The following is a 115,343-nucleotide window of genomic DNA, read 5'->3' as shown; positions in this document are numbered from 1 at the left end:
ACTGCAGGATCGATTTGCAGAGCTTCTTCCTTTAGTGGAAGACAAAATCGCCGAGATCAAACAGCAATTCGGTGAGGATGCGATCGAAGTATTAAGTGAAAGCATCACGGATCTTAGCTACCCAGTGCAACAGCACCCAACTAAGATTACTTCACATAACTTTGATAAAAACCCGGTTGTGACGGGCATTCTGCAAGGTATTAAAGGCCAATACCTGATTTTCGATACTGGCGTCATCAACGTGCGTAAGTTCACGTCTTATGAAGTTGAAGTCAGCGCATAAAAACTGACGACTTTTATATACAAAAAAGCTCGAGCTAAATGCTCGAGCTTTTTGTTTTCTATTTGAATTCACTAAGCATCAAGAATGCTTTCAATCACATCAAACAACATATCCACTTCTTCAAGTGTGTTGTAATGCATGCAACCAATTCGCACAACACCACCGGTCTCTTCCAGCCCAAGCTGACGAACTAAACCCAGTGCGTAAAAATGCCCGTTCCAGACACAAATATTGTGTTCGCCCAAGGTTTTCGCAATAAATTCTGGCGAATATTTATCGAAGGTCAACGCAAATGTTGGCGTACGAAGCTGCGTATATTCCTTATCGATGCCATACAGTTTAACGCCCTCTAGCGCATCTAATCGCTGTAAGAAACGCTCACTTAATCGTTGTTCATGCTGAGTATAAAGCGCAAAGCTTTGTTCAAGTCTTTGGCGAAGTGGTAACCCTTCTTCACCAAACTGCGCTAGGTATTCAACAGCTGCGGTTACGCCAGCCAAGCCTTCAAAACTTTGTGTCCCTGTTTCAAACCGACCCGGGCCGATATTCGTTGCTGGTTCAACTTTATATGGGCGGATGCTGTGTAACCATTGGTCAGCAACGTATGCTATTCCCACATGAGGGCCGAAGAATTTGTAGGCAGAACATGCCAGGAAATCACATCCTAATGCCTGTACATCTACAAGATGGTGCGGCGCATAGTGCACTGCGTCGACGTAAACTTGAGCGCCAACTTGATGTACCATTTCCACAACACTTTGAATATCGACAATTGACCCTGTGGTATTCGAAGCATAAGTGACTGCGACCAAACGCGTTTTGTCAGACAACAAGCTTTGTAGATGTTCAAGATCCAGCGTACAGTCATCCTCATTGATACGAACCTGATGAACGACTGCGCCTTTGTCTTCCGCGGCTTGCTGCCAGCTAGAAACGTTTGAATAGTGATCTAAGGCAGAAACGATAATCTCATCGCCCTCTTGCCACTCTCGGCTGATCGCACGACTTAATTGGAAAGTCAGCGATGTCATGTTCGCACCAAATATAATGTTGCCAGAGGACGGCGCATTCAATAGCGCCTGAGCCGATTCGCGCGCATTTTGCATCACATCAACGGTCGTTTGGCTAGAAAAATAGTGCCCACCCAAATTCGAGTTGTAGTAACCAAGGTAAGCCACCATAGCGTCAAGAACTGACTGTGGTACTTGTGAACCGCCCGGACCGTCAAAAAAAGTAACTGGTCTGTCGTTATGGTACTGCGCTAACGCAGGAAACTGTTGTCTGATTTGATTAAGATTGAAGTTCATTACGCTTGTCCGTTGCCGTAAGTACAAATACATCCATATGGCCAGCTTTATCGTCAATCACAGAGCGGATTGGACAGGCGTTATGCCAGAGTTTACTGTCTGCCAACATTGCGACTTCACCATTCTCCAGAACTTTACGGAAAAATGGCGCTTGGTTGTGGCTGCTGTATAGCATGATATCGCCACCAATGATGTTGTGACGGCCAACCCCTACCATTGCGATGTGATCAAAGCCATCTTGGTGTACACCTTCTGGTGCTACTTGAGTCTCATCTTCAAATGCCGTGATGCGGATTTGGTGAATTTCAATTTCTTGTCCATTCACTAGGTGATTCGCATTAACAAACAGCTCGCACATTTCTCTAAAGCCTTCACTAAGCAGAATATTCTTTTCTATCGGCTCAAATTGGCGAACAACATCACCCTGGAATCGGTTGATATCTGAAGACTGAACAAAGCTGTTTTTGTTCAAATCGATGACTTTGCCATTTTCAAAACTGACAACAGAGTAACGTCTCAATCGGTATTGGCCATCGGCATGATCCGTATGAGGTAGCGTTTCAAAAGATGGTGAAAGTTGCTCAATTGCTGCCATGCTGAGCTGGGTTAAATGTAGAGTATTCTCGCGTGAATGTAACATCATTTGCTCCTTTAATGAGGCACATTTAATTAACATTTAATTTACACGATAGGTTACGCAAATATTCTGCAATTACCAGCTTTTGACGTTGATAACTTCAGCAAATATCAAAAAATACAATAAAAAACCACAAAATTAAGATTAGATAGTTCCATGTTTCAGATTTTAACTTTGGCAACATTTGAAACTAGATATCTCTACTGTCATTAGAATTTTATGCTAGAGCAAAAAGTAACCTACTACTTCAGAGTAAGTTCTAACCTATAACCAATTATTAGATCTCTATCCTGCTTTATGCTTTTAAAGCTATAAGAATTTCCATACAATCGAAGGAAATGTTCAGCCCTTTTTGGAGCCATAATGAGCGACGTAAAACATTGTAAACTATTAATTCTCGGTTCTGGCCCTGCGGGTTACACGGCGGCAGTGTACGCTGCACGTGCAAATTTAAACCCAGTGCTGGTAACAGGAATGCAGCAAGGTGGTCAGTTGACCACAACAACAGAAGTTGAAAACTGGCCTGGCGATGCGGAAGGCTTAACAGGTCCCGCGCTAATGGAACGCATGAAAGAACATGCAGAGCGCTTTGAAACCGAAATCGTCTTTGACCACATCAATGAAGTTGAATTAACTCAACGTCCTTTCCGTCTGAAAGGCGATTCTGGTGAGTACACCTGTGATGCATTAATCATCTCAACAGGTGCGTCAGCAAAATACTTAGGTCTTGATTCTGAAGAAGCTTTCAAAGGCCGTGGTGTATCCGCTTGTGCTACTTGTGACGGTTTCTTCTACCGTAACCAGAAAGTGGCGGTTGTCGGTGGTGGTAATACAGCGGTTGAAGAAGCGCTTTACCTTTCAAACATCGCATCTGAAGTTCACCTAATTCACCGCCGTGACTCGTTCCGCGCTGAAAAAATCCTAGTGAACCGCCTGATGGATAAAGTGGAAAACGGTAACATCATTCTTCATACCGATCGTACCCTTGATGAAGTTCTTGGCGACGATATGGGTGTAACTGGCGTTCGCATTAAAGATGTAAACACAGGCGCTACTGAAGATGTCGATGTAATGGGTGCCTTTATTGCGATCGGCCACCAGCCAAATACACAAATTTTTGAAAGCCAACTTGAAATGAAAGATGGCTACATCATCGTTAAATCTGGTTTAGAAGGTAACGCTACGCAAACCAGTATCGAAGGTGTATTTGCGGCAGGCGACGTGATGGATCATAACTACCGTCAAGCAATCACATCAGCGGGTACAGGCTGTATGGCAGCATTGGATGCAGAACGCTTCCTTGACGCACTGAATGACAAATAACTTTTCATATTTGTGCCATATCCTTAAAACCCAGCGGTATTCCCGCTGGGTTTTCTTTTGTATACTACCGCCTCATTAAAACAATTATTATTAAGCCTTTACAATGGATAAGAAAAAGCATAGCAGCTTGAACAAGTGGCTTAAGCAACAAAGTAAGTTAGCCAAGCGCTGGCTTATGATTGCGATCGGCCTAGGCGTACTTTCAAGCGTGTTTTTATTGGCTCAAGCAGCCCTGCTCGCCTCTATTCTTCATCAATTGATCATCGAACAAGTCGACAAAAGTGAACTCATTTGGCACTTTGTCGGACTGGGTGGAACCGTTATTGGTCGTGCAGCCTGTACTTGGGGTCGCGAAATCGCCGGTTATCGTTGCGGTGAACAGATCAGAGTTTATATTCGTCAACTTATTTTGGACAAGGTCCATAAGTTGGGGCCGGCTTACATCAAAGGTAAGCCAGCAGGTAGCTGGGCGACGTTGATTTTAGAGCAAGTGGAAGACATGCAAGATTTCTTTTCTCGCTACCTTCCTCAAATGTCGTTATCGGTTTTGATTCCTTGCATCATTCTGATCGTCGTGTTCCCAGTAAACTGGGCGGCTGGTTTGATTTTCCTGGTTACGGCTCCTCTGGTCCCTATCTTTATGGCATTGGTTGGTAAAAAAGCCGCAGAAGCAAACCGCAAAAACTTCAAAGCGATGCAGCGTTTGTCCGGTCACTTCTATGACCGTCTACAAGCCATGACGACCATCCGTCTGTTTGATCGCACCAAGTCTGAAACAGAAACGCTCAAGGGAGCCTCTGAGGTATTCCGTACCCGAACAATGGATGTGTTAAAAATCGCATTCTTGTCTTCGGCAGTTTTAGAGTTCTTTACCTCTATTTCCATTGCGATTACCGCCGTTTACTTCGGTTTCAGCTACATCGGTGAGTTAAACTTTGGCTACTATGGCGCAGGAGTAACGCTGTTCGCAGGTCTGTTTATTCTGATCCTAGCTCCTGAGTTTTATCAGCCGCTACGCGACTTAGGTACTTACTACCACGCGAAGCAACAAGCGGTTGGCGCGGCAGAAAGTATTGTCGAGTTTTTGGAACTAGAGGTCGACCACGTAAAAGATGGTAACCAGATTCTAGACCAAGATGCACCGATCCAGATTGAAGCCAATGATCTCGTCGTCCTTAGTCCGGAAGGTAAACAACTTGCAGGGCCTCTATCTTTCTCACTAGAAGCCAATCAAAGCACAGCACTTGTTGGCCCAAGTGGTGCTGGTAAAACCAGCCTTGTGAATACCATTCTTGGCTTTATGCCTTACCAAGGCAGTCTAAAAATCAATGGTTGTGAGTTATCACAACTCGATCTTGCCACATGGCGTAAAACTATTAGCTGGATTGGTCAAAACCCGATGTTGCTTCATGGCAGCATTCGTGACAACGTCACACTGGGTAAGCAAAATGTCCAAGACGATGCAGTCAATGCCGTGCTGAAGGACTCACACGCTGCAGAATTTGTTGAAATGCACGGTCTGGATTACCCAATTTCAGATCGTTCTGGTGGTTTGTCCGTTGGTCAGGCACAACGCCTGGCTCTTTCTCGAGCTATGCTGCAAAACGGCCGTTTTTGGTTACTCGATGAGCCAACTGCGAGTTTAGATGCACGTAGCGAAAGACTGGTGATGGAAGGGATCAGTAAATATACCCAATCAACCACAAACCTGATGATCACTCACCAGCTTGCACCATTGAAAAACGTCTCACAGATCTTAGTGATGCAAAACGGTCAGATTGTTCAGCGTGGTGACTACACAACTCTCTCGTCTGAGGACGGTTTATTCAAAGACATGCTAGAAGCTAATTTAGCCCAGCGTGAATCAGACAAGGGGAACTTAGATGCGTGATTTACTCCCTTACTTAAAACTGTATAAAAAGCACTGGTTTGGTTTGTCATTAGGGATGCTATTGGCATTCCTGACTCTTGCAGCTTCAATTGGGCTGTTGACCCTTTCTGGTTGGTTTATTTCTGCCGCTTCAGTCGCAGGATTAACCATCGCGAGAGAAACCTTTAACTACATGCTTCCTGGTGCTGGTGTCCGTGGTGCTGCCATGGCACGTACCGCTGGCCGTTGGGGTGAGCGCGTGGTGAGCCACAATGCCACATTTAAGCTGCTTACCGATTTACGTATATTCTTCTTCGAGAAACTTTCTCCGCTTATTCCGGGTCGAGTTTCAACCATGCGTGATGCGGACGTACTTAACCGCCTGGTTGCTGATGTCGATGCGATGGATCACGTCTATTTGCGCCTTATCAGCCCAGTGATAATAGGTATATTCGGTATCCTGAGTTTAACCGCGGTGCTGGCATTCTTTGACTGGCACTTGGCAATGCTGTTGGGTTCCGTACTCACTGTTATGCTGTTGGTTTGGCCAGTGCTGTTCTATAAACTCGGCAAAAAGAATGGTGCACACCTGACACATCGCAAAGCTGAACTGCGCGTTGCGACTCTTGACTGGTTACAAGGCTATAGCGAGCTGAGTATTTTTGGTGCAGAAGAACGTTACCGCAACTTGATTCTAGACAAGCAAAAACAGCTGCTTTCCAATCAGTTTGTTAACGCGAATCTCACTGGTATGGCATCAGGTCTACTGATGTTGGCTAACGGTCTGACGCTGGTAATGATGTTATGGTTTGCTGCGGATGGCGTTGGTGGTCGAGCTCCGGATCCGTGGATTGCGCTTTTCGCCTTTGCAACCATGGCAAGTTTCGAAATCCTAATGCCTATTGCAGGTGCATTTCAGTATCTGGGTCAAACCTTGACGTCGGCACGCCGTCTGAATGAGGTTATTCTTGCTAAACCAGATGTTGTTTTTCCTCAGCAGTCGAGTCGTGAAGACAAACCGTTGGATATCGAGTTTAAGAACATTAGCTTTGCGTATCCGGATGGCCAGCAAAAAGTGCTGAACGATTTATCGCTATCTCTGCCTCTGGGTTCAAAAACCGCAGTGGTTGGTCAAACTGGTTCTGGCAAGTCGACACTTATTCAACTGCTGTGTCGCTACTGGGACGTGAACCAAGGTGAAGTACGTATTGGTGGCGCATCGCTAAAAGACTGGGGCGAATCTGATTTGCGTTCAGCCATTACCGTCGTTAGCCAGCGTGTAGACGTATTAAACGGCACACTACGTGACAACTTACTTATGGCTGCGCCCGATGCAACTGATGAACAACTGGCTGATATTTTAACTCAGGTTGATCTTGGCGGCCTGCTTGAAGAACCAGGCTTAAGCGCGTGGTTAGGCGATGGCGGTCGTCAGCTCTCTGGTGGCGAAAAACGCCGTATTGGCATTGCTCGAGCGCTGTTACGTGACGCACCAATTCTGCTGTTAGATGAGCCGACTGAGGGCCTTGATAAACGCACGGAGCAAAAAGTGATGGCGTTATTCAACCAGCACTTTGCTAACAAGACCGTAGTGTTCATTACGCACCGACTCATCGAGCTGGAGAACATGGATAACATCTGCTTGATGGAGCAAGGGGAAATCATTGAGCAAGGCAACCACAATGCATTGATAGCGCAACAAGGTCGCTACTTCCAACTGTTGCAGTCTCTATAAAGATAAAAACGCAAAGGGCTCATCACAAGATGAGCCCTTTTTATTGGCAAGCATCAATTACAGCGTTCTGACTGAGCTAAATATGCCGCCATTTCTGCTTCAGGAACCATGCCGCCGCCCGTCGCCCAAACGAGATGCGTTGCACCACTCAGCTTCTCTTTACTAATGTTCATACGAGCCAGGTATTCTTTGTTATTCGACACATGAACCGCACCGACCATTCCAGCAAACGCAGACGGCTCGAGACGAATATTTTCAAGATCACTCAACTCACCTAAATGATGGTACATACGCTCATCGGAAATGGTGTAATACCCATCTAACAACCTTTCCATTGACCGCCCGACAAAGCCAGAAGCTCGGCCCACTGCGAGACCATCAGCGGCGGTCACATTATCAATGCCTAAATCCTGAACTGAAATTTGGTCATGCAAACCGGTATGTACACCTAATAACATGCAGGGAGAGTGAGTTGGCTCAGCAAAGATACAATGGACGTTGTCACCAAAAGCCATTTTGAGACCAAATGCGACACCGCCCGGACCACCACCCACCCCACATGGCAGGTAGACAAACAGTGGATGGTGTTCATCGACAGCAATACCTAACTCTTCAAACTGTTGCTTCAGTCGCTCTCCTGCAACTGAGTATCCCAAGAATAGAGTTTGTGAGTTTTCGTCATCAATAAAGAAACAGTTAGGGTCTTGCTCTGCCTCTTTACGGCCCTGCTCCACCGCGACACCGTAATCTTGTTCGTATTCAACAACATTAACACCATGAGAACGGAGTTTGTCTTTTTTCCATTGGCGAGCATCGGCAGACATATGGACTGACACAGAGAACCCAAGTTTTGCGCTCATTATGCCAATCGACATACCTAAGTTGCCTGTCGAACCTACTGCGATAGAGTATTGTTGGAAAAACTGGCGAAACTCCTCGCTGAAGAGTTTGCTGTAATCATCCCCTTCACTCAGCAACCCCGCTTCCATCGCGAGCTTTTCTGCATGCGTCAATACTTCGTAAATACCGCCACGAGCTTTTATTGAACCTGAGATAGGTAGATGACTGTCCTTCTTTAACATTAAGCGACCCGAAATTGGGGTTTTATACTGGGTTTCCAGACACCCTTTCATGTTGGGAATGTCAACGACAGGCGATTCAATAATGCCATTATTACCAGCGGTTTCAGGAAAGGCTTTCATGATGTACGGCGCAAATCGATTTAGGCGTTGGCTCGCAGCATCAATATCTTCAGCATCTAAACCAACGTAAGGTAATCCCTCTTCTAAAGGAGTCACATTTGGGTTAAACCAGCAGACTTCTTTCAAATCGATTAACTGCGTCAGGAGGGGAAATTGTTTTTGGAGTTCTTTGGTGTTGTGCAAAGCCATGTTAATCCCATCTTATTCAACCTTTGCAGAGGTAAAGTGCGCAACATGAAAAGTGGTGTGATGTTTGGCTCATCTACCCATGCGTTGGTTAGTTAAACAAAAGCGCCGCAAGTGCGACGCTTTGAGTAGTTCAGTGTTGGTTCAAACTACGCGTACTTTTCTTCGAACTCTTTCATAAAGTCTACAAGCGCCTGAACACCCTCAAGTGTCATTGCGTTGTAGATTGACGCACGCATACCACCTACGGCACGGTGACCTTTCAGAGATTTCAAGCCTTTCGCATCGGCTAGCTCTAAGAAAGTGCTATCAAGCTCTGGCTTCGCTAACTGGAACGGTACGTTCATCAGTGAACGGTTAGCAGAGTGAATGCCGTTACGGTAGAAGTCTGACTGATCAATGAAGTCGTAAAGCAATTTCGCTTTTGCACGATTCACTTTCTCAATACTCTTAACACCACCTTCCGCTTTTAGCCATTTGAATACAAGGCCAGATAGGTACCAAGCAAATGTTGGAGGCGTGTTGAACATAGACTCTTTTTCTGCAAGTACAGTGAAATCTAGAATGCTCGGCAGTTCTTGTTTTGCCATACCCAATAAATCATCACGTACGATAACGATAGAAATACCAGATGGACCGATGTTTTTCTGAGCACCCGCATAGATAACGCCGTATTTAGAAACGTCGATCTCGCGCGAAAGAATCGTAGAAGACATGTCAGCAACAATTGGCTTGTCGGTAACAGGCAAATCGTTGATTTCAATACCGTCGATGGTTTCGTTAGGACAGAAATGAACGTAAGCCGCGTCTGGGGCAATTTCCCACTCACTTGCAGGTTTTACTGCCAGTTTGCCGTCAATTTCTGTTTTTGCGTCAAAAACGTCTGGTTCACAGTATTTCTTCGCTTCTGCGACTGCGCTTTCTGCCCAGTAACCGCCATCAATGTAAGTAGCAGTTTTGGCTTCACCCAAAAGGTTTAGCGGAACAGCAGCAAACTGAGCGCGAGCGCCACCTTGGCAAAATAGGACTTTGTAGTTCTCTGGAATGTTTAAAAGGTCACGCAGGTCTTGTTCAGCTTCTTCAGCAACTTTAATGAACTCTTTGCTTCGGTGGCTAATTTCCATCACGGAAGTGCCAAGACCTTGCCAGTTTAATAGTTCATTTTGTGCTTGTTGCATAACTGCTTTTGGCAGACCTGCTGGTCCTGCGCTGAAGTTAAATACGATGTCCGTATTTTGTTCCATGATGCTCATTGCTCCTGCTCAATATATGTCGAAATTAATGTACTCAAATAATCTCGAGATGCGGGCTTAGGAAGGCTTTTAGGGTCATCAGCGCAGACACTGTTTATCGCGCGAAAACTCTCTAACAAAGTTCCGATGCCTTCATCTTGATATATGTTGGGTATATCACGTTTTTGCGGCGATAAAAACAAGAAAAGAGGTCCTACGACCTCTTTTTAAACTGAAAACGCCATATGAGCGTAATTAACTAACGATGACTGTCTATTTTTGCATCAGCGCTGGCATCAATAACGCGATCAATGGGAACTCGTGTCCGTTCTCGAATTTTAACTTCCCATCACCGATTTGAGCCTTAAGTTGGTAACCACCCTCAACTTTGTCGATTAACTCCATGATTAACAACTCATCTATTCCTTCTTGAATAAACGGGTAATGATCAACTAACTCATCGGAGAAATACGTACTCAAAGCGCCGTTAGTTACATTGACTAACTTCATCGGATTCTGGGTGATTTGCTCGGTACCTTGCGGTATAGACAATTCCCATTCGTTATGGAATTTACCTTCACCAAACGCGAGTGACAGTTCGTTCACTGAAAGGTTGAAGCCTTTACTAAACAGCGTATCAATGTGAGGCAATAGGCTGGCCACTTCTTGCTCACTCAGCACTGCAGAGCTCTGATAGATAGACATAATCTCATCGAACGATTGGCTATCGACATCGGCGATGGAAAAGTCGAGCTTAAAGTCGTCAACATCGGTGCCATCCGTAAGGCGCAGGTTTTTCGCCGCCAGATTAAACTGACTGTTCAGCTTTTCGCCCGTCTCATCCGTCGCTGTATTACCACTGTAGTTAGCATTTTCAATTAAGAACACCGGGGTCATAGTAGAATCCACCACATCCAGTTTCTCTAACGAAAATACCTGCTCACCTAGCCAGTAACCTTTAACTTGTTTTCCTTTACCCTGCCCTGTCAAACCGTTCAAATGCAGTTCGTCACCGTTGACAAAATCAACCTGAACATAGGGAACCGAAACCTGATAATTAAGATCGCCTAAAACCGTCACGTTACCCGATACTTTCGCAGGGCTTGTCGACACTGAGATATCTTCAGCTTCATTGCGGTAATGCCAGCTGTCTAAGTCCAATGTAAATGCAGTATTACCATTGAGTTGAGTCTGACTTTGCAACGTAAGCGGCAAAAAGTCGTTTTCTACTAATTTTGAATCCGCTGTAAGGCTGGTTAGCCCATGGCTAACATCACTTGTGACATCAAAAGTTGTAGGTATGCTGTCACGCAACAATTGCGTCTTTAACTCCGGGTCAACTACCGTATATCGGGTTAGCACAACCGAAGACAGGTAACCACGCTGATACTCAATCACTTCTCCTTTGATCATTTCATCGTTCATATTCGCGATACCATCTTCAATGATGGACTGACCAATTTGACCAACGGCGAGTGGCCAACAGAGCGCGAGTGAAATTGCACCGCCAATGGCGCCAAGTTTTTTAAGATTTTGCATAACGTCACTTTTCAGGTATTTGTGTTCAGTCTAACCCAAACCCTCGGCGGATAAAACATTGAGATAAATCAGACTATTGTTGCTTATTCTAGACCATTAATCAGGAATCATACTTAGCTCGCACTCATTCCGTCGTTTTATTGATAGGGTTTGGCTGGAGAAGTTTTAACCGGAGCTCAACTACCTGTGAATCGCTACGCTGTATTGTGTCTCGACAACAATCCAATCAGTGCCGAACAGTTTCGATTGGAGCTGTCTGCTTTCTCTAGCAAATTTGATATTTTTTCTGTTGAATCCATTGAAGAAGCGCAAAGTGCGCTTGAGTATCTCGAACAACAGAAGCAGACTGTCGCACTCGTCATCGCCAGCCACCATGCTCATTTTAATGGCGTGGAATTTCTTATTGGTCTCGACCGGGCACCACATACAGAAAGCGCAAGAAAAATCCTCATTAGTTGCTCCTCGGATATCCAAGCGATACTCACTGCCGTTAACGAAGGTCGATTAGACCACTGCCTGACAAAGCCGCTCCCGGATAAGGTGCTGTTTAATACGGTTCAAAAAGAGTTAACGCAGTTTATTTTACGCAACTGTCATGAGGATTTGCTCGGCTACAGCCAAGTACTGGACCAACATAAATTGCTGCGAGCGCACATTGAGAATCAGATGCAGAAATACCAAGCGGGCTTTCTGCATGACTATCACTCAATGTCCGATGCAGAGCTCGCAGAGCAAGTAATTACCGCCTTGCAACTGTTTTTCAAACACAGCGACGATACCCATGCCTGCCGCACCTACTCGCCTGAACATTTATTGACGGTTGAAGGTGAACCCAACAACTTTCTCTGGTTTATCACCAACGGAGACGTAGCTCTGTACAAAAGAGATGAGCAAGGCGTTCAAAGAGAAGTCGTTCGCTACACGAAAGGTAATATTGTCGGCAGCATGTCATTTGTAACGGGTGAAAACTCTTTCTCTACCGCACTGACATTATCGAAGACGGAAGTGATCAAACTCGATCGCCAAGTGTTCCACAACGTCATGCAGAGTGACTCTAATCTGCTGCCACTATTCACCAACTTACTGCTTCGACACTTTAATCGACGTTTGCAACGCAGCATTAATACCAAGTTACAGCTGCAAAAAACACTTGAATCGTTAGAGTCGGCTCATCAGCAACTGATAGAGCGAGAAAAAATGGCCATGCTTGGTCAGCTCGTTGCCGGTGTCGCCCATGAACTCAACAATCCAATCGCAGCTATTTTGCGTGGGGTAGAAAATCTCACGCATACCCTTGAAAGCCTACTGACCGAGCATCCTAGCTCGGATATCCAGAGCAAGGGCGTGCAACTGCTGTCTCAAGCGCAAAATTCTAAACCAGCCTCAACCTCTGAGCTGAGAGCACGAGTAAAACAACTTAGTCCTATTCTGCCGGATCGCTCGTTAGCCAAAAAAATCGTCAATCTCGGCTTAGAGTCAGATGATGCGTTGTTGTCGCAGCTCGCGAAAAAACAGGATAGTGCAGCTCAGACACTTGGAACACTTGAGCAATATCATAAAGCGGGGGCTTCTCTGCGTTCAATTAACGTGTGTGCAGTCCGTATCGCTGACATGGTAAAGAGCTTGAAAGGCTATGCACGTGCCGATGATGAAAGCATGCATTACGCTGATATCCATGAAGGCATCGAAGACACCTTAGTTATCTTTGAAAACAAGTTGAAAATGCACCAGGTTTCAACAGACTACGATAACTTACCGCGAATTCTTTGCCAGCCTATCGCTTTACAGCAGGTTTGGACTAATCTAGTTTCAAACGCCATTGACGCTTTTCCGGATAAAGGTGTGTTAAAAATCCAGACCAGGCTGGTCGAAAAAGATCAAAAGCGATATGCCGTGATTTCATTCGAAGATAATGGTTGTGGTATTCCAGAATCACAGCAGACATCAATTTTCGAACTCAACTTTACGACCAAAAAAGTGGGCAACTTTGGCTTAGGAATCGGGCTTTCTATCTGCCAGCAAATCGTTTCTGCTCACCACGGATGGATTGAAGTGGAATCAGAACTCAACAAATACACTCGTATGACAGTCTGGTTACCGGTCATCGAAGAAGGAGATGAAATATGACAAAGTATCTGATTTTATGCGTCGATGACGAAAGAGAAGTCTTGGATAGCGTGTTGCAAGATTTAGCTCCCTTCGAAGAACATTTTATTTTAGAAGGCGCAGAGTCCGTGACAGAGGCAAGACAAGTAATCGAGGACATGGCGGACGAAGAAGTAAAACTTGCGCTCATTTTGTGTGATCACATTATGCCGGAGCAAACTGGAATTAGCTTCTTGATTGAACTAAGCCAAAGTGCTGACACAAGAAGTGCCCGCAAAGTGCTACTGACCGGTCAGGCAGGATTAGAAGACACCGTAGAGGCAATTAACCACGACAGTTTAGACTATTACATTGCCAAGCCATGGAGAGGAGATGAACTAAGACAGGCGATCCTCTCTCAGCTTACTTCGTTCGTTATCGAACAGGATGATGACTTGTTATCCTGGACAACCGTCCTTGACTCAGAAGCCATTTTAAACGCGATGGCAGAGCGTAGAGCAAGCTTCGGTGAATAAGCCAAACCATACAAAGTGCGCCATCATACATGGCGCACTTTTTGCTTAAATTGGATAACAATTAAGTTAATTGACAAAACATCGACACATTTATGTTGGTCGAAGACCTCTCTTTTGATTATGATGTCGGACAAATCAGATTACAGTTCAAGTGCTTGCTTGGACTCATGGAAAAATAAACAAGGTTTATCGTTAGTTATGCGTAAGACACTATTAGCCACAGCCCTATTGTTAGCATCAAGCCACGCCCTAGCTGCAAATGGCAATACGCCTGCAACTATGAGCAACTTTAGCTACGACTACGTCGAAGCTCGCATTGGCGCAAGCCCGATGACATTTGGTGCTGGAGTCAGCAAATCAATCCACCCAAATGCACACGTCGTAGCTCGTATCGATTCTGAGTTTGAAAGCGACTTTGATTCAGCAGCTGGTTTTGGTTTTCACTCACCACTTAATAACTGGGCAGACCTGACAGGCGAAATGCTGATGCGCGTTGTTCAACCATCTCACTCAAGCAGCACTGATGTGGGTATGGAACTAAACCTGGGCGTTCGTCAGTGGTTAGGTCCTCAATTAGAAGTAGGTGGTAAAGTTGGCTATGTTTCTATTGATGACAACGACGACTGGATGGGCTCTGCCTATGCACGTTTCCACTCAACTGAGTTGTTCTCTCTAGGTGCAGAAGCTCGCATTAACGACTTTTACGGTGATCAAGTTATGTTCACTACGCGCTTCAAGTTCTAATAAGCACAAGCGAAAAACAAAAACCGAGGCATTAGCCTCGGTTTTTTATTTGGTAGAAATAACACGTTCTAATAAAGTGCTCAAAAGTATCAACATCCCTTTTCTACTTTTGATGCTTACTTTTACGAATCGCTAACGCCAGAGTAAAGTCATTCATTAAATAAGCCCATTACGTTAGTTACACAGCTCTAAAAGCTGTTTTTTACGTGGCTCTTGAATGAGTTTCCAGTGCACTCCATCAATCGCACCAGCAAACTTCCAAAGCAGTTTGACATCTACATCGTTACCGTAAGCCTGTCTTACTTTATTGAAAACTTCCACAGGCCCAAGCTCCAAAAATGCTTCAACATCATCAACGCCGGCTTTTTTCACCATACGCTCAAGTGTAAGTTGCATGTTCGGCAAATCCCTTAGCCGTCTACTCGCAGATGATTTTTGGTATTTGCGTTCCTTTACTGAGTACTCTATTGATTTTTTTAACAGTTCATCTAAACCGGAAAAGCCGGATTCAAACAGCTCTGTCACATCATAATAATTAACGGTTGCCGTCGTTTGTCTCTTGACGTGCTTATATTTTTCACAATTTAGTTGCATCAGCTCTTCGTCTAGCTCATTACCGCCACGTAGGTAACAGCAGTCATTACTGACAAGAGCGAACATGGCATCATCGCAAAATAAGCCGATGCCGCCAAACATGGAACGTTTCTGATATTGACTAAAATTGCGTACGTATTTAAAAAAAGCTTGGTCTGTCATGTCCATTGACCTCTTTAATCTGAATAAATTACCCCGATTAGCGATGTCACCAGATAAACAGCAGCTTGTAGCGAATTATAAAATGTCGATTTGTTGGCGATATATTTGTAAATTGTGCTTACCAACTTGCTTAATCATACTTAACGACGAAAAATAAGTTAGGACATAAGTCACATATAAAAAAGTATAAATTCCCCATACGTGATTGATTTCACAGTTATCCTTCTTTGTAGCGGTATTTTTTTGACACCTTGTAGACTGAATCAACAATTCATCATGATATGTTAGGTAATTGAGTATACAGAGAACGCATTTCATTGATAATGCGCGTGTTGAAAGGGTACACTGTACCAAAGATTATAAGTACAACGTCATAATGGAACACCTATCATTTTTTTGGCTACCAAATAACAAAGATAAGCTTTTAAAAGCGCTAGAATCCGAATTCGCACAACTGGTAGAGCAATCTATTACTATCGGTAAGATTTCTTTACCTCCGATACCTGATGCCGTGCTTAAAATTCAGCAATTGTGTCAGGAAGAAAACACAACGATCGCCGATATTGCGAACTGTTTGTTAGAAGATCCTGGATTAGCAGCCGTTGTGGTGCGGGTCGCGAACTCGGTCATTTTTAACCGTAGAAACATCACCTGCAATGATCTAATAACCGCTGTCTCACGTTTAGGCATTCTGCGCGTGCGTGACATTGTTACCGCTCAAGCAATTGAACAGTTGAAACACTCACTAAATCTAACCAGCGAATGTAACGCGATCATGGTGAAAAGTGCTGCGGTTTCCCGTGAGCTTGGTGCTGTGATGGTGTTAATTGTGCAAGAGTTCCGCAAGCACGATCCTGTGACATATGGACACCTTGAACAAGAAAAAGCATTGTTAGTCGGCTTGTTAGCAGATATAGGCCTATTTTGTCTTATTAATGAGTACAATATGTACCTCGAAAGAGGCAACTATCTGGATCAAGATATCGCGTTACAAATCTTCCAAACACGTTGCGCTACCACCAGTAATCTGGTGCTAGAACGCTGGGGATTTGATAACGATTACAGAGAAGTGTCATCGAACGAAAAGTACGTCACTTCTCGCCCAGATGTCAGTTACTTAGACATAGCCAGAATTGCACACCATCTGTTAATGTTCCGCAATCAAGATGAGCGCATTAACGAACACGAAGTGGAATTCAACCTAACGGGCGCTGAGATACTTTATGAACTCAGCAATATGAGTGATCAGGACTTCCGTCAGGAAATGAACACGGTTTTAACCACCAGTGGCTTGTAGACCTTATTTTTAATCAAAACGTCATCCACAGTAATGGCTCCACTCAAGGTTGAGTGAATGTTGATCTGTGGCCAATTTAGGCTTATCTCACAAAGGAATAATTGAGTTTTATGTTCTCAGGGATGCTCTTCATTTTTGCCCCACTCGTTGTCGGGTATTTAATTCCTATTTCTCGCGCCGCTTTACTCGAGAAAATTAATCAATCCACCTCTTACCTTATCTACGTTATTCTGTCGTTGATGGGGCTGAGCCTTGCTGCACTTGATAATCTGGGTAGCAATTTACAAAGCATTCTGCTTTATGCGAGTACTTTCTTTATTTGCTTAAGTGTCTGTAACCTTCTTGCACTGCCTCTTGTCGACAAGATAATTCCTCTAAAGACCGATCAAAGCCACAGCAAGTTACCTCTTTCTTCAATGGCTCTGGAGTCTGCCAAACTGATCCTCGTCGTTGGTGGTGGTTTAGTGGCAGGTTTGATCCTTCCCATTGACTTATCTTGGGTAGACACCGCAAGCGAGTGGATACTGTTCCTCTTGCTGTTCTTTATTGGTATTCAACTGCGCAATAGCGGCCTTACCCTCAGACAGATTTTGTTAAACAAGCAAGGCATGGCCATTGCAGCCGTTATCATCGTTACTTGTATGCTTGGTGGCGTAATCGCTTCATTGGTCTTGGATCTTCCCTTATATAAAGCATTGGCAATGGCGTCTGGATTTGGCTGGTACTCATTGGCAGGTATTTTGATGGGCGATGCGTTTGGTCCGGTATTTGGCGGCGCCTCTTTCCTAATTGAGCTGATGCGTGAATTAGTGGCATTAGTTGCCATTCCACTATTTATCCGCCGTTACCCATGTACCGCGATTGGTTATGCTGGCGCAACAGCAATGGACTTTACTCTGCCAGTCATCCAAACAACGGGAGGCGTGCGTTGCGTACCTGTTGCCATTGTTAGTGGCTTTATTTTGAGCTTGCTCGTGCCTGTGATGATGCTTTTCTTTGTATCACTTGCTAGCTAGATCTCAGGTTTTACCTTTAACATCCATTACAATACGGCAAAAATTTAAAAACCTAATTAACGTTGAAGTCGTCAATTAAGTAACGACACCTTAATTCGCTATTTGAATCAACAGCCCAAGACTCTCTTAGCTCCAACATGAATTAAGGGTCATTCGTCATAGAATGAGATTTAACGTTAATTAAGGAATAACTATTAGAATAGAAGGAAGAAGAATGAAACGCTTTGTCGTTGCAGCGCTCCTCGCTACAAGCTCAACTTTTACATTTGCCGCAGATCAACAATGTCTGTCTAATAAGTACGATGGCTATGTCGATGCTTCACTGCAGTGGTATCAAGATCTTGTTGACTTGACCGTTGCTCAATACCCTGATCTCGATGAAGTAAGCCAATGGTTCTTAGATGGCCGTAAGCACCACTTCGAACTCAACCGAGAGGCTGTCCATTATTTTCTTAAAAATGATCCTAGCCGTGTCGCAACCGAGCAGCCAATCGAAGCATGGCTCAAGCTTGAGCAACACGATGTCAAGCAACTGGCAAGTCGCAGTGACAAACTGGGTGACGCTGCACAAAAAACATTTAGCGATCGCCAATCTACCAATCACGAGAAAAACTACGATCTTCGCTCTGCTTTCGCGGATCTACTAAGCCACCCTCAGAAAATTGACTCGGCTCTTAATAGATATAATCAGTCAATCGAGAAGCTAGAAAAACAACAATGTGAATAGCGCCGATAACCAAATAACCTGAGGTTTCGGTTTGCATGCATTGAGATAGCCTTCGTGACTCGTTTCTATATTACTTACGAAGGCTCTCTCTCACATACAAGCGCGCAGAAACCGCCTACTCTACGTTGTTGGCCTATGACTTGGTTTTCATTCCGTCAACATGGCCTCACAGAATTAAAACGGGACTTTGAAACCGTTTTGGTTTAGATTGTGCCGCTCGCATCACCCAAATTACTACAAATGATTCTTTGCTATGGTTAAGGAACAAAAAACCGCTGACGTTAGTTTTGAGAGCTTATTAAAGATCTTCACTGTCCCTGAAGGTCCGGACTCGACGTTAACAAAAATTGAAGAAGGTCTCTCTCGAAACTTGAATCAATTTCTTCGTGAACACATCGTGGCAGAAGAAAAGCCTTTACGTGAAATAGAGAAAGACTTTTCTTCTGCTCAGATTCCTGAGCAACCTGAGTTTGTGTCGGACCATACCGAGCACTTGTTAGACACGTTGGTGTCACACTCGGTTCATACGTCAGCTCCAAGCTTTATCGGCCATATGACATCGGCATTGCCTTACTTTTTAATGCCGCTGTCTAAAATTATGATTGCCTTGAACCAAAACTTGGTGAAGATAGAAACGTCGAAAGCGTTTACGCCATTAGAGCGCCAAGTCTTGGGCATGCTGCACCGATTAATCTACGCTCAGCCGAATACCTTTTACGACCAATGGATGCATAGTGCCAACCATTCTCTCGGTGCGTTCTGCTCTGGCGGCACGATTGCGAACATTACAGCCCTTTGGGTTGCCCGCAATAAAGCATTGAAAGCAGACGGCGAATTTAAAGGTGTAGAAAAAGAAGGCCTATTCAAAGCCATGAAACATTACGGCTATGAAGGCTTAGCTATTATGGTTTCTGAGCGTGGTCACTACTCACTTAAAAAAGCGGCCGATGTACTAGGGTTGGGTCAGGAAGGCCTAGTTGCAGTAAAGACGGATGCAAATAACCGCATTATTGTCGATGATCTCAAAGCGAAAATCAGCGATCTCAAGAAGCAAAATATCAAGCCGATTGCGGTGATTGGGGTGGCGGGTACGACTGAAACTGGTAATGTTGATCCACTCGCTTCGATTGCTGAAGTTTGTCAGGAACACGATTGTCATTTTCACGTGGATGCCGCATGGGGTGGCGCGACATTAATGTCTAATCATCACCGGCACCTGCTAAATGGTGTTGAGCTTGCAGACTCAGTGACGATTGACGCGCATAAGCAGCTTTATATCCCTATGGGTGCGGGCATGGTTCTGTTTAAAGATCCAGATGCGATGAAATCTATTGAGCATCACGCTCAGTACATCTTGCGTAAAGGTTCTAAAGATTTAGGCAGTCATACCCTGGAAGGCTCTCGTTCTGGTATGGCCATGTTGGTGTATGCAGCAATGCATATTATTAGCCGACCTGGCTATGAACTGTTGATCGATCAAAGTATAGAGAAAGCACGCTACTTCGCGGATTTGATTAAGAAACAGGACGATTTTGAACTGGTTTCTGAGCCAGAGCTATGTTTGCTCACCTACCGTTATCTACCGCCTAACATCCGTGAAGCCCTAGAAAAAGCAGACGGTATACAGAAAGAAGAATTAAATGAGTTAATCAACGAGTTAACTCAGTTTATTCAAAAGCGTCAACGTGAAACTGGTAAGTCATTTGTTTCTCGTACCACGCTTAATCCTGAGCATTGGGAACGCATGAGCACTATCGTCTTCCGGGTAGTCTTGGCAAACCCTCTGACCTCTACAGACATCTTTGATGCTGTTTTGGACGAGCAAAGGCTTATTGCTCAACAAGCACCAAACTTAAACGCCAAAATCCAAGAACTGGCTTCTAAGATTTTGGCATCTTGACGATAAGAAAGGGTTACATCAGCATGAAAATTTCTTTCTTTTTGATGTAACTCACTAATCATTATTGGCTAACCTGAGTAACAAACCTGCATTTTCACATTCATTTCTGTAGTTTTCAGAAATTTTTGTTTGAGGTTTGTCAAATTCTCACTAAATAGTAACCGTATTTGGTTTAGCCGAATTAAAGATCAGGTTTATACTGAATCTATGGCGCTGGTAGCTTTCGTTAACGCTCTTCACTGCCGGGAAACTTTTGGGTTTCTATTCGTTAACAGAGCCAGCGAGTTGTTCTCTATACCCTCGTGAACACTATGAATACATTAGAAAAAATTCAAAAAAATCTGGAGAATTTCAGTAAATCTGAGCGCAAAGTTGCAGAAGTAATTATGGCGTCTCCACAAACTGCTATTCACTCGAGCATTGCCACGTTAGCTAAAATGGCCGACGTAAGTGAACCCACTGTAAACCGCTTCTGTCGTCGCCTGGATACAAAAGGCTTTCCAGATTTTAAACTTCACCTGGCACAGAGCTTGGCTAACGGTACTCCTTACGTAAACCGAAACGTGGAAGAAGATGACGGTCCTGATGCGTATACGCACAAGATCTTCGAATCTACGATGGCTTGCTTAGACGTAGCGAAAAACAGCCTAGACGCAATGCAAATTAATCGTGCTGTCGATTTGCTGACTCAGGCGAAGCGTATTTCTTTCTTTGGCTTAGGCGCATCATCTGCCGTTGCCCGAGACGCGCAAAACAAGTTTATTCGCTTCAATATTCCTATCACCTGCTTTGAAGACATCGTCATGCAGCGCATGAGCTGTATCAATTGCAGTGATAACGACGTGATTGTGCTGATTTCTCATACTGGCCGTACGAAAAGCCAGGTAGAAATTGCCAACCTTGCTCGTGAAAATGGCGCGACCGTTATTGCAATTACAGCAAAAGACTCTCCGTTAGAAAAAGCAAGCTCTTTGGCGATCACACTCGATATCCCTGAAGATACAGACGTATACATGCCAATGGCAAGCCGCGTTGTACAGATGACAGTGATCGATGTGTTGGCAACTGGCTTTACTCTTCGCCGAGGTACGGGTTTCCGCGAAAACCTCAAACGAGTGAAAGACGCACTGAAAGACAGTCGCTACGATAAATTAACCCAATACTAATTGTCGTGATAAAGGGAGCTAGTGAGCTCCCTTTATTATTTCATACATCCAGATAAGCGCTCTACTCGTCCACGCTTGTCAGATCTGTTCTCGATGTTTCCAATACTTCGACTGAGCCAACTCTTGGCACGCTTTCAACGTCGATATTACCCCGACAATCACAGACTTGTTTAAGAATGTAGGTAAGGCGTTCTTGATTTAAAGGTAACGGGTTCCCCTTTATAGCAACGGACTTAAGGGCATCACTCGCGACCTGCTCAAATGAAGTCTGACACACGCCAAACTGTCCAAGTGAAGGTAACTCTAACTTATCCAGCACCATTTTCACCCAAAGCACGCCATCATGTTCATTCGCATTAGTACGACCTGTAACAAGCTGAGCCAGCTTTCTATAGCGATTAATCACATCTGTCCTACCCACTTTTTTCGCAGCGTCGATGTTCTCCTGCATAACATGAGGCGCTAAACGCGCGGTTATCACACTATGAGGAGCATCCAGCTTGCCCCCCAGAGCAGCAGCCAGACCATGTGCCGCACCAAGTTTTGCATTCGTAATAGCCATTCCGCCTAGCAAAGCTGCAAATGATAAATCTGATCGCGCTTTATGGTCGTTGTGCTTACACCCAGCAATGACTGAGCGACTTAACCGACGTAAGCCTTCTTCGCATACCATATCTGTTAAAGGATTGGGTTCTCCACACACATAGGCTTCCATCAAATGGGTAAACGCATCCATTGCACCACGCCCTGATGTATAGGGATCGGTATCGTAAGTTAAGGTTGGATCGACAATCGCGACGTCTGCGAGCATATCCGGGCTTCTCAGGCTAACTTTGACTTTATCTTGTCCAGATTTTAATACCGCATTTCGGGTCACTTCAGACCCCGTACTTGCGGTAGTTGGAATGGCGATAAAATGGAGAGGCTTTGCTTTTAACGGTACATTTCTTCCCACAACTTCAACATAGTCATAAACATCACCATGATTTGGAATAATAGCGGCTAACGCTTTCCCCATATCTAGGACGCTGCCACCGCCAATCGCGATAACCATATCCGGCTTAAATTTTCGGCCCAGAATCGCGGTCTCTTCCACCATGGTTATATTTGGCTCACCAGTAATCGCAACGTGCTGATAACGCATACCCTGCGCTTTAAGATAATTGAGAATTGGTATTGCTCTTTGCGTGTCCCGACCTGTGACTAGCAATACGCTGTAGCCGAATTGGTTGATGATGGATAACGAAGACTGCAGTGCGCCTTCACCAAAAATAATCCTTGTTGCAGTCATGAACTGAAACATACATTTCCTCCCACAAACAATCACTCCCAATAGATTGCTACGATTTGCAGTAAAAAAAGTTGACCAATTCCACCTTGCCATCAATAACCTTATAAAACATATGCTTTTATGCGTTGGTTCACATAGTCATTATGAGAGGATTTTTTGTTCGATAGGTTTCACCTATAAAACCAACAGGCAATTGCTACTTTATTTCCGTAATTGGATCGGGCATAGTTAGCCAAGTGAAAGAGAGCCACTTAACCAACGCGTTTTTGTCTGCTTTCAAAAAAGAATAGATTTAGGAGAAATTAAAATTATGTTCGTTGTTATCTTCGGTCGCCCAGCATGTCCTTACTGTGTTCGTGCAAAAGAGCATGCAGAAACGCTAAAAGCAAAACGTGATGACTTTAACTACCGTTACGTTGACATTCATGCTGAAGGCATCTCTAAAGCAGACCTTGAGAAAACAGTAGGCAAACCAGTTGCAACTGTTCCTCAAATTTTCATCGACCAAGAGCACATTGGCGGTTGTGATGAGTTTGAAGCTTACGCGAAAGAGCACCTAGGTCTATTCGACGTAGCGTAATAAAAAAGTACAGTTTTTTAAAAGCCGCATCTGAGTGCGGCTTTTTTATTATTTTTCATATAGTTATTCCCCTAAGTCAACTAATGGAAAAACATAAAAAAATTCACTTATCTTTTTGCTATATTTAGTTACAATTCGCCACTCTAATCTTTCTTGGCACACACTTTACCGAGCCACACAGTGAACATAGACGTCGTATATCTTCTCGAACAAAACCCAATCCTCCTAATCTTCGTCGTATTAGCCATCGGCCTTGCCTTCGGAAAAATCCGATTTGGTAACTTACAACTAGGTAACTCCATCGGGGTTCTCATCACTTCGCTTATCATGGGCCACTTAGGCTTCTCTTTTAATGCAGAAGCGTTAACTATTGGCTTTATGCTGTTTATCTACTGCGTTGGTATTGAAGCAGGTCCTAACTTCTTTGGTATCTTTTTTAGAGACGGGAAGCACTACTTCATTCTGAGTATGACCGTACTGGTTTCAGCGGTATGTTTAACTTATGGATTAAGCCATTATTTTGGACTCGATTTTGGCCTTTCAGCAGGTATGATGGCGGGTGCATTAACGGCAACCCCTGTACTTGTGGGTGCACAAGACGCGCTTAACTCAGGGTTGGCGACGATACCACGCAATATGGACTTTGCTCTGGTATTAGAAAACTTATCTGTCGGCTACGCAATGGCTTATCTGATCGGCTTAATAAGCATGATCATGTTCGCCAAATTGCTACCAAGACTCCAGAAACAAAACCTGTCTGATTCAGCGCAACAAATTGCTCAAGAGCGTGGGCTTGGTAACTCAGGGCAGAGAAAAGTCTATCTTCCGATCATTCGGGCGTATCGAGTTGGACCAGAATTGATCGACTGGACAGATGGTAAAAACCTGCGTGAACTGGGTATTTACCGACAAACAGGTTGTTACATTGAGCGAATTCGCCGTAATGGCATTCTCGCCCACCCTGATGGTGACGCTATCCTCCAAGAAGGCGATGAGATTGCACTTGTTGGCTTCCCGGATAGCCACGCTAGATTGGATTCAAGTTTCCGTAACGGCAAAGAGGTTTTTGACCGTAACTTGCTCGATTTACGCATTGTGGAAGAAGAAATCGTCGTAAAAAGTGACGCGATTGCCGGTAAACGCTTGTCTGACCTTAACTTGTCGGAGTTTGGTTGTTTCTTAAACCGAGTAGTTCGTGCACAGATTGAAATGCCAATGGATTTAGACATCGTGCTTGCCAAAGGTGACGTGCTTCAGGTCAGCGGCGAAAAAAGCCGAGTACACGGTCTTGCAGAAAAAATCGGTTTCATCTCAATCCACAGCCAAATGGCAGACTTATTGGCATTTTGCAGCTTCTTCATCCTAGGCATTATGTTTGGTCTGATCACGATGACATTTGGCCAGGTGTCGTTCAGTCTAGGTAACGCAGTAGGCTTGTTACTTTCCGGAATTACCTTGGGCTTCTTACGTGCCAACCACCCTACTTTTGGCTACGTCCCACAAGGGGCACTAAACATGGTTAAGGACCTTGGTTTGATGTTCTTTATGGTCGGCATTGGACTCAGCGCTGGTGGGAAAATGTTTGAGCACCTGACACAAGTCGGCCCGAAAGTCATTGGCATCGCCTTTATTGTCAGCGTGGTTCCTGTGGCACTCGCTTATCTTGTCGGGGCCTATGTGCTTAAAATGAACCGAGCATTACTTTTTGGTGCCATTATTGGTGCCCGTACGTGTGCGCCAGCCATGGACGTGGTAAACGACTACGCGAAGTCGACTATTCCTGCATTGGGCTACGCTGGTACTTATGCAATAGCGAACATTTTAATGACGCTCGCGGGTACAATTCTCATCATATTGAGTTGATTTATCAACGTTCAAACATAAAAAAGGCGCTCGATGAGCGCCTTTTTACTATATCAAAACCTTTTGCTATATCAGGAATAGGTTCGACCTAAACAATAGCCTTTAGATTTGAATAAAATCTGCTTCTACTGCTGGGTTCACGTCTGCTTCGTAATCCACACCGTCAACACCAAAACCGAATAGCTTCAAAAACTCTTCTTTGTACTCAACGTAGTCAGTCAGCTCTTTGAGGTTTTCAGTCGTAATTTGTGGCCATAGGTCACGACAGTGTTGCTGGATGTCTTCACGAAGTTCCCAGTCGTCCAGACGAAGACGGTTCATGTCGTCCACTTCTGCCGCAGAGCCATCTTCTTTGTATAGACGCTGGCTGAACATACGGTAGATTTGTTCCATACAGCCTTCGTGTACGCCTTCTTCACGCATCTTCTTAAACACCATTGCAATGTACAACGGCATTACAGGAATTGCAGAACTTGCCTGAGTTACAACAGATTTAAGAACCGCAACGTTCGCGCTGCCACCAGTTTGTGCTAGCTTCTCGTTAAGTGCTGTTGCTGCGCGATCCAGGTCCATTTTCGCTTTACCTAGTGCGCCATCCCAGTAGATTGGCCAAGTTAGCTCAGTACCGATGTAGCTGTATGCAACTGTCTTACAACCTTCTGCAAGTACACCAGCTTGAGAAAGTGCGTTGATCCAAAGTTCCCAGTCTTCACCGCCCATTACGGTTACTGTGTCTTTGATCTCTTCTTCTGTTGCAGGCTCAACGCTCGCTTCGATGATAACGTCTTTGTTGGTATCAACCGCTGTCGAAGTGTAAGTTTCACCGATAGGCTTTAGAGATGAACGAATCAGTTCACCTGTTTCTGGCAATTTACGTACTGGAGACGCCAGTGAGTAAACCACCATATCAATCTGACCAAGGTCTTGCTTGATCAGCTCGATTGTTTTCTCTTTTGCTTCGTTTGAGAAAGCATCGCCGTTAAGGCTTTTCGCGTATAGGCCTTCTTCACGCGCCAATTTTTCGAAAGCGGCAGCGTTGTAGAAACCTGCAGTGCCTGGCTTCTTCTCTGTGCCTTCTTTTTCAAAGAACACACCGATAGTTGATGCACCGCCACCAAATGCCGCAGCGATACGAGAAGATAGACCGTAGCCACTTGATGCACCCACAACAAGAACGCGTTTTGGAGCGTTTTTAATTGGGCCTTGCGCTTTAGTGTAAGCAATTTGTTCTTTTACATTAGCTTCACAACCAACAGGGTGCGTAGTAGTACAGATAAATCCACGAATTCTAGGTTTGATGATCATATTCAACTTCCTTTAAAAAACCTTGTAAGGATAAAAGTTTCGCTTCGAGTTCGCATCTAATTTCTGTAAAAATGCTTCGAAAATGCAAGTGGTTGGAGCACTAGACTGCTAATTTTTAAACGAGCGAAACAAAAAAGCACCTCCGAGAGGTGCTTTTATCGATATCTTTATTCGCTTGTTAAGCGGCTGAGTTCAGATGTGACTTTTTTGGCGCATCGGTACGAAGTTCCGAAAAGTCATGGCTGAAATGGTCAACTTGAATCGCTTTGTAGCGTAGTTTGTCTGCCGCTTTAATCTTATCAACTTCTTCCTGAGTTAAAACGTCAGCTTCTAGCGCTTGTTGTAAACGATCATTTAGCAGACCTTTACGAGCAACCTTACCATCTTTAACGCCCTTGATAAGCTTACGCTCTAAAGGTTTGATATCGTACATCGCAAGGAAAGCTTTCTCCATCAAACCAATATTGTCATCTTCTGCTTTACCTACGTAGCATAGATGCGTCAAGCGATCACGCTGTGCACCAGGCGTCATCATCGCCTCTGCAATACGCATGCTCAGCTCATCACTAGGCTTGTTGAAGTGGTTGCCCAATGGGAATAGCAGCCCCTTAAGTACTCCACCAACGTATTTCACAGGGAAGTTAGTATAAGCTTCGTTTAATGACTTAGCCGCATTGTACAAACAGTGCTGAACAGCGTAGTGAACGAAGTCTAGATCGCCTTGCTGACGGCCTTCATCTTCGTATTTTTTAAGTGCTGCTGATGCCATGTACAAGAAGCTTAAACCATCACCTAAACGTGCAGAGATCATCTCTTTACGCTTCAGATCGCCACCTAGTGTCAACATAGCGAAGTCTGCACTTACAGCAAGATCTCGGCTTAGACGCGTGATGTCTTTGTAGTACTTCTTAGTTGGACCGCTCATTTCCGCTTTGATAAAGCGAGAACCTGTTAGTGCGGCACCCAATGCGCCAAATGTGTTGCCTGTCGCATGCTTAATGTGTTTGAACAGCAGATCATCAAACTCTTTCGCACCTTGCTCTGCATCTGGGTTTGCTGCTGCTTCCATCTCTTTTAGTACGTATGGATGACAACGAGTCGCACCTTGGCCAAAGATCATCAGGTTACGTGTCAGAATGTTTGCACCTTCTACGGTAATCGCAACTGGAATACCCACGTAATGCTTCGCCAGGTAGTTCATCGGGCCATCTTGGATTGCGCGACCAGCGTGAATATCGAACGAGTCATTAAGAAGCGTACGTGCTATCTCGGTCATATGATATTTAGCAATAGCAGTGACGATACCCGGCTTTTCTTTCATGTCTAGCGAAGTAGTTGTCAGTGTGCGTGTCGCTTCAAGAAGGTAAGTTAAACCACCAATGCGACCCATTGCTTCTGCCACACCCTCAAATTTACCGATAGACATACCAAACTGTTTACGAACGTATGCATAAGCACCCGTTGTTCTGGTTGTTAGATGTCCGATAGCGGCACCAAGCGCGGGCAGTGAAATACCGCGACCAGCCGACAAACATTCAACCAGCATACGCCAGCCTTTACCTGCGTAATCCGCGCCACCAATTAACCAATCCATTGGAATAAAGACATCTTCACCACGGGTTGGACCATTCATGAATGCAGAACCAAGTGGATCGTGACGCTCACCGATCTCAACACCTTCGTGATCGGCAGGAATCAGAGCACATGTGATACCCACATCTTTCTTGTCACCAAGCAGGCCGTCAGGATCCTGAAGTTTAAATGCGAGACCTAAAACCGTCGCTACAGGCGCTAGCGTAATGTAACGCTTGTTCCAGCTCAGGCGAATACCCAGCACTTCTTCACCATTATGCTTACCGTAACAAACAACGCCTTGATCTGGGATGCCGCCCGCATCAGAACCGGCTTCCGGGCCTGTAAGAGCGAAACATGGAATATCAGTACCGTCAGCAAGACGAGGCAACCAGTAATCTTTTTGCTCTTGTGTACCATAGTGAGAAAGAAGCTCACCTGGACCCAATGAGTTTGGAACCATTACCGATACAGCCGCACTGATGCTTCGAGTCGCAATGCTCGAAACAATCGTAGAGTTAGCATGTGAAGAAAACTCGCGACCGCCGTATTCTTTAGAGATAATCAGAGAGAAGAAACGCTCTTTACGTAAGAATTCCCACACTTCTGGAGATAAGTCTCGGTCTTCTTTTACGATCTTTTGATCGTCAAGCATATCGAGTAGCGTTACGAGCTCATTGTCCATAAAGGACTGCTCTTCTGCCGTTAACTTCGGAGTTGGGTATTGGTGCAGCGTTTTAAAGTTTGGTTTGCCGGAAAATAGCTCTGCATCCCACCAAACACTACCTGCTTCCATTGCTTCTTTTTCAGTGCTGGACAACGGAGGTAGTACTTTTTTAAACATCTTAAATGCTGGGTCACTAATCCATTTTCTTCGTAGAGAGCTCATTGTTCAGATCCTTTTGTTCACGTCACCTTACGGCATAATTTATTATTGGTTTAACTAACAGCTTACTTGTTCAAGTCATTTACTTCGCTGACATTCCTGCTGACAAGTAAGGAATTAACAAATCGACTACAGACTTAATATCGACTTCTTGATCGAATTTACTTTCTGAAAGCTCTAGTAGCGCTTGACTAGATGCCATCGTGAAAACGCACGTACCGAGCGTGAAATGTAATCGCCAGAATAGTAGCTCTTCCGTTAGCTCTGGGTTCGCTTTCATGATAGAGGTAGTAAATAACTTCAATACTTCGTCGTAACGAGTGGTGATGAACCAACGTAAATGCCCCTGCACATCCGTATAACCGCGGCCCAGCAATAGCATAAACAACGCTGTACCATTTGGTCTTACTTCATTAAGTGTAGCTAGAGGCAATCTCAGCGATTCAAACACTTCTTCCATCGTGTAATTATCGCGCGTGTTCAGTTCGACTAGAGAGGTCTTGATACTCGGCATCAGTGCTTCTAGGTATCGGTCTAAAACCGCCCTAACCAGCGTCTTTTTATCACCAAAATGGTAATTGACTGATGCAAGGTTTACATTCGCTCTGCCAGTAATGGTTCTCAGTGATGTATCATTGAACCCATACTCTGCAAACAACCCTTCTGCGACATTGAGTATTTTTTCTTTTGTTGAAGTTCTTGGGGCCATTTTAATCACTCGTATTAAACAACTGTTTAAAATATACCGCGAACAGAGAGATTAACAAACGATTAACATCACATTTTCAAAACTTATTCTTTCAATAAAAATGTTCAACGTTTAACCAAGATAAATTTTAAACATAGTCATTTTAGTGCGGTTAAAATCCGCATAGTTGAACTCAAGCAGCTCCTTGGAATACTGGCGATAAACTTATGGTGATATTACCTGCAGATACAATGACTTAAATTGACACATCAAAAAACGGCATGTTTTAGGAAAATATTTTCCAAAAAAATGGAACTGTTTGGGGAAAGCTCGGTCTGAATATATGTAACAACTAGGGCATTTTAAGTTTCACTGGCCGTCAAACTTTTCCATCTGATTGTTACGTTGCTGCTTTTTTCTTATTAACTCCTATGTTTGTATCCGCCCAGTCAAATTTTCGACTGGGCTTTTTTTCGTCTGAAACATTTCTCTTAGCTCTACCTACAAGATGACAGGCATAAAAAAGCCTCCCTTTTGGGAGGCTTTTCATTGGTTTAAGTTTTTACGCTTGTGCCTTTTTTGGTAAAGACAGGTGAAGCAACACGTAACCGATTATCGCAGCAGTTGTTGACCCCATCAAAATACCTAGTCGTGCGTAAGTATCGAACTCCGGACTCACATTGCCGAATGCAAGTGACGAGATAAAGATAGACATCGTAAAACCAATACCACAAAGCACAGACACCGCGAAAATATGTTTGAAGCCGATACCTTCTGGCAGCTTCGCCACACCTAGCTTGACTGCCGCCCAGCTGAAGGTGAAAATACCCAGAGGCTTACCAACCAACAAACCAAGCGCGATACCTAATGGCAACATTGAAGTTAAGCCAGATAAAGATACGCCTTCTAACGAAATACCAGCGTTTGCAAACGCAAACAGCGGAAGAATACCAAACGCCACGTATGGGTGAAGAGCATGCTCCATGTGTTTCAGCGGTGAATGCTCGCCCGGCTTACCTTGAAGCGGGATAGCAAAACCGATTACCACACCTGCAAGCGTCGCGTGAACACCCGATTTAAGAACAGCAAACCAAAGGATGGCACCCACAATCATATATGGTGTTAGTTTGGTCACCTTCTTAGCGTTCAACACGAACAGTAAACCAGTCATGGCAAAACCAACTAGCAAAGCCATTGTCGATAGATCGCCCGTGTAGAACAGCGCGATGATAACCACAACACCTAAGTCATCGATGATAGCCAGAGCCAGCAGGAATACTTTTAGGCTTACCGGGACACGTTTACCCAGAAGCGCCATGATACCCAATGCAAATGCGATATCTGTTGCCGCTGGGATTGCCCAGCCAGAAACCGCTTCAGCGTCACTCGCATTAAATGCGACATAAATAAGAGCGGGTGCCAACATACCACCTACCGCTGCAATCGCAGGGAAGATCGCTGTTTCTTTTGATTTCAGTGCACCTTCAAGTAACTCTCGTTTAACCTCAAGACCAATTAATAGGAAAAACACCGCCATTAGGCCGTCATTGATCCAGTGAGATACGGACATACCTAAAACATAAGTATGCAGAAAAGATTGATAAGTTTCGCCCAGAGGTGTGTTTGCAATGGTCATCGCGATCGCCGCTGCAATCACGAGAAGAATGCCTCCTGCGGATTCCATTTTGAAAAAGTCACGAATAGCATCGTTCATACATTAACCCTTATATTTATTATCTTCATAAACGATCGACAAAGAATGATCTGAGTTTATAGCTGTAAGAAACTTTAGAATAATCGCTTGTTCAGAGTATAAACTTCGTTATTTCCGATGTTTAATTTGCAACATATCGTATTTTCCAACAATAACTTTGTAGTCGTTACGACCAATTGCATATCGCTTCTTTGCTATTTATTAATCAGTATTACTCATAATTCAGCATAACATGATTAAAATACTTATGATAAACACTGAGAATTATCCTATCTCTATCAAGCTACAGGAACAAAAAAGCCACCTCAAGGGTGGCTATATAAATAAAAACCGAATGGTAGTTAGCAAACAACTAGTAGCCAGTTAATTGCATAAATCCCCAAGCCTCGTTAGAGCCCGATGCTAACGTAGGACCTTCCCAATATGGGATAACAAAAGGGAGCCACATATTGGTGTTAACGACACGTGTCGTCAGGTCAATGTCGTATTCTGGCATATTGATAACCCATTGTAATGGCAACCGTTTTCCGTTAGACAAGCTGGTCACTTGTATCGGTTGAATCGTGATATCTTTCTCTGACAAATTGATCACTTTACCTGAACGTGTTGATAAGGTGCCGAATATATGAGGCATTTGACCGTGATGACGATACCTGCTGACCGTCAGCGCTCTGCCATCATCTAAGTTGAATGTAAACCAGTCCCAACCTTGTTGCCCTTCTCCTATCAGACCACTGCCCCACTCTTTTTGAGTCCAGGCCGTGCCTGATACCGGGATCCGTTGACCATCAATATTCAAACTGCCTTTCACATTAAGAAAAGGGGCACTAAAGCTAAACGAGGCAACCGACTGCAAGGCATGCTTGACCTGAAAGCCTCTGTCGCCATTGACGACAAATGGGCCGTTCGTCTGTGTGTTAAGGTCAACGCTGAATTCATCCGTCGCAACAATAAGTTTGCCAGGGAAAGGCGTTGTGCCAAGAGAGCGCCAGTTCCAATTGTCAATCCATAAGCTAAATGGATGATTCTGCATCCCAGCCTGGCCTATGCCACCTCGCGCAACACGTTGCTCTTTCCACACCTGAGAACCATGGCTAATGACGATGTGTGAGATATATAGCTGAGGATTTTGCCAGCCTCTGGTTTCACGTTCATCTGTCGCTACTCTAAAGTAACTCCACTGAACGTTATAAACCCCGCCGTTCTTATCTTGCAGCTTAGCGAAGTAATTCCACCATTCGTGCTGGTATTTGGGATGAAACTTAAAATCAGCTGGCAGTGAAACATGTTCATCAGGCAAAACTGGCTCAAAGATAGTGTTATTCTCTCTGGTCAGTATCGAGTTAATATCACTCTCCTGAGTAACCGTGTCTTCCGACCAAAACGGCAAGTATAGAGAGCCTAGCAGTACAATCACTGCCGCAATAGACAATACTGCTGCTAAGAAGCGCTTTTTGGAGTTCTTTTTTACCACTACAACGCATCCCTCAATGACTTCATTGGTGTACTTTTGATCATTCTAATAACAGGCAAGGCACCTGCCGCCATGATAGCCAGCATTGCCCAGGCGATCGTCTTGGCGTATTCCCAAGGGATCGTCTGTAGCTCCAGTGACCAGCCAAAAGATTGTCTGATAATAATGTCCACAATCACATGAGCCAGTGCTAAGCCAAGAGGCACAGCGATCAGCGCCGATATTGCCCCAAACGCGAACAGCTGTAAGCCACCGAGTAAAACAAGCTCTTTACCGGAAACGCCCATACAACGAAGTAGTGAGAAGTGTCTCTGCCGAGAGAGTTCACCTGCCAGTGTCGCAAAGAACAAGCCGAAAACAGCGATGATAAGCGTGATGTTGCCCAGCGTACCCGCGATAGCAAACGTATGATCAAAAACACGCATTGCTTGGTTATAAATATTACTATCATCAAAAATGCGATCCTGAGATAAGCGGAACACATTTTCTAATCGGTTTTTCAGTCCTTCACCATTGACGTTATCTTCAAGAACGACGCCAAGCCCCACGTTCCCCGTTCCTGCAAAAGCATACAGCCAACTTCGGTGAGACATCATTACTTGGTTATAGGGGTTACCATAGTCATAATAAACACCCGCAACTTGCCACCCGTCACCAAGCGGAGCATGAAGATCAATCACATCACCAGGTCGTATGTCGAGCTTTAACGCCATCGACTCACTAACCATGATACTTTTGCCATGATGTAACTGATACCAGTAACTAGGCACACCCAGCTTAACCGTTAGAGAATCGAGTTCCCCTTCAGAAGCACCAGTGCTCACAACCTGCAGAACGCCCTTATCCGTAGGTAGATCTTTTTCCCAACGCCACCACACAGACTTCACTTCAGGTTGCTGCTGTAACCAGCCACTCATGCGTGCCGCATTATTGTTATTCGGGTAAATATAAATGTCCGCAGCCAAACGTTGGTTAAGCCATTTGTCGGTGGTGTCTCTAAAACTACCGACCATGGTTTCAACGCCAATGTTTGCAGCAAGTGCAAGCATGAATGCCATGCTCGCGACTCCGCGGTAACTCATACTAGCCGCAGCATCTGCGAAGAACCACCGGACTCGCACCCAACGCAGTGAGTAAGAAAAACTCTGAAATAGATGCCACATGATAAATGGCATAACGAGGGCAACACTTAACATCATCAGCGCGACAATAGTGAAGCCAATCTCCTGTGTTTTTGGTGCTTGATACACGGCGACCGCAGCAACACAAAAAGCACATGCAGCCAACGCTTGCCAAGAGAACTCTCGACCAGCAAAACGCATCAAAGAAAGACGAGACGATAAGCGAATTGGTTGTGATTTAAGTAGACGTATTAACGGCCATAAACACGAAATTAGCGCCCCCATCGCTGACATGATTAAGCTGTATATGCTTGACTTCCATGACCAACCGATAGACAAACCGACGTTAGCGTCATACAAATCACTTAAACTTGTCGACACCGTTGGGATAAGCTCATTTGCGAGTATTACCCCCAAAAAGTTGCCACATGCCCAAGCGACCGTCACAAGAATAGACAGTTCAAGTAATAAAGCTTGCGCAAGTTGAGTTCCGCTTACACCCGCTTGGCGTAATATCCCTACTAAGCGTTGTCGCTGAATCAGAGACAAAGACATGGCTTGATAAAAGATAAACAGTCCGACTAAAAACGACAGCATTCCCATTGCCGTTAAGTTCATATGAAACGCTTTAGTCAAAGACTCTAATTCGTTGCGCGTGTTATGAGTCAGCGTCATGCCATTGGGTAGCATTTTTTTCAGTGCCGATAGCTTTTCTTCTGACATTTCACCACACAAAATCGAAGACAAGCCCGAGCTGCGTTTCAACATGCGTAGTAAAGAAATATCAGTAATCAGCCTAGTACCGGAAAGCAGACTATTCTGGTCGACTTGAAGCGGGCCCAGACGGCTGCCATCGTTCATCTCAATAAAGTCACCATCTTGCCATTCCATGTAAGAAGCCAAGTCTTGACTGATCAGAATTGGATAAGGAGGCTTCATTATGGACAGAATCGGCATTTCCCCTAATGACTTTCCTTGCTGAAGAGGAATCATCGCGACAGGATCAATACCGACCAACATCAGATTCATGTCTGACTTGGCGTCTAAATGGATCACATCAAACGGGGCACATTGATTGAAGCCTGCGCGGCGCAGCTGGATATAAAAACCCTGAGGAACTTTATTAGCGGAGTGCTTGGTACTAATTCGGTAAGGCAACGGATTAGAGAAAAGCCTCTCTCCCGTTGTATAGCTCTGTTTTGCATGCTGGTTAATCGAAGTAACACCAACCAGAAGAGATACGCCTAAAGTTAAACCTAACCAGACGAGAATAATTTGCAGTGGGTAACGACGGTAATGACCGAGTAGTGCCTTAACTACGGGCCATAACATGCAGTTGTCCCCCTTGCAGTCGGATTTTACCTTCCATATGGTCAGCGACCTTCTCACTATGAGTCACCAACAACAATGTACAATTCAGTTGGCGCGCAAGCGTGGTTAATAAACGCATCACCGCTTCGGCATTTCGTTCATCCAAACTTCCGGTTGGCTCATCGGCCAAGAGAATTTGCGGTTCCATGTAAAGAGCTCGTGCAATCGCAGCGCGTTGTTGCTGGCCACCAGAGACTTCTTCAGGATAACGGCCAAGAAGCGGCATCAAATCAAGAGCGGAGAGAATCTGACGCCACAAACCTTGATCTTCCGGCAAGCCTTTTAACTGGCGGCAAAAACGAATGTTATCCGCAATATTTAGCGTCGGAAGAAGGTTAAATTGCTGGAAAATATTGCCGATGTTATTTCTGCGATAGAGTGTTCTCAAATGCTCCGGAGCATCATGCATCGAAAAACCGACAAACTGAATTTCTCCGGAATCCACCGTATCCAGACCAGCAATCAAATTAAGTAAGGTACTTTTGCCTGAACCACTCTCACCCATCAGAGCGACTTGCTCACCGCGTTGTAATGTTAATTCTGCCCCTTGTAAAACTGGGTGAAACTCTCCCCCATCTACATAGCCTTTACATAGGTCTGACAGTCTTAACATTAATATAGCCGCTCAACAGGTATTTAAAATTGGGATAAGAATCTACACTAAAATCGGACCAGTAGGAAGTATTTTGAATACTAGATCACATTATCAAACCGCAAATGCAACTCGATTCACCTTCTCAAACTATTTTTGTTGAAATTAAAAGCAAATTCCTATCACTAATAATCGATTTTCTCCATTTGTATGGTTAGCTACCGATTAGGTTTTTCATCCACTTTTTACTTCTCACACGAGGTAAGGAAATCGCCCACTTAACCACTTCCTCGGTCAAAAAGAGTAAATACACCCATTGCGGTTCCCAACCAAGGTAAATAGCAGCAAAGGCAGCAAGAGGGATACCAATAACCCACTGTGCTACTAAGTCCTGATACAGGCAGAATTTAACATCACCGCCCGCGCGAAGAACACCGACAATGACCATCATAGGAATGGAACGCAGTATCACACCAATCGCCAGAATCAGCATAAATTGCTCTGATAACTGACGCGTTTCTGGCGTCAAAGCGCTGAACGCATTCAGTATCCACTGGTTTGAAACCAACAGTAATAAGGCAACCACCACGGCAATGATCAGATTCAAAATCAGTGTTGCCCAAGCTTGGTAGTAAACAGGTTCAAAATTCTTTGCGCCTAACTGATTGCCCACCAAAACGGCAGCAGCATTCGACAAACCGATCATCATTGCCAACGCTATGGATTCAACGGGGGTCATGACTGAGAGAGCCGCCAAGCCCTGGACGCCCGCTTGTCCCATAATCGCATGATAAACAAATAGTCCACCAGCCCATGCCAGAAAGTTAAATGTCGTAGGTAATGACAAACTAAGAAAGCGCGTAATTTTTTCAAATACTAATCCCGCTCGGATGTCATTCCATCCAAACGCAAGAATATGTTTCTTCGCCCATAAATACCCGAATAGACAGCCCACTTCGATGGCACCGCTGATAACAGTCGCGATTGCAGCCCCGGTAATACCAAGTGCAGGAAAACCCAAATGACCGAAAATCAACACCCAGTTTAGGAACACGTTCGAGACGATTCCAATACCACTAAAGAATGTGCTTAAGCCCGGTTGATGCATCGCTCGCAAACCAACGGCCATACTTGCAACACAGGCAACAGCAAACATACTGGCTGAAGACGCCACCAAATAGTTTGCCCCCAGATCAATAACCTGCTGTGAGTCAGTGGTTAAACTCATGATTGGATCAGGAAAGACCACAAACAGGAAAACAGCCATCGCAGCAAACACCATTGATATCACCCAGGTAAGAGATGTACTCTCCCTTACGCCCGCTTTGTCCCCGGCCCCCCAATATTGAGCGGTTAACAAAGCTCCACCAGTCGTGACACCCACCAACATAATTGTCGTGACAAACGTAGCTCGAGCGGCCACCCCAACGGCGGCAATTTCAGCCTCACCAAGCTGGCCGAGCATTAATACATCGACCAGGCTGCGGCTGGAAAACATAATGCTTTGAAGAGTGATTGGAAGCGCTATCGCGAACAAACGACGTAAAAATGCCTTATCGGCGTGAATTAAAAGCTGAGAAAAAAAAGACACGAGCACTCCAACGACAACTTGTTGAAAGAAATGGAAAAGTGTCTCATGATTATACCTAGCGGTGATAATTCCACCAACAAAAAAAGGACAAAGAATGAAAAAGGTGTTGGTACTTGGCGCGTCTGGATACATAGGTTCTCAACTTCTCCCTCTTTTACTAGATAAAGGTTACAGCGTCACAGCAGCGGCGCGACATATCGAGTATTTAGAATCAAGATCGCGCCCTCATCCAAACCTGACGCTGAAATACCTGGACTTAGCCGACGCTGAGTCAACATTATCTATTGTGAATGACTTTGATTTGGTCTTTTTTTTGGTGCACGGAATGGCTCAGGGAGATGACTTTGTCGAATACGAGCTCAACCTTGCGCTGAATTTTAAGTTCGCCTTAGAAAAAAGCCGCGTTAAACACGTTATTTATCTCAGTGCAATTCAGCCCCAAACGGGAAATTCGCGACATTTAGCCGCGCGAAAAGCAACCGGAAAAATCATTCGCCAGTCCGGTGTTCCGGTCACAGAATTGCGCGCTGGTGTGATTATCGGCCCGGGTTCTGCGGCTTTTGAAATAATGCGTGACTTCGTTTACAACCTGCCTGTTTTAGTCACACCAAAATGGGTGGACTCTAAAGCCAACCCGATAGCTCTGCCTAATCTGAATCATTACTTACTCTCCCTTGCGGCAGAACCACCACCGGTGGAAAGTAAGATCTACGAAGTGGGAGGGCCAGATACATTAAGTTACAGAGAACAATTTCGCGTTATATGCCAAGTGACGAATAAGCCATACCGATTATGGTCTACCCCACTGCTTACCCCTAAAATGGCGTCGCACTGGCTCGGGCTCATCACTTCCGTTCCATCAAGTATTGGCAAGGCACTACTCGCCGGATTAGAACACGATTACATCGCTGATTCGGTCGCGATTGAGACTCGGTTTCCACAAGAAATGATCAGTTATGAACAATCGGTAAAAGAGGCAATTGCACACGAGGGAACGTTTGTACGTAGCAATGTTTGGGGATTTGAGCCAGCGGCACTAAAACGCTGGCAACCAGGATATGGCTACTTTCCTAAACAAGCAGGAGCCAGCATAAAAACCAAAGCATCTGCTGACGCGTTGTGGAAAGTTGCGCAGAAAATTGGTAGCCGAGAGAAAGGATACTACTTTGCAAATATTCTTTGGCGAACCCGTGAATGGCTGGATATCTTTTTTGGTGGCGGGAAACCCGTTCGAGTCTCCCCTCCCGGACCCGAACTCAAAGTGGGCGACTTCATTGACTCTTGGAAAGTCATCCGGTGTGAAGAAAACCAATTCTTATCGCTGTTTTTTGGCATGAAAGGTCCCGGGCTCGGGCGCTTGGAAATCAGTATTAAAGATGAAGGAGATGTGCGAGAGCTGGACATAACGGCGTGGTGGCATCCGCAAGGTTTTCTGGGGCTGCTTTACTGGTTTGCCATGATGCCGGCCCACCTGTTCATATTTAATGGCATGGTGAAAGCGATGGCTAACCAAGCGGAAGAAAACTCAGACCACTAGGCAGCCATACTTTATACTTATCAGAACTTTAAGAAGAATCAATTAACCATAGCGGTGGTTTCAACCATTTCTTCTTCGACTTCTTCTGGCTCATCCTCTGGTAACTTGTGCGCTATACCAGCATGACAATCGATACACGATTGATCTCGTGATTCCATCATTTGGTGTCGACGAGCCGTCGTACGACCTTGCGCTTCGAAGTCCATGCGATCAACCTGGTGACAGTATTTACATTGCTTGGACTTATTGGCGACAAACTCCTCCGTTACGATTGTCGCAAGCCTTGGCCGGTGTTCTGACTCAAAGTTTTCCAGCGTAATATCGCCTTTCAATTTATGGAAGATATCCGCTGTCGCGGTGATTTTAACGATCATTTTGGGAATAAACTCTCTCGGAACATGACAGTCACTGCATGTCGCGGCAATCACACCTTTTGAGTTGTTGTAATGTATTGACGCTTGATATTCCTCCACGATCGTATCCATCCCAATGTGGCATCCGAAACAGAAGTCGTTGGTGTTGGAATAATTCATAACGCCATGGTAAGCGCCTAGTGCGCCCACGCCTAAGATAAACGCGACTACACCACCAAGCGGGATGCCGAGCATCCATTTTTTATTAGGTCGACTCCACCATCCCATATAGTTTGCTCCACCTTGCCAGTGATTGATTTATTGGAAACTCGCGTAATATTCAGACAGTGCAACCAAATCGTCTTCACTTAACCCTTTAACAGCGCTATCCATTTTCTTATCTACAGAACGTGCACCGCTATGAAACTGCTTGAGCGTGGTTAGCAAGTAGCCTTTTTGCTGGCCTGCCAGAATCGAGGTTTCATCCATCGGATCGCTGCCTCCATCCACATGACAGCTGTCGCAATTTTTCTCGTGAATCATTTTCCCTTTATCAGCCAGTGACTGATCGAAGTCCTGTTTCGCACGAACAAACGCAAGCTGTGAATAGTGTGCAGCTAACTCTTCCACTTCTTCTTCGGAAAGCGATTTCACAATAGTCGCCATGTCACCACTTTTGCTCGTATCACCATAAACATGCTTAACGGTATCAGCAGGTCTACCTTCTGCGTACTGCAACATTTGGTCAGTGAAATTAAATTCAGGTAAGCCCGCAATAGAAGGAATATTGGTATTTGTCGATACCCCACCCGGTCCATGGCATGCCTCACATTCCAAACGCTCGATTAATTCTGGAGCGGATGCTTGCACTGACGAAACCAGAAGAAAGTTTGCTGTAATCAACGTCAACGCTTGAGTTATTTTTGTCAAAGAAGAACACATAGGCTGCGATTCCTAAACTTAAATATTATTGAAAGACAGTGAGAACTAGGCGGCTGTATCTAAAATCTACTAGAAAGAAAATGGAATAAACATGACGACTCTCAAGTAAGATCACTGCTAAACCAACGCTTTCTTATAAGCAATTCCAATATCAACCTGTCCAAAACAACATCTCATTTACATACACAATACATATTAGACCACGCTCTTATAATTTGCTGACATTAGAAAGGCAAATTATAACCTTATTTTTTATAAGTCATTGTTATGCATAATAAAACAACAAAACCCATAACATTCAACACTTTGAGCAACATCACAACACTCAAAAAATCTCTTTAGCGAGCTGTGAAGCACGGTTTTATGTCTATACTCAAAACAGTCGGTGGTAGAGTGAAATGTAAATTTTGACCCGTCGTTGTTCACTCTCTCCAAAAGATAACTAACAAGAATAAAGCAAACTACTTTATATGGGCTCTTTATACTCAGAGCCGAAAATTCAATAAGTTGTATCTAAATTAGTCCCACTTTTATTTAAATCTATTAGGTGAAAGCGAGAGGGAAAATGAACAATATAAAACTACTTTTCATCACAACCCTTGCCATGTTAATGGCCGCATGTGGTCCAGGCGGTAAAAATGATCAAAATACCCCTCCGCCAGATGTCAGTTCATTCAGCGTCGAAATCGAAAAGCCGATGCTTATGTCCTCCGACAGTGGTACTGAAACAAAGTTGGTGGTTGACTTTAACGTTCTGGACGGCGCGGGGCGTGACTACACGTTCGACACCGATAAAGACTTTAGAATCGCGGTGTTAAAAGCAATGCCGGCACGCAGTGACGTTGAAGATACTAGTGACCCCGCATACGACTATAACGGGCGAAACGGCAATACTTTCTGGAAAAGTTTCCATCACTCCAGTGATGCCTCAAATAACAGAGCATCAATGGAGAGTGTTTGGGATGGCGATTTAGAGAAAACAGACGACGGCTATCGTTACACCTTTGCAATTACAGACATTTTGAAAGTCGCCGATCCGTATCCTGCCGATTCCGCTGATAATGACGGGTACATTAGCTGGGATGAAAATAAGTTGCACCGAATCGTGTTCGCTTATGGCGACCAAGAAGTCGGTTTTACCCATGTTTATGAGTGGGTACCAGGTACCAGTTCAGACAGCACTGTAACGAGAAATGTCATTGAAGACGGAACCTGTGCGAATTGTCATATGAACGAACCCCTCCACCATGGTCCGGGTTATCGTTCAATCGACAACAACATCGCCGTTTGTACGTCTTGTCACAACGACAGTAACCCAGGTGCGGCACCCGCTCGACGACCACTTGCGGCCGTTGTACACCAATATCACGGCAACGTATTTAAACTTGGCAGTGACAGAAATGACCTGACTACGTACAAGCAGCCTGTTGATGACAGTGAGCAGTTAGTCACTGACATAGACGGTCTTGTCGTTGAGGGCAGCCCATTCCCACAAGATGCGCGCAACTGTACGACTTGTCACTCGAGTGACACAGCAAAAGCATCGGATGCAAACAACTGGTTTGAACACCCAACCCAAGTTGCCTGTGAAACCTGTCACTTGTTCCGTGATCGCGGAGCTCATGCAAATCAAGTTGGTACAGCATGGATTCGAGACGGTTCCCCTCAAAATACTTGTACCGGATGTCATCGCCCTTATGAGCGTGACGAAAATGGCGACCCAATCATTGGCGAAGACGCAAGCAGAAGCGCTAAAACGGTTCACATGATGCGTCTGGCAAACCTATCAACCGCCAGAGACACGTTAGACGTCTCGATTGAACAAGCGCGTTTCATTGATGATAGCTTCGAAGTTCAAGTACGCATCATGAAAGACGGTGTGGGTATAAGCTCGATGGCTGACATTAGGCCTTATATCAATAATGACGATCACTTCTATCTTCTTCTTAACTGGGATAACGGTGAAGGACCTCTATTGTCATATTTAAGTCCGTTAACTTTCTCGTCACCATCGCCGCTCCCAACCGTTGATCTGAACATGTATGGAGACGGTGCGGTTGGCGATGGCTGTGTTGCAGAAGGTGATGGTATGTTCACCTGTCACAAAGACCTCAGTGCTTCTGATATCAAACCAACCAGCACTTCGAAACTGACTGTCAACATTGCAGATGTACCTCTATGTGCTGACAGAAGAGAAGGCGTGCTAAGTGAGTGTGTCAACTTTACCGGCATTGATCTAATCAAGAGCCCGTTCATGATTGCAGCAAATAACACGTCATCAGCCTTCGGCATTGGTGGTGTGGAAATTCCTCATAGTCTTCCAATGGGCGCGGATATTGAGAGCTGTAACGGTTGTCATAAAGAGCTGACAATCCACGCTGACTCCCATGCGGCGACTGATTTCCAGCAATGTAAAAATTGCCATAACTCAGAACGTCCATCTTTTTACACAGGTATACCGGCAGATCTGAAATACCACGTGCACTCGTATCATGCGTTTGGGTCTCATCGTAATGGTGAGGCGGTATTCCCAGGAGCAATTAACAATTGTGAATCTTGCCATACATCGTCTCAATTTAACCTGCCAAGTCAGGAAAATACGCGCCCATCATTGGCGATGAATACAGCAGGTGAAACAAAATACTTCAGCCCGGCTCTAGTGGCCTGTGGTGCATGTCACCTTGAATCAGCGCTCGCTGACGCAGATCCAGAAACTGTAGCTGGTGATGCAATACTGAGCCATATGATAAATAACGGCGCAGTCTTTGGTGCTGACACAGCAGCAGAAGCGATGGGTTCTGAGCAATGTTCGACATGTCACGCTATCGGGCAGTCTCAGGGCGTAGATAAGGTTCACAAGGTATATGACTACCGTTGAAAACGTCATTGATCATAAGTAATTAACGATTAAGGATGAAAAAGGAATTGTTATGAGAGCAATCATTCAGCGGTGGTTAGTGGTGTTAATACTCGGGTTTGGGGTAATTTCTTCGGTGAACTCTGAAGACGTGACCGAGCCCGAGGCAGAACCTGAAGCAGCAACCTTATCGAGAGAAGAGATACAGACCATACTGGATACGAAGTTTTCTGAAGGGAAATACTCTCGTCGTGGTCCTGATGGCTGTCTACGATGCCATGATGACACGTCTGATAAGCCTGCTACGGGTATTTTCGATAATGTACATGGTAAAGCTGCCAATATTCACGGACCAATGAACGATAAGCAGTGTGAGGCGTGCCATGGTCCGGCGAATAACCATGAACGTAATCCTCGTAAAGGCCAAGTAAGGGAGCCAATGATCACCTTTGGTCCTAACTCCCCTGTTCCTGTAGAGAAACAAAATAGCGTGTGTTTGTCGTGCCACCAAGATGCTAAACGTTCTACTTGGCACAGCAGTGAGCACGCTTTTGAAGGCCTATCGTGCTCGAGCTGTCACCAGTTGCATCAAAAGGACGATCCTATGATGGTTGCTGAGTTGCAAGCGGATAAATGTACAGATTGCCATATTAAGGCCAAATCTGACATTCACAAACGCAGCAGTCACCCGGTTCTGGATGGCGTAATGACCTGTTCGAATTGTCACAACCCACACCAGACAATCAACGAAGCGAGCCTCAACTGGTCATCAATTAATGACACCTGCTATGAGTGTCACGCGGAAAAACGCGGTCCAAACTTATGGGAACATGAACCCGTCACGGAAGATTGTACAACCTGTCACTCTCCTCACGGTTCAGTTAATAAAGCCATGTTAAACAAACGTCTACCAATGCTATGTCAGGAGTGTCACCGCGTTCCTCATGCTAACGTTGCGATGCCTGAAAACGACTTGAAGGTTCGTGGTGGTAGCTGTATGAACTGCCATACTCAAGTGCATGGCTCTAATCACCCACGCGGTCAGACGCTAAGATATTAAGGAGGGTGGCATGAAACTATCAAAAATCTGTATTGCTATTTCCCTTGCTTTATCTCTACAAGTACACGCAGAGGATTATTCGCTGCAGAATAGCCAAGAGGCTGATACCAGCCGCTGGAATTGTACTGACTGTAGTAGCGATGGTTTGTGGAGTGGTGATGTCAGTGTGGGCGTCGGTTATCTCGATAACGACGGTTCAACACGATTCTATAACTGGAATCCACCTCTTCATGGCACTAGTTCAGACAACAAGCACCTAAATGCAAGCCTGAATGCGGATATTGAACGCTATGAAGATGATGGCTTCTACAATCGCTTACTTGTTGACGACTTAGGGCTACAACGCTTCTTGATTCAATGGGAAATTGGAGAGTATGACGGTTTTCGTTTGGTAACAAGTTACAGCGAAACGCCCTACTACTGGAATCGCTCATCATTAAGTGCCTACCAAGGGAGTGACAACGTACTCACGAGTGGAGCTTTGAGCAAATATGATCACGAAGTTACCCGTGATACCTTCAAGTTTGAGCTCAAGTACACGCCTAAATCACCTTGGCAACCCTATGCATCGATGAAACATGAGCGTAAAGAAGGCACAACGTCCCTCTATTCATCGACCATACCGGGTTATGGCAGCGGCCCCGGATTCATTCCTAAGGCCGTCGACCATGAGACACTCAATACCCAAGTCGGTATGAGCTACGTAGAAGATCTCTGGTTGGTTGATGTTGCCTATCGCGGTTCCTTCTTCCGCAATGACATGTCAGCGCTCTACTATGGCGATACTTCAGACCCGTATGCGAACCAACTTTCTAACGAACCTGACAACGATTTTCATCAGCTGGCTGTGTCCGGTAATTATCGCGTGAACCAACAAACCTTCAATGGCCGGATTTTATGGTCACAAGCTACATCTGAAGGAGGTTTACTACCATTTGCGTTGTCCCCTTCTAACTCAAATACATTTCACGGTGAAACCAGTACTTGGCAAGTCAGTGGGGATTATCACAACAAACTATCACGTGATACCGCTCTGAAAGTGTCTGCTGATTACTCCGACAAAGACGACAAGTCTGATAGAAACGATGTGGTTGGCGCAACGCGCGAAAGCTATGACCGCACCAAAACAAAACTGGAAGCCTCGGTCACTCATCGCCTCAACAGCGATATCAGATTGAACGCGGGCTATGACTACACGCACGACAAACGAGAGTACGCTGATCGTAAAAGTATTGATGAGCAAAGTTTGCATTTCGGAGCTCGTTATCGTCCAGAAGCGCCATGGCAATTAGGCGGAAAATTATCCTACTCATTCCGAGATGGATCTTCTTGGCGAAATTCAAGTAGCGACTCGCCTAACTTACGACAATACTACTTAGCCGATAAAAACCGCATAGAATTACGCGGAGACGGTAGTTACGACATCTCTGAAAACGTACAACTCCTCGCAGAAGCCTGGTACGGCAACGATGATTATGACAAACCTGACATTGGCCTGAGTGAGGGTGAAGACTACGGTTATGATTTAAGTGTCAATTTCAACCTCGCTGAGGGCTTGAATGGACATGTGTTCTATAACCAACAAATCATTCGCTCAGAACAGCAACAAGCAAATTCGGATGTCGTTGGATGGGATAGATACAAAACAAAACTGAAAGACGATGTCACCACCGTTGGCTTTGGGGTCAGTAAAGACGGACTTCTTGAAGACAAGTTAACCCTCTCTCTGGACTACAGCTATAGTCAGGCAGACAGTAAATCGTCAACAACGGCCAGCGGGTATCAGTATCCGGACAATGAATACAAATCATCGCGTCTTGAAGGTGTTGCAGATTATGAAATCTCAGACAATCAAAGCGTTCAATTCAATGTTCGTTACGAAGATTACTCTGAAGATGATTACCTCTTCAATAATGAAGTAAGTAACATGGGTGACGTTCTGCAAGACTACAACGGCATCTATGGCGGCGTTTATTGGAAGTATCGCTTCTAGCCAATGTGCGTTGTTAAAACTAAAAAAGCATCAGAGACACTACGAATCTGATGCTTTTTTGTTTATTGGGGCAAGTTATGCCTGAAAGCTGAGAGGAATTTCAGCTAATTGATTGCCTTCATTCGCAGGAAATATTAGGTATTCGCCGTGGTATTTCACCATCGATTTATAATCTGTTACCTTGTGGACCATAAAGCCCGCCTGCGATGCTTTTTCGACAAACTCAGCATGATTACCGCGCACAAACCAACTCATCGGTTTAACCAGTAACTCACCATCAAAACAGCTTTCACATTGGTCTGCACAAAGTGCTAATGAGTTTTGACCTTCGGTAAATATCTGAACCTTGCCGCATCCTACTAATTGCTCAGAGGTAGACACTTCCCAGCCCGCTTGCTCCATGACATCCAAAAAGGCTTCAATATCAGAGTCTTTAATCACTTTGGCTTCTTCGCCTTCAGGGAAGAACTGGGCGTAATAGGCTGAGATACGTTTAAAGATAAACAACAAGCCTGAATCGTTACCCTTTGAACGCCCCGCTTTTTGCCAGCGGGTCAAATCATCACCCACTACTCGGCCAAAATTTTGCGATTTCAGTGCTTTTGTTACCCAACGCACCAAGTAATGGTTGTTAGCCACAGGCGCATTCGCCAGCTTACCTGAGCGATGTTCCGTGTCCAAATCTGCCAACGCTGAGTTAACCAGATTCTGAATTTCTTTGGTGTAATCCGACATTACGCCTTTCTTCCTAAAGTCCAATAAAACAGTGCAGACAGCACTGCACAAGCAAACATAACAATGAGCATTGGCCATGCAACGTCACCCGGAAGTGCCGCCACAAACGCACCAATCAACGACCCCATGCCGAACCTTAATGTGCCCGCCAGTGACGATGCGGTACCAGCCATTGATGGGTAACCACTTAAAAGTAGTGCCATAGCGTTACTGCCAATCGTCGATAACGTACCAATAAAGAGCACAACAAAAGGTACCGTGCCCCATAAGCCTAAATCCAACAACCAAGCCACTAACAAACCAATACCAGCCAAAAGCTGAACCGACAGGCCAAAACGAAGCATGGCATGCGACCCCACTTTTTTCACCAAGCGTCCGTTAATGCTGGTCATGATGATCATCGCCACAATATTCAGACCAAACAAGTAACCAAAGTAGTCAGGTCGAACACCGTATATATCAATATAGACAAATGAGCCCGCGGTAAGGAAAGCAAACATTCCAGAGAATGAAAATGCGCCAGCTAACATCAGGCCCAACGCTTCTGAGCTAGAACATAAACGAGCGTAGTTTCTTAGTGTCGTACGAAAACGTAAAGGTTGACGATTTTCTGGTTTTAATGTTTCCGGAATCTTCCAAAATACGAGAGAAATAACCACAACGGCAAATATCGCCAGTACCCAGAAAATCGATCGCCATCCAAACCAGATCGCAAAGTGCCCGCCAATCATCGGCGCAACTAACGGCGCGATTGTGATAACTAGAGTGACAAAAGACATAGTGCGGGCGAAGTCTTCACGTTCAAACATGTCGCGAACGACCGCCTGGATAATGACCGCCGCTGCCGCACCCGCAAAGCCTTGCGCGGTACGAACATAAGTAAGAGCGTCAATGCCATTTGTAGTCGCACTCACGACTGCCGCTAATCCAAAGAAAAACACACCTAAAATAAGAACCGGTCTGCGTCCAAAACTATCTGAAAGCGGGCCGTGGATTAACTGTCCGATCGCAAAGCCTGCGGTATATGCCGTTAATGTAATTTGCACCGCGCCAGGAGCGACACCGAGATCTTTCGCAATCGCAGGCATCGCAGGCAAATACATATCAATGGCAAGCGGAGTAAGTGCACCAATCGCCCCAAGAACGATGAATAGTAAAAAGGAGAGTTGGGATTGCGGAGCACTTTGAACTTTTTCTGTCATTCTTTTACCTCTAGTTGAGTCCCAACCACTCGCACCCTGGCCTGGATACAGTGATCAATGAAGCTTCTCGTCACGTTGATTATAGGAATAACAGCGAATCCAAAATCTCGTTTTACAAGGTTCAAAAGGACGAATGGATACCAAGGTGCTGCAAACGACTCAAACAATAAAGCGCATGATAACGATTCAAATTCATACGCTGACGATGAGAGTAAAGAAGATGGGCAATGAAGCTCACTCCACCATTTTTCACCACATCGGATGTTTTACGAGAAAAGTAAGTGTCTTAGATAAACGAGCCTCAGTTAATAACTTGAGGTTTGACACTGACTAAAACTGTCTGGCACTAAATCTATTTGGTAGGAGCCGTCATTTTGAGCGATTTCCTACCAAAAAACCAGTTCCCAATAGGAACTAAATAATTTCCTAGAGCTATGATTAATTCCAGATCGAATCAATTTCTTCTTGAGTCAAATAACGGTAATCACCCGGTTCGAGTGCTTCGTCAAGTTCGATAGAACCAATGCGTTCACGATGTAGATATTCAACTTTGTTACCGAGCGCAGCAAACATGCGTTTCACTTGGTGATATTTGCCCTCAACGATGGTTAGCAACAACTCATTTTCAGCTTCATTCACGATCTCTAAACGCGCTGGTAACGTCGCTTCCTGCTCATTACGAAGCATGATGCCTTCGGCAAGTTTCTCAGCATAATCAGGCTGAATAGCATCAACTAGCCAAACACGGTAGGTTTTTTCACACTTGTGTTTTGGCGAAGTAATGCGGTGCGACCACTTACCGTCGTCGGTAATGAGCACCAGACCGGTAGTGTCAACGTCCAGACGACCTGCAAAATGTAGATTCTCGATTTTTGGCTCATCTAACAACATGAATGCGGTTTGATTAAAGCCATCTTCATGTGAACAAACGAAATCAGCAGGTTTGTACAACATAATGTAACGTGGCCCCGGCGCAGCAACTACGCGGTCTTCCCACATGACTTCCGCACCTTCCGGCACCTTGAATGATCCACTTTTTTGAATGTCACCATCAACGGTCACTTCGCCACTTTTGATGATCTTTGTCGCCTGCTTGCGCGTCGCACCCAGAGCGTCACACAAATATTTATCTAAACGCATGAATACCTCATTGAATTATACCCAAATGCTCTCCGAATCGTGGTTCTAAGATCACTTGGGTATAAAAGTCAGGTATTATAACGTCCCTGGTTGGAATAGTTGAGCAATTTCACATTTTTTCATGTATACACTTCGTCCCTATCAAGCTGACTCTGTAAAAGCGGTCATTCATTACTTTCGTAAACACTCGACACCTGCCGTGATTGTGTTGCCAACTGGTGCGGGCAAAAGCCTGGTGATTGCCGAATTGGCTCGTCTGGCTAAAGGGCGAGTGTTAGTTATGGCGCATGTTAAAGAGCTGGTTGAGCAAAACCATGCCAAATACGAAGGGTACGATCTCAAAGGCTCGGTTTTTTCTGCTGGCCTTGGACGCAAAGAAACCGATCAGCAAGTTGTGTTCGCTTCTGTTCAGTCGGTGGTAAGAAACTTAGATGCCTTCAAAAACCAATTCTCGCTACTGGTTATCGACGAATGTCATCGCGTGCCAGACGATAAAAACAGCAGCTATCAGAAAGTGATTACTCATTTGCGTGAGTTGAACCCAGGGATTAAAGTTCTTGGTCTTACCGCCACCCCATATCGATTGGGCATGGGTTGGATTTACCAGTACCATACTCGCGGACAGGTTCGAACTGAAGAACCGCGCTTCTTCCGCGACTGCATCTTTGAATTACCAATTCGCTACTTGCTCGATGAAAACTTCCTGACGCCAGCGCGAATGATGGACGCGCCCGTTTTGTCTTATGACTTTTCGCAGTTAAAACCCGCCAATACCGGGCGCTACAAAGAAGCGGAAATGGACATGGTGATCGACAAAGCCAAACGTGCAACGCCGCAAATCGTCGAACAAATTATTCAATACGCAAAAGACCGACATGGTGTGATGATTTTTGCAGCCACGGTTCGTCACGCGCAGGAAATTCATGGTTTATTACCTGAAGGCCAAACCGCAATTGTCATCGGAGATACGCCAACACCGGAGCGTGACGCCATCATCCAAGCGTTTAAAAACCGCGAAATCAAGTATCTGGTTAACGTGTCGGTATTAACCACTGGATTTGATGCACCGCACGTTGATCTGATTGCCATTTTGCGTCCGACAGAATCAGTCAGTTTGTATCAGCAAATCGTCGGCCGCGGGCTACGTCTGTCCGAAGGTAAGTCAGAATGTTTGGTGCTTGATTACGCAGGCAACAGTTACGATTTGTATCAGCCAGAAGTTGGCGATTCCAAACCCGATTCCACCAGCGAAATCATTACCATTCCCTGCCCTGCTTGTGGTTTTAATAACAACTTCTGGGGCAAATTGGATAGCAATGGCTTTTTGCTCGAACACTTCGGCCGCCGTTGCCAGGGTTACTTCGAAGATGAAGACACGGGTGAACGCGAGCATTGCGGTTACCGATTCAGAGCGAAATATTGTGGGGAATGTGGTGCTGACAACGACATTGCTGCGCGCATCTGCCACGAATGTGACGCCACATTAGTCGATCCAGACAAAAAGTTGAAAGAAGCGCTTAACCTGAAAGACGCGTTGATATTCGAGTGCACTGAGATGGACTTGTCTGTCTTCAAATCTAATGACGGTAAGTCTCAGTTAAAAGTTACCTACTCGGGAGAACCATACCAAGGTGAAGGGAACGCGTTAGTTCATGAGTTTTGGTCTCTCACTACCAAAAAGCAAAAACAGAACTTCAAAGATCAATTTGTTCGTCCTCATCTCGCGGACAAGCATCGCCCGTTTGAAGAAGCGTCCCCGACTCGAGTCGTGGCAAATCAGCACCGATTTCGCTTACCGCAGTTTGTGATTGCCAGAAAGTCAGGGCGTTTTTGGAAACTGCGTGACAAAATTTTTGATGATGAACTGAAGTAGCGTCTACCAATTCAGACGATTCATTTCAATGCAGGTAACCAGTGAACCTCTCAACTTTCTTGCTGACAGGTTCACCTTCTATTCATATACCGCTGCCTATAATCCTGCCAATTCTTATGAAAAGGTTTTATTATGAACAAATCAACGAATTCTCAGCGTGTTGCGTTGTTTTTAAGTTTGCTACCGATGCTAATTTCGGCACCTACGTTCGCACAACAAAAGGATCTGTTGGCATCACAAGACGGCCATGCGATTGTGCAGGATGTCATAAAACCTGGCACCGAGATTGAATTTGATGAAGACCAGGATGAGGTCTATCGCGCGGTGCAAAACGGTGATATTCGACCATTCTCCGAACTCTACGCAACGGTCGAAAAAGACTTGTTCGGTCGTATTATTAAAGTCGAACTCGAAGAAGACAATCATGCGTGGGTTTACGAATTAAAAATTCTCTTTGACAGCAACGTCCTAAAAGTTGAGTACGATGCAGCAACATTAGAAATGCTCGAAGTGAAAGGTCGTAACTTCAATAAAGCGCTGAAACCACAGCAACAAATAAATGAATAAAAGAAGCCACTATGAAAATACTTGTTGTCGAGGATGATCCTCGCATTGGTGAGCAAATCATCGAGACGTTGGAAAACACTGGCTGGGTACCTGAACTCTCTCAAGATGGGATTGACGCGCTATATCGTGCGACAACAGAAGAGTGGGATGCGATCGTTTTAGATCTCGGCTTGCCTAAGCTGGATGGCTTATCAGTATTGAAAGGCATCCGAGATGAAAACATTAACACGCCTGTCGTTATTCTTAGTGCCCGAGACGCGTTGACGGAGCGTGTTGAAGGACTGAATGCCGGTGCCGATGATTACCTCACCAAGCCTTTTGAGATGCTGGAATTGATCGCCCGTATCCGTGCCCAGCTTCGCAGAGCCTCTGGCAATGCTTCTCCTGTCATGCAAATTGGCGATCTGAGTTTGGATACCCGCACCTCTAAAGTGATGTGGAAAGGTGAGCCGGTTAGCTTAACTGCGCTCGAGTACAAAGTGGTTGCGTACTTTGTACATAATCCCGAGAAAGTGATTTCACGAACAGAACTCGTCGAGCATATTTACAAACAAGATTTTGACCGAGACTCGAATACCATTGAAGTCTTTATAGGTCGTATCCGTAAAAAAATCGCACCGAAAATCATCAAAACTGTCCGTGGCTTAGGGTACCAACTCAATGCCAAATAAATACAGATTGCCACTGTATCCATTAAAGCGTCTGAGTATCAAAAGCCGGCTGGTATTGGCTGCTGTCGTTTGGTTAACCGCGATGATCCTGGCTGCTGGCGTCACCATTCCGACTCAAGTGTATAACTACATGGTGGATGATACCCGCTCACAATTGAGCGTCTTCATGGACGAGATCGCCGCGCAGTTAGAAATCGACAAAACCGGCCACTTATCTCTCGCGGCACAACTTTCTGACCCGCGCTTTAACAGACCTTATAGCGGGTTGTATTGGAGCGCTTCGACCAAAACTCACCTCGAACGTTCTCGCTCTTTATGGGACAAAAGAATCGAATATAAAGAGCTCGACAAAGACGCTTATGGCGCTCGCGATGAGAAACTAATTACCTTGGAAAAGGTACTGTATTTACCCGATTACAATGGCCCGATTCATGTTGTTGTCGGCATCGATGAAGCCCCAATCAAAAATACACTTCAGACGTTAATTGGCCAATTATGGTTAATTTTAGGCTTGCTGTTTGCTGGCGTGCTTACTGTTATTCTGGTGCAGATAGCATGGTCTTTAAGCCCTCTGACTAAATTACAGAAAGAGCTCGCCGAGCTTAAATCAGGAAATAAAACCAGCCTGGAAGAGACCTACCCTAAAGAGATCTCACCCTTAATCTCTGACCTTAACGCGCTACTCTTTCACTATCAGGAGCTTTTAGAGCGGGCACGAAATCATGCCGGGAATTTATCCCATGCGTTAAAGACACCATTATCTGTCCTGAAAAACGAAGTTCGCACCTTGGATACAACCGTCCAGTCCCGATTGGATGAACCTCTGAATCAAATCCAATCGCACATTGATTACCACTTAGGTCGAGCGAGAATGGCGGGTTCAATGAATATCCTCTCCGTCAAAGCCAATCCAGCGCAGCGAGTCGATGCCATTTCTATGGCCTTTGATAAAGTGTACGCCCAACGTGACATCACTTTGGTCAATGAACTCGACTCTGAATTAAACGTGGCGGTAGAGAAAAGTGATCTTGACGAGATGTTAGGTAACCTACTTGAGAACAGCTACAAGTGGGCAAACCAAATGATCCGTGTCCATTCCACTCAAGATAAGGAAAATATCCGCCTTATCATAGAAGACGACGGCCCGGGAATTCCTCAAGAACAGTTAGAGCGTGTGACTCAACGAGGGTTTAGGCTGGATGAAGAAACACCGGGCTCTGGGCTGGGGTTAAATATTGTCAGTGAAATGGCGCATAGTTACCGCGGACAGTTAGATCTCGAAGCAAGCAAAATGGGTGGGTTGAAAGCCACACTTATATTGCAGAGAAGCCGAGCATGAGCGCTTTATTAACACTCTACTCTCTCGCTAAGTAAACTTAGCGAATTGGTGAAAATAAACGCAAGTGGCATGATTTTTGTCCGACTGAATTTAAATGCCTCTATCAGACACACTTTCTTAGCTTGTTTTTGTTGATTTAGATGCAATTTGGGTTGCTGAAGTTCGAGTGGAATGATAGTATCCGCGCTCGCTTGAACAGTTCCTGTTTCAAGCCTTACCACAAACAACAAGGTCGCATTGTTGATTGTGAAAACTTTATTTTTACTAATTTGAGAGTAAATACTATGAAATTCGAAGCAGTAGTACGTACTGAACTAGGTAAAGGTGCGAGCCGCCGCCTACGTCACGCTGGCAAATTCCCTGCAGTTGTATACGGCGGTGAAGAAGCAGCAGTAGCTATCGTTCTTAACCACGATGACATCGTAAACCAAATGGACAAGCCTGAGTTCTACGAAGGCATCGTTCTAGTTATCGATGGCAAAGAAGTTAGCGTTAAGCCACAAGACGTTCAACGTCACGCGTTCAAGCCAAAAGTTGAACACATGGACTTCATCCGTATCTAATTCCCTACCAAGGAATTACTCGGATTAAATCCAAACCTTTTGCATAAAAGATAACCGGACTTACCAACCGAACTATCTTAAAAAATTTCAAAGCCCCGGAGACTTACCACCTCCGGGGTTTTACTATTTTGGGCCCTTACTCAGCCTCTGAATAATCAACCGCTACCTTGCCCCTCATAAATCTCACTAACTGTCTGTTTCTTGATTGAGAAAGTTACAGAGAAATACAAAATTTCACTCTTACCTGTTCAATATCTCAAAATATGCACCTGATTCCACACAAATAAAGTGCACTTCTATTAACTCCCTCACAAAAACTGCCTAAAGAAAATACAAATTTAGCGCTAAAAACCGTTTCTGTTTATTTGTAGACAATGCTTGCAGGCTGACTAACTCACTGATTTGATACAAGTATAAATAAGAGCTTGATCACTAAACTTTCATATTATTTCCGTATATTGCACGCCGTAACAATAACAAAATCACAAACAAAGGTTCTACTTATGCAATTTTCCAAATCTCTATTGGTACTTTCAGTAGGCGCGGTTTTAGCAGGATGTGGTTCAGACAGTGACAGCATCTCTATTACTTGTGAAACGGCTGATTCATGTACGAAATTCACTGTTCTTCATACTAACGATAACCATGGTCGCTTTTGGCACAATGATGACGGCGAATACGGCATGGCTGCACGTCACACTTTAATCCAATCTATTCGTGCAGAAGTGGAAGCGAACGGTGGCGAATCCATTCTTCTCTCTGGTGGTGACATCAACACTGGCGTACCAGAGTCAGACATGCAAAATGCAAAACCCGACTTTATCGGCATGAACCTAATCGGCTACGATGCAATGGCGGTCGGCAACCACGAATTTGATAACTCACTAGATATCTTAGATATGCAAGCTGAACTGGCAGACTTCCCTATGCTAGCAGCGAATATCTACAAGAAAGACACTGACGGTAATGTCACCGATGAACGTTACTTTGCTCCGTACAAAGTGTTCACGATTAACGGCCTAAACGTTGCGGTTGTTGGTCTTACGACAAAAGATACGGCAAAGCTGGTTAACCCGGACAACGTAGCGGACATCTACTTCGCAGATCCTCAAGACGAAATTAAGAAAGTTCTTCAAGAAATAAAAGACAACGAAAATGTCGACCTTGTATTCGCAACGACTCACATGGGTCACTATCACGATGGTAACCATGGCAGTGAAGCACCGGGTGATGTACTGCTAGCCCGCTCTATTGAAGAGGGTCAATTGGATGCCATCATCGGTGGCCACTCTCAAAATCCTGTTTGTATGGAGCCAGGCACCAACGAATATGCGGATTTCAATCCGGGTGATGAGTGTACACCAGACCAACAGAATGGCACTTACATCATGCAAGCGCATGAGTGGGGTAAATATGTGGGTCGCGCGGACTTTGAATACTTTGACGGCAAACTGCACCTGGCCAACTACGCTCTTATTCCGGTAAACCTGCTCGATGACAACGATCAAGTGATTGGTGAGTACATTCAGCCAGACGCAACGGTCCAAGATACGCTTCGTACCTATCAGGAGCAAGGACAAGAGCTGCTTGATGTCGTTGTTTCTAACACCGATGGAAAACTGGAAGGCGATCGCAGCGTTGTGCGTTCACAGCAAACGAACCTGGGGCATCTTCTGGGCAAAGCCTACCGAACATACAACCTAGTTAATGCTGACTTTGGCGTGATGAACTCTGGTGGCGTGCGCGACTCAATTCAGGCGGGCGATATCACCTACCGTGACGTCCTTACTGTGCAGCCATTTGGAAACTTCGTAACTAAAGCGACCATGACAGGTCAGGAAGTAAAAGATTACCTAGACGTTGTGGCAACGAAATCTGCAGGATCTGGTGCTTATGCGCAACTGGACAACATCACTCTGGATGTCGATTGTGATGCTGGCTCTGTATCAATCACGGATATTAATGGCAAAGGTTTCGATTTAGCCGCAACTTACACCTTCTCAGTCATTAGCTTCAGTGCCGCTGGCGGTGATGACTACCCTGTAATTGATGTTGAATCGACTCAAATGACCGATGCTTCTGTACTAAGAGAGTTCTTCATAAATAACCCTCAAATATCAGCAGCAGACTACGAGAAGAACTTAGGTAATATTCAGTACTTCAGCAACAGCCAGGCTGTGACAGGTTGTCCAGCAACCAGTAGCTAATTACTGAATTTCATAATTTTTTGTACAGAAGCTAAACGCTTTTACAAGCCGAAGTTTATTTTAAAAAAGCCGGGACGTTTGGGTTCCGGTTTTTTTATTTCCGTAAATTGCTGAAAATTATCCACCTTCACAAACTGTTCAAAAAATGTTCATTTGAGTTGTTGACGCCCCTGTGCTGGGCTTCTATGTTTGATAAGGTCTTTCGAAAATATAGGCTCGTTAATTAGCTTTTCCGAACATTTTAAACGGAAGTGAGAGCGAGTGTTAGAAAGATGGAAATGGCGTTGCAAACACTGCTCTCAAACAATTTGTCTTTGGACTCCAAACTACGGTGACTCGCCTCAACGCGGGCGCCAATGAGCAGCGATTCTAGACGTCAATATGTGTCAAATGCTGCCATCGAGTTCTGGAGGTCAAAAATGAAACGAGCCAGCAATAGCTACCGACTTCAAATGATAAAGGAAGTGGTTACCCGTAGAGAACGAGAAGCCTGTACGGATCCTATGGCGAAATACATCCACAGATTGATGGATGAAAATCCAACGAGCAAATTAGATGTTGAACTTAATCATCGATTTGCTGGAAATCACTTCGACGAACAAGCAGGAGGTTGGGTTAGCGATACTTGGTCCATGAAAATGAAGTAGCGCCAGATGCCTGTTTTACGGAGCATAATGTGGATAGGAGCTTCCCGGCTCACAAGACGTTAATGCGGGCCGGGAATAAACACATTAAAGCCCATCTTTTTAAAATAAATCTTGTTGCGGTGAAACATCTTCTTTTGGCTGTTCAGCCTTCCCCTTCCCTGCTAACAGTTTTCTTCTGTACCGTTGACGGCATAACTTGATCACATGAAGCTGCTGAGCAGGTGTGTACTTCTGCCAGTTAAATCGTTCTTCTCGCTTACGCATACACCCTTTGCAGTAGCCTTTTTCATCAGCGCTACAAATGCCAACACAAGGGCTCGGGACGCTAAAAAACTCCAATTGCTCCATGCTAAAACCGTTCTTTAATTGTGAATGTCAAAAACCACTCAAATACAACAATACATTGCTGTTATCTGGCGGTAAACTGCGTTATGTCACGCTTATACGAAACTATTACCGTATGCTGACAAAAAACAGTGTTTTATTAATTACACTTCTTTTCGTTTTTTATAACGGAGTCTATTAAATGAAGCTTAGTCTAAAAACGTTAGTTGCTGCAATCTCCCTTCCTGTTCTGATGACAGCATGTGCAAGCAACGGTGATAATGTGAAAAAAATAACGGCTCAAGACTTACAGCACCACAATTGGGAGCTGGTTCAAATCGATGGTAAGAACATCGAACTTAACGAACGTCAAAAAGCACCTCGCCTGGAAATTGGTGAAAACCTCACAGCTAACGGTAATGCTGGCTGTAATAATTTCTTTGGTCAGGCTGAACTAAAAGATAATCAACTACGCATTGAAAAGATGGGCATGACCATGAAAATGTGTATTGGTGACATCATGAACGTAGAACAAGCGATGTCATCGACATTATCTGACTGGAGTGACATCACGCTAACTAAAGATGGCTTAGTTCTTAAAAACTCTGAGCATGAATTGACATTTACACTTCGTGACTGGATGAACTAATCCAATACAACGCGTAAGTTAGAAAGCAGCCTATCACGGCTGCTTTTTTGCTTTCAGCCGCTCAACGTCCTCTTGTCCCCTGCATGAAAACCAATCGATGTTCGACATTAATACATTCATCTGAAAGAATTTATTACATCGCACGGTCTCTCTTTTCTTGAAATAACATTCACGTACTCACGCTATATTTTCTCTAATTGACCTCACATTGATCGTAATTCTATTAGTCAATGGCGTTAACCCTACGGGCATTCACGTTGATAATAATAATAGATAGCTTACTATCCATGTAAGGGATTGAATTTTATAAGCCTTATTGCACTCATCGAAGTAAAACAAATTGATATAAATCGGATAATGTATGAATAAGCTACTAAGCACCATCGGGATTTTAGCTACGGCTTTTGCTACCAACACGTTTGCCGAAGACTGGCAGTCCATAGAAAATCAAGCTGACGGTCAAACCGTTTACTTTCACGCTTGGGGAGGCTCTCAAGAGATCAACCGCTATATCCAGTGGGCGGGTAAGGAGCTCAAGTCTCGCTACAATGTGACGCTCAACCATGTCAAAGTCACCGATATATCTGAAACTACCACTCGATTGATCGCAGAAAAAGCCGCAGGCAAGAATACCGGGGGCAGTGTAGATATGGTTTGGATCAACGGTGAAAACTTCAAGTCGATGAAGGACAACCAACTGCTATATGGTCCGTTTGTTGATGCTTTGCCAAACTGGCAATACGTAGACAAAACGCTCCCTGTTGATGTGGATTTTTCTGAGCCGACCGATGGACTTGAAGCGCCGTGGGGCGTGGGTCAGTTAGTCTTCATTCATGATACGGAGAATTTGAATAACCCTCCTCACTCTTTTGCAGAAATGCTCAGTTATGCCAATGCGTTTCCCAACCGTCTGACGTACCCTCGCCCACCCGAATTCCACGGTACCAGTTTCATCAAAGCGCTATTGATCGAGCTGACCAACAACGATCCCGCATTGCAGAAACCAGTCAACGCGGAGACATTTGAGCAAGTTACGCAGCCGCTATGGCAATACTTAGATAAGTTCCACAAAGTAGCCTGGCGTGGTGGTAAACAATTCCCAGCAGGCACTGCGGAAACGTTGCAGTTACTCGACGATGGTCAGATTGATTTAGCCATTACATTCAACCCAAATGCCGTTTTTTCTGCCCAGTCGAGCGGTACCCTTGCTGAAACGACTAAGGCTTATGCGATGGATGCTGGCGCGCTTTCCAATATTCACTTTCTGGCCATTCCGTGGAATGCAAACGCCAATGCCGGTGCGCAAGTTGCGATAAACTTCTTACTAAGCCCTGAGGCGCAGTCTCGTAAAGGCGATATTAATATTTGGGGTGATCCTTCCGTACTAAGCAGTGAGTATTTGACGGGTACGGCAAAGAATACGCAGCAATTTAAATCGATTAATGAACCACACCCAAGCTGGCAAAACGCGCTAGAGCAAGCGTGGTTAAAACGTTACGGGAATTAGTACGAACAAATGTTAAGAGCGCTGTATCTCGTTATTATCGCAGTTTGTATTTTGCCCACCATCCCCGGCCTGCTAGGGGTGGTGGTTTCTGCGCTCGGCTATGTCCCACCTATCGGTCTGACCCAGTTCTCGTTAAATGGCTTTGCTGCTGTATTTGGTTGGCAAGGGGTCTGGACCTCTATCGGACTCACGCTCTACTCTGCTATTTTCAGCAGTTATTTAGCGTGCGTACTCACTTTCGCTATTTTGCAATCAGCTTGGAACAGCAGATTCTGGCGAAAAATAGAGGTTTTCCTCTCGCCACTACTTGCGATGCCGCATGTCGCTTTCGCAATTGGCTTTGCTTTTTTGTTTGCTCCGACAGGCTTGGGCGTTCGTGTGGCGACTCAGTTCTTTGGTTTCGACCCAAACGCACAAACCGTTGATGACTTAGCGTTGCTGATTAAAGACCCGCATGCGCTTGGTTTAATCATCATGCTGGCAATCAAAGAGACGCCTTTTCTACTGCTGATGAGCATTCCAATCTTGCAGCAACTCAATGTTGATAAAATTGAAAAAGTCAGCCATTCAATGGGCTACAGTACAACCCAGACTTGGTGGAAGTGCATTTTCCCGCAGTGGTTAGCTAAACTCAGGTTCCCAATGCTGGCCGTGATTGCTTATAGTTTATCGGTTGTCGATATCGCACTCATCATTGGCCCAACCAATCCACCAACTTTCGCTGTATTGGTTTGGCAGTGGTTTAATGACCCCGATTTAGCACTTTGGCCAAGAGCGGCCTCGGGTGCAGTGATTTTATTTGCTATTGCTACTGGGTTGATTGGCTTAACTCGTTTTGTCGAATGGTTAGTCACAAAGGGCTTTAAACGTTGGCAATACTCTGGACGATCTGGACTCAAACTGCCCGGAAAAGTGCTGTTTTCTCTGATCACATTACTTACTTTTGTCATCGTACCTTTGATGGTGCTGTGGAGTTTTGCTCAACGTTGGCGATTTCCGGATCTCTTACCCAGTCGTTACACCCTACGCTTTTGGCAATATGAGTGGGAGAGTATTTTAGGCACGATAGAGCAAAGTATCACAATCGCCGTGATCAGCGCGTCCATTGCTCTAATCCTGGCGTTAATTGCTCACGAATATAAGCTTCGCTATCGCTGGCAGGTTCCGGATTACGTCATTGCTGTCCCTATGCTTATCCCGCAATTGTCGGTACTTTTTGGCATACAGGTCGCGACTTTGTATTTCAACAGCAATGCCTACTTTTTCTGGGTTTGCTGGGCACATGTTTTCTTCGCCTTCCCGTTTGTCTACTTATCGCTGGACGGCCCTTGGCGCAGCTTCAACAACGGCTTAACTCGTGTCGCCCTCAGTTTGGGGAAAACACCACTACAAACCTGGCTAAAAGTAAAACTGCCCATCCTGCTGCCTGCCATTGTTTTCGCCTGGGCTGTGGGTATCAGCGTCAGCTTAGCGCAATACCTGCCAACGCTGGTGCTTGGCGCGGGTCGAATCAGTACAATCACAACGGAAGCCGTGGCACTTTCCAGTGGCTTCGACCGTCGGGTTACGGCAATTTACGCGATTTGCCAGGCGTTGCTGCCATTAATGTTCTTCTCTTTTGCTATTTTGCTTAGCCGTTTAAATGGTAAATATCACCGACTTTCAATGAAAGGTTTACTAAACCATGAGTCTTTGTCTCAAAAACCTCACCATCCGTAAAAACAATGGCGACACACTTTTCTCCGGATTTACTATCACCGTAGAGAAAGGCGAAATTGTTACCCTGATGGGACCAAGCGGCTGTGGTAAATCTACTCTGTTAGATGCCATTGCCGGACATCTCTCTAACGAGTTCCATTATTCGGGTTCCGTGACACTCAACGATGCAACGCTTGACCGACTTCCTGCGCACAAGCGCAAAGTCGGCATCCTGTTTCAGGATGATATGCTGTTCCCTCACCTGACGATATGGGAGAACCTGGCCTTCGCACTACCAAATGCCATCAAAGGAAACACAAGAAAAGAAAGCGCGATGCAAGCCTTGAAGAATATTTCCTTAATCAAAATTGCAAACTCCTTCCCCGACCAAGTTTCAGGTGGTCAACGAGCACGTATTGCACTGACACGCATGTTGCTCGCACAACCTAAAGCCGCACTTTTGGATGAGCCTTTTAGTAAGCTCGATAAAGACCTGAGAGTGCAATTTCGCAACTGGGTGGTTGAGCAACTTCAACAAGCCAATATCCCGACGATAATGGTCACCCACGATGAAGATGACATTCCCGAAGGTAGTCGCTGTATAACTTGGCCATGGGAGACAGAGAATGCTTGATCGTTTCAGTATCAAAGTCATCAGATGGCCATTGACTCAAAGTGCGCAATTCGTCGACAAGTTTGGCATCACGGCTAATCAAACCACCCTATTTGGTTTTGCTGTTGGCTGCTTAGCTGTACCAGCCCTGATCACAGAACATTATTTAACAGCGCTGCTGTTCATTCTGCTTAATCGATTTTGTGATGGACTGGATGGTGCCTTGGCGAGAATTCAGGGGATTACCGACGCTGGCGGCTTTCTCGATATCAGCTTAGACTTTCTGTTTTATTCACTGATCCCTTTCGGGTTTGTGCTTGCGAATCCGGAACAAAATGCCATTGCAGGTGCTTTCTTAATTTTCTCGTTTGTCGGAACGGGTAGTAGCTTCTTGGCATTTGCGATAATGGCCAGTAAACAGGGTATCGATAATCCGGTTTATAAACACAAATCACTCTACTATATGAGTGGCTTGACTGAAGGCACTGAAACCATAGGAGCCTTCATCGCATTTTGTATCTTCCCGCAACATTTCGCACTGATTGCCTATCTATTTGGTGCGGCCTGCTGGTTTACTACCTTCACACGTATCTATTCCGGTTTTCATACGCTCAAAGACAATTAACACCGTTTGAGAATGCAAATTCCCTCAGGGTCAATTATGGTTAAGTCGCTGTTTTATAGAAACTCTCAGCACATACTAAAATAGGGTATATACTCTTTGAGTATCAAAGCCATTTGGAGGTTATATGAAAAAATACGTCAAGCTAGGCATGTTGCTTACATTTTCCGTAATCGCATTAGGAGGCTGTACCTCTCCTAACCCTTACGGTGATGCATATGGCTCGGCAGACACTCGAAAAGTTCAGCAGGTTTACTACGGAACGGTGGAAAAAGTTGAACCAGTGACCATTGATGCCTCCACGCAATCCAATGCCATCGGGACAATCGCTGGTGCCGCAATTGGTGGTATATTAGGCTCTAAAGTCGGTGGTGGCTCAGGCTCTGATATCGCAGCCATTGGTGGTGGCTTATTAGGTGGCTATGCAGGTAGTAAAACCGCCGAAGCAACCGCGAAGCGAAACGGCGTCAACCTAACCATTCGCATGGAAGATGGAAAAATCATCTCTATCGTTCAAGAAGCGAACCCAAACATGATATTCCAGCCGGGTCAGGCGGTACAAATCAACATGTATGGTAGCGAAGCAAGGGTCGTACCTCGTTAATCCGGGCTCATGGAATAGGAGTCATACCTCCGAACTCTCGACTCGAATTCAGAATCCGCGCAAGCATACTTAATAACGTTATGCTTGCGCGTTTCTTTTGAGATCAAACTTGATCGTCGTCAATGGAACATCAAACTTCTGATGTTTTCGATGTGAAAATGACATCAAATTGCTAGCATCAGCCCTTTCCAGATAACTTTTGGGCTTGATATGACTCCTACTGTTGACCACGTACTCCTCAATATCGCATTAAACCTCAGCTCTAATCGCTCCCATGAGCAACAGTACCAAAGTCTTATTGATGGTGTGGCACAAGTATTTCCATGCGATGCTACCTGCCTGTTTATTTTTGATGAAGATGGCTTCCTCACACCTGTTGCAGCGAAAGGGCTATCAAGCTCGGTATTAGGTCGTCGTTACTTTCCCAAAGCCCACCCTCGACTCGAAGCCATCATTCAGAGCAGAGATCCTGTTCGGTTCGATGCCCACTGTCCACTACCCGATCCATTTGACGGCACACTGTTAACCGAAGACCAATGTATTGATGTTCACGATTGCATGGGATTTAGCTTGTATGTGGAAGGTCAACTCGTTGGCGCCCTGACGATGGATGCGTTAGCAGTAGGTGCGTTTGATGATATCGACCCCGTTGCTATCGAAACCTTTGCGGCTTTAACCGCAGCAACGCTACGTAACATCGCTCAATTGAAAGCGCTCAAAACTCAAAACCAAAAGCAGAAAAATGTTACTCAAACGCTTATCCAGCAAGCTCGTTCACAAAAAGGAGAGATGATTGGATTGAGTCCGCAAATCACTCAACTACGTAACAACATCGCCACGGTAGCTCAATCTGATTATGCAGTTCTGATTACAGGTGAAACGGGGACGGGTAAAGAGCTGGTCGCGCATTCTGTTCATGCACAATCCCACCGCAGCGATAAGCCAATGATCTACGTGAACTGTGCTGCCCTACCTGAAGGGCTGGCTGAAAGCGAACTGTTTGGTCATGTCAAAGGCGCATTTACCGGTGCCAATAGCCACCGCGCCGGTAAATTTGAACTGGCCGATGGCGGAACGATTTTCCTTGATGAAGTGGGCGAACTGCCTTTGATTTTGCAGGCAAAACTGCTGCGCGTCATTCAGCAAGGTGAACTTCAGCGTGTGGGTAGTGACCAGCATTTGATGGTTAACGTTCGCATTATCGCTGCAACCAATCGACAACTGGAAAAAGAGGTCGAAGCTGGTACATTTCGCGCAGACCTTTTCCACCGTTTAAATGTATTCCCAATTCTAGTGCCGCCACTGCGTGCTCGTGACGGTGACATTCCTGTTTTAGCGGGATATCTTCTTGAAAAAGTACGCCAACAATTTAACGCACCTAATTTACACGTTCATCCTAAGGTATTGACTCAACTAGAATCTTTACCTTGGTACGGGAACGTCCGTGAGCTCGAACACACCTTAACTCGAGCGGCTTTGCACGCAATTCAACAAACTGCTAGCACAATCATGCTGAGCCATTTTGACACCTCGCTTGCACTTGATGATGTAAAAAACACATCACACTACCTGCCAAAAGAAAGTCAGCCCATGCGAGAGTTAGTCGAAGGCTATCAGCGTGATTTGATTGAACATGCTTTAAACCAAACTGGTAGAGTTTGGGCAAAAGCAGCGGAGTTTTTACAAATGGATCGCGGTAACTTATATCGAATGGGTAAAAAATTTGGGATCAATAAATAGGCACACCTAACAATGCGATGTAATTAAGACATCAAACGCGTTGTCTTAATTACATCACCCCGATCCTTGAAGACAAACAAAATCTATAATAATCAATAAGATAAAAACTGGCACGCATTCTGCTCTCTAGTGGTCATCATCACGACTATTAAAACAAACACTGGAGAACCCAATATGTTCTGTATTCAATGTGAACAGACAATTCAAACCCCTGCTGTTAAAGGTTGTTCTTTTGCACAAGGTATGTGCGGTAAAACATCTGAAGTATCTGACCTGCAAGACGTGTTGGTTTACACACTACAAGGGGTTTCTTTTTGGGCATCAAAAGCACTTGAATTTAACATCATTAACGATGAAATCAATCAATGGGCACCAAGAGCATTCTTCTCTACACTGACTAACGTAAACTTCGACCCTGAACGTATCCTTGAGCTAACATCTCAAGCCGCGAATTACAAAGCACTGCTTAAAGAGCAAGTAATGTCTGCTGCGACTTTGTCAGACACCAACCTTACTGACATTCCTGCCGTTGCCAACTTCGAGCTACCAAACAGCGCTGAAGCTATCCTGGAATTTGCTCCTCAAGTCGCGGTTAACCGTGGTAAAGACCAAGTGCATGAAGACGTGATTGGTTTGCGTCTACTTTGCCTGTACGGTCTTAAAGGTGCGGCTGCGTATATGGAACACGCACGCGTACTTGAACAAACCAACAACGACATCTACGCCGAATATCATGAAATCATGGCGTGGTTAGGTACCGACCCGGAAGATCTTGGTGCACTGCTCGATTGCTCAATGCGCATTGGTTTGATGAACTACAAAGTAATGGAAATGCTAGACCAAGGTGAAACGACGACCTTTGGTCATCCAGAACCAACAACGGTTAACGTCAAGCCAGTAAAAGGCAAATGTATTCTGGTATCTGGCCACGATTTACATGACCTGGAAAAGATTCTGCAACAAACAGAAGGCAAAGGCATCAACGTTTACACCAACGGTGAAATGCTACCTGCACACGGCTACCCTGAGCTTAAGAAATACCCTCACCTGGTGGGTAACTACGGTAGCGCCTGGCAAAACCAACAGAAAGAATTTGCGAACTTCCCTGGCGCAATCGTGATGACATCAAACTGCCTGTTGAACCCAAATGTGGGTCAATACGCAGACCGCTTATTCACACGTAGTATTGTTGGCTGGCCTGGTGTGGCTCACATCGAAGGCGATGACTTCAGCCAAGTGATTGAATGTGCACTCGCGCAAGACGGTTTCCAACATGATGAAATCGAACACCACATCACGGTTGGTTTCGGTCGCAATGCACTGATGAACGCCGCGCCTGCGGTTATCGACCAAGTGAAACAAGGCAACATCAAGCACTTCTTCCTGGTAGGCGGTTGTGACGGCGATAAAGCAGAGCGCAGCTACTACACCGACTTCACGGCAGAAGCACCTGAAGATACGCTAATCCTGACGTTGGCGTGTGGTAAGTTCCGCTTTAACAAAAATACGTTCGGCGATATCAACGGCATCCCTCGACTGTTAGATGTAGGCCAATGCAACGATGCGTACTCAGCAATCCAGCTTGCTCTGGCACTGGCGAAAGAGTTTGACTGTGACATTAATGAACTGCCACTCACTCTTGTGCTTTCCTGGTTCGAGCAAAAAGCGATCGTTATCTTGCTAACGTTGTTCGCTCTGGGCGTGAAAGGCATTTACACCGGTCCTACTGCACCGGCTTTCCTAACACCAAACCTAATCGCAATCATCCAAGAGAAGTTCGATATGCGCAGCATTGGCAATGTTCAGGATGACCTAAAAGCTATTCTGGCAGCCTAAGAGACCGCTCGCTATGCGCCTCCTAATCTGGGGGTGCTTTTATAATCTAAGATTTTGAACTCGCTCCAACCAAAGAGATTGATATGTTTTTTGAATGGCAAGGCAACCAACCCGTCACGCTCCGTTGTATCGACAAATATTTCGAAACACACGATACCGTCAGCATCAAGTTGGCCGAATTAACCGAATCACTTCTGTTTCAATTTAAACCCGGTCAGTTTATCAACCTGGGTGTCGAAATTGATGGAAAATTGGAGTTTCGTGCCTATTCAATCAGCTCTGTTAATGAAGACGATCACCTTCAACTCACCATCAAACGTGTAGCTAGCGGTAAAGTATCGAACTACATCGTTGACTCGCTGCTGCTCGGTGATACCGTTCAAGCATTACCACCAGCGGGCGAATTTAACTGCATTGACCACCCACCCGTTTTACGTGATGGCGAAACAAAAGCCTTGCTTATCAGTGCTGGTTGCGGCGTCACGCCAGTATTTTCGATGGCAAAACACTGGTTGAGTAATCAGGGTGAGAATGACATCGATATGGATATTGAATTTCTTCATATCGCGCGTAGCCCAGAAGAGACGATTTACTACGATCAGCTAGAAACGTTCGGTGCCGTGTATCCCAATTTCCATTTGAAGCTGTTGCTGAAGAACAGCGAAGGAACGTTGCATCCGCAAGGTCGCTTGAACGCCGACTGGCTGCAAACGCTCGTCCCTGATTTTAAGCAACGCACGGTTTACCTCTGTGGCCCAAGCCAGTTCATGCAAGATGTTCACGGATACTTGAGCGAACTCGGTTTTGACATGGCAAACTTCTATCAAGAGAGCTTTACGCCAGCAGCTACGGAACCTTCAGCGGTATCAGATGAAACCGCCAGTGTCTCCGTGCCTGACTTTGCTCAAACCATTGATGCTCAAAAAGGTCAGGTATTGGCAGATGTTCTTGAAGGTGCGGGCTTACCTCTCATCATCGCATGTCGAAGTGGCATATGTGGGTCTTGCAAGTGCAAAGTTCGTAAAGGCAGCGTCTCTTCCACCAGCCTAGAAACATTGACGCAAGAAGAAATTGAACAAGGCTATGTACTCGCCTGCTCATCAACCATTGAAGCAGATCTTGAAGTGCAGATTGGTTAATTTTCCAAATACAAAAAAGCGCCGCGATACGTCTTTTTAGATGTTTCGCGGTGCTTTTTGTTTAATTTTTCTTCTATTGCGACAGAGAGTTTTTTAGCTGAATAGCAACACTTTCAATGCCGCTTCGCTGTCCACGTCCGTAAACTCTGGCGGGTTATCCAGACGCTCGCGGAACGTCAGTTGTGGCGCTTCTTCTTGCATGCTTTCAATCAAGAAATCACTGGTCACTGATGGTGAGTTCACACACGCCATCACTTGACCGCCTTCTGCCAACAAATCAGGCAATCGACGCAGAATCTTTTTGTAGTCTTTGGTCAGTGCAAAGCTGCCTTTCTGGAACGAAGGCGGGTCAATGATGATCATATCGTACGGGCCAGATTTCTTAATTTTGCCCCACGACTTAAAGATGTCATGCCCCATAAAGCTGACTTGGTTTGTGTTGTGACCATTTAGCTTATGGTTCTCGCGCCCTTTAGACAGCGACGCTTTCGCCATGTCTACGTTTACGACTTTATCTGCGCCACCCGCAATGGCAGCGACAGAAAAGCCACAGGTATAAGCAAACAAGTTAAGCACGTTTTTATGCTTGGCATTTTCGCGTACCCAATCGCGACCGTAACGCATGTCCAAAAACAGACCAAAGTTTTGGTTGCGGCCAATATCCAACTGGTATTTCAAACCGCTTTCTTCAACGACGGGGCGAGCATCTAAGTCCCCAACAAGCACTTCTGAAGGTGCGCCATCGGCATAACGGTGCTGAAGTACCATTGTACGGCCTTGTTTACTTGCCCACAGATCTGATTCAGCTAACGCATTGAGGCCACTTTTCAATTCAGCGAGAAACGCGTCGTCGACTTCTTTGAATAAGTTAATGATCAACTGACCTTGTAACCAGTCGCAAGTGATTTGCTCTAGACCTTCAAAACGACGGCCACGGCCGTGAAACAGTCGACGAATTTCATTCGGAGCTTGCGCGAGCTCGGTTTCCAGATGCTGAAAAAACAGCGAAAGTTGTGATGCTTGCATCGAATTCTCTTATTAATTTCTTTGTGACGGTTATTTGATCGTAGGCCAGTTCAGTTCCCATGGGGAAAGCCAGCTATCCAAGCCTTGAGAGACGATTTCACTGTGCCATTTGCTGCCAAGGGCTTCATAATCTCTCGGATCGCAGACAAAGCGATATTGCTCATCATGATATTGGAAGCAAAGTGAGAAGGCATGCAGATAACCGCGATCAGCTTCGTTACCCGCATTATAAATTGGATCGCCAACAATACCTGAGCCAACCGATTTTAATGCCACGCGGATTTGGTGCGTTTTACCAGTGTGTGGCTTACACAAAAATAGGCGCTCCCCGGGTTCTGCGGCAAGGGAGAAAAACTGTGTTATCGCAGGATTATGCTTGCTGTTTACCAGCTTCCATGATGAACGGCGTGAACGTTCCATATCGCCAATCACCAAACCTTGTTTCTTTTTCGGCTTTTTCAAGCCAATCGCCAGATAGAATTTTTCCACTTGTCGATTAGCAAAGGCTTGAGACAAGACGCTGGCGGCTTTGGCGTTGCGTCCGAGGAGCAGAATACCCGACGTCATTTTATCCAACCGATGGATGAGATATAGCTGCTCATCCCCACTCTGCTTCGCCACTTCTTGCAGCAGCATAGTGTCACCATCGTCTTTGTGAACGGAGACGTTGGGATGCTTGTTGATGATCAGAAAATCTGGATGGGTATGTAGAATATCGAACATAAAAACCTAGCTCCACGTTTGGAGCCAGAAGTATACCGATTCTGATTGATTAGGCGAGCTTAAACTGCCCATTCCGCTTTCCCTCCCCCTAGCTTACGCTCTAAAAGTTAACGTGTGTAAGCCAACCACAAATTATCAAGTCAGTAGGAATCAGAATCTGGAATAAAAAAGGGAGCCGACATGGCTCCCTTTTTAAAGATGTGACGGTTTACAGCTTCTTCGAGAAGATAGCTGCCAGGCCGATAGTCACGATACCGAGTACCATGATTTCACCTTTACCACTGTCAAATCCTGATTTGATGCCCATGAAAGCAACAATTGCAATCGCGACTGGAATAACGTACTTCACTAGGTTGTACCATAGCCCAAATAGTGGGAAAGATACTTCACCATCATTCGTGATTTCTTTCTCAAGCTCATCACGCTTGAGTCTCCAGCCAGCAAAGATACACAGCAACATACCACCAACAGCCATGAAGATTTTGTCAGTCAGTAGGTCGAAGATATCGAATGCACCAGTACCAAACAGTGTTGGACCCATTCCGCCCAGTGACAAAGAAGCGAATACACACAATATTGCCATTACCGAGCTTGCTGAAAGCACCGCTTTTGAACGCTTCATACCTTTTTCATCGATTAGGTAAGAAACCACAACTTCAAGCAGTGAAACCGAAGACGTTAATGCAGCCGCAGTCAGACCAACAAAGAACATAATCGCAAACAGGAAGCCGATTAGACCGCCCATTTCAGCGAACAGTTGTGGAACGACAACAAACACCAGACCTGGGCCTGCTGCTGGCTCAATACCGAAAGCAAACATTGCCGGGAACATTGCAATACCCGCAAGAATTGCGACGCCCGTATCCATTGCTGTAATCATGCCAGTGGTTTGAACCACGTTTTCTTTCTTCTTCAGGTAAGAGCCGTAAGTAATCATACAACCCATACCCAAACTTAGTGAGAAGAACGCCTGCCCGAGCGCAGCAAGTACCACACTGCTGTTGACTTCAGAGAAGTCTGGCATGTACAAGAACTCAACGCCTGCCATTGCACCTGGTAGCATCAGACCTTTTATTGATACGACGATCAAAATAAGGAATAGCAGTGGCATCAGAACTTTACCTGCTTTCTCGATACCGCCAGAAATACCTTTCATAACAATGAAGATATTCATGAACAGGTAAAGCGCCATCCAAATCAGAGGCTGGATAGGGTCAGAGATAAAAGCTCCAAAGCTATCACCGATAGCGTCAGGAGTACTCAGCAAGCCCGAGCCCACCTTAAAGATGTAAGCCAGAGCCCAGCCGCCAACAACAGGGTAGAAACCCATGATTAGCAGGCCACTCAGTACGCCCATTACGCCTGTAAACGTCCAGCGGCGATCGGTTGATTTAAATGCACCAACAGCAGCTCGACCTGTTTTTCGACCAACGGCAAATTCGGTTAGCATTACGCTAAAGCCAATAAAGATGACGAAGATTAGGTAAATGGCAACAAATGCGCCACCGCCACCCTCTCCCGCCGTGTAAGGAAATTTCCATATATTACCTAAGCCGACAGCGGAACCCGCTGCAGCCATAACGAAGCCTAATTTAGACCCCCACGTATCACGTGGTGCTGTATTAGTTGTAGCCACGCTTTTTCTCCAAAATTAAATGTGTTGTGTTTGCATTGAGATAGGCGTCAAAAATGTGTGTTTATATTAAGTTATACACTTATGAAAATAATGTTAGACGCTCTATGCGGTCAGTAAACCAGTTCCCCATTAAAATTAAAAGCCTCAACAAGTATATTTATCGCACAATTGCTGCATCACGCATGTTATATGCTGCTTTTTTATTCAGTGATTAAAGATTAACCTTGGTTTTCAAACATGAATAACAGATTCCCCTGTTATGAACTTAATCCCTCATATAAAATCACTCTAACTCTTAATAAGAAAGCAGTTTCCCCAACACACTTTTATGCCTAATATCCTAGATGGGCGTATAAATTTGAGCGTATATGGATAAGTTTTATCATTTTCTTACTCTTGCTGGCATTGGACTGTATTGGTTATTGGTCGCTGGTGTCACCATTCGGGTAGTTTTAAAACGCCGTGCCGTAAGTGTTTCGTTAGCGTGGCTGATGATCATTTATATTCTTCCGGTTCTTGGTGTCGCGTGTTATTTCCTGTTTGGTGAACTTAATTTAGGCAGAAAGCGAGCTGAGCGCGCGAAAGAGATGTTCGCCCCCTTTGCAGAATGGTTCAGCCAACTTAATGATTGCCACGCGCACATGCCTGAAACGATGGGGCGTCATATCTATCGCATTGATGAACTGTGTAATAACCGTCTCGGGCTACCCGCTCTCAGTGGTAACACACTCTCATTGCAGCAGAAGCCAGACGAAATTTTGCACTCGATTATCGAAGATATCGAAAATGCACAAACCAGTATTCGGATGGTGTTCTACATTTGGCACCCCGGAGGTCTAGCCGATTCCGTCGCCTCAGCGCTTATCCGAGCATCCAAACGTGGAGTCAATGTAAAGCTGTTACTGGATTCTGCTGGCAGCCCACGCTTTTTCAGAAGCCCGTGGTACCGGATGATGAAAGATGCGGGCATTGAAGTGATACAAGCCTTGGAAGTAAAAATGTGGCGTATTTTCTTGCGCCGTTTAGATCTTCGCCAACACCGAAAGATCATTGTTATTGATGACGAGATCGCTTACACCGGCTCAATGAACCTCGTCGATCCGGCTTACTTTAAGCAAAGCAGTGGTGTCGGTCATTGGATTGACATTATGGTGCGAATTACTGGCCCAACGGTTAATGTGCTAAGCGCCATTCACTGCTGGGACTGGGAGGTCGAAACCGGCGAGCGTCAACTTCCTAAGCGACCGGAATGCAAAATCGATAGCTATCAGTACCAGCACCCGATACAAGTGGTACCGTCAGGTCCGGGCATGCCGGAGTATCTTATTTATCAGGTGTTAACGTTAGCCATTAACCAAGCCAATCGTTCGGTGAGAATCACGACTCCGTATTTCGTGCCTAACACCGATTTGCTTGAGACACTGAAGATGACCGCGCAACGAGGCATTGAGGTAGAACTTATCATCCCTCATAAGAATGACTCGGTAATGGTTCAGTGGGCTTCTCGCGCCTTCTATAGTGAGCTTCTTGCCGCGGGTGTGAAAATTTATGAGTTTTATGGCGGGTTGCTGCATACAAAATCTGTCGTTATTGACGACCAATTTTGTTTGGTCGGCACCGTAAACATGGACATGCGTAGCTTGTGGCTGAACTTTGAGGTGACGCTGGCAGTCGATGATGAAGACTTCACCAAAGAGATGTCATCTCTGCAAGACAGTTACATCAAACAGTCCTATCCGGTGGAAAAAAAGGTGTGGGATAAACGGAGCCTGTTCTCTCGCTTCTTAGAACGTGTGTTCTATCTGTTTAATCCTCTGCTTTAAAGCACTCTGGATTTAAGAGCGACTTCAATCCCGCACCAAACGGTTTGGCGCGGGATTGTTTTATCGGACTCCTGTCCCCCCAAATAAGTGAGATAACCCTCATCACACTCACTGAGTATTCCCTTAGGCTATTAGGTGTTCCAAGTGGTTATGGCTCGATAATAGAGTTTTCCCTTGCAAACAACCCGTAGTCCATGTTTTAAATAATCAAAATCGTTTTATTTAAACAGGGAATTTATATGTCAGAGGGTAAAAAGACCAAGCTGATTACCGCAGGCCGCGATAAAAAGTGGACAAACGGTGTTGTTAACCCACCAGTTCAACGTGCTTCAACCATCGTATTTGACAGTGTTGCAGAGAAAAACCAAGCAGCAATTAACCGCGCAAACAAAACGCTGTTTTACGGACGTCGCGGTACTAACACACATTTCGCGTTTCAGGACGCGATGGTTGAAATTGAAGGCGGTGCGGGATGTGCTCTCTACCCTTGTGGAACAGCGGCTATTTCAAACACAATCCTGTCTCTAGTTGAGACTGGTGACCACATTCTTATGGTTGACACGTGTTACGAACCGACTCGTGATTTCTGTAACGTCATCATGAAAAAAATGGGGATTGAGACAACCTACTACGACCCAATGATCGGCGAGAACATTCGTGATTTAATTCAACCAAATACCAAAGTACTTTTCCTGGAGTCTCCGGGTTCAATTACCATGGAAGTACAAGATGTTCCGACCCTTGCTCGTATTGCTCATGAGCACGACATCATTGTGGTACTCGATAATACTTGGGCCGCTGGTGTTAACTTCTCTCCGTTTGACCATGGGGTTGATATTTCAGTGCAGGCTGCGACCAAGTACATCGTCGGTCACTCAGATGTTATGCTGGGCACGGCAGTCGCTTCAGAGAAATATTGGCCACAATTGAGAGAACAAAGCTACTTGATGGGACAGTGTGTTTCTCCTGACGATGTGTACCTTGGACTCCGCGGTCTACGCACTCTAGATGTTCGTCTTCGCCAGCACGCAGAAAGCAGCTTAAAAGTGGCTAAATGGTTAGAAACTCGCCCTGAAGTGGAGCGAGTGCTGCACCCTGCACTGGAAACGTCTCCAGGCCATGAATTTTTCAAACGCGATTTTACTGGCGGTAATGGTCTGTTCTCATTCGTACTCAAAACATCATGCCCTAAAGCAACAACAGCCTTGCTTGACGGTATGAAACACTTCAGTATGGGCTACTCCTGGGGTGGTTACGAGAGCTTGATTCTAGCTAATGAACCAAAGAGCTTTAACAGCTTACGCACAGTCTCGCACCCACATTTTGAAGGGACGTTAATCCGTCTTCACATTGGTTTGGAAGACGTCGAAGACTTGATCGCCGATCTGGAAGCAGGTTTGGCAAGATACAATGCCCTCATTCTCGAGGAAGAAGTTTCACTTTAGGAATCGATATCCACAAAAATGCCCTCAACTCGAGGGCATTTTCTTATAGTTTGATTTAGTTAGTCCTGCACCGTTTTACAGGGACATCCGACGATATGGTCATCGACCATTCCGACCGCTTGCATAAACGCATAACAGATGGTTTCTCCGACAAATTTAAAACCTTTTTTCTTAAGGAATTTACTCATCGCTTTTGATTGCTCGGTAGAAGCGGGCACTTCGCTCATATCCTGCCATTGATTGATCACAGGATTATGGTCGACAAACTGCCACAAAGCCTCTGACAAACTTCCATACTCTTCAATCAACGCCTTAGCGGCTTTTGCGTTACTGAACACTGAATTGATCTTGCCGCGATGTTTGACGACATCATAATTGCCTACGATATATTCAGCCCGCTCTTCACCATGCTGCTCCAAAGCATCCAAATCGTAGTGTTCAAATGCTTCTCTGTAGCCTTCTCTTTTCTTTAGTATGGTTATCCAGCTTAGCCCCGCTTGCGCACCTTCAAGGGTAATAAATTCAAACAGTACTTTATCGTCATAAACGGGTATTCCCCACTCAGCATCATGATACTCACGTTCCAGCGGGTGGTTCATCGCCCAGGCGCAACTGTTATTTTCTGTCATTATACGTCCTTATAAAAACGCCCCTGACTCGCTAGCCAGAGGCGTTATCGATTTATACTCATTCTATTTCGGTACGGCTACTCTGTGGAATAGACGATACAGGACTGGGACAACAATCAAAGTTAATACCGTCGCAAAACCCAAACCGAACATGATCGTCACAGCCATTGGCTTGAAGAAAATATCGGGTAAAAGCGGAATCATGCCTAAAATCGTGGTGATTGCCGCCATACATACAGGACGGACACGGCTCACTGCGGCGTCGACAACCGCATCATAGGCATCTTTACCTGACTTCATTTCAATCTCAATTTGATCAAGCAGAACGATGCCGTTTTTCAGTACCATCCCCGACAAACTCAGAAAGCCCAGTAAAGCCATAAAACCAAATGGCGTATTCAGGGCCAAAAGCCCTGTCGTAACACCAATCAGAGCCAGTGGAACAGTCAGCCACACAATCAAAGGTTCTTTGACCGAGTTGAACAGGAATACGGTAATAAGGAACATGAACAAGTAACCCATTGGCATTGTCGTAAACAACGACGCCTGAGCATCACCTGATGACTCGTATTCACCGCCCCACTCGATAGAGTATCCCGGCGGCATCTCAATCGCTTCGATTTGAGGTTGTAGACGCTTTTGCAATGTTGAAGCCGTTTCTTCACCCAATATATCAGGGTCGGCCATCACAGTGAGCATACGTTTACGATTTTTACGGACGACGATTGGATCTTCCCAACGCATATCGTATCCCATTGTCACTTGTTGCAGCGGGATAAATTCAGTTTTTGCCGGACTCCAAATTTTCATACCTTCAATGTTACGAATATCGATCCGTTCATCTTCAGGCAATCGAGCCACGATAGGCATCAACGTCGTACCATCTCGGTACAGACCAATCTTCATACCCGAAAACGACATGGAGAGATAATCATCGACATCTGATTTGGTGATGCCGTAACGGCGAGCCTGGCTCTCGTTAAACTGAGGCTCCAAAACTTGAGTGCGTTCTCGCCAATCATGTCGAATATTCGTCGCGGCAGGGTCAGCGTACATAATATCCATTACCTGAGCGGCGAGCGTGCGAAGCACTGTTGGGTCAGAACCGATAAGTCGCGCTTCAATTTTCGCACCACCACCCGGGCCTAACTCAATTTGTTTAAGTTTATAGTTAATTTCAGGGTAATTGGCTTTTAGATGCTCTCGGAAACGCGCCATCAAGGGTTCAAGCGCTTCATAGTTCTCCATTCGTGTGGTGATTTCACCATACGCGGCATAACTTTTCTCTGGTGCATACGTCAACATGAAGCGCTGCAAGCCTTTCCCTGCCGTCGTCGTAATATGCTCAACATGTTCTTGTTGCGCTAACCAATGTTCAAGTTCGTTCAGCTTATCATTGGTTGCTCTAATATCCGTCCCCTCAGGTAACCACACATCCAACTGAAAAATCGGTGTTGTTGAAGATGGGAAGAAGGACTGTTTTACAAACATAAATCCGTACACACTGGCCGCGAGCCCAACAATTAACACCACGACAGTGAACCATGCACGACGCATGCAAAACTCGAGAAACGTCTTGTAGGTAACAAAAACAATACCATTATACGGGTCGCTATCTTCGCCTTCCGTTTGATTTATTTTCTGGCCTTTGAAGAAAATGTCGGCAAAAAATGGTGTTAATGAAATCGCGGTAAACCAACTGAGCATCAAAGAGATGAGAAGCACAGTAAACAAGGTACCGCAGTACTCACCTGTGGAGTCCTGAGAAAGCCCAATCGGCGCAAAAGCGGTGACCGCAATGATAGTCGCGCCAAGCAAAGGCCACTTAGTCTGGGTAACGATATCGGTCGCTGCTTGTAAGCGCGTTCTTCCCTTTTGGGTACCAATTAATATCCCTTCCACAACGACGATGGCATTATCCACCAGCATCCCCAAAGCGATGACCAACGCCCCTAAAGAAATACGTTGTAGATCGATGGCCAGGTACTTCATGAAGATGAATGTGCCGAGGACCGTTAGCAGCAGGATCAAACCGATAAGTAAGCCAGAACGAAGCCCCATAAAGAACAGCAATACGACGATCACTATCCCAATCGCTTGTGCGAGACTCACAACAAAGCCACTTACCGATTTATCCACTTCCTTCGGTTGACTATAAATTTCTGAGATCTCGATTCCGACGGGTTGTTGATACTTCAATTCAGCAAGTCGGCGATCAAACACTTTTCCGACTTCAACAACATTGACCCCTTGTGCAAACGAAACACCGACATTCAGCGCCAAGCTGCCATTGAAGTTGACGATATTGGTTGGAACCTCAATGTAGCCGCGTTTAATGTCAGCGACATCTTTAAGGAAAATCAGCCCCTGAGCACCCACTTCGGTCAGCAATAAATCACCCAGCTCGTCGACATTCTGAAACTGCCCGGTTGGTTGGATTCGAATATATTCATCACCAATTCTGATCGCACCAGCATCGGAGATTACGTTTTGAGTTGAGAGAAGTCCGAATACGGTATCGGGAGACAGACCCAAACTGCTCAATTTCTTCATCGAGATTTCAATAAAGACCTGTTCTTGCTGTGTGCCAGACACAGATACTTTACTCACACCGTCTACAAGTTCGAGTTCCCGTCTCAGGTAATCAACGTAATCCAGCAGTTCTTTGTAGCTGTAACCATCCCCCGTCACTGCGAGCAAAATGCCGTAGACATCGCCAAAGTCATCAATCACTTGAGGATCATTCACACCAGGCGGTAACGTGCCTTTCAAGTCATTAACTTTTCGCCTTAATTCATCCCAAATTTGAGGTAAGTCATCCGGGCCGTAATTGTTTTTCATCGTTACGGTAATTTGAGACAGCCCACGACTCGAAATAGAATTCACCTCATCGACGTACGTCAATTGCTGAATGGCTTTTTCAAGTGGGTACGTCACCTCTTCTTCCACTTGTTGAGGTGTCGCTCCCGGATACGAGGTGACGACCATGGCGTCTTTGATGGTGAAAGCAGGATCTTCCAGACGCCCTAACCCAAAAAATGCGGCGACACCACCGATCAAGAAAATCAGTGACACCATCCAACTGATAACACGGTTTTTAATAAAGTAAGCCGCGATACCCGTTACGTCTTCGTCCGTTTGAGGCACTTTATTTTTCTCATTCATAAACCTGCCTCCTGCTCAACCACTTCTACTTGCATACCTTCTCTGAGTCTTGACACCCCAGCGACGACAACCTTGTCGTGTAATTCAAGCCCATCAAGCACTTGTATCGATGTCTTTGAAGCTTTACCCGTGCGTATCTGTTGGCGAGAAACGGTATTATCGTCGTTAAGTACCCAAACGAACTTGTTTTCACGACTCAGATCGTCGCCATCCGCGTTGAAAATCGCTTCGATTGGTACATTAATCCCGACATTCAAATTCAAACCGACTTTTTCATCTTTTGACGTGACTTCAACCGCCATTCCATCAAGGATGTATTCGTCTTTTGGCATCGGTAGTGAGAGGGTAACCGTGAACGTGCCAGTGGCGGGGTCGGGCTCAGTGGTAAACTCTTTGACAGTTCCTATGTATTCATTACCGCTTGGAACACGCACAACCCCCTGAATAGAGGTGAGCCTTTCATCGGTCGGAGGCTCTTTGACGTACAAACGATCCGGAAATTGAATAAGTACTTCGAAACGATCCAAGCTGTGTATATTCACGATATACTGGCCAACTTGAATATTTTCGAACTGATCAACATTAACCCTGGAGATGATGCCATCCACTGGTGCTTTTAAAGTCGTAAATGACAAACGTAGTTGAGCTAGTTTCAGCTCTGCCAGAGCGATTTGGCGCTGAGCAGCAATTTCATCAAACTGCGATTTAGCCAGTAAGCCTTTATCGACAAGAGGACGAGAGCGGCGGTATTGACTATCCACTACAGAAAAACGGGCAGAAGCGTTGTCCACATCCAATTGATAATCAGTCGGGTCTAACGTGGCAATAACGTCATCTTTTTTCACCTTATCGCCCTCTTTGACCCTGATACTGCTAACTTCACCCGCAACTCTAAAACTGAGATGCGAACGATCAGCCGCATTGGCCACCGCAGGAAAGTACAAATTATCGTCAACCTTACTTCCCTCTAAAGAAACGACTCTTACTCGGGGAATTTCCACCTCTTTTTCAGGCCCTTTATCACCGCAACCAGAGATGAAAAACGGCAAGCATAAAACGGCTAAGGCTATAATTCTTTTCATATTACAACCCTCTTTCCTTAACCCAGGCTCTGACTTTGATACCCGGCTCTATCACATTGACGCCAGAAATTACGATCACATCACCATCATCCAGGCCTTGTAGAACCTGATTTTTGTCATTCATTGTGATCGCGGCTTTGGTCACAATACCTTGCTCATCTACACGCCAGACGTAGCTTTGTCCTGACTCTTCAAACAGTGCTGAATTGGGAATGGTTGTAACGCCGGAGTTCAGTGAAGTAACAAGCACGTTACCGGACATCCCTGGTAAGATCCCAACGCCTTCAGGACGCTCCATTACCATAGTGACTTTGTAACTGCCCGTTTTAGGGTCGGCTTCGGTATCGATCTCCTGAAAAGTTAAATCGAATGACCGTTCTGGAAAGGCATCAAACTCCATTTTTGCTGTGACGTTAACCCCAGGAGCGTAACGATTGAGCAAGTGGCTAGGAAGCTGGAATATCACCTTCATCAATTGATTGGTTTGGATATTCATCACGCCTTCTTTGGCGGCAACGTATTCATGGTTTTCCGCAGGAAGGTATGAGATCGTGCCATCATAAGGAGCAACGAGTTTGGTGTAACTCAGATTCGCTTTCGCCTGATCCCACTGAGCTTTGGCAGAATTGTGATTGGCTTTCGCTTCATCAAAGTCCTGTTCTGACACAACCTGATCGACACGAAGCTTTTTATACCGTTGGTATTGCACGTCCGCGAGCGCAAAATTTGCTCTCGCTTGTTGTTCCAGAAGCGTGTATTCGTCGGGGTTCAGTGTTGCCAACACATCACCTTTGCTGACGAGTTGACCTTCGTGAACGTCAATCGACTGAAGTAGCCCGGGAACACGAAAGGCTAATACGGCTTTATCGCCAGAGTCAGTCGTAGCAGGGAAATGACGATCAAACTGTGAGTTACCAACAGAGACCGTAAAAAGTTTAGCGGGTCGAGATTCTGGTTCGGGAACGGGTGGTAGTTCTTTACCACATCCCGACAAAGCAGCCGTAACGGCTATTGGAATGAGCAGCTTTTTCATCATATTCATCCAACGAATATAGAGACTACATTTAAGTTAGATGAACAATGCTCAAGCTGCCATGTGAGGCGAAGATAATATTGATTTAAATGAGGAATTTGTGAGCAAAAAGCAGGCTTGGGGCCTGCTCTTTAAAACAAAATTCTAGTTGCATAATCCTCAGAGCTTGTTGAACTCTCTGTTGACTCTGAATGTATCGGAAGTGACATACGCTTCCATATTGCGAATTTTGCCATCAATGCGGTTAAAATCACGCTCAAGCACACTCAAGAACTGCTCCGGACTTTGACCCTTCTGCCATGGCTTACTCTTTAGAGTATGATCCTGCTGGGCCTTGATATTTTCTGAATAAGTCATTGGCTGCTTTTCCAACATAAACGCTAAAGCGACATAGGCGAGAAGCACCAAAAACGTACCGCCGAGCAAACCTGCAGAAATAACCAAGATACGAATCAACCAGACCTCCACACCAAAGTAGTTAGCAAATCCGGCACACACACCGGCAAGCTTGCCATTTGCTGGGTCACGATAAAGCTCTCGACTACTCATACTTGCGTCTCCACGTTGGTGACTCTGCGTCTAGAATGCGTTCAAGTGTATCTACCCTAGCCTGCATCGATTCTGCTTTTTCGGATAGTACCTGAAGGCGCTCCAGATCCTGGTTCGACAGTGCACTATCCGTTTTACGTTTACTGCGATAGTGTAAGAAGAGCCAAAGTGGAGCGACAAAGATCAAAAAGACAATGACTGGTCCTGTTATAAAAAATGTCGTCATAAATGGCTCCTCTTTTATTTATCTTGTGATGACATCTGTTCTTTCAGTTTTGCCAACTCTTTTTCAATTTCATCTTGCGCCTGAAGCTCTGCAAACTCCTGCTCTAACGATTTTGACTGGCCAGTGCTTGAATATAGGTCAGCTTCCGCTTCCAACTCATCGACTTTACGTGAGTATTGTTCAAACTTAGCCATCGCTTCATTGGTACGGCTAGTGTGAAGATGTTTTTGCACATCACGACGATTAGTTGCGGTTTGATTACGGATTGCCAGAGCTTGCTGTTTCGCTCGTGTTTCCGCAATTTTGTTTTCCAGCTTACCAATTTCACCGGTTAACTTATCAATGGTCTCTTCAACCAAAGTTTGTTCTGTATGAAGGCCTTTGATTAACTGTTCAAGCTTTTGCTTCTCTATAAGAGCAGCACGCGCTAAATCTTCACGCTCTTTTACCAACGCAAGGCTGGCTTTTTTGCCCCATTCATTGATTTGATCTTCGATAGCCTCAACTTTACGAGCCAACTCTTTTTTGTCTGCGATCGCTTTCGCTGAGTTGGTACGAACCTCGACAAGTGTGTCTTCCATTTCTTGAATGATGAGACGGATCATTTTTTCAGGATCTTCCGCCTTGTCCAACAATGCACTGATGTTTGAGTTAACGATATCTGCAAAACGAGAAAAAATACCCATGACGGAACTCCTCTTTTTTCCTATTAAAACCCGACAAGGTGGTGATTTACCTTGTGTCTACCTAAATACATAACAAGTTACGTGCCAACTTAAGTTCCACCATAAAATCAATAGGTTATGCATTTTGTTGTTGTTATGCACCATTATGCTATGATGTTTTTCACCAACTGTTGGTGAATTTCACCAATTCCCTATTGAATTCACACCTAGGCAGCTAAGTAAGAAGGAATCTATGAAGCAAAACCTGATTGGTGAATCGCCCGCTTTTCTCGCTGTATTAGATAAAGTATCACAACTTGCGCCAATTGAACGCCCGGTACTCATTATTGGTGAGCGCGGTACCGGTAAAGAGCTTATTGCACAGCGTTTGCATTATTTATCAAGACGTTGGGACAAGCCACTTCTGTCATTAAATTGTGCCACACTGAGCGAAGGTTTGATTGATTCTGAATTGTTTGGTCATGAACCTGGCTCGTTCACTGGGTCAAAAGGCAAACATAAAGGTCGCTTTGAGCGAGCGGAAGGCGGTACCCTTTTCCTTGATGAACTAGCAACTGCGCCACTGTTAGTGCAAGAAAAGTTGCTGCGTGTCATCGAATATGGTGAATATGAACGCGTTGGCGGGCACACTGCTTTGAATGCCGACGTGCGATTAGTCTGTGCGACCAATGCCGACTTACCCAAACTTGCTGAACAAGGTGATTTCCGTGCCGATCTGCTCGACCGGCTTGCTTTTGATGTCATCATGCTTCCTCCTCTCCGTGAGAGAAAAGAAGACATTCTTTCTTTGGCGGAATACTACGCCATAAAGATGTGCCGCGAACTTCAGCTTGAATATTTCGTCGGTTTCACCGCAGAAGCAGAACGCTCGTTACTTGACTACCCTTGGCCAGGGAACGTTCGGGAGCTGAAAAACGTTATTGAGCGCGCGATCTATCAACATGGCTTAAACGCCGATCCAATTGATCAGTTGATATTCAATCCTTTCGCAACCGTCTGGGACAACGCTTTGGGTCACTCGAATGAGCAAGAAGAAGAACAAGATGTGGCCGAACAAAGCACTCAATTTCATTTCCCGCTCGATTACAAACAGTGGCAAGAAGAACAAGATATTAGCTTGCTCAACCGTGCGCTGGAAGAAGCTAAGTTCAATCAGCGTCAGGCTGCAGAATTGCTCGGGCTAAGTTACCATCAATTACGTGGAATGGTTCGCAAATATGGGTTAGTCGGGCAAAGTTGATACCAGGTTGAACTCAATATTTGCTATCACAAACAGAAACGAGACCTAAACATGCGTAACAATTTAGGTCTACAGTGATAATTAGACTAGGTCTTTTTATCTAACACACTGCGAGCAAAAGATTTTGTATTTGGAGCGAGTTCACAAAGGTGTTAAATTAGCGGGATCATTTTCGCTTGTAACGCCAGATGAGTAACTTCGATGAAACAAGCAAGATCCAATGAACATTTCATATTATGAATGCTTTTATAAGATTATCGCTGAGCCTTATCGGGATTAGCTTACTCACCGCCTGTGGCGATGAGATCGACCACAATGATATTCGCCAAACAGGATTTGTGTTTTGTGGGCAAGGTAAGCCAACAACATTTAACCCACAATTGGTTGATAGTGGTATTACTGCTGAAGCATTGAGCCCTCAGTTGTATGATACGTTGCTTACGCTCGATCCTACATCCCATAAGCCGGTTGCCAATATTGCACAAAGCTGGTCAGTCAATGCGGATGGGACTGAATACACGTTTAAGCTCAAGCACGGTGTTCAATTTCAGTCGACATCTTGGTTTACACCCAGCCGAGCACTGAATTCGCAAGACGTCGTGTTTAGCTTCAAACGAATCATTGATGACAACCACCCTTTCCATCAGGTGGGCGGTGGTTTGTATCCATGGTTTGCCGGTCTGGATTTCAAGAACTTGCTGCAAGATGTCATTGCTATCGACAATGACACCGTCATGTTTAAGCTTTCAAAGCCAAACTTCTCTTTTCTGGCCAACATTGCCACCAGCCACGCAGTATTGCTATCGGCTGAGTACGGACAACAACTCGCGGCTAAAGATCATAAAGAGCAGATTGATCAATTTCCCATTGGTACAGGCCCATTCCAACTAAAAGAGTTCCAGGTGAATGATTTAATTCGCTTAGAGCGTCATGCTCAATACTGGAACTCTCCAGCGAAAATGGAACAGGTGGTTTTTGATATTTCGCATCGTGGAACCGGCACACTGGCAAAATTACTAAGAAATGAATGCGATGTGTTGTCTTCGCCAATTTCAAGCCAGATACCCGTCATTCAGGAAAATGAAAATCTGGAATTGAAAGCGACACCAGCGAACAACGTCTCTTTCATCGCCATTAATACTGGCAACCCTGCGCTGACTGATCCTCGCGTTCGTCAAGCGCTTAACCTTGCGATTAACCGACAAAACATATTGGATTCCGTTTATTACGGAACAGGTACTCAGGCCTACACCTTGCTCCCGCCAAACTCATGGGCTTATCAAAAAGACAGTGTCAAAATACGCTACGACAGAAACTACGCTCTCGCGCTTCTTCGTGAGGCTGGCTATCAAGAAGGCTTAGCGCTCACCATGTGGGTTCCTCTGGAGCCGCGCGCGTTCAACCCAAGTCCGCGTAAAACGGCAGAGTTGATACAAGCTAACTTTGCCGATATTGGTGTGGATTTAACCTTGTTGACAGATGATAGGTTTGAACGTGTCGATTTGGATAATCTGGACAATCTTGATTTGCTGCTTACGGGGTGGATAGGTGATACGGGTGACCCAGATAACTTCTTCCGACCGTTATTGTCATGTGAGTCTGACCGAGTTGGCCTGAACGTTTCGATGTGGTGTAACGATGATTTCGATTTCCTACTGGATTTAGCGATAGAGACGCAGGAACCACGATACCGTTTGAACCTCTACCGTCAGGCGCAAAACATATTGAATGAGCAATTCCCTGTTATTCCACTAGCGCATGGTGTGCAATTCCGTGTTCACGACAAATCGCTGACAGGCTTCAAATCAAGCCCTTTCAATGCACAACCATTTGATAGAGTTGAGAGAGTTCACTGATGTTTTTGTATACCATTCGACGCTTTAACCTGTTTTTCATCACATTGATGATCCTCACTTTAGTGGGTTTCTCTCTGCTGCGTCTCGATCCTCTATCGCATTGGGCACAAGTTGATTTTTGGTCGGGTTGGCAGAGTTATCTTGTTAACCTGTCACAGCTTGATTTCGGCTACAGCAAGAGTGGCAATGCCATTTTCGATGAGTTAGCAATCGTGTTCCCGGCAACGTTAGAGCTGTGCTTTTTTGCTTTTCTGGTTTCGCTGTTTATTGGGATTCCATTAGGAACTCTGGCGGGGATGAAACAAGGAAAAGTGTTAGATACCAGTATCTCGTTTTTAGCCATGTCCGGGTATTCCGCGCCAATTTTTTGGGTGGCGTTGCTACTTATCATGGTGTTTTCACTAGAGTATCAATTTTTCCCGGTGGCTGGCCGCTATGACCTGCTGTATGAAATCGATCATATCACTGGCTTTGCCATCGTCGATGCCTTTATGGCAAAGGGCGAGTATCGTGCCCATGCATTGCAAAGTGTTATTGAACATATGGTGCTGCCTTGTTTGGTACTGGCACTCGCGCCAACGACCCAAGTTATTGGTTTAATGCGTTCGTCGGTTGCCGAAGTAATGAGTCAAAATTACATTCGTGCCGCTCGAATTAAAGGTCTTTCTAACCGAGAGATCATCACTCAGCACGTACTGCGCAACGCGATTCCACCCATCGTCCCAAAAGTCGGCGTTCAACTATCAAGCATGATCACCCTTGCGATCATTACCGAGTCTGTTTTCAACTGGCCAGGTATTGGCCGCTGGCTATTAGATGCGCTGGCAAACCAAGATTATGCCTCTATTCAGGCAGGCGTTATGGTGCTTGCAACACTGGTTCTGACCGCCAATATCCTATCGGATTTGATTGGTGCCATGATTAACCCTCTGGTGAGAAAGGAATGGTATGCTAACAAATAACGTTTATCAGGAAGAACACATTCCAACTCAGTTCGAACGATTCTGGCGCAGCTACCGCGCTAACGGTTTGGCAATGTTTGGCTTATGGTGTCTCACTTTCATTGTATTAATCACCCTATTTGCGCCGTTAATCGCCCCTTTTGACCCTCAGGCTCAATCTGGCGAGCTACTTGTGCCGCCTTCTTGGTCACCATCAGGTTCTGTCGATTACTTCTTGGGAACGGACGACTTGGGACGCGATATTCTGTCACGTCTTATCATCGGGTCTCAGCTCACGTTTGGTGCAGCAGTGGGTATAACCGTCACGGCAGCCATCATCGGTTGCCTGATTGGTGTATTGGCCGGCATGACTAAAGGTCTGCTGTCCAGTACCTTGAACCACCTGCTCGACACAGTAATGTCCATTCCCTCGCTACTATTAGCGATCATTTTTGTGGCATTTCTGGGGTTCGGCGAGTTCAATATCTTGCTGGCGATTTGTTTGGCGCTCATTCCGCGTTTTATTCGCTCGGTTTACATCGCGGTTCACACCGAGGTAGAAAAAGACTACATCATGGCGGCACGCCTGGATGGTGCAAATGATTTCTATCTACTTTGGAGCTCGATACTGCCAAACGTGCTTACCGTCATCGCCGCAGAGTTCACTCTGGCGCTTTCTACTGCGATTTTAGACATCACCGCGTTGGGCTTTCTGGGTTTGGGAGCACAAGCACCAAGTACTGAATGGGGCGCTATTTTGGGCGATTCAGTCGAACTTATTTACATCGCACCGTGGACGGTAACCCTACCAGGCCTCACTATCATGTTTACTGTCATTACCCTAAACTTAGTAGGTGAAGGGGTACGCCGATCGCTTAATGCGGGGATCGAATAATGCCGTTATTAGACATTCGTCATTTGACCATTGAAATTGAAACACCTCAGGGAATGGTGCGAGCTGTAGACAGAATGAGCCTAACGTTAAACGAAGGTGAAATTCGCGGCTTAGTAGGTGAATCCGGCTCAGGAAAAAGTCTGGTTGCTAAAGCCATTGTTGGCGTTAGCAAAGATACTTGGCGAATCACCGCAGACCGAATGCGCTTGGGAAATATCGATCTCTTGCAGCTTACTCCTAAGGAACGGCGTAAAGTTATCGCACGAGATATTGCGATGATTTTTCAGGAGCCTTCGACCTGTTTGGATCCTTCAGAGGAAGTGGGTCGACAACTGATTGAATCGATCCCTTCTCGATCTTTTGATGGTAAATGGTGGGAGCGATTTAAGTGGCGTAAAAAACAAGCCATTGCCCTACTCCATAAAGTTGGCATCAAAGATCACAAGCGGATAATGGGCAGCTACCCTTACGAGCTCACGGACGGTGAGTGTCAAAAAATCATGATTGCCATGGCGATTGCCACTAAGCCTAAATTGCTGATCGCAGACGAACCGACCAATGACCTTGACCCAATTACTCAGTCGCAGATCTTGCGTCTGTTGAGCCGGATGAATCAGCTCAACAACACAACGATTTTGCTTATTGGCCATGACCTAACCACCATCACACAGTGGGCGAACCGCATTACCGTGATGTATTGTGGTCAGTCTGTTGAGTCTGCTGACACACGTAAGATAATTGCAGCACCCAAGCACCCTTATACAGATGCTCTGCTAAAGGCGATGCCAGACTTTAATGACTGGGTTCCACACAAGCAGAAACTCCAGTCTCTGCCTGGCTCGATTCCACCTTTGCAGCATTTGCCAATCGGTTGTCGATTAGGTCCTCGTTGTCCTTATGCGCAAAAACAGTGTGTTGAAATTCCGCATACCCGACGAATCAAAAATCATAAATTTAACTGTCACTTTCCACTGAACACGGAGAAAAAGTCATGAGTGCGCTACTTGAAGTCGATAATTTATCGAAGCAATTTGTCACGCGCTCACGGTTTTTTAAACGTCAGACGAATGTCGCGGTAAAACCGGTCAGTTTCACCCTTGAACCAGGGCAAACTATCGGCTTTATTGGGCAGAACGGTTCAGGCAAGTCGACTCTGGCTCGTATGCTGGCTGGTGTTGTTGCGCCAAGCTCTGGCGAGATTCGCGTAAATGGTGAACGTTTGGAACATAAAGATTATGCGACGCGCTGCAAGCTGATTCGTATGATTTTTCAGGATCCGAATACCTCGCTAAACCCACGAATTCAAATTGGTCGCATATTAGAAGGTCCGTTAAAACGAAATACCAACATGCCGCCGGATGCGCGAATGAAACGTGTAAAAGACACTCTTCGCCGAGTTGGCTTACTACCTGAACATGCCTACTTTTATCCGCAGATGCTGGCCGCCGGACAAAAACAACGTGTCTGTCTGGCTCGCGCTTTGATACTTCAACCTTCGATTATTGTGGCGGATGAAGCGTTAAACGGTCTCGATATGGCTATGCGCTCACAGATTCTGAATTTATTCTTAGAACTACAAGAAGAGATGGGCTTGTCTTTCGTTTATGTGTCGCAGCACATTGGTATCGTCAAACACATTACGGATAAAGTCATGGTCATGCATGAAGGCGAAGTGGTCGAGTGTGGTGATACTCAACAGGTTCTTACCCACCCTGAGCACCCAATTACTCAACGATTGGTTGAAAGCCACTTCTACAAAGCGCCCAACCACTCTATGTAACGAAAAAGCCTGCATTATGTGCAGGCTTTATTAATTCTTGGGCTGGTCAATGATCTTTGGATTTAACTATCGTCGACCAGCGAGTTTACGAAGTTCGAAATCAAACTCATCCGGAAACAGAACAACACCCTCTTCGTTCTGATTTGGGAATACCACAACCGAAAGCTCGTCATCTTCTAGTCCCACAGTCCAGCGGCTGTGCCACTTATTAAGTGAGATGGCTTCTGGTTCGCAATTTTCCCATTCACCTGTCGCCCATTGCTGAGCAAACTCTTCGTTCGGCCATACTGGGACACAATCGTCATCTTCTGTATTCAGCATCACGCAACCGTGTTCATCTTTTAGAATCCATACCTTACGATTCGCGACGATCTCTTTTACGCAGTACTTCAACCGTTGTTCTTCATTGTAACGATTGATCGTATCCATTTGCTCTTGGGTCAATGCCTCGGACATGTTGGTCTCCTGTTTCCCATAGAAAAATGCCCACCTATCGGCGGGCATTTCAATTATAAGCTGGTAATGTGAAAATTACGCTAATTCAGTTTGAAGCCAAGGCCAGCCTTGCTTCTTACGGCTTAGAGTATTTTCCATCATTAGCATGCCGTTGTCTTCATGCTTAACTAGCTTCTCTGCCCACTCACCTTTGTATAGAAGACGAGTTTGAGCAGTAGTGATGTCTGTTAGCATCACAGCAGCGAACGCTAGGTTATCTTTCTCACAACGAGATTCCAGGTCTGCTTCTAGTGCTTCGATCATACCGTCAACTTGCTCTAGTGTTGCAAGTTCAACCTGACCTACTACTACGTCACGACCGTTGAATGGGTAACCTTTCAGGTCTTTTTCAACTAGCTCAGCTGCTGACAGACCTTCGATGTTTGTTTTCGCGATTAGAAGATCTTTCGTGAATGCGTCAACGTCTTGTACGTCTGCGATTGCAGCTAGCTCAGCAACGGCATCTTTGTCTTTTTGAGTACAAGTTGGAGAAGCGAAGCCCACTGTGTCAGATAGGATTGCTGACATCATTAGCTTAGCGATTTGAGGCTTGATCTCGTGACCTTCAATCTTGAACATGTTGAATAGTACCGTGTTAGTACAACCAACAGGCCAGATCCATGCTTCCATTGGGTTTACTGTCATCACGTCACCTAGGCGGTGGTGGTCAACGATACCCGCAATTTCAGCTTCAGCGATGTCGTCTGGTGCTTGCGCTAGATCTGAGTAGTCTACTAGCCAAACAGTTTCACCCGCTACTGAAGTGCGAAGTTCTGGAACTTCTGCGCCAGCTACTTCAAGGATGTGCTGAGTTTCACGGTTGATTTCGCCCTGACGAATTGGCATTGCTTCAACACCACGCGCCGTAAGAAGTTCAGTTGCAACGAGTGCACTACAAATACTATCACTGTCTGGGTTCTTATGACCTACAACTAGAATCATGTCTCTTCCTATTCAAGTCAATTTGATACGCTTCCTGATAATGGCATCTTGTGCCTTGGAAGCTGTTTGCTCACAAAGGCCCGTACTTTACCTGATTTGACGGACTTTGACACGAAGAAAAGTGCATAACTCTGTTGCGAATAAATCTCATTTACATATAATGATAATTATTCCCATTTGCATTTGAGCTAACCAATGAACGCGACGAGATTTTTGCATTCAGCCCAGCACTTGCTTCGGCCAACTCAGTTCCGCCTAGCGTATAAACGCCTGCTTATTCCTGTCTTTATGCTCGCGTTGTTGATCAATGAACACACTCGTGATGTCGCGGTTACAACACTGTCCGACTCCTTTTGGGCAGTATCGTGTTATGTCTGTGCGACTCTGGTGATTTATCATTACCTTTCCCACTTATTATCGAAACCGAATCGATTTACCGAGCTCTACCGTCACTCTCAAACTCATCAGGTATTTTTCGCTGCGCTGCTTGGTGCCTTGCCCGGATGTGGCGGCGCAATTGTTGTGACGACTCAGTTTATCAGTGGACGAGTTGGTTTTGGCGCCATTGTCGCTGTACTGACATCAACAATGGGTGACGCGGCTTTTTTACTACTCGCGGCTAAACCCATGGTTGGGTTGGGCGTAGTTATTACGGGCATCGTCGTCGGCACGATTTCCGGGCTGGTTGTAAATGCTTTTCATAAAGAAGATTTTTTACGCCCTGTCCATAAAATAGATCCAAATGAATCTTTTGATACGCAAAGCCAGAGCAAGCACTATAACGAACAAGAACAAAAGGCGATCAATTTACAAGGCACATTCTGGAAATGGCTGCTATTGCCGACAAGTGTTATCGCACTGATGATGTCTTTCCAATTGGATATCAACAAGTTGCTTAACTTGCCATCAAATACCATTGAATGGGTTGGGGCGACTTTCTCGGTAATGACGATGTCACTTTGGGCAATGACCAAAGAGCTGGGCTGTTACCAATCGACGGTATCCGAAGATGCAAAAATCACCGACTCCCATCCGATTCAAAAAGCGGCGCAAGATACTAACTTCGTCAGCGCGTGGGTGATCATTGCCTTCCTCGCTTTTGAGTTTACGACGTACTTTTCGGGGCTGGATATAGCCAGTTCTCTCTCGGATTGGGGGATCTGGATGCCATTGGCCGGTCTGGCAATTGGCACGCTTCCAGGGTGTGGGCCTCAGATTTTAGTGACAAGTTTGTATCTTTCCGGTGCTGCACCATTTTCAGCACAAATAGCCAATGCAATCTCAAACGATGGTGATGCCCTTTTCCCGGCTATTGCAATGGCCCCAAAAGCAGCACTTGTTGCGACTATTTACTCATCGATTCCTGCATTTATTGTTGGTTACGGTTACTACTTTTTATTTGAGCTTTAACCGCTTCAAAATGTAAAAAGAGCCCCATTTGAGGCTCTTTTCTACGCTTAATTCATCACACTATACCGTGACGATGGCTTTTGCATTCAAGCCCTTATCTAGGCTAACTAAAAACATCTGACAAGGGTCTTGATTCAGCTTTTCTCCCGTCCAGAAATCATACCAGTCGACAGGCTTGTCCGAAGTCAGCGTAAACTCCGTTGCGTCTTGATTTGAGAAGTTAAACAAACAATGCAGATCATTTTTCGATGTTAGCTTCAAAAATGCGTGATTTAAATTCAATGACGAAAAGATGGCAGACTCTTGGCTGCGACGCTGGCGCAACATAAGTTTCGACAACATTTTGCTCGCAAATGGGGTAATCTCTGGCAGTGGATCGCCAGAAAGTAACAAGCCGCCACAAGCCAAAAGTACAGTACGATGAAATTCGTAGTCCTCACGCGAAGCCGCTTGATTTGGTAACGAGGTAAACGTTGCGCAGTCTGGGTCAATCTGCCAAAGCTTTCGGTGCTGCCAACTGCGGTAAAATGTTTCTTTTGCGATCTGTTCGAAGCGATGACTATGACGTTCAACGTCATCGGAAACACGCATCGCATCCACCAGCCCCAGTGAAGGCCACATTGGCGCATTACAACCCAGCAGCCAAGCGTCACCCGCCCCTTTCGCTATCGCTTCCATTCCCATTCGGTACGCTTCAACGCCTGTCACTCCAGACTGGCTGCGTTTTCCTTTGAGGGTCCCCCAATAGTTGGCATCCAGCTTAAACAGTTCGACGCCCCACTCTTCACGCATAACAGACACCACACGGGTAAGGTGATCTTGGACTTCTGGATGAGAAGTATCGAGAATATACCACGGTGTGCATCGCCAGCCTCCGTAGGTAACATCTTCAGCTTTCATTAAACTGCCATCATGATGGCGCACAAACCAGTCAGGGTGTTGTTTGAACACTTCCGACTCTGGTTGAGCAATAAATGGCGCCATCCAAATCGCTGGCTTTTTCCCCTTGAAACGAATGTTCTGAATTAACTCTTTTACACCAGCAGAAAACTTATCGGAAGGCGTGAGCCAGTCACCCATGAACGCCTGATAGCCATCGTCAAGTAACACCCACTCCAGATCCGCCAGCTTATCGCTCATACACTCTACATTTTGCAAAATGTTCGTTTCTGTCACGTCAGCGTAATAGGCGTACCACGAGCACCAACCTACAGGAGCACGTTGTGTGACACCGTTACGTACCGGATGATTGTCTGTAATCATCTTGCTGTATTGTTGGTAAAGTGCTGACAATGATGTTCCGCTCAGCACGGTAACAGACTCCAAAGCATTACTTTCCCAGTCGGTCACTTGTGTATGCTCGCCATCAATAGCCGCAGCCAGAATCCACTGCTCTTCATGCAATCGCACATCAAAATAGCCAGCGAAGCGACGGCAACTGGTAAAGCCAAATAACGTATACCCATCAGAGTCTTCAACCACTAAGTAGTTGTAGTAACGCTTGGGTTCATCTTGAGAATAGATCCGATAACTCGGATTGTTATCAGGACAACGACCAACATCAATAGGCTGGCTTATAGTCCCCGAGGTTTGTGCCAGCATCTGAAAACCGTCTCCGATCACGCGAGCGCCATGTTCATATAAAAATGGGACTTCAAAGAGCACTTCGCGATCAGTAAAGGTCTTCTGGTGGATACCAGCAAAAGAAAAGTGTACTTGATTGCCGATGACATCGGCGCGCAGGTCGTTATCAACGACGGTAATTTCTATGCGATTAGCGAACTGAAAGGTTTGAGTCATATTAGATCTACTTAGTTATTATTATCTTTATACCCAAGAGACTTGGTTCAATATGAACCGTTTAGGTACGGTCACCATTATCCTACGGTTTAGAAGCGTAAATCGTTAGTTGCCTCACGAATACACCTTAGCTCTTAGTGAAACATAATTATTGAGATAACGCTCCCCAAAATTCAGCTAAAAAAATACCAGCCCGAAGGCTGGTATTGGATTTTGTACTTGTGCTTGTATTAAGCAACTTCGATTGGACCACCGAATGATGTGACCGGCGGCACTTTACCTGTGAACTTCTCAAAGTCGACGATACAAGTGTTCGCAGAAGTAGCCTGTGCAAGCTCAGACGAACCGATGTCTTGCGTTAGCGTATTAGGGTCACCGTACGTACAGATAGCGCCTTCTTTCTCGTTGAGAGGACCATACCAGGCACCTTCTTCGATACGAACAACGCCACGTGGGTAACTGTCGGTCAGAACCGCACCCGCCAAAAGCTGACCACGACCGTTAAATACACGCACTAGGTCACCATCTTTAATGCCTTTCGCTTTTGCATCAACCGGGTTGATGTAAACAGGCTCACGACCTTGCACCGCGTAAGTGGCGCGAAACTCTTCAGATTCACACATTTGTGAGTGCAAGCGCTTGTCTGGGTGACAAGACTGCAACCAGAATGGGTATTTGTCTGAACCCGGACCACCGTGTGAACGTTCTGATTTTTCGAACCACATTGGGTGCTCTTGACAATGTTCGTAACCGTAACGACCGATCTTACGAGAGGTAATCTCGATGAAACCAGATGGCGTGCCCAGTGGATTCAACTCTGGATCTTTACGGAAATCCGCGTGACGAACCCAAGGTTTGCCTTCACCAAAGTCCAGTACACTCTTCTCCCAGAATTCGTTGAACTCTGGCATTTCGAATTTACCTTCATTGGCTTTCTTACAATCGTTGTACAGGCTTTCGATCCATTCCATCTCACTCATACCACGAGTGTACTCTTCACGGCGGCCAAAGCGCTGTGTAAGTTCACTCATGATCTGGAAGTCAGGTTTAGATTGGAACAGTGGATCAACCAAACGGTGCATCGCCACCAAACCACGGCTTGAGTATGATCCATAAACGTCGATATCGTTACGCTCCCACTGAGTACAAGCTGGCAATACGATATCAGAGAAACGACAAGTTGCCGTCCACGCAAATTCAATGGTCACAACCGTTTGTAGCTTCTTGAACGCTTTCTTCATACGGTTGCGATCTTGGTGATGGTGCCATGGGTTACAACCCGAGATAACCATCATTTTGAAATCTGGCAGTTTAACTTTACCGCCGTTGTAATTGATCTCTTTACCTGGTTCCAGAATAGCATCAATCCAACGCGCTACCGGAATAGTGCGACTGTAGCCGTTGAAATCGTTGTTATCCCACTTCGGCTTCATACCCTGGTCAAGGTTACGCGGGAAACCGCCAGGGCCTGCGAAACCCGTTGATGGAACACCGATACTTGAGTAGTGGTGACCATAAGAGATACCGCCGCCAGGCAGACCAATCTGACCTACCATTGCCGCAACAACCGCAGCCGCCCAATATGGTTGCTCGCCGTGTTCCTGACGCTGAATACACCAGCCCATTAAGATTTGTGTACGACCATTAACCAACATGCGGGCGAATTCGCGAATCTTGTCCGCTTTCACACCACAGATAGCTGCAGCCCACTCTGGAGTCTTTTCCGTCTTATCTTTGGTTTGACCCTGAACGTATTGAATGAACTCTTCAAAGCCTAAACAGTAAGTCTCAATGAACTTCTTATCGTAGAGCTCTTCGTTGTAAAGTACGTGTGCAACAGCCAGCATGAACGCCACATCGGTCATCGGGTTGATGTACAGGTGATCGTTCTCTAGGTAGCGCTGAGTTTTGTTCTTCACCGGGTCAACAGACAGAACGTTGATCTTACCTTTCGCGACTTTCTCTTTTAGCTGTTCTAGATACTTGAAAGATTCGTGCGTTTCACAGTTCCAACCTACCTGAAGGTTTTTCACTGGATCGTTTGCCCACAAAACAATGTTGTCCGAGTTCTCTAAGATTTCAGACCAAGACGTACCTTGTGCATAAACTTCTGTTGAACCGAGTACGTAAGGCATGATGGTTTGACCCGCACCTGTCGAGTAGTCGCCAACTTTTGTGATGAAGTTACCATGCATGCCCACTGCACGTTGCATGTGTGCCGTACAGTTGTTGAACGCACCCGTTTGGTTCCAGCCAGTTTGGCCAGCATGTAACGCCCAAGGACCGTATTCTTTCTGTACACGCTCTAACTCACGGTAGAACAGATCCAGCGCTTCATCCCACGTTACACGGATAAAACGGTTGTTGCCGCGAGTATCTGCGCTGTACTTGTGCTTTTTCAGCCAATCCAGACGAACCATTGGGTAACGAACACGCGATGGGCTGTAAATGATGCCTTTGATGCCGTTCAGCATCTCTGTCGGGTTCTTATCAAGCTCTAGTGGTTTGATCTCCTGAACCTTACCCGCGTAGATATGAGCGCGGAATGCGCCCCAGTGCGAGCCCGTCACTTTCCAGGTACCTGTCGATTCCGCGGCTTTTGCTGAAGCTGACGCTAATAAGCTTGGACCGATAACTGACGCGGCACTTGTCGTTGCTACGCCTTTAAGAAAACTTCTTCGTGTAATAGCCATTTAAAATTCTCCAATCCGACGCTTATTAGTGGTGGCCTTCAGCATAATCTGAAGAGTGCTTCTGTAGATATTTCAAGATAAGCGCTTCGCTGTCCGTATCCAGGTTCACGAACGCTAACATACCGTCGAACATACCTGGCCAGGTGTTCGCGTCGAAGTGCGCTTCAGCAGGTTGCGTGTGACATACAGAACAGTTGGTTTTGTACGCTTCACGAGATTTTTCCCATACTGGATTGATATCGTTCAACGCCGACTCTTTCTTCAGCCAAGCTTTTGCTGTCACTTTTTCCCATGGGAGACCAGTGAGTTCGTCAACACGTTTTTCACCTGTCGTCACCATGTTGCTGTCGGTAGACGCTTCTTTTAGCAGAGATGCAGTCGCAATGTTCTTACCGAAATCTTCTTGGATTACGCGACCAAAGCCTTTTGCTTTACGCCAGCCATCGATTTCGATTTCAACAAAGTCGCCTTTTTCTTCGATAACTTTTACGGTCGATGCCGGGTTTAGAAGGCCCGCTTCTTTAGTGCCTTGCTCATCAAAGTAAAGTGGAAGATGACGAATGCTGACTAGCTGCTGACCTACTGCGTAATCCGTGTTTGATGTCATTTGTTCCAGATCGCCGACAATACCGCCGATGCTATCCATACCAGCAGGTAAGTTGTGCGCAATGCCTTTGTGGCAGTCGACACAGCTTTGATCTTTCTCTGCGGCTTGTTTCATTTGAATACGCGCGGTCGGAGACATCTGGTCGAAGTCCATCGAGTCGTAGTTGTGGCAGTTTTTACATTCAAGAGATTTGTTCGCAGAAAAACGATCCCATTCATGTTTGGCTAACTCGATACGGCGCTCTTCAAACACCCCTTCTTCATCGTAGTTACCAAATACTTGTGCAAACACTTCTTTAGAAGCCTGCATCTTACGAGCGATTTTATCTGTCCAGTTATGTGGAACGTGACAGTCAGGACAAGTCGCACGTACACCAGAGTGGTTTTTCCAGTGAACCGTGTCTTGCAGTTCAACATAAACGTTGTCGCGCATGGTGTGACAGCTGATACAGAACTCTTCCGTGTTGGTCGCTTCTAACGCTGTGTTGAAGCCACCCCAGAAAATAACGCCTGCAATAAAGCCACCCATAGTTAGCACACCAAGGCTGATATGCACGGCAGGGCGTGTCATCGTACGCCACAGTTTAATGATTAATGATTTCATTATTTGCTCTCTTAAAATCTTTTCAAAAGTGTGGTTATGAGCTCAACGGCTTACATACCGTGCGCACCAGGAGGTCCAAAGAAGAACACCTGCAACATCCATACGATGAATCCGTAACCGCCAACGAAACCCACACTTAAAATTGGAAAGAGAACAACCGCGATAAAGAAAAACGACTTCCATTCAAGGGAGCGTTTTTCACTGCACTCAATATTATTAACATCTCTCATACATTTGCCTACTTTGTATTTAGTGTTATTGAAAAGCTCAGGAAATAGAGCTTAAGTTTTTTACAATTTATAACCGAAAATGTTAGTCCATATTAATAGTAGGGTTCAATCAAATAACGCCCTTCACTCCTTGTTATTCAACACTTTTTTGAGTTCGAACGGAGATGTGTGGGATTGATATTATTTATTAAAAAACATGAACAGATATGAAAAAATAAGTCTTTTAAATAAACGTTAAATTGGTAACAATATAAAAACACAAATAACATTTTCACGTTAAACATTACGGGAAAAATGCATTTTCATAGCGAAGAAAAACCAAATAATGTAAACAAATTGATAAGAAATGACTTATAAAGGAGGCTTTAACTCGCATTTAAAGTCATTCGAAAAATATGAGTTAATATAGAAAGGGTAAAGACGAGAACTTAGGAGAATTGATGGACAGCGTAGTAGATATTAGCTGGATAAAACTGGCGTTATTCAGCTTGATTTTGCTCATCCCACTGGCAATTAACTATCGCTACAAATTGGGAATTGCGAAAGACACTACGATCAGTGTTCTTCGTATGACAGTGCAGCTGATCCTGATAGGCGTTTACTTAGAGTACCTCTTCCACCTAAATAGTTTACTGATCAACGTGCTATGGATAGCTGTCATGATTGTGGTTGGCGCAAGCACGATTGCGGGTAAAGCTCACTTACCTAAAAAACCATTGATGCTGCCTTTGATCACAGGGCTTGTTTGCGGTCTATGCCCGCTTCTGATTGCCATGACGGTAGGTTTAGTTCAACCGACTCCTCTTTATAGTGCCCAATACATGATTCCTCTGGCGGGTATGTTGTTGGGTAATAGCTTAAGCAGCAACATCATCGCGCTACAAAACCTCTTTACCGCCTTTGAAGAACGTAAGACAGAGTACGAAGCCGCTATTTCACTTGGTGCATCTCCTAAATACGCTTCATTTCCCTTTGTTCAAGAGGCGCTAAGAAAATCCATGGCCCCAATCTTAGCGTCAATGACTGCAACTGGCCTTGTCACGCTTCCAGGGATGATGACAGGGCAGATCTTAGGAGGAGCAAGCCCTCTGGTCGCGATAAAGTATCAATTGGTGATCATGTTAGCGATTTTCGTCATGTTAAATATATCTGTGGTTATCACCCTAGAAATGACATTGAGCAGCGTTCAAACCAAAGAAGGCCGGGTTAGAGTAAAAATTGAGCAAAAAAGTTCTACAAAATAAGCTCGACTTACTCGCATATAACCGTTTAATTTTATAATATTTTCTGCAGTCAGATAGATACACACGATCTTTAAGACAGGTTATCCACAGAAAATGTGGATAAGCAATGAAAAAACATACGCAATCAGAAACATAACAGGTTGTCTGGAAAAAGGTTTTTCCGAAACGTAACGGTCATAAATTGATCACTTGGCTGAAATACTCTAGTTTTAGAGTGCAGGGAGTAGCATAAAGGAGCAACTATCATGGATGTATTAATGGTCTCTGAAAAGTATGATGAATTGTTGTCTGACACGCCGCTGGAGTGGCTGGTTCAGGTACCAAATGAAATGACGTCACACTGGGTGCCGATCGAGTTTGGGATTAACGAAGAGTTGGTATAGCTGCATAGGTTTAAAGCGAGCAGACGCAAGACAACAGACAAGAGAAAGGCGAGCTATTTGAGCTCGCCTTTTACTAATCTGAAATAGAGAAGATCACTGATTATCTCAGGTGCTTGTCTTCATCACGCAGGTAAATCATCCAGTACCACATACCGACAAACACACCGCCACCGATAATATTCCCTAACGTAACAGGGATCAGGTTGTTGAGAATGAAGCCTGTCATGTTCAAATCCGCGTAATTCGCAATATCTGCGCCAGTCATTTGCCAGAACGCTTCCGGAGCAAAGTATTTAATCCCAATCGCCATTGGAACTTGGAACATGTTCGCAATACAGTGCTCAAAACCTGCTGACACAAACATGGCAACGGGTAGAATCATTACCGCAATCTTATCGGTTAAGGTGCGTCCACTGAATGTCATCCAGACAGCAATACACACTAAAACGTTACACATAATGCCTAGGGCGACTGCCGCGAAGAATCCGTGATGTAATTTATGCTGGGAAATAGCCATGGCATTTAAGCCGACCTGCCCGCCATCAAACATATACTGCTTGCTGACCAGCATACAAGCCACCAGCATAGCGGCACCAGCCATGTTACCAAAGTAAACTACAAACCAGTTTTTAACTAACGCCTTCCAGGAAATTTTTCCACTGGCGCGCGCTACCAGTGTCAACACCGAGCTGGTGAAAAGCTCTCCGCCTGTGACCACCACAAGGATCAATCCAAGACTAAACGCAAGACCACCAATCAAACGCGTCATGCCCCAAGGTAAGTCGCCTGCACCCGTTGTTACGGTTGTATAGAAAATGAATGCAATACCAATATGAAGCCCTGCGGAGATGGCAAGTAAGAAGGATTTAACAGGTGCTTTAGTCGCTTTACCTACACCAACTTCGGCAGCGCGTTCAGCAGCTTGCGGCGGTAGTAATGAGTCAAACTGATTGAAATTCATGGTGGCGTAACATTTAGAAACAATTAAGGAGGCGGCGATAATCGCGCGATTTTCACACTTTTTCAAGGGGTATTTGTAGTGTTAACTAAAAATATTGTTTGCGGGATGTTTATCACCAAATCTGGGACACTAAAATGGCAAATTTTTACTGTCATTGATATGTGACAAGAATATTTTCTTTCGAACAAAAATCCCACGTTATATCAGCCTGATAGCAATACAGTTAACACTTCTCGCGGTTTTGTGTTGCTCTAGTTGGTTTTTGAGACTAGCTTGGATAAAAAAGCGCAAAGGAATTATTTATGAAATATTCAGCGGAACACATGGCCGAATTGAATCTACTTCTTCAGTTCGATTTAAGCAGCGCGGCAACGGGCATTAAAGTTCACAAAGATGCGTCCGAAGAAACGCAAACTGCCATTGCTCGTCTGTATGAGAAAAAACTCTGCACACAGCCTGATGGTGGCTATTTAACTGACGAAGGTATTGAGGTCGCAGAACACGCAGAAAAAATCTTACGAGTATTAGCGGCAAGCTAATCTAAACGTCAATGGCTGCATGATTAGCGTTCAAGCCGTTAAAAGCGGTCTGAAACCGTAACATCGCTAGCTTGATCACTCAAATATCAATCACCTTTCCTCCTATAAAGTGCCATCATCATTGATGGCATTCACATATTTTGCCAATAGGTTTACACTTATTTCTAATACACTGAAGTTTGACTATTGCAATCAATAACGTACATCGATACCAGATTAGACGCCTGATAAGGTATCCCCTCCCTTGCTTCAGTGAACAATACAACGCGCATAACTCTGTTTAACAATTTTAATTTAGTCGGGAAGAGACATATGGCAAACACATTGATTGTAGGTGCAGGCTGGCTAGGCACACCACTCGCCCAAGCGTTAGTAGACGAAGGACAGACTGTTGTAGTGACTCGCCGCAGCCAGGAAAGGTTGGATGAATTACCATCGATACTCATGAACGCTGAGATCCTCGATCTCACTCAACCACACGCAGAAATAAAATTGCCAGAGCTTATCCAGCGGTATCAAATCAAGCACATCGTCGGTGCGTTTCCCCCAGGATTTAGAAAAGGTGGTGGTCAAGAGTATGCTCAGCAATGGGCAACCTTAGTTGAAACCGCAAAGCAGCAAGAGATCGAAAAGTTAGTGATGATCAGTTCCACGACGGTCTACCCTAATTTGCCCTCTGACATGAATGAAGATTCCGCCTCGTTGAAACTGGCACAAAACCATCCTCATTTTTCTGAAAACGCGCAGATCATGTTGCAGGCGGAGCAGTCTGTCATCGACTCTGGTATTCACTATGCCATTTTAAGATGTAGCGGGTTGATTGGCCCGGACAGAAACCCGGCTCGCTTTGCTGCGCGACTCAAACAAGTTAGCCGCAAAGCCCCTGCAAACATGCTTCATCAAAAAGATGCGGTTGCCGCTGCAAAATTTGCACTGGAACACATTGATAATGAAATTGTTAACGTGACGACACCCAATACCGTCAGCAAAGCCGAGTTCTATCAGGCTGCAATCACTAAGAGTGGCGCGGAGCTTTCTCTGCCTCCAGTGACAGAAGATGCCGACAAGCGCATTGTCGCAGATAAGCTCGTTTCGCTCGGTTATCAATTTCAATTTAACTCAACGCTGGATGCACTATGAAGCTTTATCAACATATCGAAACACTCTGGGATTACATGCAACTTAAGCATCAGCTAAAACCAGCGGATTGCTTATTAGTCATGTGCAGTAATGACCTTCGTGTCGCAGAACATGCTGCAAAGCTTTATCAGCAGAAACTTGCACCACTCATTGTGTTCTCTGGCGGTAAAGGGCGATTTACAGATGGTTTGTTTGACAAAAGTGAAGCTGAAACTTTCGCAGAAATCGCGCAAGCGGCAGGTGTCCCTGGCGATGCAATATTGTTAGAAACCCAATCAACAAATAGTGGTGAAAACGTACGCTTTACTCATCAGCTACTCGAAAACAGCGGTATTTTGTGTGACTCAGTGATTTTGGTGCAAAAACCATTTATGGAGCGTCGAGCCATCGCTACGTTCGAGAAACAATGGCAATCGCCCTATTCTCAACTTCAAGTGAGCTCCACTGCACATCCGTTCTTCGAGTACATTAATGAAGACATGCCGTTGATGATGGTGTTAGAAGCACTGATGGAAGACTATTCTCGCGTCAAAACCTACCCTGAAAAAGGTTTTCAAACTGAGCAAGTCATTCCGGAAAATGTCGAGTCGTCTTATCAGGCATTACTGCAACGTTTCGGTTTTAACTTCGCATAATTGAATAACGCCAAATCGCAAAAAAGCCACCGATTTTGGTGGCTTTTTGGTATGCGTTTAGCGAATCAGGACTATTTCCCTAACGCTTCTTTGTAATGCTGACGACAAACCGAAACATAGCGTTCATTACCGCCAATCGCGACTTGGTCGCCCTCTTTGATAGCAACACCATTTTCATCGGTACGAATAACCATATTCGCTTTGCGCCCACAGTGGCAAATCGTCTTAAGTTCTACCAACTTGTCTGCCCAAGATAACAGGTACTTGCTGCCTTCAAAAAGTTCACCAAGAAAATCGGTTCTAAGGCCGTAACAAAGTACAGGGATATGCAGCTTATCCACCACTTCTGTTAGTTGATATACCTGCTCTTTGGTTAAGAACTGGCACTCATCAACAAGAATACAATGTCGCTTTTCAACCTCGTTTAGAGCAGTAATCTCCTGATATAAATTGGTATCCTGGCCAAAAAGATGAGCGTCTGACTGAAGACCAATTCGTGAGCTTACTTTGCCCACACCGTAACGGTCGTCAAGTGCTGCCGTAAATATCACTGGCGTCATGCCGCGTTCTTGGTAGTTAAAAGAAGATTGAAGAAGAGTCGTTGATTTACCCGCATTCATCGCAGAGTAGTAGAAATACATCTGAGCCACAGAGCATTACCTGAAGTTAAAATTATAGAAGTAGAAAATAAAAGGGCTGAATTATCAGCCCTTTAAAAGAAAATTCAATTACTTACGACGCCAAGTTGTGCCTTCTGGACCATCTTCCAGCACGATGCCCATTTCGGTTAGCTTATCGCGTGCCATATCTGCGTTCGCCCAATCTTTAGACGCACGAGAGTCGTTACGCAGTTTGATCAACGCTTCAATTTCTGCCACTTCATCATCATTACCTGCGTCACCTTTTAGGAAGGCTTCAGGATCTTGATAAAGAATACCGATAACATCAGCAAGCTCACGCATTAATGCGCCAAGTTCGCTCGCTTTCTCGACGCTTTCTGTCTTCAGGCGGTTTACTTCACGCGCCATATCAAACAGTACTGAGTAAGCTTCAGGCGTGTTGAAATCGTCATTCATCGCGTTAGTAAAGCGAGAAACGTACTCTTCACCACCAGCTGGTGCTGCTTTTAAATCAAGACCACGTAGCGAAGTGTATAAACGCTCAAGTGAAGCACGCGCTTGGTTTAGGTTATCTTCGCTGTAGTTTAGTTGGCTACGGTAGTGACCAGACATCAGGAAGTAGCGTACAGTTTCCGCATCGTAGTGACCTAGAACGTCACGGATGGTGAAGAAATTGCCCAGAGACTTAGACATTTTCTCGCGATCGACCATCACCATGCCACTGTGCATCCAAGTGTTCACGTACTTAGTGTCGTGTGCACAGCAAGACTGAGCGATCTCATTCTCGTGGTGAGGGAACTGAAGGTCAGAACCGCCGCCGTGGATGTCGAAGTGGTTACCAAGAATTGACGAGTTCATTGCAGAACATTCAATGTGCCAACCTGGACGGCCAGGGCCCCATGGAGATTCCCAAGTTGGTTCGCCAGGCTTAGACATTTTCCAAAGTACGAAATCTAGTGGGCTGCGTTTTGCTGTTTCGATATCAACACGAGCACCAGCCTGAAGCTGATCCAAGTCTTGCTTAGACAGTTTACCGTATTCGTCAAACTTGCCTACTTCAAACATGACATCGCCGTTATCAGCAACATAAGCAAAGCCACGTTCAATCAGCTTTTCAACCAACTCGATGATTTCTGTGATGAACTGCGTAGCGCGAGGCTCAACGTCTGGGCGCTTCATATTTAGCGCATCGAAATCAGCATGCATTTCGCCAATCAGGCGCTCAGTCAATGAATCACAAGATTCACCGTTTTCTGCCGCACGCTTAATGATCTTATCGTCGATATCGGTGATATTGCGAACAAACGTTAGATCGTAACCCAAGTAACGCAGGTAGCGAGAAACAACGTCAAAAGACACAAAAGTACGACCGTGGCCGATGTGACAGAGATCGTAGATGGTAACTCCACAGACATACATGCCAACTTTGCCGGCTGTAATTGGTTTGAATTCCTCTTTCTGTCTTGTGAGTGTGTTATATATCTTTAACATGATCTCTATCTATGATTGTGAATGATTACAAGAAGGCCGAGTATAACAACTCCGACCTTATTAGGTAATAGGAATTAACCGATAAAACGATAATCGGCTAAACTTCAAGCACAAAACGATTAATTTCTTCTTCCTGAGTTTTTAAAGCGTTGTAACTTAGGCTAGAATCTCGGGCTCAATACAACACAGTAAAGGACAGTAGCATGATCACCCTTCACACTAATTTTGGTGACATCAAGATTCAACTAAACGAAGAGAAAGCGCCAGAAACAAGCGCAAACTTCCTACAGTACTGCCGCGACGGTTTTTACGACAACACTCTATTCCACCGTGTTATTGATGGTTTCATGGTTCAAGGTGGCGGCATGGAATCAGGTCTACGTGAAAAAGCAACACGTGCACCGATCAAAAATGAAGCAAACAACGGCCTTAGCAACAAAGTAGGTACTCTTGCTATGGCACGTACTATGGAGCCGCACTCAGCAAGCTCTCAGTTCTTCATCAACGTAAACAACAACACATTCCTAGACTTCCGTAGCGAAAGCCTAGACGGTTGGGGTTACTGTGTATTCGGTGAAGTTGTAGAAGGTATGGACGTAGTTAACCAAATCAAAGGCGTTAGCACTGGTTCTTACGGCATGCACCAAGACGTACCACTAGAAGACGTGGTAATCACTGGTACAACAATCGAAGAGTAATTCTTACGAATTATTCCCACCACTTAATTAAATGGGGAGGCCTCGCCTCCCCTTATTTCTATGACAACATTATTTATATCAGACCTGCACCTTACGCCGTCACGCCCTGACATTACAGAGTGTTTTGTGACCTTCATGCGCACAGAAGCCCCAAAAGCCGACGCTTTATACGTATTAGGCGATCTTTTCGAGTTTTGGGTCGGTGACGACGACAAAACGCCTTTCGCAAACCAAATTCGGACCGAGTTTAAAGCACTTACCGACAGCGGTGTTCGTGTCTTCTTTATTCAAGGCAACCGTGATTTCCTGTTAGGAAAACGTTTTTGCAAACAAACGGGGATTACGCTTCTTGATGATGTTTGTACTATTGATCTTTATGGCAAAAAAGCGGTGATCTTACATGGCGATACACTATGTACAGACGATGTTGACTATCAGAAATTTCGCAAAACCGTTCACCAACCATGGTTGCAATGGGTCTTCAACCATATCCCTTGGTTTATAAAGAAAAAAATCGTCGCCAAAGTTCAATCTGATATTCGAGATGATAAAAGCAACAAATCTTTGGACATCATGGATGTTAACCAAAGCGAAGTAGAAAACGTGATGTCTCAATATTGCGTTGACCTGATGATTCATGGTCACACACATCGTCCCGACACACACCATTTCGACGTCAACGGGGTTAAGAAAACACGCATAGTTTTAGGTGACTGGTATACGCAAGGCTCAGTTTTACAAGTAAATTCTGACGGCTTTCTTCTGGAAACAAGGCCTTTCAACTCATAAATTACGCAAAACCTGTTAAGAGCTTACAATATTCGGACTTAAAGCATAGATATTTTATCAAAAATTGTTATCATCCTATGACTCAGTTAAGCAGAATGAAGTACCTAATTGAAGTATTCTTACGTAGCTCGCCAACCAATTCTAGATAGAGAAAAGCGAACCATTGGTTATGAACTTCTCTTTCTCGACGGCCCCAAAAATACCTTCCCTGAAGTAGAACCCGAGCTGGCTACTAGTCGATTGCTGTCTGATCATTTTCTATCGACGCATTACAATACATTAGGTAACAAGCTGGGGTTTGTTAACTTCCCCCAGCAGAGTCTGATCAATTTGGTTCCCACTTTATTTCCTAAAGACTCATTAGTTATTGAGGTCTTAGAAGATTGTGAGCCGACAGAAGAACTGCTTAAAGCGATTAAATATTTGCATGAATGCGGGTACAAAATCGCACTGGATGATTTCGTACCAACCAAGGCTTGGAAGCAATTTCTTCCCTACGTCTCGATCATCAAGTTTGATATCCGCCTGGTGTCGATAGAAAAAGCGGCAATTTTTATTCAAACCCTTCGTCACTACAACATCGAATTTCTTGCCGAGAAAGTGGAGACCTATGAAGAGTTTGAACAGACTCTAGAAGCCGGATTCAATTACTTTCAGGGCTACTTCTTCAGTAAACCTGAAATGATCAAGAAAAAGCAGCTGAAACCGTCATTTTTGGCAGTTATCCAATTATGTAAAGAGATTGCGGATAAGCCCATCAACTTTGATGAAGTGGAACGTCTGTTTTCAATCGACATTACGCTTTCATACAAGCTACTGACTTACGTCAATTCCGGATATACACTCGCGACCAAAATTAAGTCCTTCAGACAAGCTCTGATTTACTTGGGTGAAGATCGCCTGCGACGGTTCATCTCACTCGTTGCCATCGCTTCAGTTCAAGATGACAAGCCAGACTCTCTCTATACGCTTGCAATCCAACGCGCTCGAATGTGTGAGTTATTGCTGAGCTTGATGAGAACCAAATATGATCCGGGACAAGCCTTTCTAACGGGGATGTTTTCGCTGCTAGACTCACTGCTCGACCAACCTCTGAGCGATGTGATTAACGATATTCCTGTGGACGACGATATCAAATTAGCGCTCACAAGCCACAAAGGTGTATTGGGTTACTTACTGTCGATGACTATCGCGTATGAACAAGCAAACTGGGAGCGAGTTGAGAAATATTGCACGGCTCTAAAGCTCACAGAAGAGCAACTTGTCGAAGCATTTAACCAGTCTACCGTCTGGGCTCAGGAACTCCTTTCCCAAAGTTCTTAAGCGTTTCATCTTCTGATAACGTTGTTCGGGTGTATAATCCTACCGATCTCACCGACGTGAGCCTGTTTAATCAAATAGAGATTTCTTTTTATGTCTTCTACCTGCCCATGCGGCTCTAATCTCCCTTATCAACAGTGTTGTGAAATTGCCCATAGCAATCACAAAAATGTAGAAACACCAGAGCAGTTAATGCGCTCACGCTACAGTGCTCATGTTTTAGGGTTAGTGGATTATGTTGTCGCGACTTATCACCCGAGTTGTCATGCTGAAGATCAGCGCGAAGGCATTGCACAATCTATCGATAGTGACTGGTGCCAACTTGAAGTAATAAAAGCTGAAGCAGGCAGCAATGAAAATGAAGGGTTTGTTGAATTCAACGCCTACTTCAATGAAGAAGGAAAACGCTACTGCCTGAGTGAGCGTTCACGCTTTGTCAAAGAGCATGGCCTTTGGTACTACATTGACGGAACCTTCCCACAAGACGAACAAGAACCAGATCCTCGTCTGAGCCAGCCAGTAAGTAGCCTGAAAGTCGGCCGCAATGACCCATGTATTTGTGGCAGCGGTAAGAAATTTAAGAAGTGTTGTGGTTAATCCAAATACTTGCTGATAGACAAAAGGCTTCCTGTTGGAAGCCTTTTTCGTGTGAATGATAAGCAAAGTTACTTGTGGCGCTCTTTAAGCTTATTCACTACGTCGTTCATAGACAGACCTTGGTCTTGCAGCAGGACCATCAAGTGATAAATCAAATCCGCCGATTCGCACACTAGTTCCGCCTTGTCACCCGACGTTGCCGCAAGCGCGACTTCAACGCCCTCTTCGCCCACTTTCTGCGAAATACGCTTGGTGCCACGGGCATAAAGACTGGCGGTATAAGAGGACTCTGGGTCGGCGTCCTTGCGGGCAGCCAGTAGCTGCTCAAGTTGATGAAGCCACACCATTTGCGACTCTTCTTGCGGGTCTCCATCCCAGCACGTTGTGGTGCCAGTGTGGCAAGTTGGACCAATTGGGTTCACTTTGACCAATAATGTGTCATTGTCACAATCCAGTGAGATGTTCACCAACTGAAGGACGTTGCCCGAGGTTTCGCCTTTCGTCCACAAACGTTCTTTGGTGCGAGAGAAAAATGTCACCTGACCAGTTTCACCCGTTTTTACTAGCGCGTCCTGGTTCATGTAACCCATCATCAGCACTTGGCTGGACTGGAAGTCTTGGACGATAGCAGGTACCAGACCATCCACCTTCTCCCAGTTGATTCGCTCTTGTAGCGAACTTACTTCGGCGGCTGCAAAACTCATACTCGTACCTCTATACCTTGCTGTTTTAAATATTGTTTCAACTCGCCAATATTGATGACTTGTTTATGGAATACTGACGCGGCTAATGCACCGTCAACATTCGCTTTTTGGTAAGCTTCTGCAAAGTGCTCCATTGCACCCGCACCACCTGAAGCAATCAGAGGCACCTTACACACTTCACGAACCATATTGAGCTGTTCAATGTCGTAACCGTTGCGGACGCCATCTTGGTTCATCATATTCAGAACGATTTCACCAGCGCCGCGCTTTTGCACTTCTTGTACCCAGTCACGCGTTTCCCATTTTGTCGCTTTTGTACGCTCTTCATCACCAGTAAACTGGTAAACCTGATATTTGCCCGTGTCCTTGTCATAGTATGAGTCGATACCAACCACAATACATTGAACACCAAACTTATCAGCCAGATCCGTAATCAGCTGTGGATTCGCGAGAGCCGGAGAGTTGATCGAAACTTTATCAGCACCAAACTCCAGAATACGCGCTGCATCTTCTGCTGATTTAATGCCACCGGCTACACAGAAAGGAATATCGATGACTTCAGCTACGCGCTTCACCCAGCTCTTATCAACCACACGACCATCGCTAGACGCGGTAATATCGTAAAACACTAACTCGTCAGCGCCTTCTTCCGCGTAGCGCTGCGCAAGAGGAACAATGTCACCGATGATTTCGTGGTTACGAAACTGTACCCCTTTCACCACCTGACCATCACGTACATCAAGACATGGGATTATTCGCTTTGCCAACATGTGAATGCCTCCTCTGCGGTGAATTTACCATCAAGTAACGCGCGGCCAACGATTACACCAGCCACTCCGCTGCCTTTCAGGGCTTCAATGTCGGCCAGTGAGCCGATACCACCTGACGATTGAAACTGAACTTGTGGGTATTGCTTACAAAGATCCACGTATAACTCAACGTTAGAGCCTTCAAGTGTGCCGTCACGGGAAATGTCCGTACATAGCACGTGCTTCAGACCAACTGTAAGGTAGTCATCAATCAATGCTTCAATGGTTACGCCGGAGTCTTCCTGCCAACCAGAGATAGCAACTTTACGTGTACCATCCTGATCGATGTTGATATCCAGCGCCAGAACGATTCTTTCTGCTCCGTATTTTTCCATCCAGCCTTTTACTAACTCTGGCTGTTTAACGGCTGTAGAGCCAACTACGACACGCTGAGCACCTGCTTCTAACAGATCCACAACGTCCTGTTCAACGCGAACACCACCACCAATCTGAATGTTGGCTGGTGTGCTTGCCAATAGTTTTGCAATCAGATCAAGCTGTCGTGCAGACGTGTCTTTTGCACCCGTTAAGTCAACCAAATGCAGCCAATTTGCACCCGCTTGATGATACAGGTTGAACTGCTCTGCTGGATCCACTTTGTATTCAGTTACTTGTCCGTAATCACCTTGGTAAAGGCGAACCACCTGTCCTTCAATTAAATCAAGAGCTGGAATAATCACACTAAATTCCTTTTTATAATTCTAAGAAGTTTTGAATAAGCTTCGCGCCCGCTTTTGAAGAACGCTCAGGGTGGAATTGCACTCCGTAGTAGTTACCGCTCTGTACTGCTGCGGTGAACGGATTGCCGTAATTACACTCAGCGATAGTGTAATCTCCGACTGGCATCGCAAAGCTGTGTACAAAGTAGAAGTACTCACCCTCTTCGATGCCTTTAAACAATGGGTTACCCGGTTTCGCAGTAACCGTATTCCATCCCATGTGTGGCAGTGGTAAATCGCCCGTTTGAAGCAATTTTACTTCGCCATCACAAAGACCCAGACATTCAACCAGCTCATCGGCTTTTTGGCCTTTCTCTTGAGAAACCTTACCCAATAGTTGCATGCCCAGACAAATGCCAAGAAGCGGCTTTTCGACCTTTTTAACCAGCTCGATTAAATCGCGCTCCTCCAGGTTTTTCATCGCTTCACTTGCTGTGCCTACGCCAGGTAAGAAAAGCTTATCCGCCGCCAAGACAACTTGAGGGTCTTTTGAAACAGTTACTGTGTAGCCAAGGCGCTCAATGGCAAATCTCACCGAAGAAACGTTGGCACAGCCAGTATCAATAATCACAACTTTCTGTTCTGTCACTGTACTCATCTCCTATTAATGCTTTAAGGAATGACCTTAAAGAACGCCTTTACTACTTGGCAGCTCGTTACCTTCTACTTTGATCGCCTGACGCAACGTTCGGCCGAAGGCTTTAAACAAACTTTCAATGATGTGGTGATCATTGTCACCAGCAGAAGACAGGTGCAGAGTACATGCTAACGTATCGGTCAATGAGCGGAAGAAGTGCACAACCATTTCTGTCGATAAGTCGCCCACTTGCTCACGGCCAAATTCCGCGTCGAATTTAAGGAATGGACGGCCTGATAAATCTAATGCACATTGTGCCAGACACTCATCCATCGGTAAGCTAAAACCAAAGCGGCCAATACCACGTTTATCGCCCAGTGCTTCTTTTAGTGCTTGTCCAAGTGCAAGCGCGGTATCTTCAATAGTGTGGTGATCATCGATGTGAAGATCGCCCTCTACTTTGCATACCATCTGGAAACCACCGTGAGTTGCGATTTGATCAAGCATGTGATCAAAGAACCCCAACCCCGTTGAAATATCGTTACCGCCTTGCTCATCAAGATTCACGGCAACTCTGATGTCCGTTTCTTTGGTGGTACGAATAACTTCAGCAACACGTGCTTTTACCGTCAGATCTTTCAGGATTTGCTTCCAACCCATGGTCTCTGGGTTGTATTGAATACCACGGATGGCCATATTCTCAGCAAGCTGAAGGTCTGTCGCTCGGTCGCCAATCACAACCGAATTCTGGAAGTCCACTTTGCCGCCCTGAAGGTATTCTTTTACCATACCTAGCTTAGGCTTGCGGCAAGAACAGTTATCTTCGTCAAAGTGTGGGCAGATAAGAACGTCATCAAACTTCACGCCTTGAGATTCAAAAATCTCCATCATCATGTTGTGTGGCGCATCAAAGTCGTCTTGTGGGTAGCTATCTGTACCCAAACCATCTTGGTTAGTCACCATGACTAAACGGTAACCTGCGTCTTGTAAAGCAAGCAAGCTTGGGATTACGTATGGCTCTAACTTCAACTTGTCGAGGCGGTCTACTTGGAAATCAATCGGTGGCTCAACAATCAGTGTGCCATCACGGTCAATAAAAAGGATTTTTTGTTGTTTGCTCACTAGAACATCCTTATTGCTAATCTTGGTTGGCTCTCACTCAAGTGTGAGAGCAAAGTAACTTTATGGCTTTACGAATAGTAGTTTCGAATAAATCCAAGTGTCTTTTCACACTCTTCGCGATTGCCGATACTGATGCGCACACAGTTTTCAATCGGCGAGTTACGTAAAATAATGCCTGTATCCCATGCAGCTTTAAACAGAGCGTCACCATCTGGGAATTTCACCAGCAAATAGTTCCCCCAGCCTTCGAACACTTCGAGCCCAGGAATCATAGACAAACCAACTTGCAGGTAAGCTCGGTTGGCGTTGAGGTCTAGAACCTGAAACTTAGCGCGAGCCAAACCGGCTTCCGATAATGCTTGCGTCGCAATGTCTGCAACCGGAACGGGTACAGGATAAGGTGCGATAACTTTAAGAAGTACATTAATCAGCTCTTCGTTTGCAAGCGTAAATCCACAGCGCAGACCAGCAAGTGCAAATGCTTTCGATAACGTACGCAGAATCGCTAAGTTCGGGTATTGCTCCAGTAAGTCTACCGTTGAGGCTTCAGGACAAAAATCGATGTACGCTTCATCCATAACCACGATGGCGCGATCTTTTGTCATTTCAAGCAGCGCTACAATATCCTCACGCTTAACTAAATTGCCGGTAGGGTTATTTGGAGAGCAAACAAACACCAGCTTCACGTTATTGAGATTCGCTTCAATACCCGCCAGATCCAGTTGCCAATCTGAAGTAAGTGGGACGGTCTTACGCTCGACACCAATAGTTTCTGCACTGATTGAGTACATACCGTAAGTCGGCGGACAGTAAAGAATGGCATCTTCGCCAGGCTCACAAAAAGCACGAACAAGTAGTTCAATACCTTCATCAGCACCACGAGACGTCAGTGTCTGCTCTGGTTTTACGCCAGCGTAAGCCGCGTATGCCGCAATCAGTTCTTTTGGCTGACACTCGCTGTAGCGATTAAGACGAGCAAAATCGGTTTTGTATTCATTATCAAATGGTGATTCGTTTGCATTCAGCCACACATCACCCGTACCACCAATACGGCGAGCCGATAAGTAAGGAGTTAATTCCTGGACTTGTTTACGCGCTAGCTTTTCCATCTCAATGTTTCCTTCTTACTTCGCTGCCAGTTTTTCTACACGAATCGTTACTGCACGTTTGTGTGCATCCAGACCTTCCGCTTCCGCCATAGTAACAACCGTAGGAGCCAGGTTTTTCAGGCCTTCAGCAGAGAGTTCTTGAACGGTCATACGCTTCGAGAAATCCGCTAAGCCAAGGCTAGAGTATGTGCGAGTGTAGCCATACGTTGGAAGCACGTGGTTCGTACCTGACGCGTAGTCACCCGCAGATTCAGGCGACCAGTCACCCAAGAAAATTGAGCCTGCGTTATCAAGCAGAGGCAGCAACTCACGCGGGTTTTTGGTTTGAACAATTAAGTGCTCTGGGCCGTAGTAGTTCGAGATAGAAACCGCCTGAGTCAGGGATTCAGCGAGAATGATCAAACTTGATGCAAGTGCCTTTTGTGCGATATCAGCACGCGAAAGCTGTTTCAGTTGACGTTGTACGGCATCCGTTACTTGATCCGCAATGATTGCTGAAGGAGTAACCAGTACAACTTGAGAATCAGGACCGTGCTCTGCCTGGCTAAGTAGGTCAGCAGCAATAAAGTCAGCGTCGGCCGTGTCATCAGCAAGAACCAACACTTCAGACGGACCAGCAGGCATATCAATCGCTGCACCACGGAAATCGTTACTTACCTGGCGTTTTGCCTCTGTAACATACGCATTGCCCGGACCGAAAATCTTATCAACTTTAGAAACCGTTTCCGTTCCGTAAGCCATCGCTGCAACCGCTTGACCACCACCCACATTGTATACTTCATCGATACCGCAAAGTTTTGCAACGTAGAGGATTTCATCAGCAATTGGCGGAGGAGAACAAAGCACCACTTTGCGACAACCTGCAATTTTTGCTGGTACACCAAGCATCAAAACGGTTGATGGCAATGGCGCACTGCCACCCGGGATGTACAAGCCGACTTTTTGGATTGGACGATTCACTTGCTCACACATTACGCCCGGTTGAGTCTCAACTTTAATTGGCTGAGGCTTTTGCGCTTTGTGGAACTTAGCAATATTGTTATAAGCTTGATTCAACGCGCTTTTCATCTTCTCAGAAAGACGATTTGCAGCTGCGTCAATTTCATTAGCAGAAACACGAATTGATTCTGGCTTTACGCGGTCAAACTTTTCCGTAAGTTCTACAAGTGCAGCATCACCTTCGCTACGTACTTTCGCAATAACCTCTGCAACCGCAGCAGTAATGTTTGCGCCTTCTGCGATGGCTGGACGCTCTAAAATCGAATCTTGTTGATTCTCACTCAGTGATTGCCAAACAACTGTTCTCATGACCCTTACTCCATCATTTTTTCAATTGGTAGCACGAGAATTGAGCTCGCACCTAGCTCTTTTAGCTGTTCCATTGTTTCCCAGAACAGATTCTCAGAGCTCACCAAGTGAACCGCCATTTTCTGCTTGTCTGCTGATAATGGTAATACAGTTGGGTCTTCCGCACCCGGTAGTAGCGCTTTAATTTGCTCCAGCTTTTCTGCTGGCGCGTGCAGCATGATGTATTTTGACTCTTTTGCTTGCTGAACGCCTTGCATACGAGTAAGTAGCTTATTGATCAGCGCCGTCTTATCCGCGTCAAACTCACCTAAGCGTTGAATAAGCGTTGCTTTTGATTTAAAGATGACCTCAGCTTCTTTAAGACCGTTGGCTTCTAGTGTTGCACCGGTTGAAACTAAGTCAGCAATCGCATCCGCCAGACCAGCGCGTGGTGCAACTTCTACAGAACCTGTAAGCATACAAGTTGAGAACGGCACACCGGCTTTATCCATGTATGCCTTTAGTAGGTGCGGATAAGTCGTAGCAATGCGTTTACCCGCTAAATCTTGAGGACCGTTATATTCTTCGTCTTTATCGATAGCAATAGACAGACGACAACCACCAAAATCAAGGCGACGAAGTTGAACAAATTCACATGGCTCTCCTTGTACTTTACGGTCTAAACGCACTTCTTCCAGTTCGTTTTCACCGATGAAACCAAGGTCAACAACGCCATCCATAACCAGACCTGGAATATCGTCATCACGTACCAGCAACAAATCAATTGGCATATTTTCTGAGTGAACCACAAGACGCTCACCCATGAGGTTAAACTTCACGCCGCACTGTTTAAGTAGAGCTTGGCTCTCTTTGCTAAGACGACCTTTTTTCTGAATTGCGATTCTTAAGCGTTGTGATTGCATTGCTATGTCCCTGTACAAGATATTGAAAAATAAATATTTTTTAAACCAAAAACGAAAAAACCCTCGGAAGAATGTTTTCTCCCGAGGGTTTTAAATCTGAATTTCTTTGATTTTAACCTCCGGGAGTATCCTGTCTCCCGGGTATGCGCACATC

100 protein-coding genes and 1 other annotated feature (2 of these 101 cut by a window edge) are annotated in these 115,343 nt (G+C 45.3%); of the genes, 52 read left to right on the top strand and 48 right to left on the bottom strand.

The window, feature by feature from the left end; genetic code table 11:
* On the top strand, nt 1-283 hold the final stretch of the coding sequence (locus tag VER99_RS06050; protein ID WP_020333018.1) for a DUF2797 domain-containing protein. It extends 542 nt beyond the left edge of the window; 283 of the gene's 825 nt are visible here — the last part of the coding sequence; its start codon lies off the left edge, out of view; it ends in the stop codon at nt 281-283.
* Nucleotides 284-354: 71 nt separating this feature from the next.
* Here VER99_RS06050 and VER99_RS06045 read toward each other — a convergent pair whose 3' ends face one another.
* Entirely contained in the window at nt 355-1,590 is a 1,236-nt protein-coding gene (locus VER99_RS06045) for a cysteine desulfurase-like protein (protein ID WP_020333017.1), read from the bottom strand.
* Nucleotides 1,574-2,230, bottom strand: coding sequence for a 2OG-Fe dioxygenase family protein (locus VER99_RS06040; protein WP_020333016.1), 657 nt, complete (start codon nt 2,228-2,230; stop codon nt 1,574-1,576). Before VER99_RS06040 ends, VER99_RS06045 begins: the two co-directional genes overlap by 17 nt.
* Before the next feature lie 360 nt (nt 2,231-2,590).
* Between VER99_RS06040 and trxB the strand changes: the two genes are divergently transcribed.
* From trxB to cydC, 3 genes are all read left to right on the top strand, one after another.
* Nucleotides 2,591-3,550 carry a thioredoxin-disulfide reductase gene (gene trxB, locus VER99_RS06035; RefSeq protein ID WP_020333015.1) on the top strand — a complete coding sequence of 320 codons (960 nt, stop codon included), beginning with the start codon at nt 2,591-2,593 and terminating at the stop codon, nt 3,548-3,550.
* A gap of 103 nt (nt 3,551-3,653) precedes the next feature.
* Nucleotides 3,654-5,441, top strand: a complete 1,788-nt coding sequence (gene cydD, locus VER99_RS06030) for a heme ABC transporter permease/ATP-binding protein CydD (RefSeq protein WP_020333014.1) — start codon at nt 3,654-3,656, stop codon at nt 5,439-5,441.
* On the top strand, nt 5,434-7,155 hold the full coding sequence (cydC, locus tag VER99_RS06025; protein WP_020333013.1) for a heme ABC transporter ATP-binding protein/permease CydC: 1,722 nt from the start codon (nt 5,434-5,436) through the stop codon (nt 7,153-7,155). Before cydD ends, cydC begins: the two co-directional genes overlap by 8 nt.
* 53 nt (nt 7,156-7,208) lie before the next feature.
* Here the strand turns inward: cydC and VER99_RS06020 are convergent, their stop codons facing one another.
* The 3 genes from VER99_RS06020 to VER99_RS06010 all read right to left on the bottom strand — a co-directional run bounded on the left by VER99_RS06020 (nt 7,209) and on the right by VER99_RS06010 (nt 11,314).
* Complete coding sequence (locus VER99_RS06020; RefSeq protein ID WP_020333012.1) at nt 7,209-8,546, bottom strand: D-serine ammonia-lyase; 1,338 nt, start codon at nt 8,544-8,546, stop codon at nt 7,209-7,211.
* A gap of 146 nt (nt 8,547-8,692) precedes the next feature.
* Entirely contained in the window at nt 8,693-9,796 is a 1,104-nt protein-coding gene (gene serC / locus VER99_RS06015) for a 3-phosphoserine/phosphohydroxythreonine transaminase (RefSeq protein ID WP_031779177.1), read from the bottom strand.
* A gap of 252 nt (nt 9,797-10,048) precedes the next feature.
* A complete protein-coding gene (locus VER99_RS06010; RefSeq protein ID WP_020333010.1) occupies nt 10,049-11,314 on the bottom strand; it encodes a DUF945 family protein in 1,266 nt (421 codons plus the stop codon).
* A 186-nt stretch (nt 11,315-11,500) separates the two neighbouring features.
* Between VER99_RS06010 and VER99_RS06005 the strand changes: the two genes are divergently transcribed.
* The 3 genes from VER99_RS06005 (at nt 11,501) to VER99_RS05995 (ending at nt 14,679) form a co-directional block, all read left to right on the top strand.
* Nucleotides 11,501-13,441, top strand: a complete 1,941-nt coding sequence (locus VER99_RS06005; RefSeq protein ID WP_024372845.1) for an ATP-binding protein — start codon at nt 11,501-11,503, stop codon at nt 13,439-13,441.
* Nucleotides 13,438-13,935 (top strand): response regulator, encoded by a 498-nt coding sequence (locus VER99_RS06000; protein ID WP_020333008.1) that lies wholly within the window; start codon nt 13,438-13,440, stop codon nt 13,933-13,935. Before VER99_RS06005 ends, VER99_RS06000 begins: the two co-directional genes overlap by 4 nt.
* A gap of 198 nt (nt 13,936-14,133) precedes the next feature.
* Nucleotides 14,134-14,679, top strand: a complete 546-nt coding sequence (locus VER99_RS05995; RefSeq protein ID WP_020333007.1) for a hypothetical protein — start codon at nt 14,134-14,136, stop codon at nt 14,677-14,679.
* Nucleotides 14,680-14,853: 174 nt separating this feature from the next.
* On the opposite strand, the gene VER99_RS05990 is transcribed toward VER99_RS05995, so the two are convergent.
* Nucleotides 14,854-15,441 carry a TfoX/Sxy family DNA transformation protein gene (locus tag VER99_RS05990; RefSeq protein ID WP_014231574.1) on the bottom strand — a complete coding sequence of 196 codons (588 nt, stop codon included), beginning with the start codon at nt 15,439-15,441 and terminating at the stop codon, nt 14,854-14,856.
* Nucleotides 15,442-15,811: 370 nt separating this feature from the next.
* On the opposite strand from VER99_RS05990, the gene VER99_RS05985 reads away from it, so the two are divergent.
* From VER99_RS05985 to VER99_RS05965, 5 genes are all read left to right on the top strand, one after another.
* Complete coding sequence (locus VER99_RS05985; protein ID WP_020333006.1) at nt 15,812-16,732, top strand: HDOD domain-containing protein; 921 nt, start codon at nt 15,812-15,814, stop codon at nt 16,730-16,732.
* A gap of 110 nt (nt 16,733-16,842) precedes the next feature.
* On the top strand, nt 16,843-17,748 hold the full coding sequence (locus VER99_RS05980) for a LysO family transporter (protein WP_014231572.1): 906 nt from the start codon (nt 16,843-16,845) through the stop codon (nt 17,746-17,748).
* A 214-nt stretch (nt 17,749-17,962) separates the two neighbouring features.
* Complete coding sequence (locus tag VER99_RS05975) at nt 17,963-18,475, top strand: hypothetical protein (protein ID WP_020333005.1); 513 nt, start codon at nt 17,963-17,965, stop codon at nt 18,473-18,475.
* A gap of 253 nt (nt 18,476-18,728) precedes the next feature.
* Complete coding sequence (panP, locus tag VER99_RS05970; RefSeq protein WP_020333004.1) at nt 18,729-20,375, top strand: pyridoxal-dependent aspartate 1-decarboxylase PanP; 1,647 nt, start codon at nt 18,729-18,731, stop codon at nt 20,373-20,375.
* A 311-nt stretch (nt 20,376-20,686) separates the two neighbouring features.
* Complete coding sequence (locus tag VER99_RS05965) at nt 20,687-21,541, top strand: MurR/RpiR family transcriptional regulator (protein ID WP_014231569.1); 855 nt, start codon at nt 20,687-20,689, stop codon at nt 21,539-21,541.
* 61 nt (nt 21,542-21,602) lie between these two features.
* Here the strand turns inward: VER99_RS05965 and VER99_RS05960 are convergent, their stop codons facing one another.
* Nucleotides 21,603-22,844: an iron-containing alcohol dehydrogenase gene (locus VER99_RS05960; protein ID WP_020333003.1), complete on the bottom strand. Its 1,242-nt coding sequence runs from the start codon at nt 22,842-22,844 to the stop codon at nt 21,603-21,605.
* A gap of 298 nt (nt 22,845-23,142) precedes the next feature.
* On the opposite strand from VER99_RS05960, the gene VER99_RS05955 reads away from it, so the two are divergent.
* Together VER99_RS05955 and VER99_RS05950 are read left to right on the top strand one after the other, a co-directional pair.
* Entirely contained in the window at nt 23,143-23,412 is a 270-nt protein-coding gene (locus VER99_RS05955) for a GrxA family glutaredoxin (RefSeq protein WP_014231567.1), read from the top strand.
* Between the two features lie 180 nt (nt 23,413-23,592).
* Nucleotides 23,593-25,275 carry an aspartate:alanine antiporter gene (locus VER99_RS05950; RefSeq protein WP_014231566.1) on the top strand — a complete coding sequence of 561 codons (1,683 nt, stop codon included), beginning with the start codon at nt 23,593-23,595 and terminating at the stop codon, nt 25,273-25,275.
* Between the two features lie 102 nt (nt 25,276-25,377).
* Here VER99_RS05950 and fabV read toward each other — a convergent pair whose 3' ends face one another.
* From fabV to VER99_RS05910, 8 genes are all read right to left on the bottom strand, one after another.
* Nucleotides 25,378-26,580, bottom strand: coding sequence for an enoyl-ACP reductase FabV (fabV, locus tag VER99_RS05945; RefSeq protein ID WP_020333002.1), 1,203 nt, complete (start codon nt 26,578-26,580; stop codon nt 25,378-25,380).
* A 178-nt stretch (nt 26,581-26,758) separates the two neighbouring features.
* Entirely contained in the window at nt 26,759-29,041 is a 2,283-nt protein-coding gene (locus VER99_RS05940; protein WP_020333001.1) for an acyl-CoA dehydrogenase, read from the bottom strand.
* A gap of 79 nt (nt 29,042-29,120) precedes the next feature.
* Nucleotides 29,121-29,747, bottom strand: coding sequence for a TetR/AcrR family transcriptional regulator (locus VER99_RS05935; protein WP_014231563.1), 627 nt, complete (start codon nt 29,745-29,747; stop codon nt 29,121-29,123).
* 541 nt (nt 29,748-30,288) lie between these two features.
* Nucleotides 30,289-31,440 carry a Na+/H+ antiporter NhaA gene (nhaA, locus tag VER99_RS05930; protein WP_020333000.1) on the bottom strand — a complete coding sequence of 384 codons (1,152 nt, stop codon included), beginning with the start codon at nt 31,438-31,440 and terminating at the stop codon, nt 30,289-30,291.
* Between the two features lie 352 nt (nt 31,441-31,792).
* On the bottom strand, nt 31,793-32,914 hold the full coding sequence (locus tag VER99_RS05925; protein ID WP_020332999.1) for a lipocalin-like domain-containing protein: 1,122 nt from the start codon (nt 32,912-32,914) through the stop codon (nt 31,793-31,795).
* Nucleotides 32,914-35,367, bottom strand: a complete 2,454-nt coding sequence (locus VER99_RS05920) for an ABC transporter permease (protein ID WP_020332998.1) — start codon at nt 35,365-35,367, stop codon at nt 32,914-32,916. Before VER99_RS05920 ends, VER99_RS05925 begins: the two co-directional genes overlap by 1 nt.
* Complete coding sequence (locus VER99_RS05915; RefSeq protein WP_014231559.1) at nt 35,348-36,019, bottom strand: ABC transporter ATP-binding protein; 672 nt, start codon at nt 36,017-36,019, stop codon at nt 35,348-35,350. Before VER99_RS05915 ends, VER99_RS05920 begins: the two co-directional genes overlap by 20 nt.
* A gap of 193 nt (nt 36,020-36,212) precedes the next feature.
* On the bottom strand, nt 36,213-37,589 hold the full coding sequence (locus VER99_RS05910) for an MATE family efflux transporter (protein ID WP_014231558.1): 1,377 nt from the start codon (nt 37,587-37,589) through the stop codon (nt 36,213-36,215).
* 94 nt (nt 37,590-37,683) lie between these two features.
* On the opposite strand from VER99_RS05910, the gene VER99_RS05905 reads away from it, so the two are divergent.
* Complete coding sequence (locus VER99_RS05905) at nt 37,684-39,126, top strand: DUF2867 domain-containing protein (RefSeq protein WP_020332997.1); 1,443 nt, start codon at nt 37,684-37,686, stop codon at nt 39,124-39,126.
* Between the two features lie 38 nt (nt 39,127-39,164).
* Here the strand turns inward: VER99_RS05905 and VER99_RS05900 are convergent, their stop codons facing one another.
* Entirely contained in the window at nt 39,165-39,767 is a 603-nt protein-coding gene (locus tag VER99_RS05900; protein ID WP_020332996.1) for a NapC/NirT family cytochrome c, read from the bottom strand.
* A gap of 30 nt (nt 39,768-39,797) precedes the next feature.
* The gene (locus VER99_RS05895; protein ID WP_020332995.1) at nt 39,798-40,421 is read right to left on the bottom strand and encodes a c-type cytochrome; all 624 of its coding nucleotides are present in this window, start codon (nt 40,419-40,421) and stop codon (nt 39,798-39,800) included.
* Nucleotides 40,422-40,986: 565 nt separating this feature from the next.
* Here VER99_RS05895 and VER99_RS05890 point away from each other — a divergent pair.
* The 3 genes from VER99_RS05890 to VER99_RS05880 are packed head-to-tail and all read left to right on the top strand — an operon-like array spanning nt 40,987 to nt 46,331.
* Complete coding sequence (locus tag VER99_RS05890; RefSeq protein WP_020332994.1) at nt 40,987-43,299, top strand: OmcA/MtrC family decaheme c-type cytochrome; 2,313 nt, start codon at nt 40,987-40,989, stop codon at nt 43,297-43,299.
* A 52-nt stretch (nt 43,300-43,351) separates the two neighbouring features.
* Complete coding sequence (locus VER99_RS05885) at nt 43,352-44,338, top strand: DmsE family decaheme c-type cytochrome (RefSeq protein WP_014231553.1); 987 nt, start codon at nt 43,352-43,354, stop codon at nt 44,336-44,338.
* 10 nt (nt 44,339-44,348) lie between these two features.
* A complete protein-coding gene (locus VER99_RS05880) occupies nt 44,349-46,331 on the top strand; it encodes an MtrB/PioB family decaheme-associated outer membrane protein (RefSeq protein WP_020332993.1) in 1,983 nt (660 codons plus the stop codon).
* A 75-nt stretch (nt 46,332-46,406) separates the two neighbouring features.
* On the opposite strand, the gene VER99_RS05875 is transcribed toward VER99_RS05880, so the two are convergent.
* From VER99_RS05875 to rsuA, 3 genes are all read right to left on the bottom strand, one after another.
* The gene (locus VER99_RS05875; RefSeq protein ID WP_020332992.1) at nt 46,407-47,066 is read right to left on the bottom strand and encodes a DUF2913 family protein; all 660 of its coding nucleotides are present in this window, start codon (nt 47,064-47,066) and stop codon (nt 46,407-46,409) included.
* A complete protein-coding gene (locus tag VER99_RS05870; protein ID WP_020332991.1) occupies nt 47,066-48,268 on the bottom strand; it encodes a Bcr/CflA family multidrug efflux MFS transporter in 1,203 nt (400 codons plus the stop codon). Before VER99_RS05870 ends, VER99_RS05875 begins: the two co-directional genes overlap by 1 nt.
* A gap of 438 nt (nt 48,269-48,706) precedes the next feature.
* Nucleotides 48,707-49,408 carry a 16S rRNA pseudouridine(516) synthase RsuA gene (rsuA, locus tag VER99_RS05865; protein WP_014231548.1) on the bottom strand — a complete coding sequence of 234 codons (702 nt, stop codon included), beginning with the start codon at nt 49,406-49,408 and terminating at the stop codon, nt 48,707-48,709.
* A gap of 121 nt (nt 49,409-49,529) precedes the next feature.
* On the opposite strand from rsuA, the gene VER99_RS05860 reads away from it, so the two are divergent.
* From VER99_RS05860 to VER99_RS05830, 7 genes are all read left to right on the top strand, one after another.
* Nucleotides 49,530-51,281 (top strand): DEAD/DEAH box helicase, encoded by a 1,752-nt coding sequence (locus VER99_RS05860; RefSeq protein WP_020332989.1) that lies wholly within the window; start codon nt 49,530-49,532, stop codon nt 51,279-51,281.
* A 132-nt stretch (nt 51,282-51,413) separates the two neighbouring features.
* On the top strand, nt 51,414-51,848 hold the full coding sequence (locus VER99_RS05855; RefSeq protein WP_020332988.1) for a PepSY domain-containing protein: 435 nt from the start codon (nt 51,414-51,416) through the stop codon (nt 51,846-51,848).
* An 11-nt stretch (nt 51,849-51,859) separates the two neighbouring features.
* On the top strand, nt 51,860-52,519 hold the full coding sequence (locus tag VER99_RS05850) for a response regulator transcription factor (RefSeq protein WP_020332987.1): 660 nt from the start codon (nt 51,860-51,862) through the stop codon (nt 52,517-52,519).
* Nucleotides 52,509-53,858: an ATP-binding protein gene (locus tag VER99_RS05845; RefSeq protein WP_020332986.1), complete on the top strand. Its 1,350-nt coding sequence runs from the start codon at nt 52,509-52,511 to the stop codon at nt 53,856-53,858. Before VER99_RS05850 ends, VER99_RS05845 begins: the two co-directional genes overlap by 11 nt.
* A 284-nt stretch (nt 53,859-54,142) precedes the next feature.
* On the top strand, nt 54,143-54,421 hold the full coding sequence (gene rplY / locus VER99_RS05840) for a 50S ribosomal protein L25 (protein ID WP_014231543.1): 279 nt from the start codon (nt 54,143-54,145) through the stop codon (nt 54,419-54,421).
* 503 nt (nt 54,422-54,924) lie between these two features.
* Complete coding sequence (gene ushA, locus VER99_RS05835; protein ID WP_020332984.1) at nt 54,925-56,628, top strand: bifunctional UDP-sugar hydrolase/5'-nucleotidase UshA; 1,704 nt, start codon at nt 54,925-54,927, stop codon at nt 56,626-56,628.
* A gap of 419 nt (nt 56,629-57,047) precedes the next feature.
* Nucleotides 57,048-57,275 carry a hypothetical protein gene (locus VER99_RS05830; RefSeq protein ID WP_014231541.1) on the top strand — a complete coding sequence of 76 codons (228 nt, stop codon included), beginning with the start codon at nt 57,048-57,050 and terminating at the stop codon, nt 57,273-57,275.
* Nucleotides 57,276-57,374: 99 nt separating this feature from the next.
* Here VER99_RS05830 and VER99_RS05825 read toward each other — a convergent pair whose 3' ends face one another.
* The gene (locus VER99_RS05825; protein ID WP_020332983.1) at nt 57,375-57,623 is read right to left on the bottom strand and encodes a DUF1289 domain-containing protein; all 249 of its coding nucleotides are present in this window, start codon (nt 57,621-57,623) and stop codon (nt 57,375-57,377) included.
* Between the two features lie 178 nt (nt 57,624-57,801).
* Between VER99_RS05825 and VER99_RS05820 the strand changes: the two genes are divergently transcribed.
* From VER99_RS05820 to VER99_RS05780, 9 genes are all read left to right on the top strand, one after another.
* Nucleotides 57,802-58,248 carry an META domain-containing protein gene (locus tag VER99_RS05820; RefSeq protein WP_020332982.1) on the top strand — a complete coding sequence of 149 codons (447 nt, stop codon included), beginning with the start codon at nt 57,802-57,804 and terminating at the stop codon, nt 58,246-58,248.
* Between the two features lie 361 nt (nt 58,249-58,609).
* Nucleotides 58,610-59,755: an ABC transporter substrate-binding protein gene (locus VER99_RS05815; protein ID WP_020332981.1), complete on the top strand. Its 1,146-nt coding sequence runs from the start codon at nt 58,610-58,612 to the stop codon at nt 59,753-59,755.
* Nucleotides 59,756-59,764: 9 nt separating this feature from the next.
* Nucleotides 59,765-61,474, top strand: coding sequence for an ABC transporter permease (locus tag VER99_RS05810; RefSeq protein ID WP_020332980.1), 1,710 nt, complete (start codon nt 59,765-59,767; stop codon nt 61,472-61,474).
* Nucleotides 61,440-62,087: an ATP-binding cassette domain-containing protein gene (locus VER99_RS05805; RefSeq protein ID WP_020332979.1), complete on the top strand. Its 648-nt coding sequence runs from the start codon at nt 61,440-61,442 to the stop codon at nt 62,085-62,087. The genes VER99_RS05810 and VER99_RS05805 overlap by 35 nt, the downstream gene beginning before the upstream one ends.
* Nucleotides 62,080-62,691 carry a CDP-alcohol phosphatidyltransferase family protein gene (locus VER99_RS05800; RefSeq protein WP_020332978.1) on the top strand — a complete coding sequence of 204 codons (612 nt, stop codon included), beginning with the start codon at nt 62,080-62,082 and terminating at the stop codon, nt 62,689-62,691. The genes VER99_RS05805 and VER99_RS05800 overlap by 8 nt, the downstream gene beginning before the upstream one ends.
* 124 nt (nt 62,692-62,815) lie before the next feature.
* Nucleotides 62,816-63,292 (top strand): outer membrane lipoprotein, encoded by a 477-nt coding sequence (locus tag VER99_RS05795; RefSeq protein WP_014231534.1) that lies wholly within the window; start codon nt 62,816-62,818, stop codon nt 63,290-63,292.
* Between the two features lie 210 nt (nt 63,293-63,502).
* Complete coding sequence (norR, locus tag VER99_RS05790; protein WP_020332977.1) at nt 63,503-65,032, top strand: nitric oxide reductase transcriptional regulator NorR; 1,530 nt, start codon at nt 63,503-63,505, stop codon at nt 65,030-65,032.
* A 174-nt stretch (nt 65,033-65,206) separates the two neighbouring features.
* Complete coding sequence (gene hcp, locus VER99_RS05785; RefSeq protein ID WP_020332976.1) at nt 65,207-66,868, top strand: hydroxylamine reductase; 1,662 nt, start codon at nt 65,207-65,209, stop codon at nt 66,866-66,868.
* An 83-nt stretch (nt 66,869-66,951) separates the two neighbouring features.
* Nucleotides 66,952-68,007, top strand: coding sequence for an FAD-binding oxidoreductase (locus VER99_RS05780; protein WP_020332975.1), 1,056 nt, complete (start codon nt 66,952-66,954; stop codon nt 68,005-68,007).
* A gap of 93 nt (nt 68,008-68,100) precedes the next feature.
* On the opposite strand, the gene VER99_RS05775 is transcribed toward VER99_RS05780, so the two are convergent.
* The 3 genes from VER99_RS05775 to VER99_RS05765 all read right to left on the bottom strand — a co-directional run bounded on the left by VER99_RS05775 (nt 68,101) and on the right by VER99_RS05765 (nt 71,335).
* Complete coding sequence (locus VER99_RS05775) at nt 68,101-69,033, bottom strand: class I SAM-dependent methyltransferase (RefSeq protein ID WP_020332974.1); 933 nt, start codon at nt 69,031-69,033, stop codon at nt 68,101-68,103.
* A 30-nt stretch (nt 69,034-69,063) separates the two neighbouring features.
* The gene (locus VER99_RS05770) at nt 69,064-69,756 is read right to left on the bottom strand and encodes a TIGR01621 family pseudouridine synthase (RefSeq protein ID WP_020332973.1); all 693 of its coding nucleotides are present in this window, start codon (nt 69,754-69,756) and stop codon (nt 69,064-69,066) included.
* A 208-nt stretch (nt 69,757-69,964) separates the two neighbouring features.
* The gene (locus VER99_RS05765) at nt 69,965-71,335 is read right to left on the bottom strand and encodes a sodium-dependent transporter (protein ID WP_236614640.1); all 1,371 of its coding nucleotides are present in this window, start codon (nt 71,333-71,335) and stop codon (nt 69,965-69,967) included.
* Between the two features lie 425 nt (nt 71,336-71,760).
* Between VER99_RS05765 and cls the strand changes: the two genes are divergently transcribed.
* Together cls and VER99_RS05755 are read left to right on the top strand one after the other, a co-directional pair.
* Nucleotides 71,761-73,215, top strand: a complete 1,455-nt coding sequence (gene cls, locus VER99_RS05760; protein ID WP_014231527.1) for a cardiolipin synthase — start codon at nt 71,761-71,763, stop codon at nt 73,213-73,215.
* A 239-nt stretch (nt 73,216-73,454) separates the two neighbouring features.
* Nucleotides 73,455-74,660, top strand: a complete 1,206-nt coding sequence (locus VER99_RS05755; RefSeq protein WP_020332971.1) for a cystathionine beta-lyase — start codon at nt 73,455-73,457, stop codon at nt 74,658-74,660.
* A 59-nt stretch (nt 74,661-74,719) separates the two neighbouring features.
* Here the strand turns inward: VER99_RS05755 and VER99_RS05750 are convergent, their stop codons facing one another.
* The 7 genes from VER99_RS05750 to pspA all read right to left on the bottom strand — a co-directional run bounded on the left by VER99_RS05750 (nt 74,720) and on the right by pspA (nt 82,030).
* Nucleotides 74,720-75,289 carry a DNA-3-methyladenine glycosylase I gene (locus VER99_RS05750; protein WP_020332970.1) on the bottom strand — a complete coding sequence of 190 codons (570 nt, stop codon included), beginning with the start codon at nt 75,287-75,289 and terminating at the stop codon, nt 74,720-74,722.
* Between the two features lie 63 nt (nt 75,290-75,352).
* Nucleotides 75,353-78,454, bottom strand: coding sequence for an efflux RND transporter permease subunit VmeI (gene vmeI / locus VER99_RS05745; RefSeq protein ID WP_020332969.1), 3,102 nt, complete (start codon nt 78,452-78,454; stop codon nt 75,353-75,355).
* Nucleotides 78,451-79,536 carry an efflux RND transporter periplasmic adaptor subunit gene (locus VER99_RS05740; RefSeq protein WP_014231523.1) on the bottom strand — a complete coding sequence of 362 codons (1,086 nt, stop codon included), beginning with the start codon at nt 79,534-79,536 and terminating at the stop codon, nt 78,451-78,453. Before VER99_RS05740 ends, vmeI begins: the two co-directional genes overlap by 4 nt.
* Before the next feature lies 1 nt (nt 79,537).
* Nucleotides 79,538-80,569, bottom strand: coding sequence for an efflux RND transporter periplasmic adaptor subunit (locus tag VER99_RS05735; RefSeq protein ID WP_014231522.1), 1,032 nt, complete (start codon nt 80,567-80,569; stop codon nt 79,538-79,540).
* Nucleotides 80,570-80,728: 159 nt separating this feature from the next.
* Nucleotides 80,729-81,118 carry an envelope stress response membrane protein PspC gene (gene pspC / locus VER99_RS05730; protein ID WP_020332968.1) on the bottom strand — a complete coding sequence of 130 codons (390 nt, stop codon included), beginning with the start codon at nt 81,116-81,118 and terminating at the stop codon, nt 80,729-80,731.
* Nucleotides 81,111-81,344, bottom strand: coding sequence for an envelope stress response membrane protein PspB (gene pspB / locus VER99_RS05725; protein ID WP_020332967.1), 234 nt, complete (start codon nt 81,342-81,344; stop codon nt 81,111-81,113). Before pspB ends, pspC begins: the two co-directional genes overlap by 8 nt.
* 14 nt (nt 81,345-81,358) lie before the next feature.
* The gene (gene pspA / locus VER99_RS05720; RefSeq protein ID WP_020332966.1) at nt 81,359-82,030 is read right to left on the bottom strand and encodes a phage shock protein PspA; all 672 of its coding nucleotides are present in this window, start codon (nt 82,028-82,030) and stop codon (nt 81,359-81,361) included.
* Between the two features lie 232 nt (nt 82,031-82,262).
* Here pspA and pspF point away from each other — a divergent pair, with 232 nt between their 5' ends.
* The 6 genes from pspF to VER99_RS05690 all read left to right on the top strand — a co-directional run bounded on the left by pspF (nt 82,263) and on the right by VER99_RS05690 (nt 88,742).
* Nucleotides 82,263-83,270, top strand: a complete 1,008-nt coding sequence (pspF, locus tag VER99_RS05715) for a phage shock protein operon transcriptional activator (RefSeq protein ID WP_020332965.1) — start codon at nt 82,263-82,265, stop codon at nt 83,268-83,270.
* A 236-nt stretch (nt 83,271-83,506) separates the two neighbouring features.
* Nucleotides 83,507-85,126, top strand: a complete 1,620-nt coding sequence (locus VER99_RS05710) for an ABC transporter substrate-binding protein (protein ID WP_014231517.1) — start codon at nt 83,507-83,509, stop codon at nt 85,124-85,126.
* Nucleotides 85,126-86,088 (top strand): ABC transporter permease, encoded by a 963-nt coding sequence (locus VER99_RS05705; protein WP_020332964.1) that lies wholly within the window; start codon nt 85,126-85,128, stop codon nt 86,086-86,088. The genes VER99_RS05710 and VER99_RS05705 overlap by 1 nt, the downstream gene beginning before the upstream one ends.
* Nucleotides 86,075-86,962, top strand: a complete 888-nt coding sequence (locus tag VER99_RS05700; protein WP_014231515.1) for an ABC transporter permease subunit — start codon at nt 86,075-86,077, stop codon at nt 86,960-86,962. Before VER99_RS05705 ends, VER99_RS05700 begins: the two co-directional genes overlap by 14 nt.
* The gene (locus tag VER99_RS05695) at nt 86,962-87,957 is read left to right on the top strand and encodes a peptide ABC transporter ATP-binding protein (protein WP_014231514.1); all 996 of its coding nucleotides are present in this window, start codon (nt 86,962-86,964) and stop codon (nt 87,955-87,957) included. Before VER99_RS05700 ends, VER99_RS05695 begins: the two co-directional genes overlap by 1 nt.
* The gene (locus VER99_RS05690; protein WP_014231513.1) at nt 87,954-88,742 is read left to right on the top strand and encodes a peptide ABC transporter ATP-binding protein; all 789 of its coding nucleotides are present in this window, start codon (nt 87,954-87,956) and stop codon (nt 88,740-88,742) included. The genes VER99_RS05695 and VER99_RS05690 overlap by 4 nt, the downstream gene beginning before the upstream one ends.
* Before the next feature lie 66 nt (nt 88,743-88,808).
* Here the strand turns inward: VER99_RS05690 and VER99_RS05685 are convergent, their stop codons facing one another.
* On the bottom strand, nt 88,809-89,198 hold the full coding sequence (locus tag VER99_RS05685) for a DUF2750 domain-containing protein (RefSeq protein WP_014231512.1): 390 nt from the start codon (nt 89,196-89,198) through the stop codon (nt 88,809-88,811).
* Between the two features lie 75 nt (nt 89,199-89,273).
* The gene (locus VER99_RS05680) at nt 89,274-90,179 is read right to left on the bottom strand and encodes a manganese-dependent inorganic pyrophosphatase (protein ID WP_014231511.1); all 906 of its coding nucleotides are present in this window, start codon (nt 90,177-90,179) and stop codon (nt 89,274-89,276) included.
* 195 nt (nt 90,180-90,374) lie between these two features.
* Between VER99_RS05680 and VER99_RS05675 the strand changes: the two genes are divergently transcribed.
* Nucleotides 90,375-91,589 carry a putative manganese transporter gene (locus tag VER99_RS05675; RefSeq protein ID WP_020332963.1) on the top strand — a complete coding sequence of 405 codons (1,215 nt, stop codon included), beginning with the start codon at nt 90,375-90,377 and terminating at the stop codon, nt 91,587-91,589.
* Nucleotides 91,590-91,649: 60 nt separating this feature from the next.
* Here the strand turns inward: VER99_RS05675 and VER99_RS05670 are convergent, their stop codons facing one another.
* The 4 genes from VER99_RS05670 to torE all read right to left on the bottom strand — a co-directional run bounded on the left by VER99_RS05670 (nt 91,650) and on the right by torE (nt 97,522).
* The gene (locus tag VER99_RS05670) at nt 91,650-93,389 is read right to left on the bottom strand and encodes a glycoside hydrolase family 36 protein (protein ID WP_020332962.1); all 1,740 of its coding nucleotides are present in this window, start codon (nt 93,387-93,389) and stop codon (nt 91,650-91,652) included.
* A 230-nt stretch (nt 93,390-93,619) separates the two neighbouring features.
* Nucleotides 93,620-96,082, bottom strand: coding sequence for a trimethylamine-N-oxide reductase TorA (gene torA, locus VER99_RS05665; protein ID WP_020332961.1), 2,463 nt, complete (start codon nt 96,080-96,082; stop codon nt 93,620-93,622).
* 25 nt (nt 96,083-96,107) lie between these two features.
* Nucleotides 96,108-97,292 (bottom strand): pentaheme c-type cytochrome TorC, encoded by a 1,185-nt coding sequence (gene torC / locus VER99_RS05660; RefSeq protein WP_020332960.1) that lies wholly within the window; start codon nt 97,290-97,292, stop codon nt 96,108-96,110.
* A gap of 50 nt (nt 97,293-97,342) precedes the next feature.
* Nucleotides 97,343-97,522 (bottom strand): trimethylamine N-oxide reductase system protein TorE, encoded by a 180-nt coding sequence (torE, locus tag VER99_RS05655; protein ID WP_020332959.1) that lies wholly within the window; start codon nt 97,520-97,522, stop codon nt 97,343-97,345.
* A gap of 440 nt (nt 97,523-97,962) precedes the next feature.
* On the opposite strand from torE, the gene VER99_RS05650 reads away from it, so the two are divergent.
* Together VER99_RS05650 and VER99_RS05645 are read left to right on the top strand one after the other, a co-directional pair.
* The gene (locus tag VER99_RS05650; protein ID WP_020332958.1) at nt 97,963-98,766 is read left to right on the top strand and encodes an ABC transporter permease; all 804 of its coding nucleotides are present in this window, start codon (nt 97,963-97,965) and stop codon (nt 98,764-98,766) included.
* Nucleotides 98,767-99,011: 245 nt separating this feature from the next.
* Nucleotides 99,012-99,149: a hypothetical protein gene (locus VER99_RS05645; protein WP_014231504.1), complete on the top strand. Its 138-nt coding sequence runs from the start codon at nt 99,012-99,014 to the stop codon at nt 99,147-99,149.
* A 100-nt stretch (nt 99,150-99,249) separates the two neighbouring features.
* Here the strand turns inward: VER99_RS05645 and focA are convergent, their stop codons facing one another.
* Entirely contained in the window at nt 99,250-100,110 is an 861-nt protein-coding gene (gene focA / locus VER99_RS05640; protein ID WP_014231503.1) for a formate transporter FocA, read from the bottom strand.
* Between the two features lie 302 nt (nt 100,111-100,412).
* Here focA and VER99_RS05635 point away from each other — a divergent pair, with 302 nt between their 5' ends.
* The 3 genes from VER99_RS05635 (at nt 100,413) to VER99_RS05625 (ending at nt 102,424) form a co-directional block, all read left to right on the top strand.
* Nucleotides 100,413-100,649 carry a TIGR02647 family protein gene (locus VER99_RS05635; RefSeq protein WP_014231502.1) on the top strand — a complete coding sequence of 79 codons (237 nt, stop codon included), beginning with the start codon at nt 100,413-100,415 and terminating at the stop codon, nt 100,647-100,649.
* 312 nt (nt 100,650-100,961) lie between these two features.
* Complete coding sequence (locus VER99_RS05630) at nt 100,962-101,789, top strand: NAD-dependent epimerase/dehydratase family protein (protein WP_014231501.1); 828 nt, start codon at nt 100,962-100,964, stop codon at nt 101,787-101,789.
* Nucleotides 101,786-102,424: a YdcF family protein gene (locus VER99_RS05625; protein ID WP_020332957.1), complete on the top strand. Its 639-nt coding sequence runs from the start codon at nt 101,786-101,788 to the stop codon at nt 102,422-102,424. Before VER99_RS05630 ends, VER99_RS05625 begins: the two co-directional genes overlap by 4 nt.
* A gap of 71 nt (nt 102,425-102,495) precedes the next feature.
* On the opposite strand, the gene VER99_RS05620 is transcribed toward VER99_RS05625, so the two are convergent.
* Both VER99_RS05620 and cysS read right to left on the bottom strand, forming a co-directional pair.
* Nucleotides 102,496-103,074, bottom strand: coding sequence for a thymidine kinase (locus VER99_RS05620; RefSeq protein ID WP_014231499.1), 579 nt, complete (start codon nt 103,072-103,074; stop codon nt 102,496-102,498).
* Nucleotides 103,075-103,152: 78 nt separating this feature from the next.
* Entirely contained in the window at nt 103,153-104,535 is a 1,383-nt protein-coding gene (gene cysS / locus VER99_RS05615) for a cysteine--tRNA ligase (RefSeq protein WP_014231498.1), read from the bottom strand.
* 203 nt (nt 104,536-104,738) lie between these two features.
* Between cysS and VER99_RS05610 the strand changes: the two genes are divergently transcribed.
* From VER99_RS05610 to VER99_RS05595, 4 genes are all read left to right on the top strand, one after another.
* Complete coding sequence (locus VER99_RS05610) at nt 104,739-105,233, top strand: peptidylprolyl isomerase (protein ID WP_020332956.1); 495 nt, start codon at nt 104,739-104,741, stop codon at nt 105,231-105,233.
* A gap of 60 nt (nt 105,234-105,293) precedes the next feature.
* Nucleotides 105,294-106,022 (top strand): UDP-2,3-diacylglucosamine diphosphatase, encoded by a 729-nt coding sequence (lpxH, locus tag VER99_RS05605; RefSeq protein ID WP_024372839.1) that lies wholly within the window; start codon nt 105,294-105,296, stop codon nt 106,020-106,022.
* A 108-nt stretch (nt 106,023-106,130) separates the two neighbouring features.
* Nucleotides 106,131-107,345 (top strand): EAL and HDOD domain-containing protein, encoded by a 1,215-nt coding sequence (locus VER99_RS05600; protein WP_024372838.1) that lies wholly within the window; start codon nt 106,131-106,133, stop codon nt 107,343-107,345.
* A gap of 90 nt (nt 107,346-107,435) precedes the next feature.
* Nucleotides 107,436-107,939: a YchJ family protein gene (locus tag VER99_RS05595; RefSeq protein WP_014231494.1), complete on the top strand. Its 504-nt coding sequence runs from the start codon at nt 107,436-107,438 to the stop codon at nt 107,937-107,939.
* Nucleotides 107,940-108,007: 68 nt separating this feature from the next.
* Here VER99_RS05595 and hisIE read toward each other — a convergent pair whose 3' ends face one another.
* From hisIE to hisG, 8 genes are all read right to left on the bottom strand, one after another.
* Nucleotides 108,008-108,643 carry a bifunctional phosphoribosyl-AMP cyclohydrolase/phosphoribosyl-ATP diphosphatase HisIE gene (gene hisIE, locus VER99_RS05590; protein WP_014231493.1) on the bottom strand — a complete coding sequence of 212 codons (636 nt, stop codon included), beginning with the start codon at nt 108,641-108,643 and terminating at the stop codon, nt 108,008-108,010.
* Nucleotides 108,640-109,413 carry an imidazole glycerol phosphate synthase subunit HisF gene (hisF, locus tag VER99_RS05585; RefSeq protein ID WP_014231492.1) on the bottom strand — a complete coding sequence of 258 codons (774 nt, stop codon included), beginning with the start codon at nt 109,411-109,413 and terminating at the stop codon, nt 108,640-108,642. Before hisF ends, hisIE begins: the two co-directional genes overlap by 4 nt.
* Nucleotides 109,395-110,132: a 1-(5-phosphoribosyl)-5-[(5-phosphoribosylamino)methylideneamino]imidazole-4-carboxamide isomerase gene (gene hisA / locus VER99_RS05580; protein ID WP_014231491.1), complete on the bottom strand. Its 738-nt coding sequence runs from the start codon at nt 110,130-110,132 to the stop codon at nt 109,395-109,397. The genes hisF and hisA overlap by 19 nt, the downstream gene beginning before the upstream one ends.
* Before the next feature lie 13 nt (nt 110,133-110,145).
* Nucleotides 110,146-110,760, bottom strand: coding sequence for an imidazole glycerol phosphate synthase subunit HisH (gene hisH / locus VER99_RS05575; RefSeq protein ID WP_020332950.1), 615 nt, complete (start codon nt 110,758-110,760; stop codon nt 110,146-110,148).
* 36 nt (nt 110,761-110,796) lie between these two features.
* A complete protein-coding gene (gene hisB, locus VER99_RS05570) occupies nt 110,797-111,870 on the bottom strand; it encodes a bifunctional histidinol-phosphatase/imidazoleglycerol-phosphate dehydratase HisB (protein ID WP_014231489.1) in 1,074 nt (357 codons plus the stop codon).
* A gap of 68 nt (nt 111,871-111,938) precedes the next feature.
* Nucleotides 111,939-112,979, bottom strand: a complete 1,041-nt coding sequence (hisC, locus tag VER99_RS05565) for a histidinol-phosphate transaminase (protein ID WP_020332949.1) — start codon at nt 112,977-112,979, stop codon at nt 111,939-111,941.
* A gap of 15 nt (nt 112,980-112,994) precedes the next feature.
* Nucleotides 112,995-114,287, bottom strand: a complete 1,293-nt coding sequence (hisD, locus tag VER99_RS05560; RefSeq protein WP_020332948.1) for a histidinol dehydrogenase — start codon at nt 114,285-114,287, stop codon at nt 112,995-112,997.
* A gap of 5 nt (nt 114,288-114,292) precedes the next feature.
* Nucleotides 114,293-115,189 (bottom strand): ATP phosphoribosyltransferase, encoded by an 897-nt coding sequence (hisG, locus tag VER99_RS05555; RefSeq protein ID WP_014231486.1) that lies wholly within the window; start codon nt 115,187-115,189, stop codon nt 114,293-114,295.
* A 51-nt stretch (nt 115,190-115,240) separates the two neighbouring features.
* Nucleotides 115,241-115,343 (bottom strand) — a sequence feature (His leader region) (it continues 35 nt past the right edge of the window).

The organism is Vibrio natriegens NBRC 15636 = ATCC 14048 = DSM 759, assembly GCF_035621455.1.
Lineage (GTDB): Bacteria > Pseudomonadota > Gammaproteobacteria > Enterobacterales > Vibrionaceae > Vibrio > Vibrio natriegens.
This window is presented reverse-complemented; position numbering and strand designations above follow the sequence as displayed.

What these genes read in the sequence shown, in the direction of transcription:
- VER99_RS06000 (WP_020333008.1), top strand. Translation starts at nt 13,438, where the DNA reads ATGACAAAGTATCTGATTTTATGCGTCGATGACGAAAGAGAAGTCTTG.
- VER99_RS05940 (WP_020333001.1), bottom strand. Translation starts at nt 29,041, where the DNA reads ATGAGCTCTCTACGAAGAAAATGGATTAGTGACCCAGCATTTAAGATG.
- VER99_RS05845 (WP_020332986.1), top strand. Translation starts at nt 52,509, where the DNA reads ATGCCAAATAAATACAGATTGCCACTGTATCCATTAAAGCGTCTGAGT.
- VER99_RS06045 (WP_020333017.1), bottom strand. Translation starts at nt 1,590, where the DNA reads ATGAACTTCAATCTTAATCAAATCAGACAACAGTTTCCTGCGTTAGCG.
- hisF (WP_014231492.1), bottom strand. Translation starts at nt 109,413, where the DNA reads ATGTTGGCAAAGCGAATAATCCCATGTCTTGATGTACGTGATGGTCAG.
- VER99_RS05855 (WP_020332988.1), top strand. Translation starts at nt 51,414, where the DNA reads ATGAACAAATCAACGAATTCTCAGCGTGTTGCGTTGTTTTTAAGTTTG.
- torE (WP_020332959.1), bottom strand. Translation starts at nt 97,522, where the DNA reads ATGAGAGATGTTAATAATATTGAGTGCAGTGAAAAACGCTCCCTTGAA.
- VER99_RS05980 (WP_014231572.1), top strand. Translation starts at nt 16,843, where the DNA reads ATGTTCTCAGGGATGCTCTTCATTTTTGCCCCACTCGTTGTCGGGTAT.
- hisC (WP_020332949.1), bottom strand. Translation starts at nt 112,979, where the DNA reads ATGGAAAAGCTAGCGCGTAAACAAGTCCAGGAATTAACTCCTTACTTA.
- torC (WP_020332960.1), bottom strand. Translation starts at nt 97,292, where the DNA reads ATGAAATCATTAATCATTAAACTGTGGCGTACGATGACACGCCCTGCC.
- pspA (WP_020332966.1), bottom strand. Translation starts at nt 82,030, where the DNA reads ATGGGTATTTTTTCTCGTTTTGCAGATATCGTTAACTCAAACATCAGT.
- rsuA (WP_014231548.1), bottom strand. Translation starts at nt 49,408, where the DNA reads ATGCGTTTAGATAAATATTTGTGTGACGCTCTGGGTGCGACGCGCAAG.
- VER99_RS05755 (WP_020332971.1), top strand. Translation starts at nt 73,455, where the DNA reads ATGTCAGAGGGTAAAAAGACCAAGCTGATTACCGCAGGCCGCGATAAA.
- VER99_RS05595 (WP_014231494.1), top strand. Translation starts at nt 107,436, where the DNA reads ATGTCTTCTACCTGCCCATGCGGCTCTAATCTCCCTTATCAACAGTGT.
- VER99_RS05675 (WP_020332963.1), top strand. Translation starts at nt 90,375, where the DNA reads ATGAACGCGACGAGATTTTTGCATTCAGCCCAGCACTTGCTTCGGCCA.
- VER99_RS05880 (WP_020332993.1), top strand. Translation starts at nt 44,349, where the DNA reads ATGAAACTATCAAAAATCTGTATTGCTATTTCCCTTGCTTTATCTCTA.
- cydD (WP_020333014.1), top strand. Translation starts at nt 3,654, where the DNA reads ATGGATAAGAAAAAGCATAGCAGCTTGAACAAGTGGCTTAAGCAACAA.
- rplY (WP_014231543.1), top strand. Translation starts at nt 54,143, where the DNA reads ATGAAATTCGAAGCAGTAGTACGTACTGAACTAGGTAAAGGTGCGAGC.
- VER99_RS05780 (WP_020332975.1), top strand. Translation starts at nt 66,952, where the DNA reads ATGTTTTTTGAATGGCAAGGCAACCAACCCGTCACGCTCCGTTGTATC.
- vmeI (WP_020332969.1), bottom strand. Translation starts at nt 78,454, where the DNA reads ATGAATGAGAAAAATAAAGTGCCTCAAACGGACGAAGACGTAACGGGT.
- VER99_RS05900 (WP_020332996.1), bottom strand. Translation starts at nt 39,767, where the DNA reads ATGGGATGGTGGAGTCGACCTAATAAAAAATGGATGCTCGGCATCCCG.
- VER99_RS05830 (WP_014231541.1), top strand. Translation starts at nt 57,048, where the DNA reads ATGAAACGAGCCAGCAATAGCTACCGACTTCAAATGATAAAGGAAGTG.
- fabV (WP_020333002.1), bottom strand. Translation starts at nt 26,580, where the DNA reads ATGATCATCAAACCTAGAATTCGTGGATTTATCTGTACTACTACGCAC.
- VER99_RS05630 (WP_014231501.1), top strand. Translation starts at nt 100,962, where the DNA reads ATGGCAAACACATTGATTGTAGGTGCAGGCTGGCTAGGCACACCACTC.
- serC (WP_031779177.1), bottom strand. Translation starts at nt 9,796, where the DNA reads ATGAGCATCATGGAACAAAATACGGACATCGTATTTAACTTCAGCGCA.
- VER99_RS06020 (WP_020333012.1), bottom strand. Translation starts at nt 8,546, where the DNA reads ATGGCTTTGCACAACACCAAAGAACTCCAAAAACAATTTCCCCTCCTG.
- VER99_RS05685 (WP_014231512.1), bottom strand. Translation starts at nt 89,198, where the DNA reads ATGTCCGAGGCATTGACCCAAGAGCAAATGGATACGATCAATCGTTAC.
- VER99_RS05700 (WP_014231515.1), top strand. Translation starts at nt 86,075, where the DNA reads ATGCTAACAAATAACGTTTATCAGGAAGAACACATTCCAACTCAGTTC.
- VER99_RS05825 (WP_020332983.1), bottom strand. Translation starts at nt 57,623, where the DNA reads ATGGAGCAATTGGAGTTTTTTAGCGTCCCGAGCCCTTGTGTTGGCATT.
- VER99_RS05645 (WP_014231504.1), top strand. Translation starts at nt 99,012, where the DNA reads ATGGATGTATTAATGGTCTCTGAAAAGTATGATGAATTGTTGTCTGAC.
- VER99_RS05895 (WP_020332995.1), bottom strand. Translation starts at nt 40,421, where the DNA reads ATGTGTTCTTCTTTGACAAAAATAACTCAAGCGTTGACGTTGATTACA.
- hcp (WP_020332976.1), top strand. Translation starts at nt 65,207, where the DNA reads ATGTTCTGTATTCAATGTGAACAGACAATTCAAACCCCTGCTGTTAAA.
- VER99_RS05710 (WP_014231517.1), top strand. Translation starts at nt 83,507, where the DNA reads ATGAATGCTTTTATAAGATTATCGCTGAGCCTTATCGGGATTAGCTTA.
- VER99_RS05765 (WP_236614640.1), bottom strand. Translation starts at nt 71,335, where the DNA reads ATGGCTGCAGCGGGTTCCGCTGTCGGCTTAGGTAATATATGGAAATTT.
- VER99_RS05805 (WP_020332979.1), top strand. Translation starts at nt 61,440, where the DNA reads ATGAGTCTTTGTCTCAAAAACCTCACCATCCGTAAAAACAATGGCGAC.
- focA (WP_014231503.1), bottom strand. Translation starts at nt 100,110, where the DNA reads ATGAATTTCAATCAGTTTGACTCATTACTACCGCCGCAAGCTGCTGAA.
- VER99_RS05870 (WP_020332991.1), bottom strand. Translation starts at nt 48,268, where the DNA reads ATGACAGAAAAAGTTCAAAGTGCTCCGCAATCCCAACTCTCCTTTTTA.
- pspF (WP_020332965.1), top strand. Translation starts at nt 82,263, where the DNA reads ATGAAGCAAAACCTGATTGGTGAATCGCCCGCTTTTCTCGCTGTATTA.
- VER99_RS05695 (WP_014231514.1), top strand. Translation starts at nt 86,962, where the DNA reads ATGCCGTTATTAGACATTCGTCATTTGACCATTGAAATTGAAACACCT.
- torA (WP_020332961.1), bottom strand. Translation starts at nt 96,082, where the DNA reads ATGGCTATTACACGAAGAAGTTTTCTTAAAGGCGTAGCAACGACAAGT.
- VER99_RS05935 (WP_014231563.1), bottom strand. Translation starts at nt 29,747, where the DNA reads ATGGCCCCAAGAACTTCAACAAAAGAAAAAATACTCAATGTCGCAGAA.
- VER99_RS05610 (WP_020332956.1), top strand. Translation starts at nt 104,739, where the DNA reads ATGATCACCCTTCACACTAATTTTGGTGACATCAAGATTCAACTAAAC.
- VER99_RS05915 (WP_014231559.1), bottom strand. Translation starts at nt 36,019, where the DNA reads ATGTTAAGACTGTCAGACCTATGTAAAGGCTATGTAGATGGGGGAGAG.
- VER99_RS05990 (WP_014231574.1), bottom strand. Translation starts at nt 15,441, where the DNA reads ATGGACATGACAGACCAAGCTTTTTTTAAATACGTACGCAATTTTAGT.
- VER99_RS06040 (WP_020333016.1), bottom strand. Translation starts at nt 2,230, where the DNA reads ATGTTACATTCACGCGAGAATACTCTACATTTAACCCAGCTCAGCATG.
- hisG (WP_014231486.1), bottom strand. Translation starts at nt 115,189, where the DNA reads ATGCAATCACAACGCTTAAGAATCGCAATTCAGAAAAAAGGTCGTCTT.
- cysS (WP_014231498.1), bottom strand. Translation starts at nt 104,535, where the DNA reads ATGTTAAAGATATATAACACACTCACAAGACAGAAAGAGGAATTCAAA.
- panP (WP_020333004.1), top strand. Translation starts at nt 18,729, where the DNA reads ATGGTTAAGGAACAAAAAACCGCTGACGTTAGTTTTGAGAGCTTATTA.
- VER99_RS05975 (WP_020333005.1), top strand. Translation starts at nt 17,963, where the DNA reads ATGAAACGCTTTGTCGTTGCAGCGCTCCTCGCTACAAGCTCAACTTTT.
- VER99_RS05965 (WP_014231569.1), top strand. Translation starts at nt 20,687, where the DNA reads ATGAATACATTAGAAAAAATTCAAAAAAATCTGGAGAATTTCAGTAAA.
- VER99_RS05650 (WP_020332958.1), top strand. Translation starts at nt 97,963, where the DNA reads ATGGACAGCGTAGTAGATATTAGCTGGATAAAACTGGCGTTATTCAGC.
- VER99_RS05735 (WP_014231522.1), bottom strand. Translation starts at nt 80,569, where the DNA reads ATGAAAAAGCTGCTCATTCCAATAGCCGTTACGGCTGCTTTGTCGGGA.
- VER99_RS05995 (WP_020333007.1), top strand. Translation starts at nt 14,134, where the DNA reads ATGCGTAAGACACTATTAGCCACAGCCCTATTGTTAGCATCAAGCCAC.
- VER99_RS05815 (WP_020332981.1), top strand. Translation starts at nt 58,610, where the DNA reads ATGAATAAGCTACTAAGCACCATCGGGATTTTAGCTACGGCTTTTGCT.
- VER99_RS05960 (WP_020333003.1), bottom strand. Translation starts at nt 22,844, where the DNA reads ATGTTTCAGTTCATGACTGCAACAAGGATTATTTTTGGTGAAGGCGCA.
- cydC (WP_020333013.1), top strand. Translation starts at nt 5,434, where the DNA reads ATGCGTGATTTACTCCCTTACTTAAAACTGTATAAAAAGCACTGGTTT.
- nhaA (WP_020333000.1), bottom strand. Translation starts at nt 31,440, where the DNA reads ATGAACGATGCTATTCGTGACTTTTTCAAAATGGAATCCGCAGGAGGC.
- VER99_RS05800 (WP_020332978.1), top strand. Translation starts at nt 62,080, where the DNA reads ATGCTTGATCGTTTCAGTATCAAAGTCATCAGATGGCCATTGACTCAA.
- VER99_RS05740 (WP_014231523.1), bottom strand. Translation starts at nt 79,536, where the DNA reads ATGAAAAGAATTATAGCCTTAGCCGTTTTATGCTTGCCGTTTTTCATC.
- VER99_RS05820 (WP_020332982.1), top strand. Translation starts at nt 57,802, where the DNA reads ATGAAGCTTAGTCTAAAAACGTTAGTTGCTGCAATCTCCCTTCCTGTT.
- ushA (WP_020332984.1), top strand. Translation starts at nt 54,925, where the DNA reads ATGCAATTTTCCAAATCTCTATTGGTACTTTCAGTAGGCGCGGTTTTA.
- VER99_RS05955 (WP_014231567.1), top strand. Translation starts at nt 23,143, where the DNA reads ATGTTCGTTGTTATCTTCGGTCGCCCAGCATGTCCTTACTGTGTTCGT.
- VER99_RS05905 (WP_020332997.1), top strand. Translation starts at nt 37,684, where the DNA reads ATGAAAAAGGTGTTGGTACTTGGCGCGTCTGGATACATAGGTTCTCAA.
- trxB (WP_020333015.1), top strand. Translation starts at nt 2,591, where the DNA reads ATGAGCGACGTAAAACATTGTAAACTATTAATTCTCGGTTCTGGCCCT.
- VER99_RS05750 (WP_020332970.1), bottom strand. Translation starts at nt 75,289, where the DNA reads ATGACAGAAAATAACAGTTGCGCCTGGGCGATGAACCACCCGCTGGAA.
- pspC (WP_020332968.1), bottom strand. Translation starts at nt 81,118, where the DNA reads ATGAGTAGTCGAGAGCTTTATCGTGACCCAGCAAATGGCAAGCTTGCC.
- VER99_RS05985 (WP_020333006.1), top strand. Translation starts at nt 15,812, where the DNA reads ATGGAACACCTATCATTTTTTTGGCTACCAAATAACAAAGATAAGCTT.
- VER99_RS05705 (WP_020332964.1), top strand. Translation starts at nt 85,126, where the DNA reads ATGTTTTTGTATACCATTCGACGCTTTAACCTGTTTTTCATCACATTG.
- VER99_RS05670 (WP_020332962.1), bottom strand. Translation starts at nt 93,389, where the DNA reads ATGACTCAAACCTTTCAGTTCGCTAATCGCATAGAAATTACCGTCGTT.
- VER99_RS05885 (WP_014231553.1), top strand. Translation starts at nt 43,352, where the DNA reads ATGAGAGCAATCATTCAGCGGTGGTTAGTGGTGTTAATACTCGGGTTT.
- VER99_RS05680 (WP_014231511.1), bottom strand. Translation starts at nt 90,179, where the DNA reads ATGATTCTAGTTGTAGGTCATAAGAACCCAGACAGTGATAGTATTTGT.
- VER99_RS05810 (WP_020332980.1), top strand. Translation starts at nt 59,765, where the DNA reads ATGTTAAGAGCGCTGTATCTCGTTATTATCGCAGTTTGTATTTTGCCC.
- VER99_RS06010 (WP_020333010.1), bottom strand. Translation starts at nt 11,314, where the DNA reads ATGCAAAATCTTAAAAAACTTGGCGCCATTGGCGGTGCAATTTCACTC.
- norR (WP_020332977.1), top strand. Translation starts at nt 63,503, where the DNA reads ATGACTCCTACTGTTGACCACGTACTCCTCAATATCGCATTAAACCTC.
- VER99_RS05795 (WP_014231534.1), top strand. Translation starts at nt 62,816, where the DNA reads ATGAAAAAATACGTCAAGCTAGGCATGTTGCTTACATTTTCCGTAATC.
- pspB (WP_020332967.1), bottom strand. Translation starts at nt 81,344, where the DNA reads ATGACGACATTTTTTATAACAGGACCAGTCATTGTCTTTTTGATCTTT.
- VER99_RS05850 (WP_020332987.1), top strand. Translation starts at nt 51,860, where the DNA reads ATGAAAATACTTGTTGTCGAGGATGATCCTCGCATTGGTGAGCAAATC.
- VER99_RS05875 (WP_020332992.1), bottom strand. Translation starts at nt 47,066, where the DNA reads ATGTCGGATTACACCAAAGAAATTCAGAATCTGGTTAACTCAGCGTTG.
- cls (WP_014231527.1), top strand. Translation starts at nt 71,761, where the DNA reads ATGGATAAGTTTTATCATTTTCTTACTCTTGCTGGCATTGGACTGTAT.
- VER99_RS05770 (WP_020332973.1), bottom strand. Translation starts at nt 69,756, where the DNA reads ATGTTCGATATTCTACATACCCATCCAGATTTTCTGATCATCAACAAG.
- VER99_RS05625 (WP_020332957.1), top strand. Translation starts at nt 101,786, where the DNA reads ATGAAGCTTTATCAACATATCGAAACACTCTGGGATTACATGCAACTT.
- VER99_RS05890 (WP_020332994.1), top strand. Translation starts at nt 40,987, where the DNA reads ATGAACAATATAAAACTACTTTTCATCACAACCCTTGCCATGTTAATG.
- VER99_RS05690 (WP_014231513.1), top strand. Translation starts at nt 87,954, where the DNA reads ATGAGTGCGCTACTTGAAGTCGATAATTTATCGAAGCAATTTGTCACG.
- lpxH (WP_024372839.1), top strand. Translation starts at nt 105,294, where the DNA reads ATGACAACATTATTTATATCAGACCTGCACCTTACGCCGTCACGCCCT.
- hisIE (WP_014231493.1), bottom strand. Translation starts at nt 108,643, where the DNA reads ATGAGTTTTGCAGCCGCCGAAGTAAGTTCGCTACAAGAGCGAATCAAC.
- hisD (WP_020332948.1), bottom strand. Translation starts at nt 114,287, where the DNA reads ATGAGAACAGTTGTTTGGCAATCACTGAGTGAGAATCAACAAGATTCG.
- VER99_RS05635 (WP_014231502.1), top strand. Translation starts at nt 100,413, where the DNA reads ATGAAATATTCAGCGGAACACATGGCCGAATTGAATCTACTTCTTCAG.
- VER99_RS05920 (WP_020332998.1), bottom strand. Translation starts at nt 35,367, where the DNA reads ATGTTATGGCCCGTAGTTAAGGCACTACTCGGTCATTACCGTCGTTAC.
- VER99_RS05775 (WP_020332974.1), bottom strand. Translation starts at nt 69,033, where the DNA reads ATGCAAGCATCACAACTTTCGCTGTTTTTTCAGCATCTGGAAACCGAG.
- VER99_RS05860 (WP_020332989.1), top strand. Translation starts at nt 49,530, where the DNA reads ATGTATACACTTCGTCCCTATCAAGCTGACTCTGTAAAAGCGGTCATT.